104 protein-coding genes, 1 tRNA gene, 1 rRNA gene, 1 other RNA gene, 1 pseudogene and 1 riboswitch (1 of these 109 running past the window's edge) are annotated in these 115,343 nt (G+C 41.2%); of the genes and pseudogenes, 89 read left to right on the top strand and 19 right to left on the bottom strand.

Going from position 1 to position 115,343, the window contains the following annotated elements; translation table 11 throughout:
- Nucleotides 1-10: 10 nt before the first annotated feature.
- The 14 genes from rrf to ACXYSM_RS05995 all read left to right on the top strand — a co-directional run bounded on the left by rrf (nt 11) and on the right by ACXYSM_RS05995 (nt 9,073).
- Nucleotides 11-126: ribosomal RNA gene (gene rrf / locus ACXYSM_RS05930) — 5S ribosomal RNA — on the top strand.
- Between the two features lie 5 nt (nt 127-131).
- Nucleotides 132-205 (top strand) — tRNA-Asn (locus ACXYSM_RS05935).
- Between the two features lie 199 nt (nt 206-404).
- Nucleotides 405-638 (top strand): sigma(X)-activator ComW, encoded by a 234-nt coding sequence (gene comW, locus ACXYSM_RS05940; protein ID WP_025170381.1) that lies wholly within the window; start codon nt 405-407, stop codon nt 636-638.
- Between the two features lie 243 nt (nt 639-881).
- Nucleotides 882-2,168 carry an adenylosuccinate synthase gene (locus ACXYSM_RS05945; protein ID WP_004250345.1) on the top strand — a complete coding sequence of 429 codons (1,287 nt, stop codon included), beginning with the start codon at nt 882-884 and terminating at the stop codon, nt 2,166-2,168.
- 199 nt (nt 2,169-2,367) lie between these two features.
- Complete coding sequence (gene tadA / locus ACXYSM_RS05950; protein WP_454379323.1) at nt 2,368-2,835, top strand: tRNA adenosine(34) deaminase TadA; 468 nt, start codon at nt 2,368-2,370, stop codon at nt 2,833-2,835.
- 32 nt (nt 2,836-2,867) lie between these two features.
- Nucleotides 2,868-2,966: signal recognition particle sRNA small type (ffs, locus tag ACXYSM_RS05955), an RNA gene on the top strand.
- A gap of 53 nt (nt 2,967-3,019) precedes the next feature.
- On the top strand, nt 3,020-3,463 hold the full coding sequence (locus ACXYSM_RS05960) for a dUTP diphosphatase (protein WP_000701988.1): 444 nt from the start codon (nt 3,020-3,022) through the stop codon (nt 3,461-3,463).
- Between the two features lies 1 nt (nt 3,464).
- Nucleotides 3,465-4,004, top strand: coding sequence for a histidine phosphatase family protein (locus ACXYSM_RS05965; RefSeq protein ID WP_458634933.1), 540 nt, complete (start codon nt 3,465-3,467; stop codon nt 4,002-4,004).
- Between the two features lie 15 nt (nt 4,005-4,019).
- Entirely contained in the window at nt 4,020-4,511 is a 492-nt protein-coding gene (locus ACXYSM_RS05970) for a hypothetical protein (protein WP_458634709.1), read from the top strand.
- 39 nt (nt 4,512-4,550) lie between these two features.
- Complete coding sequence (gene radA, locus ACXYSM_RS05975) at nt 4,551-5,915, top strand: DNA repair protein RadA (RefSeq protein WP_080555149.1); 1,365 nt, start codon at nt 4,551-4,553, stop codon at nt 5,913-5,915.
- Between the two features lie 71 nt (nt 5,916-5,986).
- The gene (locus tag ACXYSM_RS05980; RefSeq protein WP_458634710.1) at nt 5,987-6,682 is read left to right on the top strand and encodes a TIGR00266 family protein; all 696 of its coding nucleotides are present in this window, start codon (nt 5,987-5,989) and stop codon (nt 6,680-6,682) included.
- Nucleotides 6,683-6,844: 162 nt separating this feature from the next.
- Entirely contained in the window at nt 6,845-7,339 is a 495-nt protein-coding gene (locus tag ACXYSM_RS05985) for a beta-class carbonic anhydrase (protein WP_004250355.1), read from the top strand.
- A gap of 215 nt (nt 7,340-7,554) precedes the next feature.
- Nucleotides 7,555-8,523, top strand: a complete 969-nt coding sequence (locus ACXYSM_RS05990) for a ribose-phosphate diphosphokinase (RefSeq protein WP_414268922.1) — start codon at nt 7,555-7,557, stop codon at nt 8,521-8,523.
- A gap of 112 nt (nt 8,524-8,635) precedes the next feature.
- Nucleotides 8,636-9,073, top strand: a complete 438-nt coding sequence (locus tag ACXYSM_RS05995; protein ID WP_414268921.1) for a CoA-binding protein — start codon at nt 8,636-8,638, stop codon at nt 9,071-9,073.
- 133 nt (nt 9,074-9,206) lie between these two features.
- Here ACXYSM_RS05995 and ACXYSM_RS06000 read toward each other — a convergent pair whose 3' ends face one another.
- On the bottom strand, nt 9,207-10,217 hold the full coding sequence (locus ACXYSM_RS06000; RefSeq protein WP_414277326.1) for a YeiH family protein: 1,011 nt from the start codon (nt 10,215-10,217) through the stop codon (nt 9,207-9,209).
- Between the two features lie 154 nt (nt 10,218-10,371).
- Here ACXYSM_RS06000 and ACXYSM_RS06005 point away from each other — a divergent pair, with 154 nt between their 5' ends.
- The 18 genes and pseudogenes from ACXYSM_RS06005 to purB all read left to right on the top strand — a co-directional run bounded on the left by ACXYSM_RS06005 (nt 10,372) and on the right by purB (nt 32,596).
- On the top strand, nt 10,372-11,541 hold the full coding sequence (locus ACXYSM_RS06005) for a pyridoxal phosphate-dependent aminotransferase (protein ID WP_458634711.1): 1,170 nt from the start codon (nt 10,372-10,374) through the stop codon (nt 11,539-11,541).
- Nucleotides 11,538-12,308, top strand: a complete 771-nt coding sequence (recO, locus tag ACXYSM_RS06010) for a DNA repair protein RecO (RefSeq protein WP_006150509.1) — start codon at nt 11,538-11,540, stop codon at nt 12,306-12,308. The genes ACXYSM_RS06005 and recO overlap by 4 nt, the downstream gene beginning before the upstream one ends.
- Complete coding sequence (gene plsX, locus ACXYSM_RS06015) at nt 12,305-13,297, top strand: phosphate acyltransferase PlsX (RefSeq protein WP_458634712.1); 993 nt, start codon at nt 12,305-12,307, stop codon at nt 13,295-13,297. The genes recO and plsX overlap by 4 nt, the downstream gene beginning before the upstream one ends.
- A gap of 10 nt (nt 13,298-13,307) precedes the next feature.
- Nucleotides 13,308-13,544, top strand: a complete 237-nt coding sequence (locus tag ACXYSM_RS06020; RefSeq protein ID WP_458634713.1) for an acyl carrier protein — start codon at nt 13,308-13,310, stop codon at nt 13,542-13,544.
- A 212-nt stretch (nt 13,545-13,756) separates the two neighbouring features.
- Complete coding sequence (gene comA, locus ACXYSM_RS06025) at nt 13,757-15,910, top strand: peptide cleavage/export ABC transporter ComA (RefSeq protein WP_458634714.1); 2,154 nt, start codon at nt 13,757-13,759, stop codon at nt 15,908-15,910.
- A gap of 12 nt (nt 15,911-15,922) precedes the next feature.
- Complete coding sequence (locus ACXYSM_RS06030) at nt 15,923-16,840, top strand: HlyD family efflux transporter periplasmic adaptor subunit (protein ID WP_458634715.1); 918 nt, start codon at nt 15,923-15,925, stop codon at nt 16,838-16,840.
- 161 nt (nt 16,841-17,001) lie between these two features.
- Nucleotides 17,002-17,709 carry a phosphoribosylaminoimidazolesuccinocarboxamide synthase gene (purC, locus tag ACXYSM_RS06035; RefSeq protein ID WP_458634716.1) on the top strand — a complete coding sequence of 236 codons (708 nt, stop codon included), beginning with the start codon at nt 17,002-17,004 and terminating at the stop codon, nt 17,707-17,709.
- Nucleotides 17,710-17,775: 66 nt separating this feature from the next.
- Nucleotides 17,776-21,501: a phosphoribosylformylglycinamidine synthase gene (locus ACXYSM_RS06040; protein ID WP_458634717.1), complete on the top strand. Its 3,726-nt coding sequence runs from the start codon at nt 17,776-17,778 to the stop codon at nt 21,499-21,501.
- Between the two features lie 186 nt (nt 21,502-21,687).
- On the top strand, nt 21,688-23,130 hold the full coding sequence (gene purF / locus ACXYSM_RS06045) for an amidophosphoribosyltransferase (protein WP_458634718.1): 1,443 nt from the start codon (nt 21,688-21,690) through the stop codon (nt 23,128-23,130).
- 36 nt (nt 23,131-23,166) lie between these two features.
- Nucleotides 23,167-24,189, top strand: coding sequence for a phosphoribosylformylglycinamidine cyclo-ligase (purM, locus tag ACXYSM_RS06050; protein ID WP_458634719.1), 1,023 nt, complete (start codon nt 23,167-23,169; stop codon nt 24,187-24,189).
- The gene (gene purN, locus ACXYSM_RS06055; protein ID WP_458634720.1) at nt 24,189-24,743 is read left to right on the top strand and encodes a phosphoribosylglycinamide formyltransferase; all 555 of its coding nucleotides are present in this window, start codon (nt 24,189-24,191) and stop codon (nt 24,741-24,743) included. The genes purM and purN overlap by 1 nt, the downstream gene beginning before the upstream one ends.
- Before the next feature lie 74 nt (nt 24,744-24,817).
- The gene (gene purH, locus ACXYSM_RS06060; RefSeq protein ID WP_458634721.1) at nt 24,818-26,365 is read left to right on the top strand and encodes a bifunctional phosphoribosylaminoimidazolecarboxamide formyltransferase/IMP cyclohydrolase; all 1,548 of its coding nucleotides are present in this window, start codon (nt 24,818-24,820) and stop codon (nt 26,363-26,365) included.
- A gap of 121 nt (nt 26,366-26,486) precedes the next feature.
- The gene (gene purD / locus ACXYSM_RS06065; protein ID WP_458634722.1) at nt 26,487-27,749 is read left to right on the top strand and encodes a phosphoribosylamine--glycine ligase; all 1,263 of its coding nucleotides are present in this window, start codon (nt 26,487-26,489) and stop codon (nt 27,747-27,749) included.
- Between the two features lie 148 nt (nt 27,750-27,897).
- A pseudogene (locus tag ACXYSM_RS06070) lies at nt 27,898-27,960 on the top strand (phosphoribosylaminoimidazole carboxylase); the annotation flags it as partial.
- 31 nt (nt 27,961-27,991) lie between these two features.
- Nucleotides 27,992-28,480, top strand: a complete 489-nt coding sequence (purE, locus tag ACXYSM_RS06075; protein ID WP_458634723.1) for a 5-(carboxyamino)imidazole ribonucleotide mutase — start codon at nt 27,992-27,994, stop codon at nt 28,478-28,480.
- Nucleotides 28,467-29,546, top strand: a complete 1,080-nt coding sequence (gene purK / locus ACXYSM_RS06080) for a 5-(carboxyamino)imidazole ribonucleotide synthase (RefSeq protein ID WP_458634724.1) — start codon at nt 28,467-28,469, stop codon at nt 29,544-29,546. The genes purE and purK overlap by 14 nt, the downstream gene beginning before the upstream one ends.
- Nucleotides 29,547-29,664: 118 nt before the next feature.
- Nucleotides 29,665-31,197: a hypothetical protein gene (locus ACXYSM_RS06085; RefSeq protein WP_458634725.1), complete on the top strand. Its 1,533-nt coding sequence runs from the start codon at nt 29,665-29,667 to the stop codon at nt 31,195-31,197.
- Between the two features lie 100 nt (nt 31,198-31,297).
- Nucleotides 31,298-32,596, top strand: a complete 1,299-nt coding sequence (gene purB, locus ACXYSM_RS06090; RefSeq protein ID WP_458634726.1) for an adenylosuccinate lyase — start codon at nt 31,298-31,300, stop codon at nt 32,594-32,596.
- A gap of 45 nt (nt 32,597-32,641) precedes the next feature.
- On the opposite strand, the gene ACXYSM_RS06095 is transcribed toward purB, so the two are convergent.
- Both ACXYSM_RS06095 and ACXYSM_RS06100 read right to left on the bottom strand, forming a co-directional pair.
- Nucleotides 32,642-36,817: a family 20 glycosylhydrolase gene (locus ACXYSM_RS06095; protein WP_458634727.1), complete on the bottom strand. Its 4,176-nt coding sequence runs from the start codon at nt 36,815-36,817 to the stop codon at nt 32,642-32,644.
- A gap of 270 nt (nt 36,818-37,087) precedes the next feature.
- A complete protein-coding gene (locus ACXYSM_RS06100) occupies nt 37,088-37,804 on the bottom strand; it encodes a GntR family transcriptional regulator (RefSeq protein WP_414254175.1) in 717 nt (238 codons plus the stop codon).
- Nucleotides 37,805-38,126: 322 nt separating this feature from the next.
- Between ACXYSM_RS06100 and ACXYSM_RS06105 the strand changes: the two genes are divergently transcribed.
- From ACXYSM_RS06105 to ACXYSM_RS06135, 7 genes are all read left to right on the top strand, one after another.
- The gene (locus tag ACXYSM_RS06105; protein WP_458634728.1) at nt 38,127-39,914 is read left to right on the top strand and encodes a glycoside hydrolase family 35 protein; all 1,788 of its coding nucleotides are present in this window, start codon (nt 38,127-38,129) and stop codon (nt 39,912-39,914) included.
- Nucleotides 39,911-40,387: a PTS sugar transporter subunit IIB gene (locus tag ACXYSM_RS06110; RefSeq protein WP_006152970.1), complete on the top strand. Its 477-nt coding sequence runs from the start codon at nt 39,911-39,913 to the stop codon at nt 40,385-40,387. The genes ACXYSM_RS06105 and ACXYSM_RS06110 overlap by 4 nt, the downstream gene beginning before the upstream one ends.
- Nucleotides 40,388-40,412: 25 nt before the next feature.
- A complete protein-coding gene (locus ACXYSM_RS06115; protein ID WP_458634729.1) occupies nt 40,413-41,318 on the top strand; it encodes a PTS mannose/fructose/sorbose/N-acetylgalactosamine transporter subunit IIC in 906 nt (301 codons plus the stop codon).
- Nucleotides 41,305-42,126, top strand: coding sequence for a PTS system mannose/fructose/sorbose family transporter subunit IID (locus tag ACXYSM_RS06120; RefSeq protein ID WP_000185293.1), 822 nt, complete (start codon nt 41,305-41,307; stop codon nt 42,124-42,126). The genes ACXYSM_RS06115 and ACXYSM_RS06120 overlap by 14 nt, the downstream gene beginning before the upstream one ends.
- Nucleotides 42,127-42,129: 3 nt before the next feature.
- A complete protein-coding gene (locus tag ACXYSM_RS06125; RefSeq protein ID WP_000167445.1) occupies nt 42,130-42,534 on the top strand; it encodes a PTS sugar transporter subunit IIA in 405 nt (134 codons plus the stop codon).
- A 229-nt stretch (nt 42,535-42,763) separates the two neighbouring features.
- Complete coding sequence (locus ACXYSM_RS06130; RefSeq protein WP_458634730.1) at nt 42,764-43,927, top strand: SIS domain-containing protein; 1,164 nt, start codon at nt 42,764-42,766, stop codon at nt 43,925-43,927.
- 13 nt (nt 43,928-43,940) lie between these two features.
- Nucleotides 43,941-44,978: an aldose epimerase family protein gene (locus ACXYSM_RS06135; protein ID WP_458634731.1), complete on the top strand. Its 1,038-nt coding sequence runs from the start codon at nt 43,941-43,943 to the stop codon at nt 44,976-44,978.
- Between the two features lie 40 nt (nt 44,979-45,018).
- Here ACXYSM_RS06135 and rnjA read toward each other — a convergent pair whose 3' ends face one another.
- Together rnjA and ACXYSM_RS06145 are read right to left on the bottom strand one after the other, a co-directional pair.
- Nucleotides 45,019-46,698, bottom strand: a complete 1,680-nt coding sequence (gene rnjA / locus ACXYSM_RS06140; RefSeq protein ID WP_075229679.1) for a ribonuclease J1 — start codon at nt 46,696-46,698, stop codon at nt 45,019-45,021.
- 1 nt (nt 46,699) lies between these two features.
- Nucleotides 46,700-46,933, bottom strand: coding sequence for a DNA-dependent RNA polymerase subunit epsilon (locus tag ACXYSM_RS06145; RefSeq protein ID WP_006149161.1), 234 nt, complete (start codon nt 46,931-46,933; stop codon nt 46,700-46,702).
- A 272-nt stretch (nt 46,934-47,205) separates the two neighbouring features.
- On the opposite strand from ACXYSM_RS06145, the gene ACXYSM_RS06150 reads away from it, so the two are divergent.
- From ACXYSM_RS06150 to ACXYSM_RS06210, 13 genes are all read left to right on the top strand, one after another.
- Nucleotides 47,206-47,412, top strand: a complete 207-nt coding sequence (locus ACXYSM_RS06150) for a hypothetical protein (protein WP_458634732.1) — start codon at nt 47,206-47,208, stop codon at nt 47,410-47,412.
- A 263-nt stretch (nt 47,413-47,675) separates the two neighbouring features.
- The gene (tsaB, locus tag ACXYSM_RS06155; protein WP_458634733.1) at nt 47,676-48,359 is read left to right on the top strand and encodes a tRNA (adenosine(37)-N6)-threonylcarbamoyltransferase complex dimerization subunit type 1 TsaB; all 684 of its coding nucleotides are present in this window, start codon (nt 47,676-47,678) and stop codon (nt 48,357-48,359) included.
- Nucleotides 48,356-48,793: a ribosomal protein S18-alanine N-acetyltransferase gene (gene rimI / locus ACXYSM_RS06160; protein ID WP_458634734.1), complete on the top strand. Its 438-nt coding sequence runs from the start codon at nt 48,356-48,358 to the stop codon at nt 48,791-48,793. Before tsaB ends, rimI begins: the two co-directional genes overlap by 4 nt.
- Entirely contained in the window at nt 48,783-49,793 is a 1,011-nt protein-coding gene (tsaD, locus tag ACXYSM_RS06165) for a tRNA (adenosine(37)-N6)-threonylcarbamoyltransferase complex transferase subunit TsaD (protein ID WP_458634735.1), read from the top strand. Before rimI ends, tsaD begins: the two co-directional genes overlap by 11 nt.
- Nucleotides 49,794-49,858: 65 nt before the next feature.
- Complete coding sequence (locus tag ACXYSM_RS06170; protein ID WP_458634736.1) at nt 49,859-50,461, top strand: hypothetical protein; 603 nt, start codon at nt 49,859-49,861, stop codon at nt 50,459-50,461.
- A 67-nt stretch (nt 50,462-50,528) separates the two neighbouring features.
- Entirely contained in the window at nt 50,529-51,224 is a 696-nt protein-coding gene (locus ACXYSM_RS06175) for an AzlC family ABC transporter permease (protein ID WP_458634737.1), read from the top strand.
- Nucleotides 51,214-51,537, top strand: coding sequence for an AzlD domain-containing protein (locus ACXYSM_RS06180; protein ID WP_458634738.1), 324 nt, complete (start codon nt 51,214-51,216; stop codon nt 51,535-51,537). Before ACXYSM_RS06175 ends, ACXYSM_RS06180 begins: the two co-directional genes overlap by 11 nt.
- A 103-nt stretch (nt 51,538-51,640) precedes the next feature.
- Nucleotides 51,641-52,483, top strand: a complete 843-nt coding sequence (locus tag ACXYSM_RS06185; RefSeq protein WP_458634739.1) for an amino acid ABC transporter substrate-binding protein — start codon at nt 51,641-51,643, stop codon at nt 52,481-52,483.
- A gap of 137 nt (nt 52,484-52,620) precedes the next feature.
- On the top strand, nt 52,621-54,963 hold the full coding sequence (locus ACXYSM_RS06190; protein ID WP_458634740.1) for a CAP domain-containing protein: 2,343 nt from the start codon (nt 52,621-52,623) through the stop codon (nt 54,961-54,963).
- Between the two features lie 185 nt (nt 54,964-55,148).
- Complete coding sequence (locus tag ACXYSM_RS06195) at nt 55,149-56,003, top strand: MetQ/NlpA family ABC transporter substrate-binding protein (RefSeq protein WP_458634741.1); 855 nt, start codon at nt 55,149-55,151, stop codon at nt 56,001-56,003.
- Nucleotides 56,004-56,123: 120 nt separating this feature from the next.
- Complete coding sequence (locus ACXYSM_RS06200) at nt 56,124-57,497, top strand: M20 family metallopeptidase (RefSeq protein WP_458634742.1); 1,374 nt, start codon at nt 56,124-56,126, stop codon at nt 57,495-57,497.
- Nucleotides 57,490-58,551 (top strand): methionine ABC transporter ATP-binding protein, encoded by a 1,062-nt coding sequence (locus ACXYSM_RS06205; RefSeq protein ID WP_458634743.1) that lies wholly within the window; start codon nt 57,490-57,492, stop codon nt 58,549-58,551. The genes ACXYSM_RS06200 and ACXYSM_RS06205 overlap by 8 nt, the downstream gene beginning before the upstream one ends.
- 1 nt (nt 58,552) lies before the next feature.
- The gene (locus ACXYSM_RS06210) at nt 58,553-59,245 is read left to right on the top strand and encodes a methionine ABC transporter permease (protein WP_458634744.1); all 693 of its coding nucleotides are present in this window, start codon (nt 58,553-58,555) and stop codon (nt 59,243-59,245) included.
- A 22-nt stretch (nt 59,246-59,267) separates the two neighbouring features.
- On the opposite strand, the gene ACXYSM_RS06215 is transcribed toward ACXYSM_RS06210, so the two are convergent.
- Entirely contained in the window at nt 59,268-59,840 is a 573-nt protein-coding gene (locus tag ACXYSM_RS06215; protein WP_458634745.1) for an MptD family putative ECF transporter S component, read from the bottom strand.
- Between the two features lie 195 nt (nt 59,841-60,035).
- Here ACXYSM_RS06215 and hisS point away from each other — a divergent pair, with 195 nt between their 5' ends.
- The 13 genes from hisS (at nt 60,036) to ACXYSM_RS06280 (ending at nt 74,964) form a co-directional block, all read left to right on the top strand.
- Nucleotides 60,036-61,316 carry a histidine--tRNA ligase gene (gene hisS / locus ACXYSM_RS06220; RefSeq protein ID WP_458634746.1) on the top strand — a complete coding sequence of 427 codons (1,281 nt, stop codon included), beginning with the start codon at nt 60,036-60,038 and terminating at the stop codon, nt 61,314-61,316.
- 199 nt (nt 61,317-61,515) lie between these two features.
- The gene (locus ACXYSM_RS06225) at nt 61,516-63,114 is read left to right on the top strand and encodes an Ig-like domain-containing protein (protein ID WP_458634747.1); all 1,599 of its coding nucleotides are present in this window, start codon (nt 61,516-61,518) and stop codon (nt 63,112-63,114) included.
- Between the two features lie 765 nt (nt 63,115-63,879).
- On the top strand, nt 63,880-65,607 hold the full coding sequence (locus ACXYSM_RS06230; protein WP_458634748.1) for an Ig-like domain-containing protein: 1,728 nt from the start codon (nt 63,880-63,882) through the stop codon (nt 65,605-65,607).
- A gap of 75 nt (nt 65,608-65,682) precedes the next feature.
- The gene (gene pgfS / locus ACXYSM_RS06235) at nt 65,683-66,642 is read left to right on the top strand and encodes a glycosyltransferase PgfS (RefSeq protein WP_458634749.1); all 960 of its coding nucleotides are present in this window, start codon (nt 65,683-65,685) and stop codon (nt 66,640-66,642) included.
- Nucleotides 66,643-66,664: 22 nt separating this feature from the next.
- On the top strand, nt 66,665-69,628 hold the full coding sequence (pgfM1, locus tag ACXYSM_RS06240) for a glycosyltransferase PgfM1 (protein ID WP_458634750.1): 2,964 nt from the start codon (nt 66,665-66,667) through the stop codon (nt 69,626-69,628).
- A gap of 161 nt (nt 69,629-69,789) precedes the next feature.
- Entirely contained in the window at nt 69,790-69,993 is a 204-nt protein-coding gene (locus ACXYSM_RS06245; RefSeq protein WP_000916944.1) for a helix-turn-helix transcriptional regulator, read from the top strand.
- Nucleotides 69,993-70,196 (top strand): hypothetical protein, encoded by a 204-nt coding sequence (locus tag ACXYSM_RS06250; RefSeq protein ID WP_024054457.1) that lies wholly within the window; start codon nt 69,993-69,995, stop codon nt 70,194-70,196. The genes ACXYSM_RS06245 and ACXYSM_RS06250 overlap by 1 nt, the downstream gene beginning before the upstream one ends.
- Nucleotides 70,193-70,543: a PspC domain-containing protein gene (locus ACXYSM_RS06255; protein ID WP_458634751.1), complete on the top strand. Its 351-nt coding sequence runs from the start codon at nt 70,193-70,195 to the stop codon at nt 70,541-70,543. The genes ACXYSM_RS06250 and ACXYSM_RS06255 overlap by 4 nt, the downstream gene beginning before the upstream one ends.
- Before the next feature lie 14 nt (nt 70,544-70,557).
- The gene (locus ACXYSM_RS06260; protein ID WP_458634752.1) at nt 70,558-71,259 is read left to right on the top strand and encodes a DUF3169 family protein; all 702 of its coding nucleotides are present in this window, start codon (nt 70,558-70,560) and stop codon (nt 71,257-71,259) included.
- A 9-nt stretch (nt 71,260-71,268) separates the two neighbouring features.
- Nucleotides 71,269-71,910 carry a lysostaphin resistance A-like protein gene (locus ACXYSM_RS06265; RefSeq protein ID WP_458634753.1) on the top strand — a complete coding sequence of 214 codons (642 nt, stop codon included), beginning with the start codon at nt 71,269-71,271 and terminating at the stop codon, nt 71,908-71,910.
- A gap of 18 nt (nt 71,911-71,928) precedes the next feature.
- A complete protein-coding gene (locus tag ACXYSM_RS06270) occupies nt 71,929-72,144 on the top strand; it encodes a hypothetical protein (protein WP_458634754.1) in 216 nt (71 codons plus the stop codon).
- Between the two features lie 137 nt (nt 72,145-72,281).
- On the top strand, nt 72,282-74,045 hold the full coding sequence (gene aspS, locus ACXYSM_RS06275; protein ID WP_458634755.1) for an aspartate--tRNA ligase: 1,764 nt from the start codon (nt 72,282-72,284) through the stop codon (nt 74,043-74,045).
- Nucleotides 74,023-74,964, top strand: coding sequence for a YitT family protein (locus tag ACXYSM_RS06280; RefSeq protein ID WP_458634756.1), 942 nt, complete (start codon nt 74,023-74,025; stop codon nt 74,962-74,964). Before aspS ends, ACXYSM_RS06280 begins: the two co-directional genes overlap by 23 nt.
- Nucleotides 74,965-75,124: 160 nt before the next feature.
- On the opposite strand, the gene ACXYSM_RS06285 is transcribed toward ACXYSM_RS06280, so the two are convergent.
- The 5 genes from ACXYSM_RS06285 to ACXYSM_RS06305 all read right to left on the bottom strand — a co-directional run bounded on the left by ACXYSM_RS06285 (nt 75,125) and on the right by ACXYSM_RS06305 (nt 80,642).
- Entirely contained in the window at nt 75,125-76,111 is a 987-nt protein-coding gene (locus ACXYSM_RS06285) for a LacI family DNA-binding transcriptional regulator (protein ID WP_458634757.1), read from the bottom strand.
- Nucleotides 76,112-76,120: 9 nt separating this feature from the next.
- On the bottom strand, nt 76,121-76,921 hold the full coding sequence (locus ACXYSM_RS06290) for a DUF1189 domain-containing protein (RefSeq protein ID WP_458634758.1): 801 nt from the start codon (nt 76,919-76,921) through the stop codon (nt 76,121-76,123).
- Nucleotides 76,922-77,126: 205 nt separating this feature from the next.
- Nucleotides 77,127-77,969, bottom strand: coding sequence for a sugar ABC transporter permease (locus tag ACXYSM_RS06295; RefSeq protein WP_368910415.1), 843 nt, complete (start codon nt 77,967-77,969; stop codon nt 77,127-77,129).
- A 1-nt stretch (nt 77,970) separates the two neighbouring features.
- Entirely contained in the window at nt 77,971-79,263 is a 1,293-nt protein-coding gene (locus ACXYSM_RS06300) for a carbohydrate ABC transporter permease (protein ID WP_458634759.1), read from the bottom strand.
- Between the two features lie 107 nt (nt 79,264-79,370).
- Nucleotides 79,371-80,642, bottom strand: a complete 1,272-nt coding sequence (locus ACXYSM_RS06305) for an extracellular solute-binding protein (RefSeq protein WP_458634760.1) — start codon at nt 80,640-80,642, stop codon at nt 79,371-79,373.
- A 418-nt stretch (nt 80,643-81,060) separates the two neighbouring features.
- On the opposite strand from ACXYSM_RS06305, the gene malQ reads away from it, so the two are divergent.
- Nucleotides 81,061-82,578 carry a 4-alpha-glucanotransferase gene (malQ, locus tag ACXYSM_RS06310; RefSeq protein ID WP_458634761.1) on the top strand — a complete coding sequence of 506 codons (1,518 nt, stop codon included), beginning with the start codon at nt 81,061-81,063 and terminating at the stop codon, nt 82,576-82,578.
- A 22-nt stretch (nt 82,579-82,600) separates the two neighbouring features.
- Nucleotides 82,601-84,859 carry a glycogen/starch/alpha-glucan family phosphorylase gene (gene glgP / locus ACXYSM_RS06315; RefSeq protein WP_458634762.1) on the top strand — a complete coding sequence of 753 codons (2,259 nt, stop codon included), beginning with the start codon at nt 82,601-82,603 and terminating at the stop codon, nt 84,857-84,859.
- 53 nt (nt 84,860-84,912) lie between these two features.
- Here glgP and ACXYSM_RS06320 read toward each other — a convergent pair whose 3' ends face one another.
- Nucleotides 84,913-85,761: a putative RNA methyltransferase gene (locus ACXYSM_RS06320; RefSeq protein WP_458634763.1), complete on the bottom strand. Its 849-nt coding sequence runs from the start codon at nt 85,759-85,761 to the stop codon at nt 84,913-84,915.
- Nucleotides 85,762-85,814: 53 nt separating this feature from the next.
- Complete coding sequence (gene tyrS / locus ACXYSM_RS06325) at nt 85,815-87,071, bottom strand: tyrosine--tRNA ligase (RefSeq protein WP_458634764.1); 1,257 nt, start codon at nt 87,069-87,071, stop codon at nt 85,815-85,817.
- A gap of 183 nt (nt 87,072-87,254) precedes the next feature.
- Between tyrS and mutL the strand changes: the two genes are divergently transcribed.
- The 4 genes from mutL (at nt 87,255) to ACXYSM_RS06345 (ending at nt 91,155) form a co-directional block, all read left to right on the top strand.
- The gene (gene mutL / locus ACXYSM_RS06330; protein ID WP_458634765.1) at nt 87,255-89,204 is read left to right on the top strand and encodes a DNA mismatch repair endonuclease MutL; all 1,950 of its coding nucleotides are present in this window, start codon (nt 87,255-87,257) and stop codon (nt 89,202-89,204) included.
- A gap of 119 nt (nt 89,205-89,323) precedes the next feature.
- Nucleotides 89,324-89,917 carry a Holliday junction branch migration protein RuvA gene (gene ruvA / locus ACXYSM_RS06335; protein WP_458634766.1) on the top strand — a complete coding sequence of 198 codons (594 nt, stop codon included), beginning with the start codon at nt 89,324-89,326 and terminating at the stop codon, nt 89,915-89,917.
- A 9-nt stretch (nt 89,918-89,926) separates the two neighbouring features.
- Nucleotides 89,927-90,490 (top strand): DNA-3-methyladenine glycosylase I, encoded by a 564-nt coding sequence (locus tag ACXYSM_RS06340; protein WP_458634767.1) that lies wholly within the window; start codon nt 89,927-89,929, stop codon nt 90,488-90,490.
- The gene (locus tag ACXYSM_RS06345; protein ID WP_458634768.1) at nt 90,487-91,155 is read left to right on the top strand and encodes a lysostaphin resistance A-like protein; all 669 of its coding nucleotides are present in this window, start codon (nt 90,487-90,489) and stop codon (nt 91,153-91,155) included. Before ACXYSM_RS06340 ends, ACXYSM_RS06345 begins: the two co-directional genes overlap by 4 nt.
- A gap of 62 nt (nt 91,156-91,217) precedes the next feature.
- Here ACXYSM_RS06345 and ACXYSM_RS06350 read toward each other — a convergent pair whose 3' ends face one another.
- The 3 genes from ACXYSM_RS06350 to ACXYSM_RS06360 all read right to left on the bottom strand — a co-directional run bounded on the left by ACXYSM_RS06350 (nt 91,218) and on the right by ACXYSM_RS06360 (nt 93,311).
- Nucleotides 91,218-91,481, bottom strand: a complete 264-nt coding sequence (locus ACXYSM_RS06350) for a SemiSWEET family transporter (protein ID WP_000166358.1) — start codon at nt 91,479-91,481, stop codon at nt 91,218-91,220.
- A gap of 198 nt (nt 91,482-91,679) precedes the next feature.
- A complete protein-coding gene (locus tag ACXYSM_RS06355) occupies nt 91,680-92,354 on the bottom strand; it encodes a DUF1129 domain-containing protein (protein WP_458634769.1) in 675 nt (224 codons plus the stop codon).
- 12 nt (nt 92,355-92,366) lie between these two features.
- Nucleotides 92,367-93,311, bottom strand: coding sequence for a magnesium transporter CorA family protein (locus tag ACXYSM_RS06360; protein ID WP_084944286.1), 945 nt, complete (start codon nt 93,309-93,311; stop codon nt 92,367-92,369).
- A gap of 142 nt (nt 93,312-93,453) precedes the next feature.
- Between ACXYSM_RS06360 and uvrA the strand changes: the two genes are divergently transcribed.
- The 10 genes from uvrA (at nt 93,454) to ACXYSM_RS06410 (ending at nt 104,755) form a co-directional block, all read left to right on the top strand.
- Entirely contained in the window at nt 93,454-96,285 is a 2,832-nt protein-coding gene (gene uvrA / locus ACXYSM_RS06365; RefSeq protein WP_458634934.1) for an excinuclease ABC subunit UvrA, read from the top strand.
- A complete protein-coding gene (locus ACXYSM_RS06370) occupies nt 96,278-97,339 on the top strand; it encodes a M24 family metallopeptidase (RefSeq protein WP_458634770.1) in 1,062 nt (353 codons plus the stop codon). Before uvrA ends, ACXYSM_RS06370 begins: the two co-directional genes overlap by 8 nt.
- A 53-nt stretch (nt 97,340-97,392) precedes the next feature.
- Nucleotides 97,393-97,546, top strand: a riboswitch (M-box (ykoK) riboswitch).
- 298 nt (nt 97,547-97,844) lie between these two features.
- Nucleotides 97,845-100,505, top strand: coding sequence for a magnesium-translocating P-type ATPase (mgtA, locus tag ACXYSM_RS06375; protein ID WP_458634771.1), 2,661 nt, complete (start codon nt 97,845-97,847; stop codon nt 100,503-100,505).
- A gap of 135 nt (nt 100,506-100,640) precedes the next feature.
- Nucleotides 100,641-101,039: a transcriptional regulator Spx gene (spx, locus tag ACXYSM_RS06380; protein ID WP_000591164.1), complete on the top strand. Its 399-nt coding sequence runs from the start codon at nt 100,641-100,643 to the stop codon at nt 101,037-101,039.
- A 60-nt stretch (nt 101,040-101,099) separates the two neighbouring features.
- Entirely contained in the window at nt 101,100-101,672 is a 573-nt protein-coding gene (locus tag ACXYSM_RS06385) for an SP0191 family lipoprotein (protein WP_458634772.1), read from the top strand.
- Between the two features lie 97 nt (nt 101,673-101,769).
- The gene (locus tag ACXYSM_RS06390; RefSeq protein WP_004250500.1) at nt 101,770-102,036 is read left to right on the top strand and encodes an IreB family regulatory phosphoprotein; all 267 of its coding nucleotides are present in this window, start codon (nt 101,770-101,772) and stop codon (nt 102,034-102,036) included.
- Nucleotides 102,037-102,039: 3 nt separating this feature from the next.
- On the top strand, nt 102,040-102,459 hold the full coding sequence (ruvX, locus tag ACXYSM_RS06395) for a Holliday junction resolvase RuvX (RefSeq protein WP_006152930.1): 420 nt from the start codon (nt 102,040-102,042) through the stop codon (nt 102,457-102,459).
- Nucleotides 102,460-102,474: 15 nt separating this feature from the next.
- Nucleotides 102,475-102,780 carry a DUF1292 domain-containing protein gene (locus ACXYSM_RS06400; RefSeq protein ID WP_000017624.1) on the top strand — a complete coding sequence of 102 codons (306 nt, stop codon included), beginning with the start codon at nt 102,475-102,477 and terminating at the stop codon, nt 102,778-102,780.
- 212 nt (nt 102,781-102,992) lie between these two features.
- Nucleotides 102,993-104,243: a bifunctional folylpolyglutamate synthase/dihydrofolate synthase gene (locus ACXYSM_RS06405; RefSeq protein ID WP_458634773.1), complete on the top strand. Its 1,251-nt coding sequence runs from the start codon at nt 102,993-102,995 to the stop codon at nt 104,241-104,243.
- Between the two features lie 86 nt (nt 104,244-104,329).
- On the top strand, nt 104,330-104,755 hold the full coding sequence (locus tag ACXYSM_RS06410) for an SP_0198 family lipoprotein (RefSeq protein WP_458634774.1): 426 nt from the start codon (nt 104,330-104,332) through the stop codon (nt 104,753-104,755).
- Between the two features lie 132 nt (nt 104,756-104,887).
- On the opposite strand, the gene ACXYSM_RS06415 is transcribed toward ACXYSM_RS06410, so the two are convergent.
- Nucleotides 104,888-105,700 carry a Cof-type HAD-IIB family hydrolase gene (locus ACXYSM_RS06415; RefSeq protein ID WP_458634775.1) on the bottom strand — a complete coding sequence of 271 codons (813 nt, stop codon included), beginning with the start codon at nt 105,698-105,700 and terminating at the stop codon, nt 104,888-104,890.
- A gap of 196 nt (nt 105,701-105,896) precedes the next feature.
- Between ACXYSM_RS06415 and ACXYSM_RS06420 the strand changes: the two genes are divergently transcribed.
- The 6 genes from ACXYSM_RS06420 to recA all read left to right on the top strand — a co-directional run bounded on the left by ACXYSM_RS06420 (nt 105,897) and on the right by recA (nt 111,952).
- On the top strand, nt 105,897-107,318 hold the full coding sequence (locus ACXYSM_RS06420; RefSeq protein WP_004250510.1) for an NCS2 family permease: 1,422 nt from the start codon (nt 105,897-105,899) through the stop codon (nt 107,316-107,318).
- An 89-nt stretch (nt 107,319-107,407) separates the two neighbouring features.
- The gene (gene tsaE, locus ACXYSM_RS06425) at nt 107,408-107,851 is read left to right on the top strand and encodes a tRNA (adenosine(37)-N6)-threonylcarbamoyltransferase complex ATPase subunit type 1 TsaE (RefSeq protein WP_414312169.1); all 444 of its coding nucleotides are present in this window, start codon (nt 107,408-107,410) and stop codon (nt 107,849-107,851) included.
- Nucleotides 107,841-108,362, top strand: coding sequence for a GNAT family N-acetyltransferase (locus ACXYSM_RS06430; protein ID WP_414266742.1), 522 nt, complete (start codon nt 107,841-107,843; stop codon nt 108,360-108,362). The genes tsaE and ACXYSM_RS06430 overlap by 11 nt, the downstream gene beginning before the upstream one ends.
- Before the next feature lie 4 nt (nt 108,363-108,366).
- The gene (gene lytR, locus ACXYSM_RS06435) at nt 108,367-109,416 is read left to right on the top strand and encodes a glycopolymer--peptidoglycan transferase LytR (protein ID WP_458634776.1); all 1,050 of its coding nucleotides are present in this window, start codon (nt 108,367-108,369) and stop codon (nt 109,414-109,416) included.
- Nucleotides 109,417-109,492: 76 nt separating this feature from the next.
- Nucleotides 109,493-110,749, top strand: a complete 1,257-nt coding sequence (locus ACXYSM_RS06440; RefSeq protein ID WP_458634777.1) for a competence/damage-inducible protein A — start codon at nt 109,493-109,495, stop codon at nt 110,747-110,749.
- A 54-nt stretch (nt 110,750-110,803) separates the two neighbouring features.
- The gene (gene recA / locus ACXYSM_RS06445; RefSeq protein ID WP_006149228.1) at nt 110,804-111,952 is read left to right on the top strand and encodes a recombinase RecA; all 1,149 of its coding nucleotides are present in this window, start codon (nt 110,804-110,806) and stop codon (nt 111,950-111,952) included.
- A gap of 44 nt (nt 111,953-111,996) precedes the next feature.
- On the opposite strand, the gene ACXYSM_RS06450 is transcribed toward recA, so the two are convergent.
- Complete coding sequence (locus ACXYSM_RS06450) at nt 111,997-112,551, bottom strand: GNAT family N-acetyltransferase (RefSeq protein ID WP_458634778.1); 555 nt, start codon at nt 112,549-112,551, stop codon at nt 111,997-111,999.
- 108 nt (nt 112,552-112,659) lie between these two features.
- On the opposite strand from ACXYSM_RS06450, the gene ACXYSM_RS06455 reads away from it, so the two are divergent.
- Nucleotides 112,660-114,042, top strand: coding sequence for an MATE family efflux transporter (locus ACXYSM_RS06455; protein WP_458634779.1), 1,383 nt, complete (start codon nt 112,660-112,662; stop codon nt 114,040-114,042).
- 85 nt (nt 114,043-114,127) lie between these two features.
- Entirely contained in the window at nt 114,128-114,844 is a 717-nt protein-coding gene (locus ACXYSM_RS06460) for a YebC/PmpR family DNA-binding transcriptional regulator (protein ID WP_458634780.1), read from the top strand.
- Between the two features lie 44 nt (nt 114,845-114,888).
- Here the strand turns inward: ACXYSM_RS06460 and ACXYSM_RS06465 are convergent, their stop codons facing one another.
- Nucleotides 114,889-115,343, bottom strand: the 3' portion of a protein-coding gene (locus ACXYSM_RS06465; protein ID WP_458634781.1) for a hypothetical protein. Its footprint extends 217 nt past the window's final position; only the last 455 of its 672 coding nucleotides appear in the window; its start codon lies beyond the right edge, outside the window; the stop codon is at nt 114,889-114,891.

The following is a 115,343-nucleotide window of genomic DNA, read 5'->3' on the forward strand; positions in this document are numbered from 1 at the left end:
TTACTCAGAGTTAAGTGACGATAGCCTAGGAGATACACCTGTACCCATGCCGAACACAGAAGTTAAGCCCTAGAACGCCGGAAGTAGTTGGGGGTTGCCCCCTGTGAGATATGGAAGTCGCTTAGCTTTTATCCGCCATAGCTCAGTTGGTAGTAGCGCATGACTGTTAATCATGATGTCGTAGGTTCGAGTCCTACTGGCGGAGTAGTTAAACGTTCTAAGGAACGTTTTTTTGTTTTCTAGGCTTTATTTTTCTGGATTTTTCAGAGCTTTTTTCCATCTATTTTTACTTCTTTTCTTTGTTTTAAGTTTGTTCAGCTTAAAATTTTTACTTTATAGAAATATTTATCTATTTATTTTGCCTTTCTGATAAACTTGTTTTATCAATAAGAAAGGTTTTTTATATGCTTCAAAAATATTATGATCGATCTTTGGTTTTTCTAAAGCAAATCGAAAATGAATATTCAATTTTATTTCAAAGTACTGATGAATGGGAATTACTTCATCTTAAATTTTTACTTTATTATTTAATTCGTTTTAAGATTAAGAATGAGAAGGATTTTCTTCTCTATCATTTTAGGGCTGCTTATCGTATCTATCTTAATCATTTACTTGGACAAACATTCAATTATTGTTAGTAGATACAGTTATTTTCATTTATTACGAACGTTAATTTATATATAATAAAAAATATATAGTATAATCTTAAATTTTTACTTTATTTATTTTAAAATCAAAGGAAAACCCTAATCTTTTCTAGTGTTTATCCTTGATAAAATGGTGTTTTTTTCTTATAATAAATTGTAAGATATAATTGTGGGTGAGAGTCCCACCATGTATATGAGAAAGGACGAGCCTTTTGGCTCAGACGAAAATTTATTATGACTTCAGTTGTTGTTGTAGGTACCCAATGGGGTGATGAAGGTAAAGGAAAAATTACAGATTTTCTTTCAGCTAATGCGGAAGTGATTGCTCGTTACCAAGGCGGAGATAATGCAGGTCACACAATTGTTATTGATGGAAAGAAATTTAAATTGCACTTGATTCCTTCAGGTATCTTCTTCCCAGAGAAAATCTCTGTTATTGGTAATGGGATGGTTGTCAACCCTAAATCTCTTGTAAAAGAATTGTCTTATTTGCATGAAGAAGGTGTTACAACAGATAATCTTAGAATTTCTGATCGTGCGCATGTTATTTTGCCTTATCACATTGAGTTAGACCGTCTTCAAGAAGAAGCTAAGGGTGATAACAAGATTGGGACGACAATTAAAGGAATTGGTCCAGCCTATATGGACAAGGCAGCTCGTGTTGGAATTCGTATTGCGGATCTTTTGGATAAAGAAATCTTCCGTGAACGTTTAGAACGTAATCTTGCTGAGAAAAATCGTCAATTTGTAAAATTGTATGATAGTGAACCTATTTCAATTGATGATATTTTTGAAGAATACTATGAGTATGGCCAACAAATCAAGCAATATGTGACTGATACTTCTGTCATCTTGAACGACGCGCTTGATAATGGTAAACGGGTTCTCTTTGAGGGGGCACAAGGTGTTATGTTGGATATTGACCAAGGTACTTATCCATTTGTTACTTCATCAAACCCAGTGGCTGGTGGGGTGACAATTGGTTCTGGAGTAGGTCCAAGCAAGATTGACAAAGTTGTCGGTGTATGTAAGGCTTACACAAGTCGTGTAGGTGATGGTCCTTTCCCAACTGAGCTATTTGATGAAGTTGGTGATCGTATTCGTGAAGTGGGGCATGAGTATGGGACAACTACTGGGCGCCCTCGCCGTGTAGGTTGGTTCGACTCAGTTGTTATGCGTCATAGCCGTCGTGTTTCTGGTATCACAAATCTTTCTTTGAACTCTATTGACGTTTTGAGTGGTTTGGATACTGTTAAAATCTGTGTGGCTTATGATCTTGATGGTCAACGTATTGATTACTACCCAGCTAGTCTCGAACAATTGAAACGTTGTAAACCAATCTACGAAGAATTGCCTGGTTGGTCTGAAGATATCACTGGAGTACGTAATTTGGAAGACCTTCCTGAAAATGCACGCAACTATGTTCGCCGTGTTAGCGAATTGGTGGGTGTTCGTATTTCAACATTCTCAGTAGGTCCTGGTCGTGAACAGACAAATATTTTAGAAAGTGTTTGGTCATAGGAGATTTTTTAAGATTTGTTTAAGACAGGTCGGATATACTATAGACAGTTACAAGAAGACCTCCTAACTTGTTGTAACAAATTTCCTAAACTTTTCTTTTTCATAATAATCTCCCTATAAAGTCACCGCATTCGGTGGCTTTTTTTGTGTTGAGAAACATGGTATAATGATAGAATTGATAGCTAGGAAGAGAGAAGAGATGAGTTACACGCTTGAAGAAAAAGAAGCTTTTATGAGAGAGGCCTTAAAAGAGGCAGAGATTGCTTTAGAGCATGATGAAATCCCGATTGGTTGTGTAATTGTCAAGGACGGAAAAGTCATTGGGAGAGGACACAATGCGCGAGAGGAGTTGCAACGGGCAGTCATGCATGCGGAAATTATGGCCATAGAGAATGCTAATTTGAGCGAAGAGAGTTGGCGTTTGCTCGATTGCACGCTTTTTGTGACCATTGAGCCTTGTGTTATGTGTAGTGGGGCAATTGGTCTCGCACGGATTCCAAACGTAGTCTACGGGGCTAAAAACCAGAAATTTGGCGCTGCTGGGAGCTTGTACGATATTTTAACAGATGAGAGGCTCAATCACCGTGTGGACGTTGAAACAGGTGTTTTAGAGAATGAGTGCGCAGAGATTATGCAAGACTTTTTCCGAAATCGACGTAAAAAATAATTTCTCTTTAAAAATAAAGGGGAATGTGGTATAATAACTAGTGGAGCAACAGTTCTGCGTGAAGCGGGTCAGGGGAGGAATCCAGCAGCCCTAAGCGAGTGTGAATTGTGTGCTCTTTTTTCGTGCTTTTTTCGAATAAATAAGATAAAATAGCCTAGAATAAAAGATTAAAAAGAGGAATAATATGAAAATTCGTGGTTTTGAATTAGTTTCTAGTTTTACAGATGAAAATCTGTTGCCTAAACGTGAGACAGCGCATGCAGCTGGCTACGACTTAAAGGTTGCGGTGCGTACGGTTATCGCTCCAGGAGAGATTGTTCTCGTCCCAACGGGTGTTAAGGCTTATATGCAGCCGACTGAAGTGCTCTATCTTTATGACCGTTCATCAAATCCTCGTAAAAAAGGTTTGGTCTTGATTAACTCTGTGGGTGTCATTGACGGAGACTATTATGGCAATCCAGGGAATGAGGGACATATCTTTGCACAGATGAAGAATATTACAGACCAAGAGGTTGTTCTTGAAGTTGGGGAACGTGTGGTTCAGGCTGTCTTTGCACCTTTCTTGATTGCAGATGGAGACGAGGCAGACGGAGTTCGTACTGGTGGATTTGGATCAACTGGGCACTAAGATGAAGATTATCTTTGTACGTCATGGAGAGCCAGATTATAGTATGCTTGATAAACTTGAAAATCCGCAACTCTATAGTGGTTTTGGTCGTGATTTAGCACCATTGACAGGAAAAGGTCGCAGTCTGGCAAAAGAAGTTGCTAAAACTGCATGTTTTGGAAAGGCAGAGATTATTATTTCATCGTCTGTGACGAGGGCTTTAGAAACAGCACATTATATAGCAGTTGAAACAGGATTGGACTTATTTGTAGAGCCGTTTTTTCATGAGTGGCGTCCAGACTTAGATGGAACTAACTCTGATTTAACTAGTGTATTGGTAGCTCATGAATATTATCTAAAACATCCAGGAGTTGTATCTGAAGATTCTCCTTATCGCTATGAAACTGATTTAGAGATGCGTCATCGTTTTTTAAGAGCTTTGGAAAAATATAAAAATTATAAAACTATTATCATTGTAACTCACGGAATGCTCATGCGCCAATTTGTACCAGACGAGAAGATTGATTTTTGCCAAGTGATTGAATGTGAGATAGAGATATAGAAAGAAGCACAATGAATGAGCTATAAGGATTTTCAAGCTTTTACCACCGAGAATTGTCGAGAGTATAAGAAGATTTTTGAGATTGGTATTGGAGGATTTCTTTACCTAGCATTTCTCCCTGATGCCTATCATAAAATTCTGTGTATTTCTTCAGACTACATATCAATCATTGACAGCGAAAATGGGCAAGTAACACCGATAGACGGAGATTACGATGAGATAGAGTTAGTAGCCATGTGTGAGGGTTATGATTCTCCTATTCCTATTGCTGGTCAATATGGTGGAAGTCTCCCTCTGGATAATGGCAAAGACATCAGAGTGACAATGGATAAAGACCAATCTGAAGAGTATCCCATTTTAACTATTTATTGGGGGAGAGATGAGGAAGCTAAAAGTCAAATTTATAAAGGTTATTTACCCTATATTTTTGGATTTAGTCCTGATGGTCGGTATTATGTCCATGCGGATGATGGTGGCCTTACTGTTCTGAAACAAGATAGTTGCTGACGTGAAAAGAATAAGATATTTTATAATGAGAGGATTAGAATTATAGCAAAGAAAAAAGCGACATTTGTATGTCAAAATTGTGAGTACAATTCACCTAAGTATTTAGGACGCTGTCCAAACTGTGGAGCTTGGTCTTCTTTTGTGGAGGAAGTTGAGGTTGCAGAAGTCAAAAATGCGCGTGTGTCCTTGACAGGTGAGAAAACCAAGCCTATGAAATTGGCTGAAGTAACATCTATCAATGTTAATCGAACCAAGACTGAGATGGAGGAATTCAACCGTGTACTCGGTGGGGGTGTGGTACCAGGGAGTCTCGTCCTAATTGGTGGAGATCCAGGTATTGGAAAATCAACCCTTCTCTTACAAGTATCAACCCAGTTGTCTCAAGTAGGAACAGTTCTCTATGTCAGTGGGGAGGAGTCTGCTCAACAGATCAAACTCCGTGCAGAGCGCTTGGGGGATATTGATAGTGAGTTTTATCTCTATGCTGAGACCAATATGCAGAGCGTGAGGGCTGAGGTGGAGCGAATCCAACCAGACTTTCTTATCATCGATTCGATCCAGACCATCATGTCTCCTGAGATTTCAGGGGTGCAAGGATCGGTTTCTCAAGTACGGGAAGTAACTGCAGAGCTCATGCAGCTGGCCAAGACCAATAACATTGCTATCTTTATCGTAGGGCATGTGACCAAGGAAGGAACCTTGGCTGGTCCTCGTATGTTGGAGCATATGGTGGATACAGTGCTTTACTTTGAGGGAGAACGCCACCATACCTTCCGTATCTTGAGAGCAGTCAAAAATCGTTTTGGCTCGACCAACGAGATTGGAATCTTTGAGATGCAATCAGGTGGCTTGGTTGAAGTCCTTAATCCTAGTGAAGTGTTTCTGGAAGAACGCTTGGATGGAGCGACTGGTTCGTCCATCGTTGTGACAATGGAAGGAACACGTCCAATTCTTGCGGAAGTGCAGGCGTTGGTGACGCCGACCATGTTTGGAAATGCTAAACGTACGACGACAGGGCTTGATTTCAATCGTGCTAGTCTGATTATGGCTGTCTTGGAAAAACGTGCAGGGCTTCTCTTGCAAAATCAGGATGCCTATCTTAAATCAGCTGGTGGTGTCAAATTAGATGAACCTGCTATTGACCTGGCTGTTGCAGTTGCTATTGCTTCGAGCTACAAGGACAAACCAACCAATCCTCAGGAATGTTTTGTAGGAGAGTTGGGCTTGACGGGAGAGATTCGGCGTGTAAATCGTATCGAACAACGGATCAATGAAGCTGCTAAGCTTGGATTTACAAAAATCTATGTACCAAAAAATTCTCTAACAGGTATAAAGCCACCTAAGGAAATTCAGGTGATTGGGGTGACGACTATTCAGGAAGTCTTGAAAAAAGTATTTTCCTAATCGTTTTACTCAGGTTTAGATTACTAATTATTTTATTGTTAACATTTATTAAAAGTAAGGAGGAATTTCTGATGAAATTTTCTATGGACAGTCACATGCAGTTTCCTTTGGTAGAGTTGTCGCTCAACCAAGGAGAAACGGTCTTTATTCAGCGTGGTAGCATGGTCTACCATACACCTAATGTAAGTCTCAATACCCAGCTCAATGCAAGCGGTTCTGGTTTGGGACGTTTTGTCAAAGCTGTAGGGCGTTCAATGGTTTCTGGTGAAAGTACCTTTATCACTCAAGCTGTTGCAGAGTCTGATAACGGCAACCTTGCTTTAGCACCAGACACTCCTGGTCAAGTGATTGCTCTTGAGCTAGGCGAAAAGCAGTACCGATTGAATGATGGAGCCTTTTTAGCTCTTGATGGTACAGCTTCCTATACAATGGAGCGCCAGTCTATTGGGAAAGCTCTGTTCGGAGGGCAAGGCGGTCTCTTTGTGATGACAACTCAAGGTCAGGGAACTCTTTTGGCTAATGCTTTTGGATCTATTAAGAAAATTGAGTTGCAAAACCAAGAAATAACGATTGACAATGCCCATGTGGTGGCTTGGAGTCAATCTCTGGACTATGATATCCACTTAGAAAATGGCTTCTGGCAGTCTATCGGTACGGGTGAAGGAGTGGTGAATACCTTCCGAGGTACTGGTGAGGTCTATGTACAAAGTCTCAATCTTCAAAGCTTTGCAGGCTCTCTTAACAAGTATATCCAAAAAGGTTCATAATATTTAAAAAACTAGGACAGAAACCCAAGCTAGTTGCTGGATGTCTCTGTCCCAGCTTTTTTATATGAAAGTTGACAGCTGACAAGACAAAGAAAAGATGGTAAGATAGGAGATAAATAATTTGGTGTTCAAATTATCTGGCAGACTAGAAAGTGAGTTGTCATGTCCTATTTTGAAAATTTTTTAAAAGCCAATCAAGCTTATGTAGAACTACATGGAGATTTGCATCTATCCATTAAACCAAAGACAAAGGTTGCAATCGTAACTTGTATGGACTCGCGTTTACACGTTGCACCAGCTCTAGGGTTAGCTCTTGGAGATGCCCATATTTTACGGAATGCGGGTGGTCGAGTGACTGAGGATATGATTCGTTCACTTGTAATTTCCCAACAACAAATGGGGACAAGAGAAATTGTGGTTCTTCATCATACAGACTGCGGGGCTCAAACCTTCAATAACGAGGATTTTCAAGAGCACCTAAAATGTGAATTGGGAGTAGATGTATCTGGGCAGGACTTTTTACCGTTTCAAGACATCGATGAGAGTGTTCGAGAGGATATGAAATTGCTGCGAGAATGCCCCTTAATTCCAGATGATGTTATTATTTCAGGAGCTGTTTACGATGTGGATACAGGTAGTATGAGGGAGATATACTAACTTTCTAATTAAAAGCTTCTGGAGTAGCATGAAGTAGGATGAGAAGGTTGATAAGTTTTACCTTTGATATCACTAATATAAGATAGTATAAGATAAGAGTATAAAAGTCTACTCTTGTCTTATTTTTTATTGAAAAATCGAGAAAAAAGCGCTACAATGGTAGATGGAAAAATGTTGTGAAAAACACAAGTGATACATAAATACCGGAGGAAATCATGTCTTTTTCTGATTTAAAGCTGTTTGCCCTTTCTTCAAATAGAGAATTGGCAGAGCGTGTGGCGCAAGAGATTGGGATAGAGTTGGGAAAATCGACTGTTCGTCAATTTTCAGACGGAGAAATTCAAGTTAATATCGAAGAATCGATCCGTGGAAAACACGTCTTTATTCTACAATCAACTAGCTCACCAGTAAATGATAATCTACTTGAGATTTTGATTATGGTAGACGCTTTGAAGCGCGCCAGTGCAGAATCTGTCAATGTTGTTATGCCTTACTATGGTTATGCACGTCAGGATAGAAAGGCAAGAGCGCGTGAGCCAATCACTGCAAAACTCGTTGCAAATATGCTTGAAGTTGCTGGTGTAGATCGTTTGTTGACAATCGACTTGCACGCTGCACAGATTCAAGGGTTCTTTGATATTCCGGTGGATCACTTGATGGGTGCTCCATTGATTGCGGATTACTTTGAGCGTCGTGGCATGGTTGGTTCTGACTATGTCGTTGTCAGCCCGGACCACGGTGGGGTGACTCGTGCTCGTAAATTAGCAGAATTTTTGAAAACTCCAATTGCCATTATCGACAAGCGTCGTAGTGTAGACAAGATGAATACTAGTGAAGTGATGAATATCATTGGTAAGGTAGAAGGTAAGACTTGTATCTTGATTGACGATATGATTGATACAGCTGGAACCATTTGTCATGCGGCTGATGCTCTAGCAGAAGCAGGAGCTGTTGAAGTTTACGCAAGTTGTACGCACCCAGTTCTTTCTGGTCCAGCAATGGAGAATATCCAGAAATCAGCCATTAAAAAATTGGTTGTTTTGGATACTATCTATCTTCCAGAAGAACGTTTGATTGATAAGATTGAACAAATCTCTATCGCTCATCTCTTAGCAGATGCTATTATCCGTATTCACGAAAAACGTCCTCTTTCTCCTTTATTTAGTGTCGAGAAAAAAATCTAGTCTTTCACTTGAATAAATTTCCTAGCCGGCTTTTTCCTGCTAGGAATTTTTTTGTAGCCAATAACTGCAAGCCTTTTCAAAATGTGCTATACTGATGAAAAGGAGGGTTTCTATGACTCAAGAATTTATCAATCCAAGCGATGGAGTGGTCCGTCAGTATCTAGCAACCAGTAAAACTCTAGCTGTAGTAGGCTTATCCGATCGTGAGGAAACCACTAGCAATCGAGTGACTAAAGAAATGCAGGCTCGTGGCTATAAAATTATTCCAGTTAACCCTAAAGCTGCAGGTGGCGAGATTTTGGGAGAAAAGGCTTATGCCAGTCTAGCTGAAATTCCTTTCCCTGTAGATATCGTTAATGTCTATCGTCGCAGTGAATTTTTACCGGATGTAGCACGAGACTTTCTCAAGGCGGATGCTAAGATTTTCTGGGCACAACTAGGACTTGAAAGTTTGGAAGCAGAAGAAATCTTGCGTGCTGGGGGATGCGATGACATCGTGATGAACCGTTGCATCAAGAGAGAACATACACGTTTAATTCTTGAACAATAAAAAGGTAGCCTTTAGGCTACCTTTTGTGTTGTACTCAATGAAAATCAAAGAGCAAACTAGGAAACTAGCCGCAGGCTGTACTTGAGTACGGCAAGACGACGTTGACGTGGTTTGAAGAGATTTTCGAAGAGTATTAGAAAATGCCGATGAGTGTTTGCATGCCAAGACTAGTCAGGATGATAGCAATCCAGCAAAGGGCTCCAAGAAGAATGGATTTTCCACTGGATTTGATCATAGCAATGAGGTTGGTTTTGAGACCAATAGCACTCATAGCCATGATGATGAGGAATTTGGAGAGTTGTTTGAGAGGCGAAAAGAAGCTATTGCTGACACCGAAAGATGTAAGAAGAGTAGTTAGCAGAGAAGCTAGGATAAAGTAGAGAATAAAAACGGGGAAGATTTTTTTAAGCTTCACACCTTGGTTGTTTCCTTGTTGACGACTTTGCCAGTAAGAGAGGAAGAGAGTGATAGGGATAATAGCTAGAGTACGGGTCAGTTTGACAATAGTGGCAGACTCAAGAGTGTTTGTATTGTATAGACTATCCCAGGCACTAGCAGTAGCTGTCACAGAGGACGTATCGTTGACCGCAGTACCCGCAAAGAGAGCAAAACCTTCGCTGGAAAGATGGAGCCAAGAACCTAGAGTTGGAAAGATAAGAGCTGCCAAGACATTGAAGAAAAAGATAACAGAAATGGCTTGGGCCACTTCTTTTTCCTTGGCGTGAATAACAGGAGCAGTCGCTGCAATGGCAGAACCGCCACAGATAGAAGATCCAACTCCAATCAAGGTAGCTAGCTTTGTATCCATGTTAAAAAATCGTTGGAAAAAGAAAGCAATAATTAAAGCGATAGAAATGGTTGAAAGGATGACAGGGAGGGAAGATTTTCCAACTGCGAAAACTTGTGAGATATTGAGTCCAAACCCAAGCAAGATAACAGCATACTGAAGCAATTTTTTGGAGCTATAAGTCAAACCGGCTTCCAGTTGTGTATAGGAAGTGATAAAAGGATGGAGAATCATTCCGATAAAAATGGCAAAAACAGGAGCTCCTACAACAGGCAGAAAGCCTCCTAAGACCCAAGAGATGATTGAGATGATCAGACAGGCTAACAGTCCTGCCCAATTCTTTGATAGAAATGACATAAAAACCTCCGAAAATAAGCACTTCTTATTATAATCTTGTCTGTCAGAAAAGTAAAATAGAAAGTAGGTATAAGGTTGTAAATTAACGGAATTTTGCGGTCAGAGAGCTTTTGTAGTATAATAGATATATGTTCTTTGATCAAGGAGGATATATATGGACTTAACCAAACGCTTTAATAAACAATTAGATAAGATACAAGTTTCCTTGATTCGTCAATTTGACCAGGCTATTTCAGAGATTCCTGGTGTCCTGCGATTGACCTTGGGAGAACCAGATTTTACAACGCCAGATCATGTCAAGGAGGCTGCAAAGCTAGCCATCGACCAAGATCAATCCTACTATACAGGAATGAGTGGTTTGTTGACATTGCGTCAGGCGGCGAGTGATTTTGTAAAAGAGAAATATCAGCTAGACTACAATCCAGAGAATGAAATCTTGGTCACAATTGGTGCGACAGAGGCTCTATCAGCCACTCTGACAGCTATTTTGGAGGAAGGAGACAAGGTTCTCTTGCCAGCTCCTGCCTATCCTGGCTATGAGCCAATAGTTAATCTAGTTGGTGCAGAGATTGTCGAGATTGATACAACTGAAAATGGTTTTGTTTTGACGCCTGAGATGTTGGAAAAGGCAATTTTGGAGCAAGGGGACAAGCTCAAGGCAGTTATTCTCAACTATCCAGCCAACCCTACAGGAATTACTTATAGTCGCGAGCAATTAGAAGCCTTGGCAGCTGTTTTACGTAAGTATGAGATTTTCGTAGTCTGTGATGAAGTCTACTCAGAATTGACCTATACAGGGGAAAATCATGTATCTTTGGGAACTATGTTGAGAGATCAGGCAATTATCATTAACGGTCTTTCTAAATCCCATGCCATGACAGGTTGGCGTTTAGGTTTTATCTTTGCACCAGCAAACTTCACAGCTCAACTCATCAAGAGTCATCAGTATTTGGTAACTGCTGCAAACACCATGGCGCAACATGCTGCGGTGGAAGCTTTGACAGCTGGTAAAGATGATGCAGAACCCATGAAGAAGGAATATATCCAGCGTCGGGACTACATTATTGAGAAAATGACTGACCTTGGTTTTGAGATTATCAAACCAGATGGCGCCTTTTATATCTTTGCTAAGATTCCAGCAGGCTATAATCAAGATTCCTTTGCTTTTCTGAAGGATTTTGCCCAGAAGAAGGCTGTTGCCTTTATTCCTGGTGCTGCCTTTGGACAGTATGGAGAGGGCTATGTTCGCCTATCTTATGCAGCTAGCATGGGAACCATCAGAGAAGCTATGAAACGACTTGAGGAGTACATGAGAGAAGCATGATTCAATCGATTACGAGTCAGGGTTTAGTGCTTTACAATCGAAATTTTCGAGAGGATGATAAGCTTGTTAAAATCTTTACAGAACAGGCAGGCAAGCGCATGTTTTTTGTCAAACACGCCGGCCAATCCAAACTAGCTCCTGTCATTCAACCTTTAGTCTTAGCCCATTTTCTCCTAAAAGTCAATGACGATGGACTTAGTTATATAGAAGATTATCATGAGGTGAAGACTTTTCCGAAAATCAATAGTGACCTCTTTGTTATGGCTTATGCGACTTACGTTGCAGCCTTGGCAGATGCGAGTTTGCAGGATAACCAAGAAGATGCTCCCTTATTTGCTTTTTTGCAAAAGACTTTAGAGCTGATGGAAGAGGGTCTGGATTATCAAGTTTTGACCAATATTTTTGAAATTCAAATATTGACACGTTTTGGAATCAGTCTCAACTTTAATGAGTGTACCTTTTGTCATCGTGTGGGGCAAGCCTTTGACTTCTCCTTCAAATACGGGGGTTGTCTTTGTCCCGATCATTACCATGAAGATGAGAAACGATGTCATTTAAATCCCAATATTCCTTATCTGCTCAATCAATTTCAAGCCATTGATTTTGAGACCTTGGAGACTATCTCACTTAAGGCCGAAATCAAGCAGGACTTGCGCAAGTTTATGGACCAAATCTACGAGGAATATGTCGGCATTCATCTGAAATCAAAGAAATTTATTGATTCCCTAGCTGACTGGGGACAACTACTGAAAGAGGAAGACAAATGAAAAAAATCGCAGTTGATGCAATGGGTGGCGATTACGCACCACAAGCTATTGTAGAGGGAGTTAATCAAGCCCTTGCTGACTTCTCAGATATTGAGATTCAACTTTACGGAAACGAAAGTAAAATCAAGCAATATCTAACAGCCACAGAGCGCGTTAGTATTATCCATACGGATGAAAAAATCGACTCAGATGATGAGCCTACAAAAGCCATCCGCAAGAAGAAAAATGCCAGCATGGTATTGGCAGCTAAGGCTGTCAAAGATGGAGAGGCAGATGCAGTTCTTTCTGCAGGAAATACAGGTGCCTTGTTAGCAGCAGGATTCTTCATCGTTGGTCGTATCAAAAATATCGATCGACCAGGTCTTATGTCAACCTTGCCAACTATTGATGGAAAAGGTTTTGATATGCTTGACCTTGGTGCCAATGCAGAAAATACAGCTCATCACCTGCATCAATACGCTATCTTAGGTTCCTTCTATGCTAGAAATGTTCGTGGCATTGAAAAACCTCGTGTAGGTTTGCTTAATAACGGGACAGAGAGCAGCAAGGGAGATCCACTCCGAAAGGAAGCCTATGACCTATTAGTGGCTGACGAGAGTTTGAATTTCGTCGGGAACGTGGAAGCGCGTGATTTGATGGATGGTGTTGCTGATGTAGTCGTAACAGATGGTTTCACGGGAAATGCTGTGCTCAAAGCTATTGAAGGGACTGCTATGGGTATCATGGGCTTGCTTAAAAATGCTATTGTAGGTGGCGGTCTTAGAGCCAAGCTAGGGGCTTTCCTTCTTAAGGATAACCTCAAAGGTTTGAAAAAACAGCTCAACTATTCAGATGTTGGAGGCGCGGTTCTGTTTGGTGTTAAGGCACCAGTAGTTAAGACTCATGGCTCAAGTGATGCCAAGGCTGTCTATAGCACAATACGCCAGATTCGTACCATGCTTGAGACAGATGTAGTTGCCCAAACTGCGCGTGAATTTTCAGAGGAATAAGGAGAACAATATGACAGAACAACAAATTTTTGACCGTATCGTAACCATCATTCAAGAGCGTCAAGGAGAAGACTTTGTCGTAACCGAAAACTTGAGCTTAAAGGATGATTTGAATGCTGATTCAGTAGATTTGATGGAATTTGTCCTAACCGTTGAGGATGAATTTGGAATCGAAATCGGTGATGAAGAAATTGACAACCTCCAAAGTGTTGCAGACGTATTAGCAATCATTAAAAATAGAATATAAGAAAAAGCAACATGCTGGTCATGTTGCTTTTTTGATTGTGTGGAATATTTATTTTAACGGATTTGTCAATCCATATGTTTGCTTAAACTTTTAAAAGTGCTATTTGGGTGTAGATTTTGTTTTTTTAGAAAGAGTTATCTATTTCTTACTTTGTTTGGCTAAAATAATCTTATAGAACTTTTAATTAGATTGTTAAGAAAAAGGATAAGAATATGAAATTTAGGAAAAAACACTACCGCTCACAGATGGATCAGAAGGACTGCGGAGTGGCTTCGTTGGCCATGGTGTTTGGCTATTTTGGAAGCTATTATTCATTAGCGCGTCTTCGTGAATTAGCCAAAACGACTATAAATGGGACGACAGCTTTGGGTCTGGTGAAGGCTGCGGAAACATTAGGTTTTGAGCCACAGGCTATTCAAGCAGACATGACTTTATTTGATTCTCCAAATTTAATCTTTCCTTTTGTGGTTCACGTGCTTAAGGACAAAGAATTATTTCATTATTACGTAGTGACAGGAAAGGATAAGCAGAATATCCATATAGCTGATCCAGATCCAGAGGTTAGACTGACCAAACTATCGCGTGAAAGATTTGAAGAAGAATGGACAGGAACAACTATTTTTGTGGCTCCTTCCCCAAATTATCAGCCACATAAGGACAAGAATCAGGGTCTGACTTCTTTTCTGCCTATTTTGATAAATCAGAAAGGTTTGATCATCAATATCATTTTAGCGACAGTTCTAGTAACCTTGATTAATATCGTTGGTTCATACTATCTACAATCTATTATTGATACCTATGTACCAAATCAGACATCTTCGACCCTAAGTGTTATTTCTATATGTCTTGTTATCGTGTATGCCCTTCAGCAGATTTTGTCTTTTGCTCAAGATTACCTATTAATTGTCCTTGGGCAACGTCTATCGATTGATGTTATTTTATCTTATATCAAACATGTTTTTCATCTACCTGTGTCCTTTTTTGCGACTCGACGGACGGGGGAAATCGTGTCTCGATTTACAGATGCCAATAGTATCATAGATGCCTTAGCTTCAACCATTATTTCAATTTTTTTAGATATATCTACGGTATTGATTATTTCCATAATCTTGTTTTTGCAAAATAGTAGTCTCTTTTTCATAAGCTTATTGGGTCTTCCCATTTATGCTGTAATTATATTTGTTTTTATGAAGCCTTTTGAAAAAATGAACCGGTATGCCATGGAAGCAAATGCAACTCTATCATCTTCCGTTATAGAGGATATCAATGGGATTGAAACGATTAAATCATTGGCTAGCGAAAAAACACGCTACCAAAAGATTGATAGGGAATTTGTGGACTATCTGAAAAGATCCTTTACTTATAGTAGAGCAGAAAGTCAGCAAAAAGCTCTTAAAAAACTTGCTCAACTGTCGCTAAATGTCTGCGTATTATGGATAGGGGCTAATTTCGTTATGACTGGTGAAATGAGTTTGGGCCAGTTGATTACGTATAATACACTTCTTTATTATTTTACTAATCCTCTAGAAAACATCATCAACCTTCAGAGTAAGCTTCAAACAGCTCAAGTTGCTAATAGTCGTCTCAACGAGGTGTATCTGGTCAAATCCGAGTTTGAAGAACAGAAAATGGTAGAGGATTTGAGTATGGTTCAAGGAGATATGACTTTTAAGGGAATTCACTACAAGTATGAATATGGTCAAGATATCTTATCAGATATCAATTTGACAATCAAACAGGGCTCTAAAATAGCTCTTGTAGGGATTTCAGGATCAGGGAAGTCGACCCTAGCTAAGATGATGGTTAATTTTTACAACCCAAATCAGGGAGAAATCAGACTGGGGGATATGAATTTAAATCAGATTGATAAAAAGTCTCTACGCCAACATATCAACTATTTACCTCAACAACCCTATGTATTCAATGGAACAATTTTAGAAAACCTTCTCCTTGGAGCCAAGGAGGGTACGACTCGGGAGGATATACTACGTGCAGTTGAGCTAGCAGAAATTCGTGAAGATATTGAGCGTATGCCCTTGAATTACCAGACAGAATTAACTTCTGATGGGACAGGGATTTCTGGTGGTCAACGCCAGAGGATTGCTTTGGCGCGCGCTCTTTTGACAGATGCCTCTACCTTGATTTTGGATGAGGCGACGAGCAGTTTAGATATCTTAACAGAGAAACGGATAGTAGACAATCTCATGAATCTAGATAAGACCTTGATTTTCATCGCTCACCGTTTGACTATTGCTGAACGGGTGGAGAAGGTTATCGTTTTGGATCGGGGTAAGATTGTAGAGGAGGGGAATCATGCTGACTTGCTTGCTCGAAATAGTTTTTATACTCATTTAGTTAACTGTTAGAAAGGAGAAATAATGCACCTTGATTTTTTAGAAAGTGCGGAATTTTATAATCGACGTTATCATAATTTTTCCAGCCGAGTGATTTTTCCTATGTCACTTTTGGTTGTGTTTATGTTTGGATTTGCGATGTTTGCAGAAAAGGAAATTAGTTTATCTTCGAAAGCTACAGTTGAACCTAGTCGTATCATTGCTAATATCCAATCAACTAGTAATAGGCGGATGGTAGTTAATTATCTGGAAGAGAACAAACAAGTGCAACGAGGAGATTTACTTGTTCAGTATCAGGAGGTTGGAGATGTGATCCAGGATGAAGCCAATGTTAATCAGTTGGAGAGTTTTAGAAATCATCAAAGTAAAACAAGTAACCTTAAGAACAGTACTACACAGCCCAATATAGGTCTCTTTTCTCAGAATTCTTCGACTGTACAAGAGCAGATTGCTTTAGAGCAAGATGATTTAGAAAGAGAAATAGGCAAAAAAAATCAAACTAGCTTACTCGAAAAAGGAACAATAAGAGCCCAGGAAGACGGAGTTCTTTATCTCAATCCTGAAAGGAATCAATCTGCGGTAGTCACAGAAGGAACATTACTGGCTAAATTATATCCACTATTAGATAGAGAAGGGAAAACAAAATTGACGGCCTATCTTAGTTCAAAAGATATTGTGAGAATCAAGATTGGAGATTCTGTACGCTTTACCACGACTAATGGTGCTAATGGTCAAGTGAGACTTGTTTCTACTATCACTAGTATTGATACAATTGCAACGAGAACTGACCAAGGAAATTTCTTTAAAATAGAAGCGGAAACAAAAATAACTCAAGAACAAGCTGAAAAGCTTAGGTACGGTTTAGAAGGCCGTTTACAGATAATTACAGGCAAGAAAAGTTATTTACGCTATTATTTGGATGATTTCTTGAATTGGGAATAATGATCACTTTTTCTTAAATAATATTTAAAAACTGTAATCCTAAAACGATTTACAGTTTTTATAAAACTCAGGAGGGAATACGTTTACGTTCGTAAAACATTTGATTTCTGCTTTTTTTTGTGTTAGAATGAGGCCAAGTAATACGAAAGGCGAATAATAAAATGTCCAGCAAACTTATTTATACGGGAAAAGCTAAAGATATCTATACTACAGAAGACGAACATGTGATTAGGTCCGTTTATAAGGACCAGGCTACCATGCTGAATGGTACTCGTAAAGAGACCATCGAAGGCAAAGGTGTGCTCAATAATCAGATTTCGTCTCTTATTTTTGAAAAATTGAATGCTGCGGGTGTGGCTACTCACTTTATCGAACGTATCTCTGATACAGAACAACTTAACAAGAAGGTTTCAATCATTCCTTTGGAGGTTGTGCTTCGTAACGTGACTGCGGGTTCTTTCTCAAAACGTTTCGGTGTTGAAGAAGGTTTGGACTTGAAAACTCCTATCGTTGAATTTTACTACAAGAACGATGATTTGGATGATCCATTTATCAATGATGAGCATGTGAAGTTCTTGGATATTGCCAATGATGAACAAATCGCTTATATCAAGGAAGAAACGCGTCGTATCAATGGATTGCTGAAAGATTGGTTTGCGCAAATTGGTCTCCGTTTGATTGATTTCAAATTGGAATTCGGTTTTGATAAGGATGGCAAAATTATCTTGGCAGATGAATTTTCACCAGATAACTGCCGCCTTTGGGATGCTGAAGGGCACCATATGGACAAGGATGTTTTTCGTAGGGACTTGGGAAGTCTAACGGATGTTTATAAGGTCGTGTTAGAAAAATTGCAAGGATTGAAGTAGCCTTTTACAAATAGAATACTTGGTCGTCACTACAATCTTTAAGTAGAAATAGATAAAGGAACTAAAATGGATAAACGTATTTTCGTTGAGAAAAAAGCTGATTTTCGTGTCAAATCTGATTCTTTAGTAAAAGAATTACAGCATAATCTTCAGTTGAAAACCTTGAAGGATCTTCGGATTGTTCAGGTTTATGATGTTTTTGGCTTGGCAGAGGATTTGTTTGCGCGTGCGGAAAAACATATTTTCTCTGAGCAAGTGACCGATACTGTTTTGGATGAAGCTGCGGTTAAGGCTGATCTTGAGAAGTTTGCTTTCTTTGCTATCGAAAGTTTGCCTGGTCAATTTGACCAACGTGCGGCGTCTTCACAAGAAGCTTTGCTGTTGCTTGGTAGCTCAAGTGATGTAACGGTAAATACTGCTCAATTGTACTTGGTTAACAAGGACATTGCTGCGAATGAATTGGAAGCTGTCAAAAATTACCTTTTGAACCCAGTGGATTCTCGTTTCAAAGACATCACTGTTGGTATTGCGAAACAGGATTTCTCTGAGTCTGATAAGACCATTCCAAACTTGGATTTCTTTGAAACTTATACAGCAGAAGATTCTACACAGTATAAGGCAGAGCAAGGATTGGCAATGGAAGTAGATGACCTGCTCTTCATTCAAGATTACTTCAAGTCAATTGGACGTGTGCCAACTGAGACTGAGTTGAAGGTGTTGGATACTTACTGGTCTGACCACTGCCGTCATACAACTTTCGAGACTGAGTTGAAGAACATCGACTTCTCAGCTTCTAAATTTGAAAAACAATTGCAAGCGACTTATGACAAGTATATCGCTATGCGTGACGAGCTAGGACGTACAGAAAAACCTCAAACCTTGATGGATATGGCGACTATTTTTGGCCGTTATGAGCGTGCTAATGGTCGTTTGGATGACATGGAAGTATCTGATGAAATTAATGCCTGCTCAGTTGAAATTGAAGCGGATGTCAATGGTATCAAAGAACCATGGCTTCTCATGTTCAAGAACGAAACCCATAACCACCCAACAGAAATCGAACCATTTGGTGGTGCGGCTACTTGTATCGGTGGTGCCATTCGTGACCCCTTGTCAGGTCGTTCCTACGTTTACCAAGCCATGCGTATTTCAGGTGCTGGTGATATTACAACACCAATTGCTGAAACTCGTGCTGGTAAATTACCACAACAAGTGATTTCTAAAACAGCAGCTCACGGTTATTCTTCATACGGTAACCAAATTGGTCTTGCAACAACCTATGTTCGTGAATACTTCCACCCAGGTTTCGTTGCTAAGCGTATGGAGCTAGGTGCTGTGGTCGGTGCGGCTCCTAAGGAAAATGTTGTTCGTGAAAAACCTGAAGCTGGTGATGTAATTATCTTGCTCGGTGGTAAGACTGGACGTGACGGTGTCGGTGGTGCGACAGGTTCTTCTAAAGTTCAAACGGTTGAATCAGTTGAAACAGCTGGTGCTGAGGTCCAAAAAGGAAATGCCATCGAAGAACGGAAGATTCAACGTCTTTTCCGTAACGGGGATGTAACACGTCTGATCAAGAAATCAAATGACTTTGGTGCTGGTGGTGTCTGTGTGGCTATCGGTGAATTGGCTGATGGTCTTGAAATTGATCTAGACAAAGTGCCATTGAAATACCAAGGTTTGAACGGTACCGAAATTGCCATCTCTGAATCTCAGGAACGTATGGCTGTGGTGGTTCGTCCAGAAGACGTAGATGCCTTCATTGCAGCATGTAACAAAGAAAATATTGATGCAGTTGTCGTTGCAACAGTTACTGAAAAACCAAATCTTGTCATGCACTGGAATGGTGAAACGATTGTTGATTTGGAACGTCGTTTCCTTGATACAAATGGTGTGCGTGTAGTTGTAGATGCTAAGGTAGTTGACAAGGATGTCAAGCTTCCAGAAGAACGCCAAACATCTGCTGAAACCCTTGAATCTGATACTCTTGAAGTCTTGGCTGACCTTAACCATGCCAGTCAAAAAGGTTTACAAACCATCTTTGATAGCTCAGTTGGTCGTTCAACAGTCAATCACCCACTTGGTGGTCGCTACCAAATCACACCAACTGAAGCTTCTGTACAGAAATTGCCAGTCCAACATGGTGTGACAACAACTGCTTCTGTTATGGCGCAAGGGTTCAACCCTTATGTAGCAGAATGGTCTCCATATCATGGTGCGGCTTATGCGGTCATCGAAGCAACCGCTCGTTTGGTTGCTGCTGGTGCAAACTGGTCTAAGGCTCGTTTCTCTTATCAAGAATACTTCGAGCGTATGGATAAACAAGCGGAGCGTTTTGGTCAACCAGTAGCAGCTCTCCTTGGATCAATTGAAGCTCAGATTCAACTTGGTTTGCCATCTATCGGTGGTAAAGACTCTATGTCTGGTACCTTTGAAGAATTGACAGTACCACCAACCTTGGTTGCTTTTGGTGTCACAACTGCAGATAGCCGTAAGGTCCTTTCTCCAGAATTTAAAACTGCTGGTGAAAATATCTATTACATCCCAGGTCAAGCTTTGGCCCAAGAAATTGACTTTGATCTTATCAAGTCTAACTTTGCTCAATTTGAAGCCATCCAAGCTGATTATAAAGTCACATCTGCATCAGCTGTCAAATATGGAGGTGTCCTTGAAGCTCTTGCCCTTGCAACATTTGGTAACCATATTGGTGCCACTGTAACCCTTGAAAATCTTGAGACTGCCTTGACAGCTCAATTGGGAGGATTTGTCTTCACATCTCCGGAAGAGATTGCAGGTGTTGAGAAGATCGGACAAACAGTAGCTGACTTTACACTTACTGTCAACGATGTAACGCTTGATGGAAACAAGCTTGACAGTGCCTTCCAAGGTAAATTGGAAGAGGTTTACCCAACGGAATTTGCACAAGCAACTGAGTTGGAAGAAGTACCAGCTGTGGCATCAGATGCTGTTATCAAAGCCAAAGAAACAGTTGAGACACCAGTGGTTTACATCCCAGTGTTCCCAGGTACTAACTCTGAGTACGATTCAGCTAAGGCCTTTGAAAAAGAAGGTGCTCAAGTTAACTTGGTACCATTTGTCACATTGAATGAAGAAGCAATTGTCAAGTCTGTTGACACCATGGTTGACAATATCGAAAAAGCTAACATTATCTTCTTTGCAGGTGGCTTCTCAGCAGCCGATGAACCAGATGGATCAGCTAAATTTATCGTTAACATCTTGCTCAATGAAAAAGTACGTGCAGCCATCGATAGCTTCATTGAAGGTGGCGGTTTGATTATCGGTATCTGTAACGGATTCCAAGCTCTTGTCAAATCAGGTCTTCTTCCATACGGTAATTTTGAAGATGCAAGCAGTACGAGTCCAACCCTCTTCTACAATGATGCCAACCAACACGTGGCTAAGATGGTAGAAACACGGATTGCCAATACCAACTCACCATGGCTTGCTGGAGTGGAAGTTGGTGACATCCATGCCATCCCAGTATCACACGGTGAAGGTAAATTTGTCGTAACGACTGAGGAATTTGCAGAGCTTCGTGACAATGGGCAAATCTTTAGCCAGTATGTTGACTTTGAAGGTAAACCAAGCATGGATTCTAAATACAATCCAAATGGTTCTGTCAATGCTATTGAAGGTATTACAAGCAAGAACGGTCAAATTATTGGGAAGATGGGACACTCAGAACGTTTTGAAGATGGTCTCTTCCAAAATATTCCAGGAGATAAAGACCAGTACCTCTTTGCGTCAGCGGTTAAATATTTTACTGGAAAATAAGATTTGCAGATTTTCTAATAGATAACCATCAGTAAATGTAAAATCAAGTAGATCTAGTTCGTGATGATTGCAAAGGATTTCATTTGCGAGTGAAACGAACTTCTACCGTATCATTCCCAAGTGGTTTCGTTGAGAGTGACCCTACTACTAAAGGGATGATACACAAATAAAAATTAGGTATATAAAATGACATACGAAGTAAAATCTCTTAATGAAGAATGTGGTGTTTTCGGTATTTGGGGTCATCCGGATGCTGCCAAATTGACCTATTTTGGACTCCATAGTCTTCAGCACCGTGGTCAGGAGGGGGCAGGGATCCTCTCCAATGACCATGGACAATTGAAGCGCCATCGTGATATGGGGCTTTTATCAGAAGTCTTCAAAAATCCTGCTAATTTGGATAAATTGACAGGGAATGGAGCGATTGGGCATGTACGTTATGCGACTGCGGGAGAAGCTTCTGTAGACAATATTCAACCTTTCCTCTTCCGTTTTCACGATATGCAGTTTGGTTTGGCTCATAATGGGAATCTGACCAATGCAGAATCTCTCAAGCAAGAATTGGAACAAAGAGGGGCAATTTTCAGCTCGACTTCAGATTCTGAAATTTTGGCTCATCTTATTCGTCGTAGCCACAATCCAAACCTGATGGGTAAAATCAAGGAAGCACTTAGCCTTGTCAAAGGTGGTTTCGCTTATCTCTTGATGTTTGAAGACAAGTTGATTGCAGCTCTTGATCCAAACGGCTTCCGACCTCTATCAATCGGGAAAATGGCTAATGGAGCAGTTGTTGTTTCATCTGAAACCTGCGCCTTTGAAGTCATCGGTGCTGAGTGGATTCGCGATGTGAAACCAGGCGAGATTGTCATTATTGATGACAATGGCATCCAGTATGACAGCTATACAAACGATACTCAGTTGGCTATCTGTTCCATGGAGTATATCTATTTTGCCCGTCCCGACTCTAACATCCATGGTGTCAATGTCCATACGGCTCGTAAGAGAATGGGAGCTCAACTGGCACGTGAGTTCAAGTATGAAGCTGATATCGTAGTCGGGGTGCCAAACTCCTCTCTTAGCGCAGCTATGGGATTTGCGGAAGAATCAGGTCTACCAAATGAAATGGGGCTCATCAAGAACCAATATACGCAACGGACCTTTATCCAGCCGACTCAAGAATTACGCGAGCAAGGGGTTCGGATGAAGTTATCTGCTGTTTCTGGTGTCGTTAAAGGCAAACGCGTTGTCATGATTGATGACTCGATTGTACGAGGCACGACATCTCGTCGCATTGTCCAACTCTTGAAAGAAGCGGGGGCATCAGAAGTGCACGTTGCCATTGGGAGTCCTGCTCTTGCCTATCCATGTTTCTATGGGATTGATATCCAGACGCGTCAGGAGTTGATTGCGGCTAATCACACGGTTGAAGAAACATGCCAAATCATTGGTGCGGATAGCCTGACCTATCTTTCGATTGATGGCTTGATTGATTCTATCGGCATCGAAACAGATGCGCCGAATGGCGGTCTCTGTGTCGCTTACTTTGATGGGAAATATCCAACCCCTCTCTACGACTATGAAGAAGAATATCGTAGAAGTTTGGAAGAAAAAACGAGTTTTTACAAATAAAATTCCCCATTGAAGGAAAGGAAAAGGAAAAAACAAATGACAAATAAGAATGCATACGCTCAATCGGGTGTGGATGTTGAAGCGGGTTATGAAGTTGTTGAACGTATCAAAAAACACGTGGCACGTACGGAGCGTGCGGGTGTTATGGGAGCTCTTGGTGGTTTCGGTGGCATATTTGACCTTTCAAAAACAGGTGTCAAAGAGCCCGTTTTGATCTCAGGGACTGACGGTGTCGGAACGAAACTGATGCTGGCTATCAAGTACGACAAGCACGATACGATTGGTCAAGACTGTGTGGCTATGTGTGTCAACGATATCATCGCTGCAGGTGCGGAGCCTCTCTACTTCCTAGACTATGTGGCGACTGGGAAAAATGAACCAGCTAAATTGGAACAAGTCGTTGCTGGTGTGGCCGAAGGTTGTGTACAAGCCGGTGCAGCCCTTATCGGTGGAGAAACGGCTGAAATGCCTGGTATGTATGGCGAAGACGACTATGACTTGGCTGGCTTTGCTGTTGGTGTTGCAGAAAAATCTCAAATCATCGACGGTTCAAAAGTAGCAGAGGGAGACGTCCTTCTCGGACTTGCTTCCAGTGGTATCCACTCAAATGGCTATTCACTTGTTCGTCGTGTCTTTGCGGACTATACAGGTGAGGAAGTCCTCCCAGAATTGGAAGGCAAGAAACTCAAGGAGGTTCTTCTTGAGCCAACTCGCATCTATGTCAAGGCTGTCTTGCCACTCATCAAAGAAGAATTGGTTAATGGGATTGCCCACATCACAGGTGGTGGTTTCATCGAAAATGTCCCACGGATGTTCGCTGATGACTTGGCTGCAGAGATCGAAGAAGACAAAGTGCCAGTTCTTCCAATTTTCAAAGCTCTTGAAAAATATGGCCAAATTAACCATGAAGAGATGTTTGAAATCTTCAACATGGGTATTGGTCTCATGCTTGCGGTTAAACCAGAAAATGTTGAACGTGTCAAAGAAATTCTCGACGAACCAGTTTATGAAATTGGTCGTATTGTGAAGAAAGATGGCGCAAGTGTGGTGATTAAATAATGGCTAAAAAAATTGCTGTTTTTGCCTCTGGAAACGGTTCAAACTTTCAGGTGATTGCGGAACAATTTCCAGTAGAATTTGTTTTTTCAGATCATCGGGATGCCTACGTTTTAGAACGTGCCGAAAAACTAGGGGTTTTATCTTATGCCTTTGAACTCAAGGAGTTTGAGAGCAAAGCAGACTACGAAGGAGCCATTGTTGAGCTCTTAGATGAACACCAGATTGACTTGGTTTGTCTCGCAGGTTACATGAAAATCGTCGGTCCAACCTTATTAGCAGCTTATGAAGGTCGTATCATCAATATTCACCCAGCTTATCTCCCTGAATTTCCAGGCGCTCATGGTATTGAGGATGCTTGGAATGCAGGCGTGGACCAGTCTGGTGTGACCATTCACTGGGTGGATTCTGGTGTGGACACTGGTAAGGTTATCAAACAAGTCCGTGTGCCACACCTTGAAGGGGATACCCTAGATACTTTCGAGACTCGCATCCACGAAACAGAGTACAAACTCTATCCAGAAGTCTTGGATAGTTTGGGGGCTGCACGAAAATAAGGAAGCCCTCGAGCTGAAAGAAAATTTTCGACTGTAGCAAAGAAAGAACTTTTTTAAAAAGGAAAAGAAAGAATATGACTAAACGCGCCTTAATCAGCGTCTCAGATAAAGCGGGCATTGTTGAATTTGCCCAAGAACTTAAAAAACTTGGTTGGGATATCATCTCAACAGGTGGTACCAAAGTTGCCCTTGACAATGCTGGGGTAGAGACCATTGCCATCGACGATGTGACTGGTTTCCCGGAAATGATGGATGGTCGCGTCAAGACTCTCCATCCAAATATCCACGGTGGACTCTTGGCTCGTCGTGACTTAGATAGCCACTTGGAAGCGGCTAAAGACAACAAGATTGAGCTCATTGACCTTGTTGTGGTCAACCTTTATCCATTCAAGGAAACCATTCTCAAACCAGACGTGACTTATGCGGATGCCGTTGAGAACATTGATATCGGTGGGCCATCTATGCTTCGTTCAGCAGCTAAAAACCATGCAAGCGTGACGGTCGTGGTAGACCCTGCTGACTATGCTGTTGTTCTTGACGAATTGGCAGCTAATGGCGAAACAAGCTACGAAACTCGCCAACGTTTGGCGGCTAAGGTTTTCCGTCACACAGCGGCTTATGATGCCTTGATTGCAGAATACTTCACAGCTCAAGTGGGTGAAGCAAAACCTGAAAAACTCACTCTGACTTATGACCTTAAACAACCAATGCGTTACGGTGAAAACCCTCAACAAGACGCAGACTTCTACCAAAAAGCCTTGCCAACGGCTTACTCAATTGCTTCAGCGAAACAGCTTAACGGTAAAGAATTGTCCTTCAACAATATCCGTGATGCGGATGCCGCTATCCGTATCATCCGTGACTTCAAAGATCGTCCAACGGTTGTAGCTCTCAAACACATGAATCCATGTGGGATTGGTCAAGCTGATGACATCGAGACTGCTTGGGACTACGCTTACAAGTCTGACCCAGTGTCTATCTTTGGTGGAATCGTCGTTCTTAACCGTGAGGTAGATGCTGCGACAGCTGAGAAGATGCACGGTGTTTTCCTTGAAATCATCATTGCACCAAGCTATACGGATGAAGCGCTAGCCATTTTGACCAACAAAAAGAAAAACTTGCGCATTCTTGCCTTGCCATTTGACGCACAAGATGCTAGTGAAGTAGAAGCAGAATACACAGGTGTGGTTGGTGGACTCCTCGTTCAGAACCAAGACGTGGTCAAAGAAAGGCCAGCTGACTGGCAAGTGGTAACCAAACGCCAACCAACTGAGACAGAAGCGACTGCCCTTGAGTTTGCTTGGAAAGCCATCAAGTATGTCAAATCAAATGGAATCATCGTGACTAATGACCACATGACACTTGGTGTTGGCCCAGGTCAAACTAACCGTGTGGCTTCCGTCCGTATTGCCATTGACCAAGCTAAAGATCGCCTTGACGGTGCTGTCCTTGCTTCGGATGCCTTCTTCCCATTTGCGGATAACGTGGAAGAAATCGCTAAGGCAGGTATCAAGGCCATCATCCAGCCTGGTGGATCCGTCCGTGACCAAGAGTCTATCGAAGCTGCTGATAAATACGGCTTAACTATGGTCTTCACAGGCGTGAGACATTTTAGACATTAAGAAAATAAAAGGGAAGAAAACAGTTTCTTTCCTTTTTTTACTTTAAAAGCGAAACGAAACAAGATTAAAACGAACGTTTATGGTATAATATTAGTAAATAATTCGCAAAAGAGGTTGAAAGATGAAGCTGTTAGTTGTCGGCTCGGGTGGTCGTGAACATGCCATTGCTAAGAAGTTGCTTGAGTCAAAAGACGTTGAAAAAGTCTTTGTATCTCCTGGGAATGACGGGATGACTCTGGATGGTCTGGAATTGGTAGATATCTCTATTTCCGAACATTCTAAATTAATTGAGTTTGCAAAAGCCAACGATATTGCTTGGTCCTTTATCGGGCCAGATGACGCCCTTGCGGCTGGAATCGTGGATGAGTTCAATGCAGCTGGTCTCAAAGCCTTTGGTCCGACAAGATTGGCAGCGGAGCTGGAGTGGTCCAAGGATTTTGCTAAGGAAATCATGGTCAAATATGATGTTCCGACAGCAACCTATGGCACATTTTCCGACTTTGAGGAAGCCAAGGCCTATATCGAAGAAAAAGGCGCTCCAATCGTAGTCAAGGCAGACGGTTTGGCCCTTGGGAAAGGTGTCGTCGTTGCGGAGACAGTCGAGCAAGCAGTAGAAGCCGCTCACGAGATGCTTTTGGACAATAAATTCGGAGACTCAGGTGCGCGTGTGGTTATCGAGGAATTCCTTGACGGGGAGGAGTTCTCACTCTTTGCCTTTGTCAATGGTGACAAGTTCTATATCATGCCAACGGCTCAGGACCACAAACGTGCTTATGATGGCGACAAGGGGCCCAACACTGGTGGGATGGGTGCCTATGCGCCAGTTCCACACTTGCCACAGAGCGTGGTTGAAACGGCGGTTGACACCATTGTCAAGCCAGTTCTTGAAGGTATGATCAAAGAAGGTCGTCCGTATCTTGGTGTCCTTTACGTAGGTCTTATCTTGACAGCTGATGGACCCAAAGTCATCGAGTTTAATGCTCGTTTCGGAGATCCTGAAACGCAAATCATCTTGCCTCGTTTGACATCTGACTTTGCACAAAATATTACGGATATCCTCGATGTGAAAGAGCCAGCTATTACTTGGACGGATAAGGGTGTGACACTAGGTGTGGTTGTAGCATCAAACGGCTACCCACTCGCTTATGAGAAAGGTGTCAAGCTTCCTACCAAGACAGAAGGCGACATCATCACTTACTATGCCGGAGCTAAATTTGCTGAAAATGGGCAAGACCTTCTTTCAAACGGAGGCCGTGTTTACATGCTGGTTACCACAGCTGATACCGTCAAAGACGGCCAAAACACCATCTACAGCCAACTCGACAAACAAAACACAGAAGGCCTCTTTTATCGTACGGATATCGGAAGCAAGGCAATTAGATAAAGATATAAGAAAAGGCGACGCAGTCGCCAAACTCGATAATGGTCGTTTAATTGGCGAGCATTAGCGAGCTGATATAGAGCAATCACCGCCGTTGTGAAAGAACGATTGGCTTAAAAAGCCAATCGTTTAGGGAAATCGGAAGACTTAAGGCTTCCGATTTAGGCATGAGACACCTTCGGTGGCTGCTGCCGTCCCTCACAACCTAAGGTGATTGTCAAAAAAAGGAAGAAAAAGGATTAAAAATGAAACCAGTAATTTCCATCATCATGGGCTCAAAATCCGACTGGGCAACCATGCAAAAAACTGCTGAAGTCCTAGACCGCTTCGGTGTAGCCTACGAAAAGAAAGTTGTCTCTGCCCACCGAACACCTGACTTCATGTTTAAACATGCCGAGGAAGCACGGAGTCGCGGTATCAAGGTCATCATCGCGGGTGCAGGTGGAGCTGCTCACTTGCCAGGGATGGTTGCTGCTAAAACTACCCTTCCAGTCATCGGTGTGCCCGTCAAATCACGTGCTCTTAGTGGCGTGGACTCGCTCTACTCTATCGTTCAGATGCCGGGCGGAGTACCAGTCGCAACTATGGCTATCGGTGAAGCAGGTGCGACTAACGCTGCCCTCTTTGCCCTCCGTCTCTTGTCAGTAGAGGACCAAGCTATTGCGACAGCTTTGGCAGATTTCGCAGAAGAACAAGGAAAAATCGCAGAGGAGTCTAGCAATGAGCTCATCTAAAACAATCGGAATTATCGGTGGCGGTCAGCTGGGTCAGATGATGGCCATTTCTGCTATTTACATGGGGCACAAGGTCATCGCACTGGATCCTGCAGCGGATTGCCCGGCCTCTCGCGTGGCGGAGATCATCGTGTCTCCTTATAATGATGTGGACGCCCTGCGTCAGTTGGCGGACCGCTGTGATGTTCTCACTTATGAATTTGAAAATGTCGATGCTGACGGTTTGGATGCCGTTATCAAGGATGGGCAACTCCCTCAAGGAACGGACTTGCTCCGCATTTCCCAAAATCGCATTTTTGAAAAGGACTTTCTTTCAAACAAAGCTCAAGTCACTGTGGCACCCTACAAGGTCGTGACTTCAAGCCAAGACTTGGCAGATATCGACCTCTCTAAAAACTATGTCCTCAAGACTGCGACAGGTGGTTACGATGGGCATGGTCAGAAGGTCATTCGCTCAGTAGAAGATTTGGCAGAAGCCTATGCGCTAGCTGACTCAGCAGACTGTGTCTTGGAAGAATTTGTCAACTTTGACCTTGAGATTTCTGTCATCGTGTCAGGGAATGGCAGGGATGTGACGGTTTTTCCAGTTCAGGAAAATATCCACCGCAACAATATTCTTTCAAAAACCATTGTACCTGCTCGCATTCCAGCAAGCCTAGCAGAAAAAGCTAAAGCTATGGCAGTGCGAATTGCAGAACAGCTCAAGCTATCTGGAACGCTCTGTGTGGAAATGTTTGCGACTGCTGATGACATCATTGTCAATGAGATTGCCCCACGTCCACACAATTCAGGCCATTACTCAATCGAAGCCTGCGACTTCTCTCAGTTTGATACCCATATCTTGGGCGTTCTCGGAACACCATTACCAGACATCAAATTGCATGCTCCAGCTGTTATGCTCAATGTCCTAGGCAAGCATGTCGATGCTGCTGAAAAATATGTCACAGAAAATCCAAGCGCCCACCTACATATGTATGGTAAAATAGAAGCGAAGCACAACCGCAAAATGGGACATGTGACTTTGTTTAGTGATGTACCAGATGAGGTTGCGGAGTTTGGGGAGTAAGACAGGACCCCAGTTATAAGGTCCGTCGTCTTACCCCTGTAAGGTTGACTAGGCTTGTCGTAGGTGAAAAATAGACAAGAGAAGACAGGTAATTATTGGTAAAAAGGAATGATTGATAATGATTAGAGATCAAGAAGAACTATTAAACTCGGTGTACGACAAACAAATTCGAGATTATTTTAAAGAGGCATTAGACTGCTATAACACAAAAGCATATAAGGCATGTGTTATTCTATCTGTTATTGCTGGCATGGACGATTTGTTTAAAAAAATTGATATGTTATCTACCGAATTTAATGAGAGTCAAAGAAGCCAATTTGATAGAATTAGAATTCAACGGAATAATTCTAAACCATTTGAAAGAGATTTGATAAATTTCTGTAATGAAGATGGTTTTGGAATTTTATCCAGATATGAAATTAAAGAGTTGGAATATTGTTTTGATTTAAGAAATAGTTTCGCGCATCCCTCTGAGGAGAAATGCACGGCAGAAAAAGCAAGATATGTATTTTCAGTAATGATTGATTTAGTTTCTTCAAAGAAAATGTTGGGAGGTTACGTCTATATAAATTCTCTAATAAACAAAATCGGTGGACAGTTTTATTATCCTTCGATTGATACTTCATCTATTATATCTATTACTTCAAATGCTTTAACATTTGTTGATGATAAAAAATATGTTATTTTATTAAAAAAAATGTTGGATAAGTTAAGAGGTGAAGGAACTACAAATTATGAGTATTTTATATCTACTTTAATTAATAATATAGAAGATATTGATGAGTTGAATCGTTCCATCGAACCTGCTTTGTCGGAGGGGGTTATGCGATATTCATCTTTTGAGATAATGTATAGGCTTCATCCAAATGTTTTTCAGAAATTTGATAGTAGTAACAGTCAAAAAATATTAAGAACCTTACTTGAACAGAGTGCTACTAAACAGTTGTTATGTGATATTTTTCAAGAGTTTGTAAAAGTTCGCAAAGAATTACCAAAACACTTAATAGAAGAAATTTTTGCCAATTTAATAGAGGAACGAGTCAATTTTTCTGTTAAAACATACATACTAGATAATGAAATGAAAAGATTCTTACGAATACTTTATGAACATTTCTCCAAAGAGTACGCTATTGAAAAAATAGAGTCCATAGTTGATTTATACAAAAATGAGAACATTGAGTCTATCAATCTTATAATCTCATTACTATTTGACCTTGAAGAAAATAGTTTAGTGAAAAAACTTTTAGATATTCTGAAAGAAAAAATTATTTCACAAATATATAATATAAGTAATCCAACAATTGATGAATTTTGTGAGTTAATCCCTAAGGATTTTGATTGTATGGAAAGTAACGATATTTTAGATTTTTTCTTTTCTATTCTTGAAGCTTCTTGTAGAGGTTCTTATAAAGCTCATCCAATTGTTGAAAGCTTTACCGAGAATGCTTTTTTCCAGTATGTTGAAAAATCTATAATCGATATGAATGATGATTACTTTAGCGAAAGTTTTTATAAAAAACATGATAGGTTCATAATCGACAACTGGAGAATAATAGCTGAGAAAGCTAAAGATTCAAATATCGCAAATAAGTATAATGAGTATTGGAAAAAAAGAATGCAGTATCAAACTGACGAATTTCAGTTTTTATAGAATAAAATAAACAAACAGAAAGGAACAAGGGCGCCGTATCCTCTAAACTGAATACGGGCTACGGATTTCCTAATTGTAAACAAAGAAAGGAAAAGAAAACATGATTGATAGATATAGCCGCCCTGAGATGGCGAACATTTGGACTGAAGAAAATAAATACCGTGCTTGGCTTGAGGTGGAAATCTTGGCTGACGAAGCATGGGCTGAGTTGGGGGAAATCCCTAAGGAAGATGTGGCTTTGATTCGCGAAAAAGCGGACTTTGACATTGACCGTATTTTGGAGATTGAGCAGGAGACTCGCCACGATGTGGTGGCTTTCACGCGTGCGGTATCTGAGACTCTTGGTGAAGAGCGTAAGTGGGTTCACTATGGTTTGACGTCTACTGACGTTGTAGACACTGCCTATGGTTACCTCTACAAACAAGCCAACGATATCATCCGCAAGGATCTTGAAAATTTCCTCAACATCATCGCTGATAAGGCGAAGGAGCACAAGTTCACCATCATGATGGGTCGTACCCACGGTGTGCATGCGGAGCCGACAACTTTTGGTCTGAAATTAGCGACTTGGTACAGCGAAATGAAACGTAACATCGAGCGTTTCGAGCATGCGGCTGCTGGTGTGGAAGCTGGTAAGATTTCTGGTGCGGTTGGTAACTTTGCCAACATCCCACCGTTCGTAGAGCAATATGTCTGCGACAAGCTTGGTATCCGTGCTCAAGAAATCTCTACACAGGTCCTTCCTCGTGACCTTCACGCTGAGTACTTTGCGGTTCTCGCCAGTATCGCAACATCTATCGAGCGTATGGCAACGGAGATCCGTGGTCTTCAAAAATCAGAACAACGTGAAGTGGAAGAGTTCTTTGCTAAAGGTCAAAAAGGGTCTTCAGCAATGCCTCACAAACGTAACCCTATCGGTTCTGAAAACATGACAGGTCTGGCGCGTGTTATTCGTGGTCACATGGTAACAGCTTATGAAAACGTAGCCCTTTGGCACGAACGTGATATCTCTCACTCATCAGCAGAGCGAATCATCGCACCAGATACAACCATTTTGATTGACTACATGCTCAACCGTTTTGGAAATATCGTTAAGAACTTGACAGTCTTCCCTGAAAACATGATTCGCAACATGAACTCTACATTTGGTCTTATCTTCAGTCAACGTGCGATGCTTACTTTGATTGAAAAAGGCATGACGCGTGAGCAAGCTTACGACCTCGTTCAACCGAAGACTGCTCAATCATGGGATAACCAAGTAGACTTTAAACCACTTCTTGAAGCAGATCCAGAGGTGACTTCACGTCTCACTCAAGAAGAAATCGATGAAATCTTCAACCCAACTTACTACACCAAACGTGTGGATGAGATCTTTGAACGCATTGGTTTGGGTGACTAATCATAAAATAAAAAAGCGAGATTGTATCTCGCTTTTTATTTGTGCTTAATCTTTTTTCTTGCTAAGTCCATATGCTGTAAGTGCAGCCATCAAACCTGTAGCAATCAACCATTCTGACTCTTGGTTTCCTGTTTCAGGAAGTTTATTTTCTTTTACTACAGGAGCTGGGCCTTGAGGAAGAGCTTGTTTTTCCTCAGCAGGAACAGTTGCTGGAGCGGTCTCGTTAGGAATTTCTAATTTCGATTTTTCTTCTGCGACAGGAGTTGGCACATTTGGAATTTCTAGTTTCGGTTTCTCTTCCGCAGCAGGAGCTAGTCCATGTTCGTCTCCTACATGTGTTACAAGAGTTCCAACTTCGATGATTTGAGTAACTGGTTCTTGAGCGATGGCGCTGCTTACCAATGTTTTAACTTCAGTTCCATCAGCATTAGTAGTCACAGAATAGAATTGACTACGACGTCCCTTAACGCCTTCGGTTACTACACGAGTTTCTCCCTTAGGTAAGGCATCAGTTTCACGAGTAATAGTTGTAAACGGAATTTCTTCGTCCTCAATCACAACACGTGGTTTGGCATCTGCAACAGGAGCGACTCCTTCTTCGTCACCGACATGAGTGACTGGAGTTCCAACTTCGATGATTTGAGTAACTGGTTCTTGAGCGACAACACTAGTGACCAATGTTTTCACTTCACTTCCGTCAGCAGCAGTAGACACAGAATAGAAATGACTACGACGTCCCTTAACACCTTCAGTTACGACACGAGTTTCTCCCTTAGGCAATGCATCAGTTTCACGAGTGATAGTTGTAAACGGAATTTCTTCGTCCTCGATGACAACACGTGGTTTGGCATCTGCAACAGGAGCAACTCCATCTTCGTCTCCTACATGAGTGACTGGAGTTCCGATCTCAACCACTTGATTGACAGCTTCTTTTGTGACCTTTTCTTCAAGAACTGTTTCGGTTTCCTTACCATTTTCAGTAGTAACTGAGACATAGATTGTACGTTCACCTTTGGCACCTTCAGTGACAACTTTTTCTTGTCCTGCTGGAAGGTTAGGATTTTCCTTCTTGACAGTTTCAAACAGGATTTCTTCCGTTCTTGTGATAAGCTCTGGTCGGTTTTCAACTGCAGCAGAAGTTTCACTCTCATCAAGGCTTCCTGAGTGAGTTGCAGCTGGTTTGAGACCAAGTCTTGCTGCTTTAAGGTTAGCTACAAGTGTATCCAACTCAGCTTGTTTATTACGGTTGAGATTGTAGTTAAGTGCTTCTCTAGCAGCCTTGAGAGCATCGAGACTTTCTGTGCTATATCCTTCTAAGTTTTCAGGGATTTGAGCAAGTTCCTCGCGAAGAGCCTTGTAGTCAGCACGGAAGTAGTCTTTGTTGTGATCTGCAAATGCAGTCATGAGCTCAAAGATTTCTTCTTCTTTGTACTCAGCGCTTGGTCTATCTGCCCAGATAGCTACCATACTACCAACAGTAGGTAGATCAACCTCAGGATATTTAGTTGAAGCTAGCTGGTTGAATGGAGTTTTTTCAGTGTTTTCGATAGCTTTCTTAAGGAAACCACCACCATCTTCAGGTTTTTGACCGAGGATATAGTACCAGTCTCCGTTAGTGTTAAGGAACTTATACCCCTTGCTTGCTAGATATTGAGGAGATGCAAGGTTATAACCCCACCAACCTTTAGACCAGTAAGAGATGATAACATCTTTATCAAACTCTACATCGTCCTTATCTTCATAGTAGAAGCCATCGTTAAAGGCCATTGGTTGAAGACCTTTTTCTTTAGCCATGGCAGCTAGACCATTAGCATAATCTGCAAACTTACCATAGAGTCCATACCACTTGAGGTAGTACCAACCTTGAGCGTTAGTAGCGTCGTTGGCATACTCATCTGTACCATAGTTAAAGATCTTAGTCTTGCCTGCAAAGAAGTCCATGTATTTGCCGATAAGGGCTTTTGTAAAGTTCATTGCTTCTTCATTTTCAAGGTCCATGGTTGTTTTTGAAACCTTGTCAAAGTTAGCTTGAGGGTTTGCAATGCCCAATTTTTCCATAGCGACAAGCATAGCATCCATGTGGCCAGGACTGTTGATAGCAGGGATAATTCCAATGCCTCTATCCTTAGCATATTGGATAAGCTCAGTGATTTCAGCCTGGTTCAAAGTTGTTCCATTTGGATCGTCGTAGTAAGATTTTGTTCCTTCAATGATGGCATTTTTTACATCGTCACTTGCATAGGTCTTGCCGTTTGCAGTGATTGTCATGTCATCCAAGAGGAAGCGAAGTCCATCATTTCCAAGGAGGAGATGAAGGTCAGAGTAACCAAGTTCGCTGGCTTTATCTACGATACGTTTGAGTTGGTCTAGAGTGAAGTATTTACGTCCAGCATCGATTGAGATAACCTTGTTTTTGGCAAGTTTTTCAACTTCACGTTTGGCATCTTCTTCTTTTTGAGCTTCTGGTGTGAAGGCTAAGTTGCTAACTGCTTCTTGAAGTTTTGCAATTGCTTGGTCAATGCTATCTTGTTCAGCACGGCTAAGGTTGCTATCAAGAGAGCGAATGACTTTTTCAGCTTCTTTAACGGCAGCAATGCTTTCTGCAGTATAGCGACTAAGGTCAGTTGGTACTTCTTTAAGAGCTTGTTCAGCAGACTCGTAGTCAGCAGCGAAGTATTCAGCATTTGAGTTTGCGAATTGACGCATGAGTTTGAAGAGGCGAGATGGAGAGTAGCGGGCAGATGGAGTATCAGCCCAAGCAGCTACCATACCACCGATGATAGGGATATCGGCACCTTCAGTTTTTGGAACTGAAGTAATCGGTGTGCTCTTAATACCGTTCAAACCTTGGTCTAGGTTATACCAACCTTGTCCATCAGCATTGCGGCCGAGAACGTAGTACCAAGCATCGTTAGTGTTGAGGATTTCGTGCCCTTTTTCAACAAGTAGTTTAGAAGAAGCGACATCGTAACCGCCCCAGCCACCAGTCCACATAGACACGATGATGTCTTTATCGAAGGTACCAAAAGTAGTATCGCTATTATAGTAGATACCGTCATTGAAAGCCATTGGTTTCAGACCGTGAGATTTGACGATACGAGCTAGGTCATTAGCATAGGCGATGAATTTATCATAACCTTTGTCTGGGAAGCCATCTTCTGGATACCATTTATAAGCTTGAAGAACGCTCCATCCCTTGGCATTAGTAGCATCATTAGCGTACTCATCCAAACCGATGTTAAAGATTTCAGACTTGCCAGCAAAGTAAGCAGCGTATTTATCAATCAAAGCTTTTGTGAAGGCAACTGCTTTTTCGTTGTCAAGGTCAACAGTACGTTCTGATTCTTTACCAAAGTAGTTGAAGTTAGGTTTTTCAATGCCAAGTTCTTTCATGGCATTAAGGATAGCATCCATGTGACCAGGGCTGTTGACTGTTGGGATAAGCCCAATACCTTTATTCTTAGCATAACCAATCAAGTCGGTCATTTGGCTTTCAGTTAGGTGATTACCATTTGGATCGTTGTAGTAGGCATTGGTTCCATTTTCAACAGCACGTTTGACATCATCGCTTGCGTAAGTTTTGTCACCTACAGTTAGAGACATATCATCAAGCATGAAGCGCAAGCCATCGTTTCCGACTAAAAGGTGAAGATCAGTATAGCCATAGTGTTTGGCTTTATCGATGATTTCTTTCAGTTGGTCTGGAGAGAAGTATTTACGTCCAGCATCGATAGAAACAATTTTCTTTTTAGCCAGTTTTTCATTCACTTGAGCTGCTCGTTCTGTAGCGACTGCGGGTGCTTCGACCTTAGCAACTGCGGGTGCTTCGGCCTTAGCAACTTCTTTGTTTTCTTCTTTTTCTTTTTCAGATTCTGTCTTCTTAACTTCTTCAGTAATTTTTGCCTTAGCTGGAGTTTCTTCTGCTGTGACTGGTTCTGCTACGGCAGGTGCAGGAGCAACTTCAACTTTTGGTGCTTCGGTAGTTGCTACTGGAGCAGCTGGAGTAGCGTTTTCTGTTGTTGGAGCAGTCTCGAGTTTTTCTTCACTCGTTGGTGGAGTGACTTCTCCAGTGGTTTGGACAGCAGGCTGATTTTCTGTTGGAGCAGGTACGACTCCGTCAGCAGCAACGGCCTGCGCCTGAAAGGCAAAGCCGATCAATACAGAAGCCGCTCCGATTGCATATTTACGAATAGAGAAGCGCTGTTTATTTTCTGGTTTCATTAAAAAACCTCCCCTTTTATATTTTTGATAGCGTTTTCACATACTAACTCTATTTTATGTTCTAACTAAAATAAAGTCAAGTTTTTGAGGAAATTACTATAAAAAATAGAATAATTTATAAATTAAGATATATTTTTCTAATTTTGACTATTTTTTAGTAAAAAGGTTACTAATTATAGAATTGCTTGAAATGCTATTTTCGGGGAAGGGAGCTGATGCTATAATGGGTATATAAAAAACCTGAGACGGTTGCCTCAGGATTTTTATAAATTAGTGACCACGGTCACAAGAAATGAATTTAATTTTGTAGAAATCAGAACGTTTATAAGTTTCGATGTATTCCAAAACTTGACCAGTTGCTTCAAGCTGAGTTGTCTTAGTTTGGAAGACAGTTGGGAATTTAGTGTCGATTCCTAGGATGGAAGCGGCATGTTTTGGCGTCGGAAATACAATTTCGTTAATTTCTTCAAAATGCTCGTCATTCATGTGAATGTGGTAGTCCAATTTGAAACGAGTATAGATAGAACTATAGTATTCAAGATTTGGATAGTTGGCATTGATGTATTGTTCAGGAATATATGAACTGTGATAGATATAGGTAACACCATTTGTTTCACGAACACGTTCAATCTTATAATAGAATTGATCGCCGCGTAGGCCGAGTTTTTCTAAGTATTTAAGATCGTTCCCGCGTTCGATAGAAAGAACAGTTACTTTATCATCTTTGGTTTCGAAGATTTCTACATCAGAAAATTCAACGAGTTTATGTTTACGTGCACGAGCTACGAAAGTTCCTTTACCTTGTTGGCGGACAATATATCCATCTTTGGCAAGGTCGTTCAAGGCACGAACTACTGTTATTGAACTAACATCATACATGGAAATCAATTCTGCTTCAGTGTAGAACTTATCTCCACTAGCAAATTGACCAGAAATGATCTTATTTTTCAATTCATCTTTAATGTATTGATACTTTGGAATTGCCATATTTTCACCTCATTTTTTTCCTTCTCCATTTATCATTTTAACATAAATTCTTAAAAATAGCTGAAAAGCACTTAAAAAAATTAAAATATCGGAATAAGAATTTAGGATAAATATAAATAATTAGTGTTTTCCTCCTTAATTTCATTAGTTTTTCAGAATGTTGATTTTATGGGATTTGAGAAGAGTTTTAGAAAAGATTCAGTAAAAAAATAGAAAAATTTTAAAGAAAATTTCAAAAAGTATTGACATTAATCCCTGATTAGTTTATAGTTGATATAACAATACATGAAAGCGCAAACTTTTCGCTTTTAGGGGAGGAAGAATGGCAAGATTTGAAATTAAAGATGATTTCTATCTGGATGGGAAACCATTCAAGATTTTGTCTGGCGCCATTCACTATTTTAGAGTTCCTGCGGAAGATTGGCATCATTCATTGTATAACCTCAAGGCACTAGGTTTCAATACGGTTGAGACTTATGTTGCTTGGAACATGCATGAACCTGCTGAAGGTAACTTTAACTTTGAAGGCAATCTTGATTTAGAGAGATTTCTTCAAACTGCACAAGATTTGGGCTTATATGCAATTGTACGTCCTTCTCCATTTATCTGTGCAGAATGGGAATTCGGTGGTTTACCAGCATGGCTCTTGACCAAGGATATGAGAATTCGGTCATCTGACCCAGCTTTTATTGACACGGTTGGTCGCTACTATGATCAGTTGCTTCCACGTCTAGTTCCGAGATTATTGGAAAACGGTGGAAACATTCTCATGATGCAAGTCGAAAATGAGTACGGATCCTATGGCGAGGACAAGACCTACTTGAGGGAAATTCGACGTTTGATGGAAGAACGAGCAGTTACATGTCCGCTTTTCACATCAGATGGACCATGGCGAGCAACTCTTAAGGCTGGAACCTTAATTGAGGATGATCTCTTTGTGACAGGGAACTTTGGTTCCAAGGCTGCTTATAATTTCTCACAGATGCAAGAATTCTTTGATGAGCACGGCAAGAAATGGCCACTCATGTGTATGGAATTCTGGGATGGCTGGTTCAATCGATGGAAAGAACCAATCATCAAGCGTGAACCTGAGGAATTAGCAGAAGCTGTCCACGAGGTTTTAGAGCAAGGCTCTATCAACCTTTACATGTTCCACGGTGGAACCAACTTTGGTTTTATGAATGGTTGTTCAGCTCGAGGAACCATTGATTTACCACAAGTAACATCTTATGATTATGACGCTCTTCTTGATGAAGCTGGAAACCCAACTGCTAAATATTTCGCAGTGAAAGAAATGATGGCGACTTACTATCCTGAGTATCCGCAATCTGAACCGCTTTACAAAGAGAGTATGGAATTTGAAAACATTCCACTGGTCGAGAAAGTTTCTCTTTTCGAAACCTTGGATAGCCTATCCAGTCCGATTGAAAGTCTCTACCCTAAGAAAATGGAAGAGCTAGGACAAGGTTACGGCTACCTACTCTATCGTACGGAAGCAAGTTGGGATGCGGATGAAGAACGCATTCGAATCATTGACGGACGAGATAGAGCTCAGCTCTTTATCGATGGTAAATGGGTGGCAACACAGTACCAAACAGAAATCGGTGAAGATATCTTTTATCAAGGCGAAAAGAAAGCGCTCTCTAGATTTGACATCCTTATTGAAAATATGGGGCGTGTCAACTATGGACACAAATTCTTAGCAGATACACAGCGAAAAGGAATTCGCACAGGTGTTTGTAAAGATTTGCATTTCTTGCTCAATTGGAAGCAATATCTACTTCCTCTTGATAACCCAGAGAATATTGACTTCTCTAAGGGATGGACAGAAGGGCAACCTGCCTTTTACGCTTATGACTTTGAAGTTGAGGCGCCAAAGGATACCTACTTAGACTTATCTGAGTTTGGTAAAGGGATTGCTTTTATCAACGGACATCATCTAGGTCGTTTCTGGAATGTCGGTCCAACCTTATCTCTTTATATTCCACATAGCTATCTCAAAGAAGGTGCCAACCGCATCATTATCTTTGAAACAGAAGGGGAGTATAAGGAACACATACATTTAACTTGTAAACCTACACTAAAACTTATAAAGGGGGAAAACTTATGACAATTGTAGGATGCCGTATCGATGGGCGTTTAATTCACGGACAAGTAGCAAACCTTTGGTCTGCTAAACTTAATGTTTCACGTATCATGGTCGTTGACAATGATGTTGTGAACAACGACGTTGAAAAAAGCGGCTTGAAACTCGCAACACCACCAGGTGTAAAACTTAGTATTTTGCCAGTTGATAAAGCAGCAGCGAATATCCTTGCTGGTAAATACGATAGCCAACGTCTTTTGATTGTAGCACGCAAACCTGACCGTTTCCTCGGTTTGGTAGAAGCGGGTGTGCCACTTGAAACTGTCAATGTCGGCAATATGTCTCAAACACCAGAAACACGTGCGATCACACGTTCTATTAACGTTGTTGATAAAGACGTAGAAGATTTCCGCAAATTGGCGGAAAAAGGTGTTAAACTTACTGCTCAAATGGTTCCAAATGATCCAGTTTCAGACTTTTTGAGCTTATTAAAATAGGAAAAATTTTTAGGAGGTCATTGTTATGATACAATGGTGGCAAATTTTACTTCTCACTCTGTACTCAGCTTATCAAATCTGTGATGAGTTGACGATCGTTTCTTCTGCAGGTTCCCCTGTATTCGCTGGTTTCATTACTGGTTTAGTCATGGGAAATTTGGCAACTGGTTTGCTTATCGGTGGTAGCTTGCAGTTATTCGTACTTGGGGTAGGTACCTTCGGTGGTGCTTCTCGTATCGACGCAACTTCTGGTGCGGTTCTTGCGACAGCTTTCTCAGTTTCACAAGGTATCGAAACAGAACTTGCGATTACTACAATCGCTGTACCAGTAGCGGCACTTTTGACTTATTTCGACGTACTTGGTCGTATGACTACTACATTCTTCGCACACCGTATTGATGCTGCGATCGAACGCTTTGACTATAAAGCAATCGAACGTAACTACCTTCTTGGTGCGCTTCCTTGGGCTCTATCTCGTGCCCTTCCAGTATTCTTCGCCCTTGCTTTCGGTGGAGAATTCGTACAAGGTGTTGTAAACCTTGTTAAAGAATACCAATGGGTTGCAGACGGTTTGACTCTTGCAGGTCGTATGCTTCCAGGTCTTGGATTCGCTATCTTGCTTCGTTACCTTCCAGTTAAACGTAACCTTCACTACCTTGCTATGGGATTCGGTTTGACAGCTATGTTGACTGTTCTTTACTCAAACGTAACAAGTCTTGGTGGAGCAGTTGCTGGAATCATTGGCACTCTTCCTGCTGAAGTTGCTGAAAAAATTGGCTTTGTTAACAACTTCAAAGGATTGTCTATGATCGGTATCTCTATCGTAGGTATCTTCCTTGCGGTTGTTCACTTCAAGAACAGCCAAAAAGTTGCTGTAGCAGCACCTTCTACACCATCAGAAAGTGGGGAAATTGAAGATGACGAATTCTAATTACAAATTAACAAAAGAAGATTTTAATCAAATTAACAAACGTAGCTTGTTCACTTTCCAATTGGGATGGAACTACGAACGTATGCAAGCATCAGGTTACCTTTACATGATCTTGCCACAATTGCGTAAAATGTATGGAGATGGAACTCCTGAGTTGAAAGAAATGATGAAAGTTCATACTCAATTCTTCAACACTTCACCATTCTTCCACACAATTATCGCTGGTTTTGACCTTGCTATGGAAGAAAAAGATGGCGTTGGTTCAAAAGATGCGGTTAACGGTATCAAGACAGGTTTGATGGGACCATTCGCTCCTCTTGGAGATACTATCTTTGGTTCACTTGTACCTGCTATCATGGGATCTATCGCTGCAACAATGGCTATTGCTGGTCAACCTTGGGGTATCTTCCTTTGGATTGCAGTTGCAGTAGCGTATGACATCTTCCGTTGGAAACAGTTGGAATTTGCATACAAAGAAGGGGTTAACCTTATCAACAACATGCAAAGTACTTTGACAGCTTTGATTGAAGCTGCATCTGTACTTGGTGTATTCATGATGGGTGCTCTTGTAGCAACAATGATCAACTTTGAAATTTCATACAAATTACCAATCGGTGAAAAGATGATTGACTTCCAAGACATCTTGAACTCAATCTTCCCACGTTTGCTTCCAGCAATCTTCACTGCATTTATCTTCTGGTTGCTTGGTAAGAAAGGTATGAACTCTACAAAAGCTATCGGTATCATTATCGTGCTTGCCTTGGCTCTTTCTGCCTTTGGTAAATTTGCACTTGGAATGGGCGCATAATTTATGACTAAATCATTGATTTTAGTGAGCCACGGTCGTTTCTGTGAAGAACTTAAAGGTAGCACAGAGATGATTATGGGACCACAAGACAACATTCATGCGGTTGCTCTTCTTCCAGAAGATGGACCAGAAGAATTTACTGCAAAATTTGAAGCTGCTGTTGAAGGATTGGATGATTTCCTAGTCTTTGCGGATCTTCTTGGCGGAACTCCATGTAACGTGGTGAGTCGTTTGATTATGGAAGGTCGCGACATTGAACTTTATGCAGGAATGAACCTTCCGATGGTCATTGAATTTATCAATGCAAGTCTAACTGGAATGGATGCGGACTATAAGAGTCGTGCTTCAGAAAGCATTGTGAAAGTTAATGATTTATTGGCAAGCTTCGACGACGATGAAGATGAATAATACTCTTCAAAAATCAAATTCAAACCACGTCAGCTTCGCCTTGCCGTACTTGAGTACAGCCTTCGGCTAGCTTCCTAGTTTGCTCTTTGATTTTCATTGAGTATAAGATGTGATTGCGTTAAAACGTTAAATCATCTTATAGAAAATATACATGGGAATGGGAGCGACTCCCATTCCCATGTTTTCAATCATGAAACAATATTAGATTAGATTAGATTAGAGGTTTTCAATGCTAGATTATACAAAAGAAGATTTGCTTGAGTTGGGAGCAGAGATCACCACACGCGAAATTTACCAACAACCAGATGTTTGGAAGGAAGCTTTTGAATCTTACCAAGCACGCCGTGATGAAATTGCAGCCTTTTTGCAAGGAATTGCAGATAAACATGACTACATCAAGGTTATCCTGACTGGTGCTGGGACTTCAGCTTATGTAGGCGATACCTTAGTTCCATACTTCAAGGAAGTCTATGACGAACGTAAATGGAATTTCAATGCTATTGCTACAACAGATATCGTTGCAAACCCACAAACCTATTTGAAAAAAGATGTGGCAACTGTTTTGGTATCATTTGCACGTAGTGGAAACTCACCTGAGAGTGTAGCAACCGTTGACTTAGCAAAAGCCTTAGTTGACGAGCTTTATCAAGTAACAATCACTTGTGCAGCTGAAGGGAAATTAGCACTTCAAGCCCATGGAGATGCCCGCAACCTCTTGCTCTTGCAACCGGCAGCTTCTAACGATGCTGGCTTTGCAATGACATCGAGCTTTACTTCAATGATGTTGACAGCACTTTTGGTCTTTGATCCAACTGAATTTGCCGTTAAAGCTGAACGATTTGAAGTGCTTTCTAGTCTTGCTCGTAAAGTTCTTGACAATGTAGCAGATGTGAAAGAGTTAGTTGACCTAGACTTTAACCGAGTGATTTACTTAGGTGCAGGTCCATTCTTCGGACTCGCTCATGAAGCACAGTTGAAAATTTTGGAATTGACTGCTGGTCAGGTTGCGACTATGTATGAAAGTCCAGTCGGCTTCCGTCACGGTCCAAAATCTCTTATCAATGAAGATACTGTAGTTTTAGTTTTTGGTACTACAACGGACTATACTCGTAAGTATGATTTAGACTTGGTTCGTGAAGTTGCTGGGGATCAAATTGCTCGTCGCGTTGTTCTTTTAAGCGATCAAGCCTTTGGTCTTGAGAATGTGAAGGAAGTAGTGCTTGGCTGCGGTGGCGTTTTAAATGATGTTTATCGCGTATTCCCTTATATTGTTTACGGTCAATTATTTGCTCTCTTGACTTCGCTTAAGGTTGGAAACAGACCTGATACACCATCACCAACAGGTACAGTAAACCGTGTTGTTCAAGGTGTTATTATTCACGAATTCAAATAATAAGGAGATAGGGATGAAAGCATACACAGAACGTGTATTTGGGAAAGTTGATGGCAAGGATGTTGTCGCTTATCGCTTTGAAACAGAAGCAGGTTACCAACTGGAAATCATGACCTATGGTGCAACGATTCTACGCTATGTAACTCCAGATAAGGCTGGTAATTTTGCCAATGTTATCCTAGGCTTTGATGATTTTGAAAGCTATGTGGGGAATAGCCCTAAACATGGAGCAAGTGTAGGTCCAGTGGCAGGTCGTATCGCAGGTGCAACTTTCGAACTCAATGGGCAGACCTATGAACTCGAAGTCAACAATGCTAGCAACTGCAACCACAGCGGTTCAACAGGTTGGGATTCTAGTTTGTTTGAGCTAGTCGAGGTGAGCGACCATGGTTTGACTCTTTACACAGAAAGAGCAGACGGGACAGGAGGTTTCCCTGGGAATCTTAAAATCTGGATTAGCTACCACCTGGAAGAAAACGGGGCCTACGAAGTTAGCTATAAGGTGACGACAGATCAAGATACCTTGGTCAATCCAACCAATCATAGCTACTTTAACTTGTCTGGCGATTTCACTCAGACGGTTGACCGCCATGTCTTCCAATTGAACACTGAGGGTATCTATCCAATTGCTCCTGACGGTGTGCCAGCTAAAACTCCAGATGCTAATCGTGACGTGGTTAAGCATATCTACAATGGTGCCTTGTTGAAGGATATCTTTGCAGAAGAAGATGAGCAAATCCAACTCGTATCTGGTTTGGACCATCCATTTGCTCTGCCTGCAGGACATGACAATGCTGGTTTCTTGTATGACCAAGGTTCAGGTCGATTCTTACTCTTTAAGACAGAAGCGCCTTGCTTTGTAGTTTATACAGCAAACTTTGTGGATGAGAGTGTCATCATCGCTGGTCAACCAATGATTCAACATAATGGGATTGCTCTTGAAGCACAGGCTTTACCAGATGCTATTCACAGTGACCTGAAAGATCAAGTGATTCTAAAAGCAGGTGAAACTTTCACCAGCAAAACTCGTTACGAAATTGTCGTTAAATAAAAAAATTCTCTGAAGTCATAGGATTTCAGAGAATTTTTTCTTATTCTTCATCTGGTGTGAGAATCATCGGAATGATGATTGGTTCACGTTCAGTATTTTCGTAAAGGAATGGTCGGATAGCATTTACGATAGCGCCATTGACTGATTGGATGCTGGCATCCTTGTTTTTCAAAGCGATACGAATAGCATTGAAAAGGATGCGTTGGCTTTGACGGATCAAGTCACCAGATTCACGCATGTAGACGAATCCACGACTGAGGATATCTGGGCCAGAAATAATCATCTGAGACTTGAAGTCTACTGTTGCGACAGCAAGCACGACACCATCTTCGGATAGGTCTCGGCGGTCTTTTAGGACTGCTGCTCCGATTTCACCGATACGATTTCCATCGACGTAGATGTCTTGGGCATTGAAGTGTCCTGCGATACGAGCAGAGTTTGCAGTGAGGGCAAGCACATCACCATTGCTCATGATAAAGATATTGTCTTTTTCAACTCCAGTATCTACAGCAAGTCCAGCGTGGACTTTTTGCATGCGATATTCACCGTGAACAGGCATGAAGTATTTTGGTTTGATGAGGCGGAGCATGAGTTTTTGTTCTTGCTGACCACCATGTCCAGATGTATGGATGTTGTTAATCTTACCATGAATGACTTCAACACCAGCTTCAGAAATGATGTTAATCAGCTTGTTAACGCTAGTGGTGTTTCCTGGGATTGGACTAGATGAGAAGATAACTGTATCGCCAGGTTGGAGTTGTACCTGACGGTGAGTTCCGTTAGCGATACGAGAGAGGGCTGCCATAGGTTCGCCCTGGCTACCTGTACAAAGGATAAGAATTTCACCTGCAGGGTAGTCTTTGATTTCATTTGGCTCGATGAAGGTTCCCTTTGGCGCTTTAATGTAGCCAAGTTCGATTCCGTTAACAATAGCCTTTTCCATAGAGCGTCCAAAGACAGCAATCTTACGCCCTGTTTTAACAGCAGCATCAGTCGCTTGTTGGAGACGGAAGATATTTGAGGCAAAGGATGCAAAGATGATGCGTCCCTCGATACCTTGGATAATCTTCATAATAGACTGACCAACGACCTTTTCAGAGTTTGTGAAGGTTGGCACTTCAGCATTTGTTGAGTCTGAGAGTAAGCAAAGCACTCCGTCTTCACCTAGGGCTGCCATACGGTGCAAGTCTGCAGGTTCACCAACTGGTGTAAAGTCAAACTTGAAGTCACCGGTACAAACGATTTTTCCTTGAGGTGTGTGGATAACAATTCCCAAAGGCTCTGGGATCGAGTGAGTTGTTCTAAAGAAAGTTGCTTTAAGATTTTTAAAGGTCAACTCAGTGTTGTGGTTGATTTCGTGAAGTGTAGCATTGCGCAAAAGGCCATGTTCTTCGAGTTTTCCACGGATCAAAGCGAGAGCTAGTGGACCTGCATAGATAGGGATATTTGCTTGCTTGAGCAAGAAAGGAATCCCACCAATATGGTCCTCATGTCCGTGGGTAATCAAGAGAGCCTTGACGCGGTCGATATTTTCGACAATGTAAGAGTAATCAGGGATAACGTAGTCGATACCAAGCAAGTCATCCTCGGGGAATTTAATCCCTGCATCAACAATGATGATTTCGTCTTGGTATTCGATTCCGTATGTATTTTTACCGATTTCTCCTAGACCACCAATGGCAAAAACGCCCACTTCTTCTGGTTTAAGAGTATAGGCCATATTAGAACTCCGTAATTTCGAATGCGCCAGTTTCTTTTTCGTAGTCTAGCAATTTGTCTGACAAGAGCTCGATATATTCAACGTTGAATTCTGGACGGTTTTTTTCAACAAGTTCACGGGCAATGATACGTCCCTCAAGTTCTGAGCTGGCATCAATGTCTAAGTAAAGTGAGCGTGTTGTTTCACGACGTGGGCTACGGTCTTTTGTTTCTTGATAAAAAACTTTGTAAATCATGTGTTTCCTTTCTGTTTTCAGGTCAGCTGTATTCAAAAAATTACCAGCTTGAAGCTGTTTGTTTCTATTTCATTTTCTGCCTGTATTGACCTTGATTCGTTACAATTATCTCAATTATAACATAAAAAGGGGAATTAGTAAAAGAGGGGAAACCTGAAAGCAAGTAACGTGAAATACATCTCATTTTGCCTTGTATAAGTATTTGAAGACCTCAGATTCAAATGCTATAATAAAGTTAGAAAAGAGGTTTTTCCTTTTAAGGAGGGTAGGATATGTTTCAACTAGCTATTGCAATTCGTATCTTGGCATTCGCTATTTTTGTTGCCTGTGTTTACGGAGGAAATGTTTTGTATACTCGGCTGGAGTATCGGAATGCCAAACTCCTTTGGAAGATTTGCTTCGTGACTCTGTATTCGTTTTTCCTTCTTCTAGTGACCTATGTGGTCTGGTTCGTATTTTACTTTGGCTTGAATACTTAAGTGCTGAGGCTGGGACAAAAGTCCTAGCCTCTCAATTGTCTTTGGCTTGTCGAGCAAGACGCAGTGGTTGAGTGGGCTCTACTACGCTGATTTCATCAGCTTTTACAACCCTACTCAACTGTGCGGAGGTGGGACGACGAAATCAAATTCTAACGAATTACCGATTTCTGTCCAACTCTCATTTTCGTTTCAAAACAAAGAAAATTCCCATGTGTCAGCTTTTGTAGTATAATAGTAAACAGACAAAAAGATAGGAATGTGTTATGAAAGTATTAGCTTTTGATACGTCTAGCAAGGCTCTTTCTCTAGCTATTGTAGAGGACAAGCAGCTTCTTGCTGAGACCACGATTAATATCAAGAAAAATCACAGTATTACCCTGATGCCTGCTATTGATTTTTTGATGGCCGGTCTAGATTTGACACCCAAGGATTTGGATCGAATCGTCGTGGCAGAGGGACCGGGTAGCTATACAGGTTTGCGAATCGCAGTAGCAACTGCCAAGACCTTGGCTCATACCCTAAACATTGAGTTAGTGGGAATGTCTAGCCTTTTAGCTCTGCTACCGAGCCAGCAGGAAGGCTTGGTGGTTCCTATCATGGATGCACGCCGTAACAATGTATACGCAGGATTCTATGAACAAGCTCAACCTGTCTTTCCAGAAGCGCATCTGTCCTTTGCGGAAGTCCTTGAGCAGGTCAAGGATGCTGACCAGGTAACCTTTGTTGGTGAAGTGGGTGCCTTTGTCGAGCAGATTCAAGAGCAATTACCACAAGCCAACTATCAAGAAACCTTACCAAACGCAGCGAATCTTGCTCTTTGGGCCTGGGACAAGGAAGCAGACTCCTTGCACGATTTTGTGCCGAATTACCTCAAGCGTGTCGAAGCTGAGGAAAATTGGCTCAAGAATCACGCCGAGTCTGGCGAGTCTTACATTAAACGCCTATGATAGAAATCAAACGAATCCAACAGCGACCTGACTTGGCCCAAGCCATCTACGCTGTTATGGTAGATGTGTATCCAGTCAGCCCTTGGACACTGGAACAAATCCAAGCAGACCTGTCTCAAGACCAGATCTGGTATGCTCTAGCTTATGATGGGGAAGAAGTGATAGGTTTTCTAGCAATTCAGGAGAATCTTTTTGAAGCAGAAGTTCTGCAAATCGCTGTCAAAGAAGCCTATCAAGGTCAGGGGATAGCCTCAGCCTTGTTTGCAACATTGCCGACAGACAAGGAGATTTTCCTCGAAGTCAGAAAGTCCAACCACCGAGCGCAAGCATTTTACAAGAAAGAAAAAATGGCAGTCATCGCTGAGAGAAAGGCCTATTACCATGATCCAGTCGAGGACGCCATTATCATGAAGAGAGAAATAGATGAAGGATAGATATATTTTAGCATTTGAGACATCCTGTGATGAGACCAGTGTCGCCGTCCTGAAAAACGACGACGAGCTCTTGTCCAATGTCATTGCTAGTCAAATTGAGAGTCATAAACGTTTTGGTGGCGTAGTGCCAGAAGTGGCTAGTCGTCACCATGTCGAGGTCATTACAGCCTGTATCGAGGAGGCGTTAGCAGAAGCAGGAATTACTGAAAACGATGTGACAGCTGTTGCCGTTACTTACGGACCAGGCTTGGTCGGAGCCTTGCTTGTTGGTTTGTCAGCCGCCAAGGCCTTTGCCTGGGCACATGGGCTTCCGCTTATCCCTGTGAACCACATGGCTGGTCACCTCATGGCAGCTCAAAGTGTGGAGCCTTTGGAATTCCCCTTGTTAGCTCTTTTAGTCAGTGGTGGGCACACAGAGTTGGTCTATGTTTCTGAGGCCGGTGATTATAAGATTGTTGGCGAAACACGTGATGATGCAGTTGGTGAGGCCTATGATAAGGTCGGCCGTGTCATGGGCTTGACCTATCCAGCAGGTCGCGAGATTGATGAATTGGCTCATCAAGGTCAGGATATATATGACTTCCCTCGTGCCATGATCAAGGAGGACAATCTGGAGTTTTCATTCTCAGGTTTGAAGTCTGCCTTTATCAATCTCCACCACAATGCTGAGCAAAAGGGAGAAAGCCTGTCTACAGAGGACTTGTGTGCCTCCTTCCAAGCAGCAGTTATGGATATTCTCATGGCAAAAACCAAGAAAGCTTTAGAAAAATATCCCGTAAAAACCCTTGTCGTCGCAGGTGGTGTGGCAGCTAATAAAGGTCTCAGAGAACGCTTAGCAGCTGAAATCACAGATGTCAAGGTCATCATCCCACCTCTGCGCCTCTGCGGAGACAATGCAGGAATGATTGCCTATGCTAGCGTTAGCGAGTGGAACAAAGAAAATTTTGCAGGCCTGGACCTCAATGCCAAACCAAGTCTCGCCTTTGATACCATGGAATAAAGAGTCAGCTTGAAGCTGGCTTTTTTGTTTGGACAAATGCGCGAGTTTTTTAGTATAGTAGAAATATGAGATTTAAAAAAATAATGGGTATAGCACTTGCTATAGGGGTATTGTTGCTGTCTCTGCTGGCTTTTCAGATGTTTCAAAAGATGCAATTGATCATGTTTGACTCTATTTCACTTAACATGCCCATCGAATCTGTTGAAAAAGTGTTTGGAAAACCTAATGAGATAGTAGAAGAGACAGAAACAGGCTATCACAATCCTTGGCGTGCAAAAGATCCCTATCTCTATAAAACTGGGCGCCTTTTCTACGACTATGAAAATTTTAAATGGAAAGGTTATAGTGGTCGCGTGACCTTTACTTTTTCAAAATCACATCGTTTACAAGGGGCGTCGGTTTATTTCCCTGTAGCTTCTAAAGCTCAACAGAAAGAAATCTTTTATCAGATGACCCAAGACATGAAAGCAGAAATCGAAGCTTTACCTAACTTTCAGTCTTTGAAAGTTGATGCCTTGGTCGGGGATGATGGTGGTTATCGGTTTAAGGTTAAACTGAAAGGGCAACTGAGAGAACCCTGGATCGATGTTTATCCTACAAAATATGAGGATGATGACAATCCTGAGATTAACCAATATCATATTCGAATCGATCAATCTCGATGGTAGTTACCCTAGCGTGCTTGCTTTGAATGTTTGGTAGTAGAATGCTGTATTTGTAAGAATGAGGAAGTTTATGAAAGAAAAAGGATTTTGGGAAGGTGTGCAGGCAGCCATGCCAACAGCTCTGGGTTATGTCAGCATCGGCCTTGCTTGTGGCATTATCGGGGCTCCATATGTAACACCTGTCGAGATGGGCTTGATGAGCCTCTTTGTTTATGCGGGCAGTGCTCAGTTTGCCATGATAGCCTTGATTGCAGTTCAAGCCCCTGTTGCAGCCATTGCCATGACAGTTTTTTTGATCAATCTGCGTCTCTTTTTGTTGAGCTTACATGCGTCAACCTATTTTCGTCACACCAGTCTTTGGCACAATATCTGCATGTCCAGTCTTTTGACCGATGAGACCTATGGCGTTTTGATGGGTGAGTTGGCTCATACAGATACGGTCAATCCTATGTGGATGCATGGGAATAATCTCAATAGCTATCTAGCTTGGTTTGTGGGGACAGTTGTCGGAACTGCCTTAGGTGGCCTTTTGCCAAACCCTGAGATTTTCGGTCTTGACTTTGCCCTAGTCGGAATGTTTATTGGGATTTTTTCTTCGCAATTCCAGATTATGCAAAGAAGAATTCCCTTGCGCAACCTCTTCATCATTTTAGGAGTTGTCGCCCTTTCCTTCTTTATACTCTTGACAGTGGTATCTCAATCGCTAGCTGTCCTATTTGCGACACTGCTTGGATGTACAATGGGGGTGATTTTAGATGGTCAGTAAGTATCTTTTGTTAGCCGTTATTTTTTCTGGCCTAGTGACTTGGATTCCACGAGTGATTCCCTTTGTCTTGGTCAAGTATAAGGGCTTGCCTGCTATCGTTGAGCGTTTTTTGAAATTTTTACCTGTATCTATTATCTTTGCTTTGATTTTATCAAGTGTGGCAACAGGTAAGGTCGGTAATTTTCCTCAAATCAAATGGTTAGACTTGATAGTAGTCTTTCCAACAGCCTTTGTTGCCTTCCGTTACCGCAATTTGGTTGGTACAGTTCTTTTTGGAGTAGTCTTGATTGCTGCCTTACGTTTTATCTTTTAAATCAGCTATAAAGAAAACTTATGGCAAAGATAGAAATCATATAATGGCGCAATTACTTTTTTTCTGTTAAGATAAGACTATATTCTATTTTGGAGGAAATATCATGAAAAAAATTGTTAAATATTCATCACTTGCTGCCCTAGGGCTTGTTGCCGCAGGTGTATTAGCAGCTTGCTCAGGTGGTGAGAAGAAAGATGCTGCATCTGGTGAAGCAACATCTGGTAAGAAAGAAATCGTTGTAGCAACTAATGGATCACCAAAACCATTTATCTATGAAGAAAATGGTGAATTGACAGGTTACGAGATTGAACTTGTTCGTGCTATCTTTAAAGACTCAGACAAGTATACTGTCAAGTTTGAAAAGACAGAGTGGTCAGGGATTTTCCCAGGACTTGATAGCGATCGTTACCAAATGGCCGTTAACAACCTTAGTTATACCAAAGAACGTGCAGAGAAATACATCTACGCAGCGCCAACTGCTAAAAATCCTAACGTTCTTGTTGTGAAGAAGGACGACACTAGCATCAAGTCTCTTGATGATATCGGTGGAAAATCCACTGAAGTCGTTCAAGGAACAACCTCAGCTAAACAATTGGAAGCATACAACACAGAACATGCGGACAATCCAACTATCCTTAATTATACTAAGGCAGATTTCCAACAAATCATGTCTCGTTTGAGCGATGGACAATTTGACTATAAGATTTTTGACAAGATCGGTGTAGAGACAGTTATCAAAAACCAAGGTTTGGATAATTTGAAAGTCATCGAACTCCCAAGTGACCAACAACCTTATGTTTACCCACTTCTTGCCAAAGGTCAAGATGAGTTGAAGGCTTTTGTGGACAAACGCATCCAAGAACTCTATAAAGATGGAACCCTTGAAAAACTATCTCAACAGTTCTTTGGCGGTTCTTATCTGCCAGCAGAAGCTGACATTAAATAGAAAAAAACACCTCTGTTAGTGACAGGGGTATTTTTATGTAAGCACATTCAAAAAAGTGACTGGATTGCCTCATATTCTTTGACAGAGGCCCTTTAAAGGTGTTATAATAGCATATAATACCTTTAAAGGAGTTTGTCATGAAATACAAAAAATTTCTATCCTCATTTACTTTAGCTACTGCTTTGTTAGCAGCGAGTGCCATAAATCAAGAGGTTCAAGCTAATGAAAAGCCAGTAGATGGCAAGGAAAAAGCTGTTGCACAATCATCATCTGAAAAACAAATTACAGATGCGCAAAAAGAAGTTAAGAAAGCACAAGCATCCGTAGATGAAAAAGCTTCAAAAGAAGTGGAGGCTAAAAAGGACTTAGCCAAGGCTGATAAAAAGGTTGCTGAGACCAAAGAAGCTATCAATATCGCTAAAAATGCTGATGCTATCATCGAAGAAGAATCAAAAGTAGCATCTGAGAAGAGTGCTGAAAAATCTGAAGCTGACAAAGCTTTGGCAAATGCAGAATCTACAGCAACAACAGCAAAATCTGAAGAAACTGCAGCTAAAGAAGCTAGCCAATCTGCCAATGAAAAGCGTGATGCTAAAGCAGCAGAGGTAAAGGCGAAACAAGCTGAACTCGATGGCATGACTGATGAAAGTCTTAAAAATCAAATCTCTAATACAGAAAACGATATTAAAAAGGCAGATCAGTCTATTCAAGAACAAACTAAAGCAGCAAGTGAAGTAGCGAATAAGATAGCAGATAAACAAAAGGAACTTGACAATTACAAACCAACAGTTTTGAAAAAAGTCTTGAATCCAGAAGAACAAGGTCATAAAGCTCCAGCATCTGAGGATGGTTATGACTATAACAAGCAACATCGCCCTAAAGACGCCTCAGGTAATCCTTTGATGGAGAATGTTGACTTCCAAGGTGTTCGTGAAGTTGAAGTGGAAGCGACTGAAGAAATGAAACGCTTCACTAAGGCTATGGCTGATTACAATGCAAATCCATCCAAATATAAAACAAGACCAGTCTTTAAGTTTGTTGTGGATAATCGCAAATTGACAGAAGCTTTCATTGAGGTAGCAAATGAACTCCGTCGCGCTAATGGTGTTACACAAGATTTAGCTCTAGACGAAGCCTACATCAAACATGCAGAAGAACGTTCAAATGAAATGGCTACTACTGGTATCCTAAGCCATGATACCAAGTTATCACACCCAGATGGAGAAGATGTTCGTGTAGAAAACATCGGAATGGATTATGCAATTCCTGGAACAGATGGTGGACCAAACTTTGTGGAAGTTAAAAATGGTCAAACGATTTATAATTACGATAAGATTATGAGTTATAAACAGTATGCTTATAAAATCCTTTTAGCTTGGTATGCAGACTTTAATAATATAAAAGGAATCGACTACGGACACCGCAGAGCCCTTCTTACACCGGTTGGAGGGAAAGTAGGAGTTGCCCAAGGAACGATTGAAGGAAAAAATCCTAATAACATTTATTATACATATACAAGTAATGCCTATTCACCTGAAACAGTGAAGGAATACACGTCTAATTTCTATGCCTTTAAGGACGATGATAAATTGCATCCGACTTTCTATGGTAAACGCATGAAGTTCTTGCCTGAGCATCACTTTGTATACGTTGAAAAAACAGTTATTGACAAATCTGCTGACATTAAGGCTGCACTTGCATCATTACAAGCAGAGAAAGCTGATAAAGATGCTAAAAAAGTAGCTGCTGAAAATAAAAAAGCTGACTTGTTAGTAGCTTTGGATAAATTAAATAAACAAGCCAATAATTTATCAAGTTCACGTGAACAAGTTAAAAAAGACTTGGAACAAGCGAAATCTGATTTGGCAACCTTGACTGCAGATGCGAAAGCAAAAGCTGACTTAGTTGCTACGAAATCACAAGAAGCAACTAAAGCAAGTCAAAATCTAAAAGCCTTGCAAGCCAAGGTAGCAGAATTGGCTACAGCTATTAAAAATGCAGAAGAAAAACGCGATAAAGCAATGACCTTGAAAGGTCAAGCATCAGCCTTGGAAACAACTTTGAAGCAAGCAGAAACTGATAAAGCAAATGCACAGAAAGTTAGTGATCAAGCAGAAGCTGAGTTGAAATTGGCTCAAACAGCCTTGGCAGAAGCTAAAGCGAAGCTACAAGCTTTATTAGATGTACTTGAAGCAGAGAATATGCTGAAAGTGGCAGAAAAAGACGGAATGATTATTGGGCTACCAAAAAATGCACCAATTCAAGACCCACTTCCAGAATTTGATCTTCGTAAACTTGCTGACAAACCTCAAGGAGCAGAAACTAAAAAACCTGGAGAAAAAGCTTCTACTAAAGTATTACCAAATACAGGAACAAACTCAGGTGTAGATGAACAAGCGACTCTGTTTGGAGTTTACGGTTTACTTGCGAGTCTCGGCTTAGCAGGCATCGTAACACGACGCAGAAGACAAGGTGAATAAATCTTAAAAGCTATCTAGCAATCAGCTAGATGGCTTTTTTGTAGAATGATAGATGTGAGGATAGGTCAAATGGTAGCTTAATAGGTATAGTTTCAAACTATATGTCTGCCTATCTAATAACAATTTGCTAAATCAAATAAAGTATGAGATACTATTACAGTATTATTTTTAAAGGAGAAAGAATCATGAAAATCAAAAAATGGTTAAGCGTAGCAGCGATTGCTACAGTAGCAGGCCTTACACTTGCAGCTTGCGGAAATTCAGACAAGAAAGCGGACAATACAACTACAGTTAAAATCGCAACTGTAAACCGTAGTGGTTCAGAAGCAGCACGCTGGGATAAAATCCAAGAATTAGTTGAAAAAGACGGAATTAAATTGGAATTCACAGAGTTTACAGACTACTCACAACCAAACAAAGCAACTGCTGATGGTGAAGTAGACTTGAACGCTTTCCAACACTACAATTTCTTGAACAACTGGAACAAAGAAAACGGTAAAGATCTTGTAGCGATTGCAGATACTTATATCTCACCAATCCGCCTTTACTCAGGTTTAAACGGAAGTGAAAACAAGTACACTAAAGTCGAAGACATCCCAGCAAACGGTGAAATCGCAGTACCTAACGATGCTACAAACGAAAGCCGTGCCCTTTACTTGCTTCAATCAGCTGGTTTGATTAAATTGGATGTTTCAGGAACTGCACTTGCTACAATCGCAAACATCACAGAAAATCCAAAGAACTTGAAAATCACTGAATTGGACGCTAGCCAAACAGCTCGTTCATTATCATCCGTTGATGCGGCTGTTGTAAACAACTCTTTTGTTACAGAAGCAAAATTGGACTACAAGAAAGCACTCTTTAAAGAGCAAGCTGACGAAAACTCAAAACAATGGTATAACATCATCGTTGCGAAAAAAGATTGGGAATCATCACCTAAAGCTGATGCAATCAAGAAAATTATCGCAGCTTACCACACTGACGAAGTGAAAAAAGTCATCGAAGAAACTTCAGACGGCTTGGATCAACCAGTTTGGTAATAAACACAGGGAGGTGGGAGAGATTTTTCCACCTCTTGCTTTTATATAGAGCCTAATACAAATGAAATCCACTTGTATTGATTCTAAAGGTACAAGTCCTAGTAGAAAGGTAGAGAGAAAATGGTTTTCCCTAGCCAAGAAGAACAAATTGAAAAGTTTGAAAAGGATCATGTAGCGCAACATTATTTTGAAGTTTTGCGTACCTTGATTTCTAAAAAATCAGTCTTTGCCCAACAAGTCGGCCTGAAAGAGGTGGCTCGTTATCTAGGTGAGATTTTTAAACGTGTTGGTGCAGAAGTTGAGATTGACGAGAGCTATACAGCGCCTTTTGTCATGGCACATTTCAAAAGTTCACGACCAAATCCCAAGACTATCATTTTCTACAACCACTATGACACAGTACCAGCAGATAGTGATCAAGTTTGGACCGAGGATCCTTTTACACTCTCTGTGCGTGATGGCATTATGTATGGACGCGGGGTTGACGATGACAAAGGGCATATCACTGCTCGCTTGAGCGCTCTGAGAAAATATATGCAAGATCACGATGATCTTCCGGTCAATATCAGCTTCATCATGGAAGGAGCTGAAGAGTCTGCCTCTATGGACTTGGACAAATATCTAGAAAAACATGCGGACAAGCTCCGAGGTGCAGATTTATTAGTCTGGGAACAAGGAACTAAAAATGCCTTAGAACAGTTAGAAATCTCTGGTGGAAACAAGGGGATTGTGACCTTTGATGCCAAAGTTAAGAGTGCCGATGTGGATATCCATTCTAGCTATGGTGGAGTCATCGAATCAGCTCCATGGTATCTCATTCAAGCTTTGACAAGTCTTCGCGCTGCCGACGGCCGTATCTTGGTAGAAGGTTTGTACGATGATGTGCAGGAACCAAACGAACGTGAGTTGGCCTTGGTTGAAACCTATGCCCAACGCAATCCAGAGGAAATCAGCCAGATTTACGGTTTGGAATTACCACTGTTACAAGAGGAACGTACCGCCTTTCTAAAACGTTTCTTCTTTGAACCAGCGCTCAATATCGAAGGAATTCAGTCTGGTTATCAAGGTCAAGGAGTTAAAACGATTTTGCCAGCAGAGGCTAGTGCCAAGCTAGAAGTCCGTTTGGTTCCGGGACTTGAACCCCATGATGTTTTGGAGAAAATCCGAAAACAACTAGACAAAAACGGCTTTGATAAGGTAGAATTGTACTATACCTTGGGTGAGATGAGCTATCGAAGTGATATGAGCGCACCAGCCATTCTCAATGTCATTGAGCTGGCCAAGAAATTCTATCCACAGGGCGTATCTGTTTTGCCGACAACGGCTGGGACAGGTCCTATGCATACAGTATTCGATGCCTTGGAAGTACCTATGGTCGCTTTTGGTCTAGGAAACGCCAACAGCCGAGACCACGGTGGAGATGAAAACGTGCGAATTGCAGACTATTACACCCATATTGAATTAGTAGAGGAGCTGATTAGAAGTTATGAGTAGAGATATTATCAAGTTAGATCAAATCGATGTGACTTTTCATCAAAAGAAAAGAACCATCACAGCGGTTAAAGATGTGACCATTCACATCCAAGAAGGGGATATCTATGGAATCGTTGGATATTCTGGAGCAGGGAAATCAACCCTGGTTCGTGTTATCAACCTTTTGCAAAAACCATCTGCAGGAAGAATTACCGTTGATGATGACGTGATTTTTGATGGAAAAGAAACCTTGACTGCTGGACAATTACGTCGCAAGCGTCAAGATATTGGGATGATTTTCCAACACTTTAACCTTATGAGTCAAAAAACGGCTGAGGAAAATGTAGCCTTTGCCCTCAAACATTCTGGACTTAGTGAGAAAGATAAGAAAGCTAAAGTGGCTGAATTATTAGACTTGGTCGGATTGGCTGACCGTGCCGAAAACTACCCTTCACAACTTTCTGGTGGTCAAAAACAACGTGTAGCTATTGCGCGTGCCTTGGCCAATGATCCGAAGATTTTGATTTCAGACGAGTCAACTTCAGCTCTTGATCCGAAGACAACCAAACAAATCTTGTCACTCTTGCAAGAATTAAACCGTAAACTAGGTTTGACCATTGTCTTGATCACACATGAGATGCAAATTGTCAAAGATATTGCGAACCGTGTGGCAGTGATGCAGGATGGTCGTTTGATTGAAGAAGGTAGCGTACTTGAAATCTTCTCAGATCCTAAACAACCATTGACCCAGGACTTTATCTCAACTGCGACAGGTATCGATGAAGCTATGGTTAAGATTGAGAAGCAAGAAATCGTGGAACACTTATCTGACAATAGTATTCTGGTACAACTCAAATACGCTGGGGCATCTACAGATGAACCGCTTTTGAATGAATTGTACAAGCACTACCAAGTAACAGCCAATATTCTCTATGGAAACATTGAAATTTTGGATGGTACTCCGGTGGGTGAGCTTGTGGTTGTTTTATCTGGAGAAAAAGAAGCGCTGGTGAATGCTCAAGACGCTATTCGTCAGGCCGGTGTGCAACTAAAAGTATTGAAGGGAGGACAGTAAGATGGCAGAGTTGATTCAAACTTACTTACCAAATGTCTATAAGATGGGCTGGTCTGGTCAGGCTGGCTGGGGAACAGCCATTTACCTAACTCTTTATATGGCAGTTCTTTCCTTCGTTATCGGAGGATTCTTGGGACTAGTGGCAGGTCTTTTCCTTGTCTTGACAGCGCCAGGCGGTGTCTTGGAAAACAAGGTCGTTTTCTGGATTTTAGACAAGATTACCTCAATTTTCCGTGCGGTTCCCTTTATCATCCTTTTGGCTATCTTGTCACCACTTTCTCACTTGATTGTGAAGACAAGTATTGGGCCAAATGCGGCTATCGTACCGCTATCTTTTGCAGTCTTTGCCTTCTTTGCTCGTCAGGTTCAAGTAGTTTTATCAGAGCTTGATGGTGGTGTCATTGAGGCGGCTCAAGCAAGTGGAGCGACATTCTGGGATATCGTAGGAGTTTACCTATCAGAAGGACTTCCAGACTTGATTCGCGTGACGACTGTAACCTTGATTTCACTAGTCGGTGAAACAGCTATGGCGGGAGCAGTTGGGGCTGGAGGTATCGGTAACGTAGCTATCGCTTATGGTTTTAACCGTTACAATCACGATGTGACTATTCTTGCAACCCTCATCATTATTTTGATTATCTTTACTATCCAATTTTTGGGAGATTTCTTGACCAAGAAATTAAGTCATAAATAAAAAAGAGCCAGATGGCTCTTTTTTATGATGTTTTATGTGCTAATTTTTTGCTCAATGCTTGTCCAATCAGAGCACCAATTAAAGCGCCGATGAGGACACTTGTGATAAAGAGGAGGATATTCGCAGGATTCGGTACAACCAAAATGCGATCGATATAGTCCTGAGATTTTCCACGAGCGACTAGAGTTGCGATATAGGTTTGAGGGGTCAACCACATGAGTAGGATGGGACCAGTAGTACCAAAGGCAAAAACTAGGAAGGAAAGAAGGTTTTTAACCTTATCCTTGTAATGTCCTAGGTGAGCGATGCCATCTGCTGCAAGACCGCAGATAATACCTGGCAGAAAGGCTCCAGCACCATGCTTACTCCCGAGGAAAAATAGAGAAATCACAAGTCCTATCGAAGTAATCGCTCCAAAACGAGGCACTTTTGCTAAAAGGATCATATAGACGCTACCGCCCACAAGAGCAGAAAAGGCAGGAGCGTAAAACATATTTCCAGTGTGGTCGACAAGGTTCCCTAGTAGAACCCCCACTCCGATACAGAGAAAGTAGACAAGGGCAGCAACAAGGGTTGTCAAGATATTCTTTTTCATAAGTTCTCCTTCGTATATCTGATGGTATTCATTGTATCATGCATGGCTCAGATTGTAAATGCTAGTTGAAATCAGGTATTTGGGTGATAATGATAACAACTGTGCATGATCAAAGCTATTTCTTTACTCCTCTCACTGTCCCAATCCTGTCATTTATGGTAAAATAGGACTATTAAGTTATAAAGAGGATTCTCTATGAAATTACAAAAACCAAAAGGAACGCAGGATATTTTACCTGCTGAGTCTGCCAAGTGGCAGTACGTTGAAGGCTTTGCGCGTGAAATTTTCAAACGCTACAACTATGCAGAAGTACGTACCCCAATTTTTGAGCACTACGAAGTCATCAGTCGTTCTGTCGGGGACACAACTGATATCGTAACCAAGGAAATGTATGATTTTTACGACAAGGGAGACCGTCATATTACCCTTCGTCCAGAAGGAACTGCCCCAGTTGTTCGTTCCTATGTGGAAAACAAACTCTTCGCTCCAGAAGTCCAAAAACCAAGCAAGTTCTACTACATGGGGCCAATGTTCCGCTATGAGCGCCCACAAGCAGGTCGTTTACGCCAATTCCACCAGATTGGTGTGGAGTGCTTTGGCTCTAGCAATCCAGCTACTGATGTGGAAACCATCGCTATGGCAGCTCACTTCTTGAAAGCAATCGGTGTTCAAGGTGTCAAACTACATCTCAACACTCTTGGGAATCCTGAAAGTCGTGCAGCCTACCGTCAAGCCTTGATTGACTACTTAACACCGCTCAAGGAGACATTGTCTAAGGATAGCCAGCGTCGTTTGGAGGAAAACCCTCTCCGTGTCTTGGACTCGAAGGAAAAAGAAGACAAGGTAGCTGTGGAGAATGCACCATCTATCTTGGATTATCTGGATGAAGAAAGCCAAGCTCACTTTGATGCTGTTCGTCAGATGTTGGAAAGCCTTGGAGTAGACTACATCATCGATACCAATATGGTGCGTGGTCTGGACTACTACAACCACACCATTTTCGAGTTCATCACCGAGATTGAGGGCAATGACTTGACAGTCTGTGCAGGTGGTCGTTACGATGGCTTGGTTGCCTACTTTGGGGGTCCTGAAACTGCTGGATTTGGTTTTGGACTTGGTGTAGAGCGCCTTCTTCTAGTCCTTGAAAAACAAGGCGTGGCACTTCCTATCGAAAATGCTCTAGACGTCTATATTGCTGTTCTTGGTGAAGAAGCTAATCTGAAAGCCTTGGAGTTAGTACAAGCATTGCGCCAACAAGGCTTCAAAGCAGAGCGTGATTATCTTAACCGTAAACTCAAAGCTCAGTTCAAATCAGCTGATGTTTTTGCTGCTAAGACTCTCATCACTCTTGGAGAGAGCGAAGTCGAAAGTGGACAAGTCAAGGTTAAGAACAATCAAACTCGTGAAGAACTAGAAGTTTCACTTGAAACTATTAGCAAAAATTTCTCAGAGGTATTTGAAAAATTAGGATTTTAATAGTAGAGTAATGAACCAGGGATTTATCCCTGGTTTTTTACTCAATAATAAAAAAACGACCGTTAAGATAGACTCTTGCAAAAAACAACTCAGAAAAGCTGAACATTTGTTAGAATAAGAGGCAAAATAATAAGAATAAGACTTGTAAACGGATTCAAAAAATGCTATGATATATCTGATTAATAAAGAGGAGTCAATTATGAATCATTTAAAAAAGAACGCGATACGTGTGTTTACATTTTTAGGTATAATCGTGTTATCTTTGACAGTACTGACAACAGTATTTGCAGCTGGTGTTACAGACTATACAAATAACACAACAATCACTGTTGATGGTCAACCACTGACAGATGAAACTCAAATTAGTACAGGTAAAGTTTTGGAAGCAACCAATAACATTTCTTTCCCTGATACTCAACAAATTAACGAAGGCGATGTACTGGTACTTGACCTTCCTAAAGAGTTGGGCTTGATTACGAAACTAGAGTTTCCAATTACACATAGTAGTGGTGAAGTGATTGGAAAAGCGGTGACCGATCCAAGTACTCAAAAAGTAACGATTACATTTACAGATTATTTCTCTAAGAATTACAAAGATAAGGTAATGTCCTTGAAATATTCTGTTCGTCCAAATGTAACGAACTTACCAGAATCAGGTAAATATACATTCCAATTCGGGACAGAAAACTATACGCTTAATTACGATAAAACAGACGGTGAAGCTGGTGACTATGAAATGAAATATGGTTACCAAGATTCAGAAAATCCTAACCGAATCAAGTGGCGTGTTGTTTTGAATGCTGTTCAGGATAAATTGAACAACATGGTCATTAAAGATGACTTTAGCGACAGTGGACAAGTCTTGGTGGAAAGCTCTTTCCGTGCAGTTCGTTATGCAACACAACCAGAGAAAATTCCAAATGAAGCAGCACTTCTTAAACTGGAACCAATCGATAACTTTAGCAAAAAAGCTGAATTTACTCGAAATGCAGATGGTAAAATCACAGGGTTCACCATTAACTTTGGTGATAACTGGAACTGGGCAATGTACATTGAGTACACAACAGAATTGACTTCAGCACTTCCAGAAGGTAGTAAAGTTGCCAATGTTTTGGAATGGTCAGCAAGCAACTTCCAAAAATCTCGTTCAGTCAGTGCATTGACGCGTTTAGAAACAGCTTCAGGTATGGGTAGTGGAGATAAGACAACCACAACAACTACGACCACAACGACTACTTCAACAACTACAACAACGGAAGAACCAACGACTACTTCAACAACTACAACAACGGAAGAACCAACGACTACTTCAACAACGACAACGACCGAAGAGCCAACGACTACTTCAACAACGACAACGACCGAAGAGTCGACGACTACTTCAACAACGACAACGACCGAAGAGCCGACGACTACTTCAACAACCACAACAACAGAAGAATCGACGACAACTTCTACTACAGAAGCAACAACTGAGGCGACTACAGGTTCAACTTCAGAAACTACAGAAGCGACAACTGAGGCAACTACAGGATCAACTTCTGAAACAACAGAAGCAACAACTGAGGTGACTACAGTAACAACCGAAGAACCAGCGACCACTTCAACAACAGAAGAGTCAAGGACCACTACGACCACAACGACAACAACCTCAAAACCAGATGTTCCAGGAACAACGACTACAGAGGAAAAACCAGAACTTCCTAAAACTGGTGAATCAGTAGAAACTGGTTTGGTATTTGCGGGAATCGTCATCTTATCAAGTACCGTTGTATTGAAACGTAAATATAATAGATAATAGTAGAGAGAGCAGGACTCTCTCTTTTTTAATATTATAAGAAATAAGTATAAAAAAACCAACAAAGTATTCACTGTTGATCGTTGGAATTTTAACTACCTTCCAATTAGGTCAAGGGTATGTCAAAACTGATACAATTGATTTTTCAAATAATACGGTTATTCAAAATCAGGATAAGAAAGCTCCTTCGTTAAATAAGAATACAATTAAAATAGTAAAACTACTATTAATATAAAAAAAGAGGTGGTAACAGATGAAGAAAAGTCTGCAGTTTTAATGCTGGAAGATTCTACTTCTACAATGGAGGTAGCAGAAAAATAAACAGGTAAGTTTCGTTATGATAAGGAAGTTACTGAAGAAAATCCATCAAACGAGTAACCAGTCTGAGAAAAGCTAGTCACTGAGTAGCAAAAGAACAACAAGATAAGGTTCCCCCCAATAGCTCTACCACCTAAGCAGGACGAAAACGTCGTTAGTAGGCATAACTCAAAAACTCAGAAAACTGCTATATGTCAAGATAAGATATTATCAGAAGCAGGAGAACATCACATTGGTAGTTAGGTCTACTTGGAAGCTTGGTGTCATTCTTAATATTTATCGATATTATAGATAAAAAACACGACCATTAAAGCCTGTTTTTATCCAAAAATGAATAAAAAAACGAAATAATTTTAAAAAAGCAAGAAAAAACGTAAAAAAATCTTGTAAATGGCTATAAAAAATGCTATGATACAACTAACCAATTTTAAAAAAGGAGATTATGTGATGAAGAAATCACAGCTTAGCGTAACGCGTATTTTAGCGATGTTAAGTATTTTGGTTCTTTCATTGGCAACCCTTACGACCGTATTTGCTACTGATGTTACCAACTATACTTTGAAAACAGAAATTAAGGTTGATAATAAACCATTAACTGCAGATACTAAGATCACGACTGGTCGTGTCTTAGACGCAACAAATTCACTTACTTTCCCAGACTCACAAAATATCAATGCTGGGGATACACTGACTTTGGATCTTCCAAAAGAATTGGAACTAACTACTAAACTTGAATTTCCAATCCTTCATAGTAGTGGCCAAGTGGTCGGAAATGCTGTAACTGACCCGGCTACAGGGAAAGTGAAAATTACTTTCACTGACTACTTCTCTAAGAATCCCCAAAACAAAGTTATGTCTTTGAGATACTCAGTTCGTCCAAATGCAAACACTTGGAAAGATTCTGGTAAGTATACATTTAAGTTTGGGAACGAAACTTACCAAGTAACCTATGAGAAATTTGTAGGTGTTCCAGGTGACTACGAATATAAAGTTGGTTACCAAGACAAAGCAAATCCTAAACGTATCAAATGGCGTGTCCTTTTGAATGGTATTCAAGATAAATTGGATAACTTGGTTATCACTGATGACTTCAGCAATCATGGACAAGTGCTTGTAGAAAGTACATTCCGTGCTGTACGTTACCCAACTCAACCAAGCAAAATCCTAAATGTAGACGAATTGTACAAGTTAAAACCAACTGAAATCCTCACTGAGAAAGCAGTGTTCACAAGAAATGCGGCAGGTCAAATTACAGGATTTAGCTTTAACCTTGGGAATGTTAACAAAGAGTCAGTATGGATTGAATACTCAACTGAACTTACTCAAGACCTTCCTGCAAAAACTAAAGTAGACAACATATTGAAGTGGAAAGCTACTAATTTCCCTGAAGAGCGTACTCTTACTGAACATGCTCGTTTAGAAACTGCTTCAGGTGATGGTGGTGGTGATAAGACTTCTACAACTACAACCACAACAACTACGACCACAACAACTACAACTACAACAACTACAACGACAACAACGGAAGAGCCAACGACTACTTCGACGACAACAACGACCGAAGAGCCGACGACTACTTCAACGACAACAACGACCGAAGAGCCGACGACTACTTCAACGACAACAACGACGGAAGAGCCGACGACTACTTCAACGACAACAACGACGGAAGAGCCAACGACTACTTCAACGACAACAACGACGGAAGAGCCAACGACTACTTCAACGACAACAACGACGGAAGAGCCAACGACTACTTCGACTACGACAACGACGGAAGAGCCGACGACTACTTCAACTACGACAACAACGACGGAAGAGCCAACGACAACTACAACAACAGAAGCAACAACTGAGGCAACTACAGGATCAACTTCTGAAACAACAGAAGCAACAACTGAGGTGACTACAGTAACGACCGAAGAGCCGACGACCACTTCAACAACAGAAGAGTCAACGACCACTTCGACAACAACTACAACAACGGAAGAGCCAACAACCACTTCAACAACGACTACGACAACCTCAAAACCAGATGTTCCAGGAACAACAACTACAGAGGAAAAACCAGAACTTCCTAAAACTGGGGAAGCTATGGGGACTGGATTGGTATTTTCAGGAATCGTTATCTTATCAAGTACCGTTGTATTGAAACGTAAATATTCCAACAAGTAATAGTTAAGTTTCTTTAAAGGGGAGAGAGCAAGGTTCTCTCCTTTTTTAAAAGTAAATAGTACATGGAGCATTTAGATGAAACTATCAATTCTTATCACTCTTTTAAACGAAGAATTAGTTCTAGCTCAAACGCATAAAGCCATTTCTGAGCAGTTAGATAGCATGATTTTATCGGAACAACTATCTGATTATGAAATTCTTTATGTAGATGACGGGAGCAGCGATAGCACTCTAGAGCTAATCGATGCTATTGCGAATGAACATCCACGGGTCAAGTATATCAGCTTTAGTAGAAACTTTGGACGCGAGAGTGGAATTCTTGCTGGTTTTAAGTATGCTACTGGTGACGCAGTTATGGTGATGGATGGAGATTTGCAACATCCGCCTTACCTAATCCCTCTCTTTGTAGAAGCATATAAGGAAGGATACGATATCGTCAGTGGTCAGAGAAGTCGAGAAGGGGAGTCATTTGTAGGAAGCTTCTTTGCTCGTAGTTTCTATAAATTCTCCAACCATTCCATGGATGTCAAGTTAACAGACGGGAAATCTGAATTACGGCTCCTCAGCAAGAGAGCTGTGGATGTGTTTGTTTCGCTACCTGAGTACAATCGATTTAACAAAGGGCTTTATGAGTGGATTGGTTTTAAAGAGAAGGTTATCCCTTATAAAAACGAAGTTCGTAAAGCAGGAAAAAGCAAATTCGGCTTTAAGAAGTCTATGAACTATGCTTTCCAGGGGATTATCTCATTTAATGATCGTCCTCTTAGAATTTGTATCCAATTTGGTTTTGTCAGTATGGCTCTGTCTCTTCTCTATATTGTTTATGAGTTTTGCAAATTTATCTTCTCTTCCGACTATACGAGTGGTTATTTCACGACAATAGCGGCGATTATCTTGTTTAGCAGTGTGCAGCTGATTTTCATCGGTGTGCTTGGAGAGTATATCGGGAAGATTTACTACGAAGTGAAGCAACGCCCTCACTTTATCATTGCAAAAAGCAATATTGACCAAGCTGAAAAAGATAAGATTGGTTAAGATGACATAGGAGAAATCAATCATGAATAAGTGGTTAATGCAATTGCAAGAGTTAAAAGGGAAACACCCTAAAGCCTTGCTTTATACGATAAGTACCTTACTACCGATGACCATCATGTTGGTCGTGTGGTTTTTTATGGGTAGCTATCCCTTTGGGAACAAAAGTCTGATGGCAGTTGACTTTGGTCAGCAGTATATCAGCTTTTTTGGCTTGCTTAAGAATGCAGTGCTTTCTGGTGATTTGAGTAGCCTGACTTATTCCTTTACCAAATCTCTCGGTGGGGACATGATAGGGGTTTTGGGCTATTACTTGATGAGTCCCTTTAATATTTTTTATATTCTTATTCCCTTCAAACACTATGGTTTAGCAGTATTTCTGACGATTTGGCTCAGATATGGAGCAATTGGCCTTTCATTCTCTTACTTCCTTATTAAGCGTTATAAGGGAGCAGAGTCACGTTTGTGGCTAGTGCCTTTATTTTCAACAGCCTATGCTCTTTCGGGGATGCTCGTTTCCTATCAGATGAACGTTATTTTCTATGATGCCATGATTATGCTACCGCTCGTCATCGTTTATCTGGAAGAACTCTTGGATGGTGGAAGACCCTATCGTTATGCTTTTATTCTGGGGCTAACAGTCTTTCTGCAGTTCTATATGGGCTATATGATTTCGATTTTTATCGTCCTATACTCTTGCTATTATGTTTCACCACGCCTCTCTATCCAGGGAACTCTGAAACAGAAGCTGAAACACTTCTTGAGTCCTTTGGTAAAAACATTTGCCTTCTCTGTCATTGGGGTTGCGACGGCTTCGGTATTGATCGTGCCAGTCTTTTATAATCTCCTTGAGAGTAAGGGGCAGGTTGGAGATGCCATGAAGTTCTCCTTCGCCTTTCAGATCAACCCTGTGGATATCTTATCGAAGTTGGCTATCGGTGGCTTTGATACTGCCTCAGGCTGGTCGGCTGGACCGAATCTTCCAAATATCTATATTGGTGCTTTAGGATTTCTAGGTTTTATCCTCTACTTCACATCGAAGCAGGTAGCCAAGGAAAAACGTTGGGCTGCAGGTGCGGTCACCCTTGTCTTCTTCATTTCCTTTGTCAATGAATTTGTAAGTAAAATCTGGCATATGGGACAAAACCCAGCTGGATTCTTCTTCCGTTTCTCATGGTTATTCTCGTTCTTTATGCTCGTTTTAGCCTATCAGGTAGTTAAGGGGCAAGTAGAAATTTCTCGCAGAGGGAAGTTGCTTTCAGGGGTGTTGCTTGTTTTTTCAGCAATTTATCTCTATACAAAGAAATTCACCTATCTTCCAAAAAACCAGCCAGAAGCTTTGACTCAATTTATATCAAAGAATGTTCTTGTGTTTTGGGTATTACTAATAGCTATTACTGCAGCCTGCACTTATCTCTATTGGAGTCGTTCTCGTAAAGCTCCTCAAGTGAAAAAAATGGTGCTATTGATAGCTGGTGCTGTCGTCCTTCTTTTAGGAATTCTTCTCCAAACAGGATATTTCTTATCTCAGGTTGTATTAACCTTGTTGGTCTATTTGGCAGTTATCTTCTTATTGCGCACAAGAATGACCAGATTAGCCATTTTTGCCGTGTCTGCCCTAACAATCTTTGAGTTAGGCTATAATGCCTATCTATCTCAAGTGACCTTTGGGTATGCAGATGTAGATAAGTTTGTAGATGCGACGGTATCTGTAAAACAAGTGACAGATGATGTTCAGAAACAAGCAGATCAACCATTTTATAGAATCGCAACAACCTTTGCCTATTCAAAAACAGTGCCATCACTTGTTTCATACCCAGGTTTAAGTACCTTTAGTTCAAGCTTAGAGCGTACTACCATGGATCAATTTGCCTTTATGGGTGACCAAGGGATTAATGCAGCGACAGAGTATGAAAATGGAACTCCTCTGACGGATGCCTTATATGGTGTTCGCTACTATATGGATGTCAAAGACCTGGATCCTACTGAGAAAGAAGCTCATCCTGAGAGAATGTATTTCACACGTTTTGCCAGTCGTTTTGATATGCAGCGTTATTTCACGCAGAAGGTCTACGAAGATGAACGCTATATCGTGTACGAAAATCCAAATTCTTTCCCATTAGCCTATGGAACAAATGATTTGGTAAGAAACATCAACTTTGGTAGAAATAACGCTATCCAAAATCAAAATATCATCCTTAACTCTATGGAAGGTGTGAAAAAAGGCGAGGAAAACTACCTCGACTACTTCAAACCCCTAGCCTACGGAGATGTTGAAACAGAAAATCTTACTGAGGAAAATGTCGACAAAGAAAAAGGAACTGCAGTCTACAAGCGGGTGGATTCTTCTAAGGATGCAATCGTTCGCTACCGAATTACTCCGCGAACAAATTTGACCTATTACTTCTTCGTACCAGCAAGTCTAAATTCAGAGAAAGATTACTCCGTCCTTCTGAACGGCAAGTGGTTCACTCATTCTAAGAGAAATACGCAACGTCAACTATGGCAAATCGCTGACAATGCAGAGAATCAAGAGTCTGTACTGGAGTTCCGCTTTAAAACAGACAAGGTTGACCTTTCAAACGCAGGAGTTTACCGCGCAGAAATCAGTCAAATTCAAAGTGCTTTAGAAAAGCGGAAGGAACAAGGTCTACAAGTTGAGAAATTCTCGAATACTCATATCGTCGGTTCAGTGAATATTACTGACGACAGTAAATATATGATGACCTCTATCCCTTATAGTGAGGGTTGGAAGGTGAAAGTAGATGGCAAGGATGTCCCTGTGACAAAAGCATGGAACAGCTTTATTTCATTCCCGATTACTTCCGGACAACACAAAGTAGAATTTGTTTTCTCTCAAAAAGGAAGGGTTACAGGTGCTGTATTGACTCTCATCAGTCTAGCAACCCTTTATATCGTCAGAAGAGATTACAAGAAGGATGATAAAAACCAGCTGAAAGAAAATCAAGACGCTCCATCAGCTGAGTAAGAAATCTTTTATCAACTATAAAAAATACGGTCAGGATACCATTCCTGACCTTTTTCTTTTACAAAATGACAAAAATCTTAAACTTTTTGACAAATATGCTTGTCAAAAATAAAAAGATGTGTTACAATGAAATCAAGATAAGAACAAAGGAGAAAAAAGACATGCTGAAAAATCGTCTAAAAGAGCTTCGGGCTCGCGATGGCCTGAATCAAACAGAGCTGGCCAAACTAGCTGGCGTGTCCAGGCAAACCATCAGCTTGCTTGAGCGGGATGAATATACCCCATCCATCGTCATTGCCCTGAAGATTGCTCAGATATTCCATGAGCCGGTCGAGTCAGTCTTCCGCTTAGAGGAGGATGAGTGATGAACAAGTATAAAGTGATTTATTATCTATCTATAGTCGTGTTTATAGTAAATCTTATGGCTATGATTGGAAGCCTATTTGGTTGGTTTACAATTGTTGAAAGTAAATACCTCTTCTGGATTAACATAGTTTTACTATTAGTCTTTAGATGGGTAGAGAGAAAGATAAAGTTTAAAGAGATTCTAAAAGGAGAAAAGTTATGAAAGAGTTTTTAGCGGGTTTTCAAGTCGATACAGAGAACAAAGCACTTGCCGGTGTTTGTGCAGGTTTAGGAAATTATTTTAACATTCAAGCCAATATCGTTCGTTTGGTGACAGTCTTGTTGTTTCTCTCATCGACGGAGATTGGGATTATAACAGTAACTCTCTATGCCTATCTAGCAGGTTGGCTTGGCAATGAGCCCTTGGGGAATGGAGCAAAAAAAGCTAGAAATCAAGCTATTCTCTTGTTTGCTGTTTGTATGATTTTGGTATCACTTGGAACAGAAGGCTTGACTGCTATTTTTGAATCAGGTAAAGCCTTTGGCCAATGGTTGTCTGGCTTGTTTTAGAAAGAGGTTTAAAGATGGAAAAGAAACATATCATTTTTGCACTGAAGCTTTTTCTTGCAGGAGTTCTATTAGGAATACTTGCTGGTTTCCTTAGTGTTAATCCTTTAGGGATTAGTCAAGAGCAAGTAATCTCTGCCTTGTACTTAATTTTTCTTGGGCTAGGTCTGATTACAGCAACCTTAACATTTTATTTCACTAGAAAAAGTCATCAGGCTTATCAGAATTATCAGAGAGAAGAAGAGGATGAAGAAAACGAGCATGACTACCTTGACATGTATCGCTTCTTAGATTATAGTACAGTAGCTTGGAATGTTTGCCAAATTAGTATGCTATCCTGTCTGCTTATAAATATAGGAAGTTTTGGTCCATCACTTGGAACCTTATTGGTGATAGTTGTGGGTATCTGGGCGGGTGTTTACTGCCTGAAAATCACCAGCAAGATTCGTAACTACAAACTCTCTATTATGGCGACTCCAAAGGAAGTTTTAGACTACCTCGATACTTATGATGAGGGAGAAAAACAGGCTGAAATGGAAGAAGCTTACTTGATCTTGTTCAAGGTCAATCAGCTCCTCATTCCTGGTATCTACGTTGTCTTAGTAGTTCTATCTGTAGTATTAGGCCAAGTACAGTTGGTTGCTCTGCTGGTGGCAGTTGTCATCCATTTGTACACCAATGTCGCACAATTGCGCAAAACAAAACGTTATTTCAAATAGGAGAATATTATGAAAACACTTAAAAATATTGGCTGGTATAGCCTTGCCTTCTTATCATTTCTTATGGTCTATAGTTTTATTCAGGGCGTAGGTTTAGCCGCCTTGATATTGGGAGCACCTAGCTACGTTGCTGTCCCTGTTTATGTCTTATTAGCAGGAATCTTTACCTTCGTTACCTACAAGTGGTATAAGACAGGAACTGTTACAATAGAAAAAACAGCCCTCAACAAATACATCTGGTTACCTGCCTTGGTATGGGTCCTTGTCATTGTTGCAGAAAACTTTTTACCACATGATCCATCAGTCAATCAAAAGATGGTAGAAGAATTGACTCATAATCAACCTCTTTTCTCTTTCTTTATGGTGGTTGTCTTTGCACCTCTGACAGAAGAGTTAACCTTTAGAGGTATGTTAGCTCGCTTTGTTTTCCCTCAGCAAGATAACGTCAAGCAGACCGCTCTCTTTCTTCTTGTAAGTAGTCTCATTTTTGCTCTTGTTCATTTTCCTGGAACTCCACTACAGTTCCTAGTTTATGCTTCACTTGGGTTTAGCATGGGATTGGCTTATGTCAGCAAAGGTGGTTTGGCTTATAGTATAGCCTTACATGCTTTGAATAATTTAATCGCATTTTTAATGATAGTCATGCTATAATAGACTCAGGAGGAAGTCATGAAACGAGTACTATTATTAGCAGTGATTCAGGCTGTATTTCTCTTCTTTGTCATCGGCCTACTTGTCTATTTCATTAAGGGGGATTTCTTTTATAACCATCTAGCAGTTATCTTTGCTCCTATCGCAGGAGTGATACGATTTGCGACGGCTTATGTGACTGAAATTGTCCTACCAAAGAAGACAGAAGAGATTGCTGAAAAGCGTAAAAAATAAAGAAAACCTAAATCCAGCGAATGACTTTGCTGGATTTTTTTATTTATCGCAGGAAACTCTCAACTTTTCTGATGATTTTCATGAAGAGCCTGCGCTTTTATGGTAAAATAGTAACAGAACACAAGAGGAGAGAAGAAATGAAACGCAGTATGTATGCTGGTCGTGTTCGTGAGGAACACATCGGACAAAAAATTACCTTGAAAGGTTGGGTTGCCCGTCGTCGTGACCTGGGTGGCTTGATCTTTATCGACCTTCGTGACCGTGAAGGGATTATGCAGTTGGTTATCAACCCTGAAAAAGTATCAGCAGAGGTGATGGCAACAGCTGAAAGCCTTCGTAGCGAATACGTCATCGAGGTGACTGGTCAGGTTGCAGCACGTGAGCAGGCAAATGATAAACTGGCGACTGGAGCGGTTGAACTGAATGTAACGGCTCTTACTGTGCTTAATACAGCCAAAACAACACCATTTGAAATCAAGGATGGCATTGAAGCAAACGATGATACGCGTCTACGTTACCGTTACCTTGACCTTCGTCGTCCAGAGATGTTGGAAAACCTTAAGCTTCGTGCCAAGGTAACACATTCTATCCGCAACTACCTGGATGAATTAGAATTTATCGATGTGGAAACGCCATTCCTTGCTAAGTCAACACCAGAAGGGGCGCGTGACTATTTGGTGCCATCTCGTGTTAATAAAGGGCATTTTTACGCACTTCCTCAAAGTCCGCAGATTACAAAACAGTTGTTAATGAATGCGGGATTTGACCGTTACTACCAAATCGTCAAATGTTTCCGTGACGAAGACTTGCGTGGTGACCGTCAACCTGAATTTACCCAGGTCGACTTGGAAACTTCATTCCTTACTGAGCAAGAAATTCAAGATATCACAGAAGGCTTGATTGCGCGCGTGATGAAGGAAACAAAAGGGATTGAAGTAACGCTGCCATTCCCTCGTATGAAGTACGATGATGCTATGGCCCTCTATGGTTCTGACAAGCCTGATACTCGTTTTGAGATGTTGCTTCAAGACTTGACAGATCTTGTCAAAGGTGTGGACTTTAAAGTCTTCTCAGAAGCACCTGCAGTTAAAGCCATCGTCGTTAAAGGTGCAGCAGAGAACTACTCACGTAAAGACATCGACAAGATGACAGAAGTAGCCAAACAGTATGGTGCTAAAGGCCTTGCTTGGGTTAAGGTTGTTGATGGCGAATTAAACGGACCAGTTGCGAAGTTCTTGACTAGCATTCAAGGCGATTTAACAAGTGCGCTTGGTCTTGAAGATAAAGACTTGGTTCTCTTTGTGGCTGATACGCTTGAAGTAGCAAATGCAACACTTGGGGCCCTTCGTGGACGTATTGCCAAAGAGCTTGGCTTGATTGATAACGACAAATTTAACTTCCTCTGGGTAGTTGACTGGCCAATGTTTGAATGGTCTGAAGAAGAAGGCCGTTATATGAGCGCCCACCATCCATTTACCCTTCCTCAGGCAGACACTGCTCATGAACTCGAGGGGGATTTGGCTAAGGTTCGTGCTATCGCCTATGACATCGTCTTGAACGGTTATGAGCTTGGTGGTGGTAGCCTTCGTATCAATCAAAAAGAACTCCAAGAACGTATGTTCAAGGCTCTTGGATTCTCAGCTGAAGAAGCCAATGATCAGTTCGGTTTCCTATTGGAAGCTATGGACTATGGATTCCCACCACACGGTGGCTTGGCTATCGGACTTGACCGCTTTGTAATGCTCTTAGCTGGCGAAGAAAATATCCGTGAAGTGATTGCCTTTCCTAAGAACAACAAAGCAACTGATCCGATGACGCAGGCGCCATCAACAGTAGCTCTTAAACAACTAGAAGAACTTAATCTACAAGTAGAACAAGATGAAACAAACGAAACTAACTAAGAAGTGGCACTATTATTTGCGTCGCTTTGCTCATCGCGTAAAAATCTTGCGTGTCTTACAAGGAATTTCTAAAGAAAAATACGACGAAAAAATCTCGGCTTCTCTGGTCTATGGTTTTTTATCAGCTGTAGCTGTCAATTTTTTCTTCCAACCAGGACATGTTTATTCAAGTGGAGCAACAGGTTTGGCACAGATTATCTCAAGCCTTAGTAACTATTGGTTTCATTTCCACATCCCAATCTCTGTCGCTTTCTATTGTATCAATGTTCCACTCATGATTTTAGCTTGGCGCCAGATAGGGCATAAGTTCACGATTTTTACCTTTATCACGGTATCCATGAGCTCGCTCTTTATCCAGTTTGTGCCAGTGGTGGTCTTGACAGAAGATCCTATCATCAATGCCCTGTTTGGGGGAGTCGTCATGGGACTGGGAATCGGATTTGCTTTACGCCATAACATTTCCAGCGGTGGAACGGATATTGTCAGTCTGACCATTCGTAAGAAAACAGGTCGTAACGTCGGAAGCATCTCTTTCTTGGTGAACGGTACAATCATGTTGATTGCAGGCTTGACCTTTGGATGGAAATATGCTCTCTATTCTATGATTACGATCTTTGTTTCAAGTCGTGTAACAGATGCAGTTTTCACCAAACAAAAACGCATGCAGGCTATGATCGTCACTAGCAATCCAGATGCAGTCATTGAGAAAATCCATCACAAATTGCATCGTGGTGCGACCATGATTCATGATGCCGAAGGGACTTATAACCATGAACGTAAGGCGATTTTGATTACGGTTATCACTCGTGCAGAGTTCAATGATTTTAAACTGATTATGAAGCAAGTTGATCCAACAGCCTTTGTATCTGTCTCAGAGAATGTCCATATTCTAGGACGATTTGTCGAGGTTGAAAACTAATACTCTTCGAAAATCAAATTCAAACCACGTCAGCTTCACCTTGACGTACTTAAGTACAGCCTGCAGCTAGCTTCCTAGTTTGCTCTTTGATTTTCATTGAGTATAATCATTTATAAAAATAGAATACAAAAAAACCAACTCGAAAAAGAGAGTTGGTTTTTTATTTTTCAACGATTTCGTGTGCGATCACTTGACGATAGCAGATTTGGCGATTTTCTTTGACATCATTGATGATTTGAAGAATGGTTTCAAATGACGTTCTGCCAAGAGCAAGACTATTGATATCGATATAGGCAGCTAGATTCAGCTTTGGATTTACTGAGTCAAAGCTAAGGACCGGAACATCAAGCTGGTGTTCGTTGAGGTAGTTACAGACACCTTCGGCTAAAAGACTGTCTGTTGTGATAATAGCATCGGTCTGAGGGTCGTGTTTAAAGAGTTGTTTACTAAAGTTATAGCCCTTTTCTTCTAGAAACTCGTTTGCAAAGAAGGTACGGTGGCTATCAAGAGCTAGATGATGTTCTTGAAGTGCTTGCTCGTAACCTGTCAGACGGTCCTGAGTAACGAAGAGCTTCTTGGTACCACCAATGAAAGCAATTCGACTACATCCTTTTTTGATGAAGTATTCGGTCGCATCAAAACCTGCTTGAATATTATCATTATCAACAAGCGATATAAAAGGGGAATGCGATTTTCCAAGAATGAGGAAGGGGAATTGCTCATCGACAACTAATTGCACCAAGGGATCATTTTCTTGAGCATACAAGAAGATAAGCCCATCTACACGTTTTCCGTAGACCATTTGTGAAATGGCATTTAAACGCTCTTTTTCATCCTTGCCGGTCGCAATCTGAATGGCATAGTGATTCTCTGAGGCAACCTGTGCAATCCCTCTAAGAACAGAAGGGAAGAAAGGGTTTTGGTAGAAAACGTCTGAATCATCTGGAAGAACCAAACCAATAACTTGTGAGTAACTGTTAACAAGACTTCGAGCATTAAGGTTAGGATGATAATTGAGTTCTTTCATTACCTTTCGAACTCGTTTTTTTGTTTCGTCACTAATCGTTGATTTGTTTTGAATAACACGGCTTACGGTTGAAGGAGAAACTCCTGCAGCCTTGGCCACGTCTTTTATCGTAACAGGCATAATAATCTCCTACTTTTGGTAGTCTGGATCACGATAATGAGTCTTATAAAAGATAGTGACCAGGTATAGAACAAATAAAATGTTTTGAACAGTAATCAAAGTCGTCATATTTTGGCCCAAGAGACCTAGAATCATGGTCAGTAAAGTTGGCAATCCTAAACAGTTCAAAATAAAATGATAGCACTCTTTGTAGGTCTTAAATGAGAAGAGACGTGATTTTTTTGTAAAGTAGAGCAAAAGGCTAGCGCCTAAAGCGACAATGAAAAAATTTAGTCCAAAGAGGAAACTAGCACCTAAGACCAGGAAGAGGCTAATATAGACACGATTCTGTTGATACCAGTCTTTGGAAATAGCTTGGGTTAAACTTTCCTTGCTTTGGAAACTATCAGTTGTGATGGCATGATAGCGGATGCTGGTCAACTCTTTTCCTTGTTTACTAATAACCAGTTGATCGGTTCTAAAGTCGAGAAGTAAGTCATCAGGATAGGAATAAATCTCTTCTCCTCCTAGATGAATAGAAGGCTGACTTGGCTTGTTCCCACTATAGGTAAACTGACCGTTTGTGATCTGAGCATTGGTAGCTAGATCCTGAACGACCTCGTCTGTCAAAGGAGCGTAGACATCGTCAATGAAAGTTTCTAAAGGATAGGATTCCTGAGAACTATTCTGAATGGCGATGGGCACCATAGACAAGCTAATCAAGAAGATACTGGTGAAAATCAGTTGAAACCAGTTGAGACCAAAACGTTGAGATAGGGGCTTACGGAATCCCCAAATACTATTAAAATAAGAAAATGGATATGGTAACATAAATCTCTTTCTATAGTCATTTTTCTATACGAGTATTATATAGAGAACTGTTTTTTATTTCAAGCGGGGATAGTAGAATCCTAGGTAAAAGTGAATGTTTCTTATGATTCGTCCACTAACTTATAAGGGAATCTCAGCAAGCTCTTGTTTCTCAAAAGCGAATCGATGTACAAGTTCAAAAATGAAAAAGGGTGGCGAGGGTATATTACCCCTTCTCGCCACCACTTGTAAGTCCTGAAACAAAGTTCTTTTGTAGGAAGAAGAAGAGAATACAGATTGGAAGGGCAATGAGGATAGCACCTGCTGAGAAGTAGGCAATCTTCATATTTTTCGCATTGTTAACGAAGGTTTGGAGACCAACGGCAACGGTGAAGTATTCTTTCTCACGAAGCAAGAAACTAGAGAGGATATAATCCCCGAAAGGTCCCATGAAGGCCCAGAGAGCTTGTACAGCAATCATTGGACGAACAAGAGGAAGAACAATTTGCCAGAAGCGGCGGAAGTGTCCGGCACCATCTAGTTTTGCAGATTCATCTAGAGACATTGGCACGGTGTCAAAGTAACCTTTCATCAACCAAGCGTTCATCGGGATACCTCCACCAACGTAGAGGAAGATGAGGAACCAGCTTTGGTTAAGGGCATTTAGCATAAGCGCCATAACGAAGAAGGCTGTCAAAGCGGCCATTGTTGGCACCATTTGGATAATCAAGAAGAAGACCAAACTTTGTTTACGAGCCAAGAAGTTATAACGGCTGTATGCATAACCTGCTAAGACGATGATACTTGTTTGAACAGCCATTGTAATCAAGGCAATGATCAACGTGTTGAGGTACCAAGTACCGTACAAGGTTTCAGTGAAGAGTCCTTTAAAGTTAGCAAAGCTAAAGTCGACGTTACTATCAAGCTTAAAGGCTACGACGTTACCAGTCTTGAAGGCTGACATGATCGTAATTAAAAGAGGATAGATAATGACGATTGAAAGGCCAACCAAGTATAAGTAAGTAAGGGTTTGAGTCAGTCTACGTTTGAGCTTAATTGAATTATTCATCTTAGACGTCCTCCATATCAAATGCGTGTAGTTTCTTGAATGCAATCATAGAAATAGAGATGACAATGATAGAGATAATCAAGGTAACAGCTGCCGCCATTGAGTATTGTGGAGATGTACCTGTTGTCAAACGGTAAATCCATGAGATCAAGATATCTGTAGAACCAGCTCCACCTCCGACACTACCAGGTCCTCCAGCGTTGAAGAGGTACATGATAGAGAAGTTGTTAAAGTTGAAGGTGTATTGACTGATTAATGTAGGCGCCGCAACAGCCAAAATCATTGGGAAAGTGATGTTACGGAATTTTTGCCAAGCATTGGCACCATCGATGTAAGCCGCTTCGTAGAGGTCGTTAGGGATAGACTGTAAGATACCCAAGGTCAAAACGTAGATATATGGGAATCCAAGCCAACCTTGCATCATAATCAAGGCAATCTTAGTCCAAGTTGGGTCTGTTTTCCAAGGGATAAGGGTATCGTTAAGGAAAGGAAGAAACTTGGCAAAGATTGGGATTACTTGAGTATTGATAGCACCAACACTATCGTTAAACATATTTGAGAATGTCAAGATAGTGATAAAGGCTGGTACAGCCCAAGGAAGAAGGAAAATGACACCAAAAATACGTTTTCCTTTGATAAATGGTTGGTTAGCAATAATAGCTGTAAAGATACCAATGATAATCTGCAAAGTAGAAGCAGATAGAGCCCAGATGATTGTCCAAGAAAGAACTGCACCAAAGGCTGAACGGAAGGTACTTAAGCTCCAGATGTTGCTAAAGTTAGTCAAGCCAACCCAATCCAACAATTTATTTGGTGGTAAGTGTTGGAAGTCGTAGTTTGTAAATGCGATCATCAATGTTACGATAACAGGGAAGATAATCGCGAATGTCATAGCGACGTAAGATGGGATGATCAAAAGATAAGGGAATCCATTCTCATAGATGCCTCTAATCATTTCTTTTAATGTCCGTGGGACTGGAATACCATTGTTAATTTGTTTTGCGATTGTATGAGCATCTTTGATATTGTAAATATAAAAGAGGAAGTAGACAACCACAAAAATTGAATGGAAGGCTCCGCGAATCAGCATAAACAGGGAGTTATCACGGCCCGGTTTTTCACCGAGTGTGATCAAGTTGCTCAATTCAGGCGCTGCAAGCGATAGGAAATAAAGGACAAAAACTAATGTCACAGCAAGGAAGATAAAACCTTTGACTTTTTGTTTGTTGTAGATTTGTCCTAACCCAGGAATGATAGACAGCAGGGCTGCTTTACTAGGTTGTTGCTTTTCCATAAATACTCCTTTCATATGATACTGGTTTCCTTATGGAAAGGTAAATATATAGATTTAAATTGATAAATTCAAAGGGGGATTTCGACTCCCCCTTTTGAACATTTCAATTATTCACCAAATTTTTGTTTGATAGTTTCTTTGATCAATGTTACAGCATCATCTGCAGCTGTTTTAGCATCTTTCTTGCCACTTACAGCGTCAAAGAGCATGTTTGCAGCTGGTTCCCAAACTGCTGACATTTGTGAGATGTTTGGCATTGGTTGAGCATTCTTGAACTGTTTGATAACAGCTGTAGTCAACTCATCGTTTTTGCCTTCAGCATATGCACGTGCTTCAGTGTTAGCTGGGATTTCGTTAGTTGCTTCGTAGAATGCTTTTTGTTGTTCAGTTGATACAAGGTAGTCTACAAATTTTTGTGCGCCTTCAAGGTTCTTAGTGCTTGATGGGATGATCCAAGCTTTACCACCACCGAATGCTGAGTACTCTTTTCCGTTTGGAAGAGTTGGGATAGTAGCAACACCGTAGTTTACTTTAGCATCTTTGAATGCTTGAGCTTTCCAAGGGCCATCGATGATAGCAGCTGTTTTACCTTCTTGGAATGAAGTTTGGATCAAGTTTGCAGCAGCTGTTCCATCTTGCATACCTTTAGGCCATTTTTCGTACCAAGACTTAGCGTATTCGATACCTTTGATTGCTCCATCGTTAGCAAGACCGATGTCTTTAGGATTTTTACCGTTATCACCAAATACGTAAGCTCCGTTACCAGAAAGAAGTCCGTATGCGTAGTAGAAGTTAGTCCAGTCAGCTAGGAATGCAGAAGTTTTTCCGTCTTCTCCAGCGAAAGCGTATTTGCTATCTTTAGCAAGTTCTTCCAATTCAGCGAAAGTTTTTGGAGCTTCTTTAAGCAAGTCTTTGTTGTAGTACATAACAAGTGACTCGATAACAGCTGGAGCACCATAAACTTTACCGTCAGATGCTGTTACAAGAGATTTAGTAGTATCGTCTGTTTTAGCACCGTCGCTTAGTTTAACTTCTGAAAGTTGTCCGTCTGTACCAAGGCTACCTACACGGTCGTATGGAGCCATCATAACGTCAGCAGCTTGACCTGATTGGTTGTCAAGTGAAAGTTTGTCAAGTCCACCAAGTTGGTCACCAGATTTGATGTTAACTTTTGTTCCTGATTCTTTTTCATAAGCAGCAGCAACTTTCTCAGCGTAAGCTTTATATTGGTCTTCAACGTAGAAAGTGATTTCTTGGCTTCCTGATGCAGAAGAATCAGCTGCTTTATCAGCAGTTTTGCTTCCGCAAGCTACCAAAAGCAAGCTAGCAAGAGTAGCAGTACCAAGTACAGCAGCGCTCTTCATGAATTTAGTTGACATAGTGTATTCCTCCTAAAGAATAACAAATTTTAATTTCGAGGAAACGCAAACGTTTTCCCTTATGACCATAGTATAGCACAAACGGAAAACGGTTGCAAGCACTTTTTTGAAAAATTTTTAAAAAGTTTAAAATTTAGAAGAAACGAAAAATGTCAATATAATAGTAGAAAAAAGTAAATATTTGAGAAGAAATTTTCAAAAAACAGGCCAATGGAAACGATTGCACAATTTTTTTTAAAAATAATTAAAGCGACAAAGGAAGATATAGTAAATTTCATTTTTAACAATCTAAATAAAATCAAAAAACTTTTTTTACAAACGCTTGCATTTCTTTTGGAAATGGGTTATACTTAAAGTAGCGCAAACGTTTGCGCATATAAATATGAAACTCTTAACTACAAACACGCGAGGTGCTAATATGAAAAAACGTCAAAGTGGTGTGTTGATGCACATCTCATCACTTCCAGGGGCTTACGGAATCGGATCATTTGGTCAAAGTGCCTATGATTTCGTTGACTTTTTAGTTCGTACTAAGCAACGCTACTGGCAAATCCTTCCTTTGGGAACAACTAGCTATGGAGATTCTCCATACCAATCATTCTCAGCCTTTGCTGGGAACACTCATTTTATCGATCTTGATGTTTTAGTAGAACAAGGCTTGTTGGAAGCAAGTGATCTTGAAGGTGTTGATTTCGGTAGTAACCCAACTGAAGTTGACTACGCTAAAATCTACTATGCACGTCGTCCACTTTTAGAGAAAGCTGTTAAACGATTCCTTGAAGTTGGGGATGTCAAAGATTTTGAAAGATTTGCTCAGGAAAACCAATCATGGCTAGAACTCTTTGCAGAATATATGGCTATCAAAGAGCATTTTGACAATCTTGCTTGGACAGAATGGCCAGATGCAGATGCACGTGCTCGTAAAGCTTCAACTCTTGAAAGCTACCGTGAACAATTAGCAGACAAACTTGTATACCACCGCGTAACGCAATACCTTTTCTTCCAACAATGGTTGAAATTGAAAGCATATGCTAATGAAAACCACATCGAAATCGTCGGAGATATGCCAATCTATGTAGCGGAAGACTCAAGCGATATGTGGGCAAATCCACATCTCTTTAAAACAGAAGAAAACGGAAAAGCGACTCACATTGCAGGTTGCCCTCCAGATGAGTTTTCTGCGGATGGTCAACTTTGGGGGAACCCAATCTATGACTGGGAAGCAATGGACCAAGATGGATACAAATGGTGGATTGAACGCTTGCGTGAAAGCTTTAAAATCTACGATATTGTTCGTATCGACCACTTCCGTGGATTTGAGTCTTACTGGGAAATCCCTGCTGGTTCTGAAACAGCGGCACCTGGTAAATGGGTAAAAGGACCTGACTACAAACTCTTTGCAGCGGTTAAAGAAGAACTTGGTGACTTGAACATCATCGCAGAAGACCTTGGCTTTATGACTGACGAAGTCATCGAACTTCGTGAGCGTACTGGATTCCCAGGGATGAAAGTCCTTCAATTTGCCTTCAACCCAGATCACGAAAGCATCGACAGCCCTCACTTGGCACCAAACAACTCTGTTATGTACACAGGAACACACGACAACAACACTGTTCTTGGTTGGTATCGCAATGAAATTGACGATCCAACTCGTGAGTACATGGCACGTTATACAAACCGCAAGGAATATGAAACAGTCGTGCATGCGATGCTTCGTACAGTCTTCTCATCAGTAAGCTTTATGGCTATCGCCACTATGCAAGACTTGCTAGAGTTGGATGGTTCAGCTCGTATGAACTACCCATCTACTCTTGGTGGAAACTGGTCATGGCGTATGACAGAGGATCAATTGACTCCTGCTGTCGAAGAAACGTTGCTTGACTTGACTACAATTTATCGCAGAGTTAATGAAAATTTGGTAGAATTAAAGAAATAAAACATTATCAGGAGACATAAAAATGTTACCATTAAAAGAATTTGTACAAAATCGTTACAATAAATCTATCGCAGAATGTAGTAACGAAGAGCTTTACCTTGCTCTTCTTAACTACAGCAAGCTTGCAAGTAGCCAAAAACCAGTCAACACTGGCAAGAAAAAAGTTTACTATATCTCAGCTGAGTTCTTGATTGGTAAACTCTTGTCTAACAACTTGATTAACCTTGGTCTTTATGACGAAGTTAAGAAAGAACTTGCTGATGCAGGTAAAGAGTTGATCGAAATCGAAGAAGTAGAATTGGAACCATCACTTGGTAATGGTGGTTTGGGACGGTTGGCAGCCTGCTTTATCGACTCAATCGCTACACTTGGTTTGAATGGTGACGGTGTTGGTTTGAACTACCACTTCGGTCTTTTCCAACAAGTTCTTAAAAACAACCAACAAGAAACAATTCCTAACGCTTGGTTGACTGACCAAAACTGGTTGGTTCGCTCAAGCCGTAGCTACCAAGTGCCATTTGCACACTTTACATTAACATCTACTCTTTACGATATCGATGTACCTGGTTACAAAACAGCGACTAAAAACCGCTTGCGTTTGTTTGACTTGGATTCAGTTGATTCTTCAATCATCAAAGATGGTATCAACTTTGACAAGACAGACATCGCTCGCAACTTGACTCTTTTCCTTTACCCAGATGATAGTGACCGTCAAGGTGAATTGCTCCGTATCTTCCAACAATACTTCATGGTTTCAAATGGTGCTCAATTGATCATCGACGAAGCGATCGAAAAAGGAAGCAACTTGCACGACCTTGCTGACTACGCAGTTGTACAAATCAATGATACTCACCCATCAATGGTGATTCCTGAGTTGATCCGCCTTTTGACTGAACGTGGTATCGAACTTGATGAAGCAATTTCTATCGTTCGTAGCATGACTGCTTACACAAACCACACAATCCTTGCTGAAGCCCTTGAAAAATGGCCTCTTGAATTCTTGGAAGAAGTGGTTCCTCACTTGGTACCAATCATCAAAGAATTGGACCGTCGTGTTCGTGCTGAATACAAAGATCCAGCTGTTCAAATCATCGATGAGAGCGGACGTGTTCACATGGCTCACATGGATATCCACTACGGATACAGTGTTAACGGGGTAGCAGCACTCCACACTGAAATCTTGAAGAACTCTGAGTTGAAAGCTTTCTACGACATCTACCCAGAAAAATTCAACAACAAAACAAACGGTATCACATTCCGCCGTTGGCTCATGCATGCCAACCCAAGCTTGTCTCACTACTTGGATGAGATTCTTGGACGCGATTGGCACCACGATGCTTCTAAGTTGGAAGACCTTCTTTCATACGAAGACAAGGCTGCTGTCAAAGAAAAATTGGAAAGCATCAAGGCTCACAACAAGCGTAAATTGGCTCGTCACTTGAAAGAACATCAAGGTGTGGAAATCAATACAAACTCTATCTTTGATATCCAAATCAAACGTCTTCACGAGTACAAACGTCAACAAATGAACGCTTTGTATGTGATCCACAAATACTTGGACATCAAGGCTGGTAACATCCCTGCTCGTCCAATCACAGTATTCTTTGGTGGTAAAGCAGCTCCTGCCTACACAATCGCTCAAGATATCATCCACTTGATCCTTTGCTTGTCAGAAGTGATTGCAAACGACCCAGCAGTAGCTCCACACTTGCAAGTTGTAATGGTTGAAAACTACAACGTGACTGCAGCAAGCTTCTTGATCCCAGCATGTGACATCTCAGAACAAATCTCACTTGCTTCTAAAGAAGCTTCAGGTACTGGTAACATGAAATTCATGTTGAACGGAGCTTTGACTCTTGGTACTATGGACGGTGCTAACGTGGAAATCGCTGAGTTGGTTGGAGACGAAAACATCTACATCTTCGGTGAAGATTCAGAAACTGTTATCGATCTTTACGCAAAAGAAGCTTACAAATCAAGCGAATTCTACGCTCGTGGAGCTATCAAACCATTGGTTGACTTCATCGTGAGCGACGCTGTTCTTGCAGTTGGTAAGAAAGAACGCTTGGAACGTCTTTACAATGAATTGATCAACAAAGACTGGTTCATGACTCTTCTTGACTTGGAAGACTACATCAAAGTGAAAGAGCAAATGTTGGCTGACTACGAAGACCGTGACGCATGGTTGGATAAAGTCATCGTTAACATTGCTAAAGCAGGATTCTTCTCATCTGACCGTACAATCGCTCAGTACAACGAAGATATTTGGCACTTGAACTAAGATTAAACAAAAACGCATCTATTAAAGATGCGTTTTTTGATATTTAAACTAATTTACAGTGCTTTCCCAACCAGAATCTCTGCTTCGATGGTAATCTCTGTCAGTTGGCTCCAGTCAATCTTGCTCTGGTCAACATGAAAGAGTAGGGGCGTCATGCTAAGCAGGGCTTGGCGTTGCTCTGCGGTGATAGGCTTGGTCAGGGAAGCTATCTGACTAGATTGGATGCTGAAATGTTCCTGGAAATGTTCCTTGATATCTTGGTTGGAATAGTCCTTCTTTGTTAGTTGCTCCAGTACCATTTGGCGGATTTCTTTAAGGTGATTTTCAGTTGGTATGACCTTAATTAAGATACCGTTTTGGGATAAAACGCGGCGAAATTCTCCGTAGTTGGCAGGCGAAAAGATATCAAGCAGGATATCCATGCTGGCGTCTTTTATAGGAAGACGAGCCAGGTCGCCAACGAACCAGTTGACTGCCCAGTTGGTTTCACTTTTAGCAGCGATTTGGACCGAGTCTTTTGAAATGTCAAAGGCATAGAAGGTCTTATCAGAGTGACTTTCTTGGAGTTTGCGAGAGTAGAAACCTTCGCCACAACCGATGTCCAAGACAGTTTTTGCAGATGATTTAGTCGCTAGTATGTCTGAGATGCCTTCTAAGATAGCCTGATAAAAGCCAGCTTCTAGGATTTGCTGGCGATTTTGAAAGTTTTCCTTGTCGTAGTTGGCCGATTGCTTGATTTGTGGTGCTAGATTGACAGAGCCGAATTTTGCTAGGTCAAAAGAATGGCGGTTGCTACACTTGAGGCTAGTCTCTATCAAGTTTAGATTTTCTTGGCAGATAGGGCAGGCAAAGGTACTAGCAGAAGCAAAGCGCTGGAGTTTGGGTTTGAGGTTTGTATTCATAGTTTAAGTTTAGCAAAAAAAGGACTGGATAGCAAATGCCTCCAGTCTTCTTTTTAATATGTAAGGACGAAGTATTTTTTCTTACCACGGCGGATAACAGTGAGTTCGTTCTCTAATTTATCGTTATCCCCTAAGACATAGTCAAGTTCTTGGATACGGTCACCGTTGACGTAGATAGCTCCGTTTTGAACATCTTCACGGGCCTGGCGTTTTGAGTTAACCACGCCAGAAGATACGAGAAGTTCAACGATGTTGTGATTTTCGTCTGCCTGTACTTGGTAGTTTGGCACGCCACGAAGTCCTTGTTTGAGTTCTTTGACAGAAAGGTTTTTGATATTTCCTGCAAAGAGTTGTTCAGTGATGTTAAGGGCTTCTTTGTAGGCTTCTTCTCCGTGGACAAGAGTCACGACTTCACGAGCCAAGACTTTTTGAGCCAAGCGTTCGTGTGGTGCTGCTTCGAATTGTTTGCGGATATCTTCAATCTCATCAAGTGACAAGAAAGTAAAAATCTTCAAGAAACGAACAGCGTCAGCGTCCATGACGTTCATCCAGAATTGGTACATTTCGTATGGAGAAGTCTTTTCAGGATTGAGCCAAACTGCGTTTCCTTCTGATTTACCAAATTTCTTACCAGTTGCATCTGTAATCAGTGGAACAGTAATTACGTGACCAGTCTTGTCAGCCTTACGACGAAGCAACTCGGTACCAGCGGTCATATTTCCCCACTGGTCAGAACCACCGATTTGAAGAGTAACATTGTGCTCTTGGTTGAGGACAAAGAAGTCATACCCTTGCATGATTTGGTAGGCAAACTCAGTGTAAGAAATCCCTGTTTCAATACGTTTCTTCACAGACTCCTTGCTCATCATGTAGTTGACAGTGAAGTATTTTCCGATATCACGGAGGAAGTCAATGAAGCTGATGCTGCCAAACCAGTCGTAGTTGTTGACCATGACAGCTTTATTTTCACCATTTTCAAAATCAAGAAAGCGAGAAAGTTGTCCTTGGATAGACTTGACCCAGCCATCTACTGTGTCTTTTGTTTGGAGACTACGCTCAGCATCTTTGAAGGACGGATCTCCGATGAGACCTGTAGCACCGCCAACGAGCGCATATGGTTTGTGACCTGCTAACTGCAAGCGACGACTTGTCAAGATTGCGACAAGGTGACCTAGGTGAAGGCTGTCAGCAGTTGGATCGTAGCCAGTATAATAAGAAACTTGACCTTCTTCTAGGGCTTTACGCAAAGCTTCTTCATCAGTCGTTTGAAAAATCAAACCACGCTCTTTTAGCTCATCAAAAATGTGCATGTGTCTTTTCTCCTTTTTAAAATATTATTTCTACCTATTTTACCACAAACTTGGCAAATAACCTAGTAAAATCGGGAAGAAAGTTGCTACTCGGACTTTTTTGGAAACGAGTGAAATATGGTATAATAGCACTAGCTTATTTTCAGAGAAATAGATAAAAATCGTTAAGAAAGGGGCTGAAAGATGTCTCATATTATTGAATTGCCAGAAGTCTTGGCCAACCAGATTGCAGCAGGAGAAGTCATCGAACGTCCTGCCAGTGTAGTTAAAGAATTAGTTGAAAACGCCATTGATGCTGGCTCTAGCCAGATTATCGTTGAAATCGAGGAAGCTGGACTTAAGAAAATCCAAATTACCGATAATGGGCATGGAATCCCCCACGATGAAGTCGAGTTGGCTCTCCGCCGTCATGCCACCAGTAAGATTAAGAATCAAGCGGATCTCTTTCGGATTCGGACCCTCGGCTTCCGTGGAGAGGCCTTGCCCTCTATCGCATCTGTCAGTGTTTTGACTTTGTTGACAGCGGTGGATGGTGCCAGTCACGGGACCAAGCTAGTGGCTCGTGGGGGAGAAGTTGAGGAAATCATTCCAGCGACCAGTCCTGTGGGGACTAAGGTTTGTGTGGAAGACCTCTTTTTCAATACACCGGCTCGTCTCAAGTATATGAAGAGCCAGCAGGCGGAGTTGTCTCACATTATTGATATTGTCAATCGTCTGGGGCTAGCCCATCCTGAGATTTCTTTTAGCCTGATTAGCGATGGCAAGGAAATGACACGAACAGCTGGTACGGGTCAACTGCGTCAAGCCATTGCTGGGATTTATGGTTTAGCCAGTGCCAAAAAGATGGTTGAGATTGAGAATGCTGACCTAGATTTTGAAATTTCTGGTTTTGTCTCCTTGCCGGAATTGACACGGGCTAATCGTAACTATATCAGTCTCTTCATCAATGGTCGTTATATCAAAAACTTCCTGCTCAATCGTGCCATTTTAGATGGATACGGTAGCAAGCTCATGGTGGGACGTTTTCCGCTGGCTGTCATTCACATCCATATCGATCCTTATCTAGCAGATGTCAATGTGCACCCGACCAAGCAAGAGGTGCGGATTTCCAAGGAAAGAGAACTAATGGTGCTGGTTTCAGAAGCTATTGCAAAGAGTCTCAAGGAACAGACCTTGATTCCAGATGCCTTGGAAAATCTAGCTAAATCTGCGGTTAGAAATCGTGAAAAGGTGGAGCAAACGACTTTGCCACTGAGAGAAAATACGCTCTATTATGAAAAAAATGAACCGACAAGACCAACACAAGCTGAGGTGGCAGACCATCAGGTGAATCTGACGGAAGAAAGACAGGATTTGACCTTGTTTGCCAAGGAAACATTGGACCAGATGACCAAGCCAGCTAAATTGCATTTTGCAGAGAGAAAGCCTGCTAGCTATGACCAACTGGACCATCCAGAGTTAGACCTGGCTAGTCTTGATAAGGCTTATGACAAGCTAGAGCGAGAAGAATCTTCAAGCTTCCCAGAGTTGGAATTTTTCGGGCAAATGCACGGGACCTACCTCTTTGCCCAAGGTCGAGATGGACTCTACATCATAGATCAGCACGCAGCTCAGGAACGGGTTAAGTATGAGGAGTATCGTGAGAGCATTGGCAATGTTGACCAGAGCCAGCAGCAACTCCTAGTTCCCTATATCTTTGAATTTCCTGCGGATGATGCCCTTCGCCTCAAGGAAAGAATGCCTCTCTTAGAGGAAGTTGGCGTCTTTCTAGCGGAGTACGGGGAGAATCAATTTATCTTGCGCGAACATCCCATTTGGATGGCAGAGGAGGAAATCGAGTCAGGTATCTATGAGATGTGCGATATGCTCCTCTTGACCAAGGAAGTTTCGATCAAGAAATACCGAGCAGAGTTGGCCATTATGATGTCCTGCAAGCGGTCCATCAAGGCCAACCATCGTATTGATGATCATTCAGCTAGACAACTCCTCTATCAGCTCTCTCAATGTGACAACCCCTATAACTGTCCACACGGACGTCCTGTTTTGGTTCACTTTACCAAGTCGGACATGGAAAAGATGTTCCGTCGCATTCAGGAAAATCATACGAGCCTCCGAGAGCTAGGAAAATACTAATACTCTTCGAAAATCTCTCTAAACTGCGTCAGCCTTACCTTGCCTAACTCAAGTTATGCCTACGGTTAGCTTCCTAGTTTAGATTTGATTTTCATTGAGTATAAATTGAAGGGAAAATTATGTACGAATATCTAAAGGGTATTATTACCAAAATTACTGCCAAATACATCGTTCTAGAAGCAAACGGAATCGGCTATATCCTACACGTAGCTAACCCCTATGTCTACTCAGGGCAAGTCAACCAAGAAGCACAAATCTATGTGCATCAAGTTGTACGTGAAGATGCTCATCTACTTTACGGTTTTCGTTCAGAAGACGAGAAAAAGCTCTTTCTCAGTTTGATTTCGGTGTCTGGGATTGGTCCTGTCTCAGCTCTTGCTATCATCGCAGCTGATGACAATGCAGGACTTGTTCAAGCTATTGAAACCAAGAACATCACCTACTTGACCAAGTTCCCTAAAATCGGTAAGAAAACAGCTCAACAGATGGTGTTGGACTTAGAAGGGAAAGTTGTTGTGGCAGGAGACGATCTCCCTGCTAAAACTGCAGCTCCATCTAGCAGTGACAACCAAGAACTGGAAGAAGCTATGGAAGCCATGTTGGCACTGGGCTACAAGGCAACAGAGCTCAAGAAAATTAAGAAATTCTTTGAAGGAACTTCAGATACTGCTGAAAACTACATCAAATCGGCCCTTAAGATGTTGGTCAAATAGGAGATTTCTATGCCAAAACGCTGTGGTTGGGTTAAAATGAACAACCCGCTATATGTAGCCTACCATGATGAAGAGTGGGGCCAACCCCTCCATAATGATCAAGCTCTTTTTGAGTTGCTTTGTATGGAGACCTATCAGGCTGGTCTGTCTTGGGAAACGGTGCTCAATAAACGCCAAGCCTTTCGTCAAGCTTTTCATGGTTACCAAGTCCAAGGTGTTGCAGACATGACGGATGAAGAGCTGGAAGCTTTGATGAATAATCCAGCAATTATCCGCAATCGTGCCAAGATATTTGCGACACGTGCCAACGCTCAGGCCTTTCTACAAGTTCAGGCAGAATTCGGAACTTTTGATGCTTATCTTTGGTCTTTTGTCGGTGGGAAGACGATTGTGAATGACGTACCTGAATATGCTCAAGCACCAGCCAGAACAACTTTGTCTGAGACATTATCTAAGGATCTCAAAAAACGAGGTTTTAAGTTTACGGGTCCTGTTGCAGTTTTGTCATTTCTACAAGCTGCAGGTTTGGTTGATGACCATGAGAATGATTGTGAATGGAAGGGTCTTAAATGATGTCTACCAAATATAAGGGAGTTCTGGTTTCTGGGCTCCTCTATACAATTCTTTTTGTATTTGATGGTGTCAAATTGTTGGCTTCCTTGATGCCATCTACCATTGCAAATTATCTAGTCTATGTAGTATTAGCACTATACGGCTCTTTCTTGTTCAAGGATAGATTAATCCAACAATGGAATGAGATTAGAAAAACTAAAAGAAAATTCTTCTTTGGCGTCTTAACAGGATGGCTCTTTCTTATTCTGATGACTGTTATCTTTGGATTTGTATCAGAGATGTTGAGGCAGTTTTTTGGGCTGGTCGGACAAGGTCTAAACCAGTCGAATATTCAAAGTACCTTTCAAGAACAACCATTACTGATAGCCGTTTTCGCCTGCATCATCGGACCTTTGGTGGAAGAGCTCTTTTTCCGTCAACTGTTATTGCATTACCTGCAGAAAAAACTGTCAACTTGGCTAAGCATTCTTCTGGTAGGACTTGTCTTTGCTCTGACTCATATGCATAATGTAAGTTTATCAGAGTGGGTCGGTGCAGTCGGATACCTAGGTGGTGGCCTTGCCTTTTCTATTATTTATGTGAAAGAAAAGGAGAATATCTACTATCCCTTACTTGTTCACATGTTAGGCAATAGCCTCTCCTTTATTATTTTAGCCTTGTCTTAATCCTATACATAAAAAAGCAACCAATCGTGTGGTTGCTTTTTCTTTTTATAGTAGTTGCATTCTTATAGAGCAGTAAGGAAGGTCAGTCCGCCAAGGACAACCCCGGCTGAGTTTGGAATGATTAGAATCCAATCTTTCTTAGGCTCTTTTGTCCATCCGTAAATGACCCAGATTAAGCAAGAGATTGCTGCAGATAACGGTTGGAAAGGTTGAGCTTTATTTCCTTGTAAATTGGCAAAAATTTGAGGGATGTAGGCTATAAATACTATAATCCCGATAAAGGCACCAATTGAACCAACAATTTGATTAATTCTCTGTTTAGTCATATATATTTCTCCTTATTACTTTATTAGCATAACAGAAAAACAGCTTGGATTCAAGTACAAAACCTCGGGATTCTAAGGAAAGACTTTACATTAGAATGGTATTAGAAAATGTGTCTACTTCTTTTGAGAATCGAAAAATGATTTGGAGCCAGAATAAAAGTAGTCTGTCTACAAAACACACTACTTTTATTGTTTATCTTAATATCTAGCAGGTCCAGCACTTGCACTCTTGATATTGAAACGTTTTTTGAGGTAGAAACGTAGGGCAAGGAGAGCTCCTCCAATGACCAATAAAACAAGTGGTGGGAGGCTGATGTTGATGGATTGTGGAAGGAAGTTGCTCAAGAAGAGGATGAAGACCCAGGCAAACATGGTTGCTAACATAACCAAAAGTGATTTCCAGAATGGTGGGCGTTGGCTACGGTCAGTATCTGGTCCGTAGTAGCGGTAGATAAAGTGGTAGAGCAGGTAAAAGGCAACTCCACCAAAGGCCCCTACACTGATAAGTGTTACCAATCCGTAGGCCACAGGTTGGTTTGAGAAGAAGCTCATCAAGGCGCTAACTACTGCAAATAGTCCTGTGATGAAAAGGGCTGAATCCAACATCATCAATTTTGGATCGTCATTTTCTTTTGGATGTTCTTTTTCGTATTGCTCTTTTTCGCTGAAGCTATGAGCCCAGTGAGTTGGTGCTCCGTAGATAGAACGTGCTGTCACTCCCTTTGGTTGTTCTTCAAGGATATGAGGAATGACTTCTTCAAGGATAGCCTTGATTTCAGCATCTGTTTTTCCGTCCTTGAGAAATTGCTGGGTTGCAATATGGATAAATTCCTGGTTTTTCTTTGTTAATTCTTTTAAATCAATCTGTGACATAATAACTCCTGTTTAGAACCATTTTTTATGGATGAGGTAAAGAGTGAGAGAAACACTCATAGCAAAGGCGATAAAAACGATGAGCCAGAAAGCGTGCGGTTCTCCGTTTAAAGGAATTTCATTATCCTTAAAGTTCATTCCGTAAGCTGAGAAAATCATAGTCGGGATAGACATAACGATGGTCACAAGGGCCAAGGTTTTCATGATATTGTTCTGGTTGTTTGAAATGATAGAGGCAAAGGTCTCTGTCATAGAGTGAAGGACGTTTCCATAGATATCCGCCATCTCGATGGCCTGTTGGGTTTCAATCAAGGTATCTTCAAGCAAGTCTTCATCTTCAAGGTATTTCTTAATATTGCTAGTCGCACTGGTCAATTTTTTAATCACGCGCTCGTTTGTCTTAAGAGAGGCCTTGAAGTAGACGATGGTCTTTTCCAACTCCATGAGTTCAATCAATTCTTCATTTCGAGTAGACTTGTGAAGTTGGCTTTCAATTTGTTCACTCTTGCGTTCGATTGAACGAAGGGCTGTCAGATAAATTTCAGCGTTGCGGTAGAGGATTTGGAAGATAAAGCGCGAACGCATAAAGGTATAGAAATTTCGAAGTCTCCGATTGATAAAGACATCTAGAAGTGGTAGAGGTTCCAAGCAAGTAGTAATGATAGCCTCTTCGGTGATGATAATCCCCAAGGGAATGGTCACATAGTAGGTACGGTTATTTCTCTCCTCGGTAATGGGAACGTCTACGATAATCAAGGTGTACTCATCTTCGATAGTGATACGAGACATTTCTTCCGCATCGAGTGGTGCACGGAGGTCGGCGATATCAATATCAAAAGCAGAAGCGATTTCCATCGATTCGCTTTGTGTAGGATTGACGAGATTGATCCAAGTGCCCGGTTGGAGCGTATCGATCTCTTTAAATTCAGTTGTTGTTGAGAGAAAGACTTGTTTCATATCTCCTATCCTTTCCTAATCTATTCTGTGTTTAAGTGATTTTTAGCACCGTACTATTATACTACAAATTCGGCTTTTTTGGTAATAGAATTTCACTTTTTTTGGTATAATGGAAAGCAACAATGGACTAGAAAGAAGTAACATGCAAGATAAGATTGTTATCCATGGGGCACGCGCCCATAATTTAAAAAATATAGATGTGGAAATTCCACGTGACAAGCTAGTTGTGGTGACGGGGTTGTCGGGTTCGGGCAAGTCCAGTCTTGCCTTTGATACCCTTTATGCAGAAGGGCAACGCCGCTACGTCGAGAGTCTATCAGCCTATGCTCGTCAGTTTTTGGGCAATATGGAAAAGCCTGATGTGGACTCTATCGATGGTCTCAGCCCTGCTATTTCTATCGATCAGAAAACGACTAGTAAAAACCCTCGTTCGACGGTTGGGACAACGACGGAAATCAACGACTACTTGCGTCTCCTCTATGCACGTGTAGGAACACCCTACTGTATCAATGGACATGGGGCTATCAAGGCTTCGTCTGTAGAGCAGATTGTAGACAAGGTTTTGGAATTGCCAGAACGCCAGCGCTTGCAGATTTTAGCGCCTGTCATTCGTAAGAAAAAAGGGCAGCATAAGACGCTGATTGAAAAGATTCAAAAGGATGGCTATGTTCGTGTCCGTGTCGATGGGGTTGTCTATGATGTGACCGAAGTTCCTGAACTTGAAAAGAATAAACAACACAACATTGACGTGGTGGTAGACCGTATTATCATCAAGGAAGGTATCCGTAGTCGTCTCTTTGATTCCATCGAAGCAGCCCTTCGTATCGCAGAAGGGTATGTGGTTATCGATACTATGGATGATTCAGAGTTGCTCTTCTCAGAACACTATGCTTGTCCAGTCTGTGGCTTTACGGTTCCAGAACTAGAACCTCGTCTCTTCTCTTTCAATGCTCCGTTTGGTTCTTGTAGTGAGTGTGATGGTTTGGGGATCAAGCTAGAGGTTGATACGGACTTAGTCGTACCAGATGCTAGCAAGACCCTTCGTGAGGGAGCATTAGCACCTTGGAATCCTATCTCTTCTAACTATTATCCAAATATGCTGGAACAAGCCATGACAGCCTTTGGAGTGGATATGGATACGCCTTTTGAGGACTTGTCTGAGGCGGATAAACACCTCATTTTCTATGGTTCAGATGGTAAGGAATTCCATTTCCACTATGAGAATGAATTCGGTGGAGTCCGTGATATCGACATTCCTTTTGAAGGTGTTATTGGTAATATCAAGCGTCGCTATCATGAAACCAATAGCGACTACACCCGCACACAGATGCGCCTTTATATGAATGAGCTAACCTGTGGTACTTGTCATGGTTATCGTCTCAATGATCAGGCCTTATCTGTTCGTGTAGGAGGAGAGAAAGGTCCTCATATCGGAGAAATTTCAGACCTCTCCATCGCAGACCATTTGGAGGTCATCGATCAACTTACCCTATCAGAAAATGAGGCTATTATCGCTCGTCCAATCCTCAAGGAAATCAAGGATCGCTTGACTTTCCTCAATAATGTCGGTCTTAACTATTTAACGTTATCCCGTTCTGCAGGAACATTATCAGGTGGGGAGAGCCAACGTATTCGCTTGGCGACTCAGATTGGTTCCAACCTCTCAGGAGTTCTCTATATTCTTGATGAGCCGTCTATCGGTCTTCACCAGAGGGACAATGACCGTCTGATTGCTAGTTTGAAAAAGATGCGCGATTTGGGGAACACCTTGATTGTAGTAGAGCATGATGAAGATACCATGCGAGAGGCTGATTATCTGATTGACGTTGGCCCTGGAGCAGGTGTCTTTGGTGGAGAAATTGTTGCTGCAGGAACGCCTAAGCAGGTGGCTCGAAACAGTAAGTCAATTACAGGACAGTATCTATCAGGGAAACGTGCCATTCCAGTGCCGTCAGAACGCCGTGTAGGAAATGGTCGCTTTATTGAGGTGACTGGAGCGTGTGAAAACAATCTACAAAATATCACTGCTCGTTTCCCACTCGGGAAATTCATTGCGGTGACTGGAGTCTCTGGCTCAGGGAAGTCGACACTTATTAACAGCATTCTCAAAAAAGCCATTGCTCAAAAGCTTAATCGCAATTCAGATAAACCTGGAAAGTTTAAGACTATCTCAGGGATTGAGCATATCGATCGTCTGATAGACATTGACCAGAGTCCAATTGGACGAACACCGAGGTCTAACCCTGCTACCTATACAGGTGTATTTGACGATATTCGTGACCTCTTCGCTCAGACAAATGAAGCCAAGATTCGTGGCTATAAGAAAGGTCGTTTTAGTTTTAATGTCAAGGGCGGTCGCTGTGAGGCCTGCTCAGGTGACGGGATTATCAAGATTGAGATGCACTTCTTGCCAGACGTATACGTAGCTTGTGAAGTCTGCCACGGAACCCGTTATAATAGTGAGACCCTGGAAGTTCATTATAAGGAAAAGAATATCTCGCAAGTTTTGGATATGACCGTCAACGATGCGGTGGAATTTTTCAAACACATTCCAAAAATTCAACGCAAACTCCAGACTATCAAAGATGTTGGTCTAGGCTATGTGACCTTGGGGCAACCAGCCACGACACTTTCTGGTGGAGAAGCGCAACGTATGAAGCTGGCTAGCGAGCTCCATAAACGCTCGACCGGTAAATCCTTCTACATTCTAGATGAACCGACAACTGGTCTTCATACCGAGGATATCGCGCGTCTACTAAAGGTCTTGTCTCGCTTTGTAGATGATGGCAATACAGTTCTCGTGATTGAGCACAATCTAGATGTCATCAAAACAGCAGACCATATTATCGACCTAGGCCCAGAAGGCGGTGTTGGTGGTGGTACCATCATTGCAACAGGAACTCCAGAGGAAGTAGCTGCTAATGAAGCTAGCTATACAGGACAGTATTTGAAAGGAAAGTTACATCATGAATAAACGTGTGCAAGCATTTCTCGATAAAATGCAAGAAAAAGAACTAGATGGAATCATTATCAATAACCTTAAAAACGTCTATTATTTGACAGGATTTTGGGGTTCAAATGGAACAGTCTTTATCAGTCGTGACCGTCAAATTTTGGTGACGGATGCCCGCTATATCATCGCTGCTAAGCAGGAAGTTACTGGTTTTGAGATTTTTGCAGAACGTGACGAGTTGGCTACTATCGCAAAAATTGCTAAAGACATGGGTCATTCTCGTATCGGGTTTGAAGATGAAATTTCGGTTTCTTATTACCACCGCATGCAAGCCGCTTTTGAAGGTTTGGAACTAGTTCCACAAACTCAGTTTGTTGAAGCGCTTCGTATGATTAAGGATGAAACAGAGATTGCGACTATTCGTAAGGCTTGTTCAATATCAGACCAAGCTTTCCACGATGCCCTTGAATTTATCAAGCCAGGTAAGACTGAAATTGAAATTGCCAACTTCCTGGATTTCCGCATGCGTGAGCTGGGAGCGGCAGGTTTGTCCTTTGACACAATCTTAGCGAGTGGCATCAACTCTTCTAAACCCCATGCTCACCCAATGCACAAGCCAGTAGAACTAGGCGAAGCTATCACTATGGACTTTGGATGCCTTTACGAGCATTATGTGAGTGATATGACTCGTACCATCTACCTAGGCCATGTCAGCGACGAACAAGCAGAAATCTACAACACTGTTTTAAAGGCCAACCAAGCGTTGATTGACCAAGCTAAGGCTGGCTTAGGTTTCCGTGACTTTGATAAAATTCCTCGTGATATCATTGTGGAAGCAGGTTATGGAGAATACTTTACACACGGTATCGGACACGGTATCGGACTTGATATCCACGAAGAGCCATACTTTAGCCAAACTTCTACAGAAGTTATTAAATCGGGTATGGTCTTGACTGATGAGCCTGGTATTTATATTGAAGGTAAATACGGGGTTCGTATTGAAGACGATATCCTGATTACAGATACCGGTTGTGAGTTATTAACCCTTGCTCCAAAAGAATTAATCGTAATCTAAGAAAAATGAGATAAATCGTTGACTTTTACTAGTTAAAGGTTTATACTGAAAGGCGAAAACGGTAGGTGAGGCTACCATAGGGATACGGATGACTACCGCAAAGCAGTGGAGACACTACTCGTTGGTCAACAGTCCTGGTCGCGAAGGTCAAGACTAAGCTCATTACATCGCCCTATGGAGTTAAAGCTTGAACGAAAACAGATCATAAGTTTTTTAGTCCTGCCATTTTATGGTAGGATTTTCTGCTGTTTTAAAACAAAGAAAGGAGACAAACGATGCAAATTGACGATCATCCAGAACCGCACATACACACCCAATCGCTGATTTGTGTCGTTCTGTCCCTATAAAGTGATTGGTCTCTGTGTATGATACTCTTCGAAAATCAAATTCAAACCACGTCAACGTCGCCTTGCCGTACTCAAGTACAGCCTGTGGCTAGTTTCCTAGTTTGCTCTTTGATTTTCATTGAGTATGAAATCACCATTCATACAGATAGGAGAAACCAATGAAAACTACAAAAGAAAGACTAGCAGTAGCTATTCAAACTCCATTAAAAGATAGTCTAGCTTTTTACCATACAAGTCTAAAAGGCTTAGACCAAGAACAAGTCGAAGAAAACCGTGACCTATATGGTGAAAACACCATTACTAAGGGTCAAGAGGATTCCATCTTTAAAAAGATTTATGAGTCCATTATCAATCCTTTCACAATCATTTTGCTTGTAATTGCCTTTATTTCTCTCGTTACAAACGTCTGGCTTGCCAAACCTGGCCAAGAGGACCCTACGACCTCTATTATCATCGTTGTCTTGGTTTTGATTTCAGGAGGCATCCGTTTTGTCCAAGAGTTGAGGAGCGATAAAGCAACAACCAATCTTTCAAAAATGATTGTCAACACTGCAACTGTTATTCGCGATGGTCTGGAACAAGAGTTGCCAATCGATGAGTTGGTTGTGGGAGATCTCGTGAAATTGAGTGCGGGAGACATGATTCCAGCAGATGTCATCTTATTCGAATCGCGCGACTTTTTCGTTCAACAGTCAGGTTTGACTGGAGAAAGCGATGCAGTTGAAAAGCTTGCTTTAAATAAAGCGACTAGTCAAAATGTAGATAGCCTCTTAGAAGCAGAATCTTTGGCATTCATGGGGACAAACGTTATCTCAGGAAGTGCTACAGCTATGGTCCTAGCGGTTGGTGATGACACCATGATGGGAGCCATCGAGCAAACTCTCAACACTTATGATGAGCCAACTTCTTTTGAACGTGAAATGAACAGCATTTCCTGGCTATTGATCCGCTTGATGCTTGTCATGGTTCCAATCGTGTTTTTCGCAAATGGATTGACCGATGGAGACTGGCTAGAGGCTGGAGTATTTGCCTTGAGCGTCGGTGTCGGTCTTACACCAGAAATGCTTCCGATGATTATTACAGCCAGCTTAGCAAAAGGTTCCATTATCATGGCCAAGGAAAAGGTAGTCATCAAAAAACTCAATGCTATCCAGGACTTAGGAGCAATCGATATCCTATGTACGGATAAAACTGGAACTCTTACGCAAGATGAGATTGTCTTAGAATACCCCTTGGATATCCATGGTGATTTGGATATGGCAGTCTTAAGAAGAGCTTATCTAAATTCACATTTTCAAACAGGTTTGAAAAACTTGATGGACCGTGCCATCATCAGTAGAACTGAAAAAGAAGCCAGGGAACACGCTATCCTACAAAATTTGGATACTAGCTTCCAAAAAATCGACGAACTTCCATTTGACTTTGAACGTAGACGCATGAGTGTCATCGTCAAAGATGATAGCAATGTCGTTAGTATGGTTACCAAAGGTGCTTTAGAAGAAATGTTGAACATTTCAACATATGTAGAATACCGAGGAGAGATCATTCCCCTAACCGAAGACATTCGTCAAGAAGTACTAGCAGAAGTTGGTCAATTAAACCGTCAAGGTTTGCGTGTCTTAGGTGTTGCTTACAAGTCAGGTTTACGTGAAGACTATGCCTATGCTGTGGCTGATGAAAGTGATATGATCCTTACGGGTTACCTTGCCTTCTTGGATCCGCCAAAACCATCTGCAGCACCAGCTATTCAAGCTCTGCTTGAGCATGGTGTCAGAACAAAAATTTTAACTGGAGATAATGAAAAAGTAACCCAAGCCATCTGTGAAAAGGTTGGTTTAGACGTTGAACACATCCTTTTGGGAGCTGATATCGACCAAATGACAGACCAAGAATTGGCAGAAGTGGTTGAAAGAGTAACAGTCTTTGCTAAATTGTCACCTGACCAAAAAGCGCGTATCATTCTACAGTTGAAGAGAAATGGTCATGGAGTTGGTTATATGGGTGACGGTATTAATGATGCCCCATCTATGAAGGTAGCAGATGTCGGTATTTCTGTAGATACAGCAGTCGATATCGCCAAAGAAACTGCGGATGTTATTTTGTTAGACAAGGATCTCATGGTTCTTGAAACGGGTATCGTTGAAGGTCGTAAGGTCTACGCCAACATGACCAAGTACATCAAGATGACCGTCAGTTCAAACTTTGGGAATATCTTCTCACTCCTTGTTGCGAGTATCTTCTTGCCATTTTTACCAATGGCTCCTGTTCATCTCATTGTCCTAAATCTAGTCTATGATTTGTCTTGTGTGGCATTGCCATTTGATAATGTGGATCAAGACTTCCTCAAACAACCCCATACATGGGAAGCAAAATCTATTACTAGATTTATGGTTTGGATGGGCCCAATCTCATCTGTCTTTGATATTTTGACCTTTATTTTCCTCTACTTTATTATTGTTCCTTTGGTGACAGGGCACCATTATGTTCATGGGTCAGAATCTGCCCTTCAGTTTATTATCTTATTCCAAACAGGATGGTTCATTGAATCTATGTGGTCTCAAACCATGGTTATCCATATGCTTCGTACGGCAAAAGTTCCTTTTGTACAAAGCAGACCAGCTTGGCTTGTAATCTTGACAACCTTGGTTGCCGCAATTTTCGTAACTAGTCTGCCTTATGGACCGCTAGTAAATATTCTTCGTTTAGCTCCATTAGGACTTCCTTATTTCTTGTTCCTAACCTGTATTATTTTCTTGTACATGTTTAGCGTCACAGTTATTAAGAAATTTTACATTAGGAAGTACAAAGAATGGTTATAGTTCGGTTTTTGTCAAGAAAAAAGATAGAAAACTGGAGAAAAAGTTAAATTTTTTTAAAAATAGGTCGCAAGTCGGATGTTTTTTATGGTATAATAGAATAAACTGATAGTAACATGTAGCGAAAGGGGTAGGTACATGATCAAAATTTATACAGTCTCAAGTTGTACTAGCTGTAAAAAAGCTAAGACCTGGCTCAATGCCCACCAGTTAAGTTATAAAGAACAAAACCTCGGTAAAGAGGGGATTTCTAGAGAAGAATTATTAGATATTCTAACAAAAACAGACAATGGAATTGCGAGCATTGTATCATCAAAGAATCGCTACGCCAAAGCTCTCGGAGTTGATATCGAAGATTTGAGTGTCAATGAAGTGCTTAATTTAATCATGGAAACACCACGCATCCTAAAAAGTCCAATTCTTGTTGACGAGAAACGTTTACAAGTTGGCTATAAAGAAGATGACATTCGTGCCTTCTTGCCACGCTCTGTCCGCAATGTAGAAAATGCAGAAGCACGTTTACGTGCAGCACTATAAAACATAAAGGCTGGGAGTGACTCCTAGCCTTATTTGATAGATAAATAAGGAAAAATAAATATGAAGAAGATAGTTATCGGTACAGTTGCGCTCCTATTTTTGCTAGCTGGCTGTGGACAGAAAAAAGAGTCTGCGGAACCTTCTAAAGATACAACGACAGAAGCTCTTCAATCAACTTTGCCTGTTCTAGAAAATGCCAATAACAATACAGTTGTAACAAAGACGCTTGTTCTACCTGCTGACGAAAATGGGGTTCAACAAACCCAGACCATTACCTATAAGGGCAAACAGTTCTTGACCTTAACGATTCAGCAAAAACGACAAGTTTCAGAAGACCTCCAGAACTTTATTGCAGAGCATGGATTAGAGGAAGCAAAAAAGGCCTTGAAAGAAGGAGAAGACAAGGATGAATCGGTCCAAGAAGCACGTAAAATTCCTGGATTTAACATTGAAACCAATCTTTTAAGTGAAACCGAGATTGAAACAAAAACAAGTTATGATTTTCAAGTTCTAGACGTTAAAAAGGCAAGCGAAAGCGAATATTTAAAAAATGTGGGATTAGAAAATCTACTAAAAAACGAACCAGAAGAATATATTGAAAATCGAGTTGCAAGTGGCGCGACTGTCCAGTAAGGAAGTCACAGAAAATCAGCAAAATCAGGCTGTGTCATTTGTAGAATGGCTGTGAATGTGCTATAATAGTACTATTCTAAGGAAAGAGGGTGTTAGAATGGGATTTACTGAAGAAACCGTACGTTTTAAATTGGATGATTCCAATAAAAAAGAAATTAGTGAAACATTGACAGAAGTCTATGCTTCATTGAATGAGAAGGGGTATAACCCTATTAATCAGATTGTGGGCTATGTTCTCAGTGGAGACCCAGCTTACGTTCCTCGTTACAATAACGCAAGAAATCAAATCCGTAAATACGAACGCGATGAGATTGTTGAAGAATTGGTCCGCTACTACCTTAAGGGACAAGGAGTCGATCTATAACCAATGAGAATTATGGGGTTGGACGTTGGTTCCAAAACAGTAGGAGTAGCGATTAGCGATCCGTTAGGGTTTACAGCACAAGGGCTTGAAATCATCCAAATCAATGAAGATCAAGGAGAGTTCGGCTTTGAACGACTCAAGGAATTGGTTGACACCTATAAGGTAGAGCGCTTTGTTGTTGGTTTACCTAAAAATATGAACAATACCAGTGGACCTCGGGTGGAAGCGAGTCAAGCGTATGGAGCAAAACTGGAAGAACTCTTTGGTTTGCCAGTGGAGTACCAGGATGAGCGCCTAACCACGGTTGCTGCTGAGCGCATGTTGATTGAGCAAGCAGACATTAGTCGTAATAAGCGAAAAAAGGTTATTGATAAATTAGCGGCTCAGTTGATTTTGCAAAATTATTTAGATAGAAAATTTTAAGACAGAGGAGAAACTATGTCACACGATCACAACCACGATCACGAAGAACGTGAACTTATTACACTTGTAGATGAGCAAGGGAACGAAACTTTATTTGAAATCCTATTGACTATTGACGGAAAAGAAGAATTTGGTAAAAACTATGTTCTTCTTGTACCAGTCAATGCAGAAGAAGATGAAAACGGTGAAGTTGAAATCCAAGCATACTCATTCATCGAAAATGAAGATGGAACTGAAGGTGAATTGCAACCAATCCCTGAAGATTCAGAAGATGAATGGAACATGATTGAAGAAGTCTTCAACAGCTTTATGGAGGAGTGATACAGTCTGGGAGACTGTATCAGCCCAGTTCCTTAAAATAAGAGAGAACTGGTAAGTTCGGGGATGTTTTTAGCCCAACTCCTAGAAACTGGAGAGAGTTGGAACGTCCAGTGGACGTTTTTAGCCTGACGCTAAAAATAAAATTTAGCTAGTATCTAGCAAAATGAGTAAAAAGCGAAGAGAATCTTCGCTTTTTTGTTAAGGAGATAAGCATGATTGAAGTAGAAAAATGGCTTCATAGTCGGATTGGCTTGAATTTCAGATCAGGATTGGGACGGATGCAAAGAGCGGTAGATTTGCTGGGGAATCCTGAGCAAACCTATCCAATTATCCATGTGACAGGGACAAATGGCAAGGGGTCAACTATTGCTTTTATGAGGGATCTTTTTGTTGCCCATGGGAAAACGGTTGGCACCTTTACTTCGCCCCACATTGTCAGCATCCATGACCGTATCTGTATTAATGGTGATCCTATATCGGACACAGATTTCATTCGTTTAGCAGATCAAGTCAAAGCAATGGAGCAAAGACTTTTAGAAACCCACGATCAGCTATCTTTTTTTGAGTTGCTGACCTTGATTGCTTTGCTTTATTTTAAAGAGCAAGAAGTAGATTTGGTCCTACTAGAAGTTGGGATAGGTGGACTTCTTGATACCACTAATGTGGTGACAGGAGAAATTGCAATCATCACATCAATCGGCCTCGATCACCAGGAGACCTTGGGCGATAGTTTAACAGCAATTGCAGAGCAGAAAGCAGGAATTTTTAAGCCTGGGAAATCAGCTGTGATTGCAAATTTAGCACCGGAAGCCCAACTCGTTTGTCAAAGGACAGCCACTGATTTGGGTGTAAGTCTCTACCAAGCTAATAAAGATTTTTCTTTCCGAGATGGGAACTTTTCTTCTTCTCTAGCTGACTTTAACCACCTAATATTGGGACTGGAGGGAGCCTATCAGGAGGAAAATGCAGCTCTTGCCTTGCAGGCTTTTCTACTATTTATGGCACAAAGAGACGAGAAAGTTGACCAAGAAGCAATTCGAGCTGCTTTGCGAACTACCAGATGGGCTGGAAGGCTAGAAGCTGTCACTGAGCACATCTATTTGGATGGGGCTCACAATTTACCAGCTCTAGAGCGTTTGGTTGAGTTTATCCAAGAAAAAATCCAGCAAGGGTATCAGCCTCAAATCTTATTTGGTGCCCTAAAGCGGAAAGATTATAGTGGAATGCTTACTTATTTAACAGAGCATTTACCTGATGTAGCTCTCTATGTTACGAGTTTTGACTATCAGGGTTCCTTGGAAGAGCAAGACTTTGGAGATTATACAAGCATTGCTTCTTATCGAGATTTTATAGATAATTTTGAGAGTTTTGCAGGGGAGCAAGACTTGCTATTTGTGACAGGATCTCTCTATTTTATATCAGAGGTTCGAGCTTGTCTCATGGCCCTAGATTCATTTGATTGACCCTCCTATCTTTATTTGTTATAGTAAAGGTGTGGTGGCTCAGCAGGGTTATTCTGATTTTAAGCCACTAAAAGAAAGGAGCCGTCATGTCACTAAAAAAATTCACACTTTCTCTTGCTTCTTTGGCAAGTCTTAGTCTCTTAGTTGCATGTTCGCCAAAAGAGCAGGCAGCTCCTTCAACTCAAGCAAGTACTAGTACGGAAGTAACGACTGCTCGGTCAGCAGAAACGACTGTTTCTAGTTCGACTGCTAGCTCAGTAACCAACATTGATGGGACCTATAAAGGGCAAGATGAGGGAGATAGCATTACTCTCGTAGTTACTGGTAATACTGGAACATGGACAGAAGTAGAACCTGATGGCGATCAGGAGATTAAAAAGGTCACCTTCGAACCAGAAAGTCAGAGAGTCTTTATTGGAGATGATATCAAGGTTTATGTAGCTGATGGCAATCAAATGATCATTGATGATATGGGTCGCGAAATTTCTAATCGTATCGTTCTAAAAAAATAGACATCTTTTGTAAGGATTTGAATCTCGTTAACACGGATTCGGGTCCTTTTTTTTAATCGATTTTTGGCATAAAAAATCCATACGATTAAGGTAGCTATTTTCTACCAAAAAAGTATGGAGGGATAGTTTTTATTAAAGGAACTGCTCTTGTAAAAAGTGAGCGACTCCGTCTTCTTCGTTGGTCAGTGGTAATTGCTCGTCTGCGAAAGAAAGTAGAGCGGGATTAGCATTTTTCATAGCATATCCTCTACCTGCAAAGGAGAGCATTTCTTGGTCATTGTGTTCGTCACCAAAGGCAATCAGGTTCTGTCTGTCTATATTCATGACATTTAGAAGGTATTCAAGGGCAAAGGCCTTGTGAACACCTTTTGGAGTACATTCAAGAATGTTCAAGGGACCGCCCCAAGTATTGATATTAAGCTGATGCTTGTAAAAGCTAGTCATCTCTTCTGCTAGTGCATATTTATCGTCTGCCCTAGTTTGTAATAAAATACAGTTAGGCCCCTTAGTCACTAAGTCAGACTTGAATTGATTTTCAGGGCGAAAGTTTTCAACACCAAACAATTTAGGATCGGCAATTTCCTTGTCTGGGGATGTAATGTAAAACTTTTTACGGTATTCACCTGCGATAAAGTCTGCCTCGATATCCTCTTTTCGTTTTACGATATCCAAGAGATATTTTTTGTCCACAGTAAGGCATTTTTCATGTTTCCAAGCCCTACCAGGTAGGTGAGTGAGCGAACCGTTGAAGTTAATCATAGGAGTCTCAAGTTCAAGTTGGTCATAAAAATCTTTGGCCATACGATATGGGCGACCAGTTGCGATAACCACATGGTGGCCTTTCTCAGAAATTTTTTTAATGGTTTCTTTTGTAAAGTCAGAGAGTTTGCTTTCTCCATTAAGTAAGGTACCGTCTAAGTCCACGGCAATCATTTTTTTAGTCATAAAATCCTCCCGAATTTAGTTTCAGATAAGATGTTTCCTATTATATCAAAAAGCTGAAAGAAAAGCTGACTATAAGCAAAAATAAGAAGAATCATATCCTTTAAGAATTTTTAAAAATAAGAAAAATAGCTTGAAAATGTGAATGATTAATGATATAATAGACATATTGTTCGTAAAATGACAAAGGAGATTAAAAATGGACAAATTATTTAAACTAAAAGAGCACGGGACAGATGTTCGTACAGAGGTGCTTGCTGGTTTAACAACTTTCTTTGCAATGAGTTATATTCTCTTTGTAAACCCTCAAATGCTTTCGCAAACAGGAATGCCTGTTCAGGGTGTATTCTTGGCAACAATCATCGGTTCTGTAGTAGGAACTTTGATGATGGCTTTCTATGCTAACTTGCCATACGCACAAGCTCCAGGTATGGGACTTAATGCTTTCTTTACATTTACGGTTGTATTCGGAATGGGCTATACTTGGAAAGAAGCTCTTGGTATGGTCTTCATCTGTGGGATCATTTCTCTGATTATCACATTAACCAATGTTCGTAAAATGATCATTGAGTCTATTCCTGCAACTCTTCGTTCAGCAATTTCAGCTGGTATTGGTGTTTTCCTTGCCTATGTTGGTATTAAGAATGCTGGTCTCTTGAAATTCTCAATTGACCCAGGGACTTATACTGTAGCAGGTGAAGGAGCAGATAAGGCTCAAGCAGCGATTACTGCAAATGCAGCAGCTGTTCCAGGATTGGTAGATTTCAATACTCCAGCAGTATTGGTAGCTATTGCAGGCCTTGCCATTACAATCTTCTTTGTTGTCAAAGGTATTAAAGGTGGAATCATTCTTTCTATTTTGACAACTACAGTTCTTGCGATTGCGGTTGGTCTTGTTAATTTGTCAGGAATCGATTTTGCTAGCAACAATCTTTCAGCAGCAGTTAACGACCTAGGAACTTTATTTGGTGCAGCCCTTGGTTCAGAAGGTTTGGGTTCTCTGATTTCAAATACTTCACGTTTACCTGAAACCTTGATGGCCATTCTTGCCTTCTCATTGACTGATATTTTTGATACAATTGGTACTCTTATCGGTACAGGTGAAAAAGTTGGGATCATCGCATCAAGTGGTGAAAACAATGAATCAGCTAAATTGGATAAGGCTCTATATTCTGACTTGGTGGCGACATCAGTTGGTGCCATTGCAGGTACTTCAAACGTTACAACTTATATTGAGTCAGCGGCAGGGATCGGTGCTGGTGGACGTACTGGATTGACAGCCTTAGTTGTTGCTATCTGTTTTGCTCTATCAAGCTTCTTTAGCCCACTTCTTGCCATTGTGCCTTCAGCTGCGACAGCACCAATTTTGATTATCGTCGGAATTATGATGCTCTCTAACTTGAAAAACATTCCTTGGGATGATATGTCAGAAGCTGTTCCAGCCTTCTTCACATCTATCTTTATGGGATTTAGTTACTCCATTACACAAGGGATTGCCGTTGGTTTCCTAACTTACACTTTAGCGAAGATTGTTAAAGGTCAAGTTAAGGAAGTGCATGTCATGATTTGGATTTTAGACGCTCTGTTCATCTTGAACTACATTAGCATGGCTCTAAACTAAAGACAAAAACTTTAAAAAAGAAGGAGGAAACTCCTCTTTTTTTATTACTAGAAATGTCGCAAAAGAAAACTTTTTGGTATAATAATAACATGCACACAAAAAATGAAGATGAACTAATCGCTCTTGGACAAGAGTTGGGTAGTCTACTTGAAAAAAATGATGTATTGATTTTAACTGGTGAATTAGGTGCTGGAAAAACCACATTAACAAAAGGTCTAGCTAAAGGACTAGGGATTCATCAAATGATCAAAAGTCCTACTTATACCATTGTTCGAGAATATGAAGGACGCCTACCCCTGTATCACTTGGATGTTTATCGTATCGAAGGAGATGCAGACTCAATCGACCTTGACGAATTTCTTTTTGGTTCAGGTGTGACGGTTATTGAGTGGGGACACCTATTAGGTGAGGCTCTTCCAGCTGACTATTTGGAATTAGAAATTCTTAAAGATGGTGAGGGGCGCGAGATTGTCTTTCATGCCCACGGTCAACGAGCAGCAGAACTCTTGCAGAGGTTGACAGATGGAGTATGATTTATTAATTCGTGAAGCAGAAGTTGAGGATGCTACAGAACTTATTGCACTTTTGGATCAGATTGGTCATGAATCTAGTTTTACCAGTCTGGATGAAAATGGAATTGCAATGAGTGAATCTGAGATGCAGCGTTTTATTAACAAGCAGGCCCAGTCGGATAATCAGATTACTTTACTAGCTTATTTGAATGAAGAATTGGCAGGAGTAATCAATATAACGGCTGATCAACGTCCGCGAGTTCGGCATATTGGGGATATCTTTTTGGGTATCAAAAAAGCCTATTGGGGAAATGGTCTCGGTAGTATCTTGATGGAAGAAGCTATTGAGTGGGCCCAATCGAGCGGAAGTATTCGACGTTTACAATTGACAGTTCAAAAACGAAATCTGGCAGCTGTTCATCTATATAAAAAGCTGGGCTTCATCATTGAAGGCCAGCAGGAACGCGGCGCTTGTATAGAAGGAGGAGAGTTTCTTGATGTTTACCTGATGGGTCGACTGATAGACAAATAAATATATGGTAAAAAAAATAATCGGAATGTTTTTAGGCTTTGTTCTTGTGACAGTGCTTGGTGTGGGAGCTTATGCCTATACTATCTACCAACAAAGTACACAGACTTTAGCCAAAACTTATAAACAAATCGGAGAAGAAACCAAGGTTATCGAGGCAACAGAACCATTGACAATCCTATTGATGGGTGTGGACACGGGGAATGTTGAACGTACAGACCCATGGGCAGGAAATAGTGATTCAATGATCTTGGTAACAGTGAATCCTAAAACCAAGAAAGTCGTTATGATGAGTTTGGAACGTGATATTCTGACACAAATCCAACAACCAGATGGTAGTGTTAGAGAAGCTAAACTCAACGCTGCCTATGCTGATGGTGGAGCAGAGCTTGCCATTTCGACCATTCAAAAAATGATGAATATCCATATCGACCGCTATGTGATGGTCAATATGCACGGTCTTCAAAGAATGGTTGATGCTGTCGGAGGTATCACAGTAAACAACACTCTAGGTTTCCCAATCTCTATCCAAGACCAGGAACCATTTAACACGATTTCTATCGGTGTTGGGGAACAAACCCTAAATGGTGACGAGGCGCTAGTATATTCACGCATGCGCTATCAGGATCCAGAGGGGGACTACGGTCGTCAGAAACGTCAGCGCGAAGTCATCCAAAAGATTGTTGAAAAAATTCTTAGTTTGAATAGTGTTAGCCACTATCAAGAAATTTTGAAGGCTCTTAGCGATAACATGCAGACAAATATCGAGATTACGACAACAACGATTCCTCAGTTGATGGGCTATCAAGATTCCTTTAAGAATATTGAGTCTCAGCAATTGCGCGGAGAGGATGCAATGATTGATGGGACATCTTACCAAATAGTGACATCTGAGCATATGTTAGAGATGCAAAATCTTTTACGTCGTTCATTGGATAAGCCAGAAGTTACCGAATTGGAGACAAATGTAGTCTTGTATGAAAATATTTATGGGCGTTTACCACAAACAACTGGTTCTGTTGCAGATCAGGAACAACAAGGCCAACAAGAACAATAAGAAATGCATACTAAAATCGTAGGAATTTTCCTGCGATTTTTTCAAAGAAATCCGAATAGATAGGTAGGAGGAAAAAATGAAAGCGGAAATCATAGCTGTTGGAACAGAGATTCTAACAGGTCAAATTGTCAATACCAATGCACAGTTTTTATCTGAAAAGTTGGCTGAAATCGGTGTTGATGTCTACTTCCAAACGGCTGTAGGAGATAATGAGGCTCGGCTCTTATCTTTGTTGGAGATTGCTAAGAATCGTAGCAATCTGGTTATCCTAACAGGAGGATTGGGACCGACAGAGGATGATTTGACCAAACAAACCTTGGCCCATTTTCTAGGGCGTGATTTAACTTTTGATGCTCAAGCGCAGGCTAAACTAGATGACTTTTTTGCTCATCGACCTGACTATGCCCGAACTCCAAATAATGAACGCCAAGCTCAAATCGTTGAGGGTTCAATCTCGCTACCTAATGAAACAGGACTAGCAGTCGGAGGCATGATTGAGGTGGCTGGCGTGACCTATGTCGTCCTACCAGGTCCGCCAAGTGAACTGAAACCCATGGTTTTAAATGAACTGTTGCCAAGATTGACAACTGGAGCTAAGTTGTACTCACGTGTGCTTCGTTTCTTTGGCATTGGCGAGAGCCAGCTAGTAACGATTCTGTCGGATTTGATTGAAGAACAAACAGATCCAACCTTGGCCCCTTATGCAAAAACGGGAGAAGTGACTCTGCGTTTGTCTACCAAGGCTACTAGTCAAGAAGAAGCAAGAAAATCTTTGGATCGTCTTGAGGTTCAAATTCTTGCCCGCCAGACATTTGAAGGGGTTGCTTTAAAGGATATTTGCTATGGTTATGGTGAGGAAGCGAGTCTAGCTAGTGTAGTTGTTGAGGAGTTGAAAAAGCAGCATAAAACCATAACGGCTGCGGAAAGTTTGACAGCAGGGCTTTTTCAAGCAACTTTGGCAGACTTTTCGGGAGTGTCAGCTATCTTTAAAGGTGGTTTTGTCACTTATAGTCTGGAAGAAAAGGCTAAGATGTTAGATATTCCACAAGTAGAGTTGGAAAAACATGGAGTTGTTTCAGCCTTTACAGCGGAAAAAATGGCAGATCAGGCACGGCTTAAAACCCAATCAGACTTTGGAGTTAGCTTGACAGGAGTGGCTGGTCCGGATAGTCTAGAAGGCCATCCAGCTGGTACAGTTTTTATCGGTTTGTCTCAAGCATCAGGTACAGAAGTTGTTCAGGTCAATATAGCAGGAAGAAGTCGAGCAGATGTTCGTAAAATTGCAGTCATGCATGCTTTTAACTTAGTTCGCAAAGCTTTATTAAGTAACTGACTTTTGATATAATAGAAGAAGGTTCTTAGAATCATTAAAATATAGGAGAACAAAATGGCGAAAAAACCAACAAAAAAATTAGATGAAATTGGGAAAAAATTTGGAGCTGATCGTGAAAAAGCTTTGAATGATGCCCTTAAATTGATTGAAAAAGATTTTGGTAAGGGCTCAATCATGCGCTTGGGTGAGCGAGCAGAACAAAAAGTGCAAGTGATGAGTTCAGGCTCTTTGGCACTTGATATTGCACTCGGTTCAGGTGGTTATCCTAAGGGACGTATCATTGAAATCTATGGTCCAGAATCATCAGGTAAGACAACAGTTGCCCTTCACGCTGTAGCGCAAGCACAAAAAGAAGGTGGAATTGCAGCCTTTATCGATGCGGAACACGCTCTTGACCCGGCCTATGCAGCAGCTCTTGGGGTTAACATTGACGAATTGCTCTTGTCACAACCAGACTCAGGTGAGCAAGGTCTTGAAATTGCAGGGAAATTGATCGACTCAGGTGCGGTTGACCTTGTGGTTATTGACTCAGTTGCAGCTCTTGTACCTCGTGCGGAAATCGATGGAGATATCGGAGATAGCCACGTTGGTCTTCAAGCTCGTATGATGAGCCAAGCTATGCGTAAACTCGGTGCTTCTATCAACAAGACAAAGACAATTGCTATCTTCATCAACCAGTTGCGTGAAAAAGTAGGGGTTATGTTTGGAAATCCAGAAACAACTCCTGGTGGACGCGCCCTTAAATTCTATGCTTCAGTCCGTTTGGATGTGCGTGGAAGTACACAAATCAAGGGAACTGGTGATCAAAAAGATACGAACGTTGGTAAAGAAACTAAGATTAAAGTTGTGAAAAACAAGGTGGCTCCACCGTTCAAAGAAGCTCTTGTTGAAATCATGTATGGTGAAGGGATTTCTAGAACTGGTGAACTCTTGAAGATTGCTAGTGATTTGGATATTATCCAAAAAGCAGGTGCTTGGTACTCATACAAGGGTGAAAAAATCGGACAAGGTTCTGAGAATGCTAAGAAATACTTGGCAGATCACCCAGAAATCTTTGATGAAATTGACCACCAAGTTCGTGTTCAATATGGTTTAATTGAAGAGGAAGAAGGTTCTAAAGCAAGTGCAGCAGCTGATGCAGATTCTAACCAAGAAGTAACACTTGATTTGGGCGACGCTCTTGAAATCGAAATTGAAGAATAAAAAGAAAAGTAGCAGTAAAACTGCTACTTTTTGTTTCATGATGACTAGTGGTCACTAAAGCGTCGGTATTCGATACGAAAGTCGAAGTAGTTCTCTTCTTGCAATTTTTGAAAGATGTTCCAATAGGCCTCTTCATCAAAGTGGTCGCCACGATAGAGAATTTCGAAACTCATTCCCTCGTATTCCAAGAAGGCGTTGGCAGTTTTAAAGCCATTTTGTAAGTAAAAGTCCATGCGGGATTTTCTTTGTTCAAGATTGTCACAGTCTTCGTCTAATCGCTCCACTTCAAGAATCATGGTACGCTGGTAAAAATCTATGAGTTTTTCAATGATTTCTCTCCCGTACCCATGACTGCGGAGATGGGGCATAATGGCAAAGAAGCTAATGTAGAAAGCTTTTTGATTAGAAATGGCAAAAGCGAAGCCGACAAATTCTTCTTCATTATAAAAGGCGAAAAAGTGAGCATCATCCCTATCTTGATACAGTAAAAATTCGTCTAAGGGCACCCTTTCTTCCTCAGGGAAGGCCTCCTTGTTTAATTGTTCCACTTTCTCAAGGTCTGGGAATACATCTGTAATTAACTGACTTGTTAAGCTCATACATACCCTCCTTTTCTGTCACGATTATACCAGATTGTTTACATATAGGCAACGCTTTCTTAAGGAAACTTCCTTGTTCCTCAACTTGAAAGCTGATATAATAGCCTTATGAATAAAAAATCAACGGTGGACTTGATTCATGGTCCCATTCTTCCTTCACTGATTAGTTTTGCATTACCGATTTTACTGTCCAATATCTTTCAGCAACTATACAATACAGCTGATATTTTGATTGTTGGGCGTTTTTTAGGACAAAATTCCTTGGCGGCAGTCGGAGCTACGACAGCTATTTTTGATTTGATTATTGGATTTGCCCTCGGAGTCGGAAATGGGATGGGAGTTGTTATTGCCCGTCTTTACGGTGCTCGTAATTTTACAAAGATTAAAGAGGCTGTCGCAGCGACTTGGATTTTAGGTGCAATCCTGAGTGGTCTTGTGATGCTGATGGGATTCTTCGGTCTTTATCCGCTTTTACAATATCTCGAAACACCTGCAGAAATCCTCCCCCAATCTTATGAATACATCTCTATGATTGTCAGCTGTGTGGGAGTTAGCTTTGCCTATAATCTCTTTGCAGGATTGCTACGATCAATTGGTGATAGCCTTGCGGCGCTTGCCTTTCTTATCTTTTCAGCCATTGTTAACGTCATTTTAGATTTGTATTTTATTACACAACTGCAGTTGGGGGTTCAGTCTGCAGGTCTTGCAACTATCATCTCGCAAGGTTTGTCCGCTATTCTCTGTTATTTCTATATCCGAAAGAGTGTTCCAGAGCTTCTTCCAGAACTTAAACATTTCAGATGGAATAAGGATCTCTATGTCGATCTCTTGGAGCAGGGGCTAGCCATGGGGCTGATGGGTTCAATCGTCTCTGTCGGAAGTGTCATCTTGCAATCCTCTGTTAATGGCTTTGGAGCAGTTATTATCAGTGCCCAAACGGCAGCACGTAGAATCATGGCCTTTGCCCTATTGCCAATGACGGCAATTTCTGCTTCTATGACGACTTTTATCTCTCAAAACTTTGGGGCAAAACGTCCAGATCGTATCGTCCAAGGTCTTCGTTTAGGGAGCTATTTGAGTATGGCTTGGGCAACCTTTGCTTGTGTGTTCCTATTTTTTGCAAGTCCTAGCCTAGTTTCTTTCTTAGCGAGTTCAACAGATGGTTACTTGATTGAAAATGGGGCCTTGTACCTACGTATTAGTTCTGTTTTCTATCCGTTTTTGAGTCTTTTATTGATTTATAGAAATAGTTTGCAGGGACTCGGTCAAAAACTCTTACCCCTCATATCTAGTTTTATCGAATTTATAGGGAAAATTGTTTTCGTCGCTTGGATTATTCCTTGGGCAGGTTATACAGGTGTGATTCTATGTGAACCGCTACTTTGGCTTGTTATGACTGCACAGCTTTATATCTCACTCTCTCAGCACCCTTGGATAAAAGAAGGCAAGAAAATCTTGGCTGTCGGCGGACAATCCCAGCTTCATTTATAAAAGAAAAATCCAATTCCTCTAGTGAAAATCGACTAGACTTGTGTTATAATAAGAAAGATTAAAATGTGAAAAAAGGAGATTCCTAATGGGACGTAAATGGGCCAATATCGTAGCCAAGAAGACGGCTAAAGATGGAGCTAACTCTAAAGTATATGCAAAATTTGGTGTAGAAATCTATGTAGCAGCTAAAAAAGGTGATCCAGATCCAGAATCAAACTCAGCTTTGAAATTCGTTATCGACCGTGCTAAACAAGCGCAAGTGCCAAAACACGTGATTGATAAAGCAATCGATAAGGCAAAAGGAAATACAGACGAAACCTTTACAGAAGGACGTTATGAAGGGTTTGGACCAAATGGTTCAATGCTCATCGTTGATACCTTGACTTCAAACGTTAACCGTACAGCTGCCAATGTCCGCGCAGCCTTTGGTAAAAACGGCGGAAACATGGGAACTTCAGGTTCTGTATCATACCTCTTTGACAACAAGGGTGTTATCGTATTTGCCGGTGACGATGCTGATGCTATCTTTGAACTCTTGCTTGAAGCAGATGTCGATGTAGACGATGTAGAAGCAGAAGAAGGAACAATCACTGTTTACACAGCTCCAACTGACCTTCACAAAGCTATTGTGGCTTTGCGTGAATCAGGTATCGAAGAATTCCAAGTGACTGAATTGGAAATGATTCCTCAGTCAGAAGTGGAGTTGTCAGGTGAAGATTTGGAAACCTTTGAAAAACTCTACAGCGTACTTGAAGACGACGAAGATGTCCAAAAAATCTATACCAATGTTGATGGGTTCTAATAGAAAAGCGAACAGGCTTAATAGCTGTTCGCTTTTTAGTTATGTTAAACTTTCACTCCATCATCAGTTTGCTCTTTTCTATCCAAGCCTAGGGCAAATTTACGGATGAGAAGAAACTGGCCGTTTTCCTGCTTTGCGAAAGTGAGTACGACTGTCTTGGTGTTTGAACCGAGGGATAGATAGGTGATTTTCTTGATGTCGTAGTCACCTGAGGTTGACTCAATTTCAGAATCTGGTAGTCCATGCTTGCTGATGATATCTTTGTAGTTGGAGCCACCTTTTCCTCTGTTTGCAGTGTCTCCCTCTATCAAAGCATCAAACTGTTCCTGGGTCCAAGAGAAGGTATCAGTATCTTCGATATCCTCTTCATCTGGTTTATAATCTGGTAATTTTCCAAATTCCTCATTTTCTGTTAAAGAGGTCAGACTTCTATATGGATGTCGAAAGTTTTTAGCCAAGTCAGTAAAGACACCAGAAGGTAATACTTGCGTCATTAAGA

The organism is Streptococcus sp. V940, assembly GCF_054353495.1.

Bases quoted from the DNA above. Each gene is read 5' to 3' on its own strand.
- comW (WP_025170381.1), top strand. From the start codon at position 405: ATGCTTCAAAAATATTATGATCGATCTTTGGTTTTTCTAAAGCAAATC.
- ACXYSM_RS05945 (WP_004250345.1), top strand. From the start codon at position 882: ATGACTTCAGTTGTTGTTGTAGGTACCCAATGGGGTGATGAAGGTAAA.
- tadA (WP_454379323.1), top strand. From the start codon at position 2,368: ATGAGTTACACGCTTGAAGAAAAAGAAGCTTTTATGAGAGAGGCCTTA.
- ACXYSM_RS05960 (WP_000701988.1), top strand. From the start codon at position 3,020: ATGAAAATTCGTGGTTTTGAATTAGTTTCTAGTTTTACAGATGAAAAT.
- ACXYSM_RS05965 (WP_458634933.1), top strand. From the start codon at position 3,465: ATGAAGATTATCTTTGTACGTCATGGAGAGCCAGATTATAGTATGCTT.
- ACXYSM_RS05970 (WP_458634709.1), top strand. From the start codon at position 4,020: ATGAGCTATAAGGATTTTCAAGCTTTTACCACCGAGAATTGTCGAGAG.
- ACXYSM_RS05980 (WP_458634710.1), top strand. From the start codon at position 5,987: ATGAAATTTTCTATGGACAGTCACATGCAGTTTCCTTTGGTAGAGTTG.
- ACXYSM_RS05985 (WP_004250355.1), top strand. From the start codon at position 6,845: ATGTCCTATTTTGAAAATTTTTTAAAAGCCAATCAAGCTTATGTAGAA.
- ACXYSM_RS05990 (WP_414268922.1), top strand. From the start codon at position 7,555: ATGTCTTTTTCTGATTTAAAGCTGTTTGCCCTTTCTTCAAATAGAGAA.
- ACXYSM_RS05995 (WP_414268921.1), top strand. From the start codon at position 8,636: ATGACTCAAGAATTTATCAATCCAAGCGATGGAGTGGTCCGTCAGTAT.
- ACXYSM_RS06000 (WP_414277326.1), bottom strand. From the start codon at position 10,217: ATGTCATTTCTATCAAAGAATTGGGCAGGACTGTTAGCCTGTCTGATC.
- ACXYSM_RS06005 (WP_458634711.1), top strand. From the start codon at position 10,372: ATGGACTTAACCAAACGCTTTAATAAACAATTAGATAAGATACAAGTT.
- recO (WP_006150509.1), top strand. From the start codon at position 11,538: ATGATTCAATCGATTACGAGTCAGGGTTTAGTGCTTTACAATCGAAAT.
- plsX (WP_458634712.1), top strand. From the start codon at position 12,305: ATGAAAAAAATCGCAGTTGATGCAATGGGTGGCGATTACGCACCACAA.
- ACXYSM_RS06020 (WP_458634713.1), top strand. From the start codon at position 13,308: ATGACAGAACAACAAATTTTTGACCGTATCGTAACCATCATTCAAGAG.
- comA (WP_458634714.1), top strand. From the start codon at position 13,757: ATGAAATTTAGGAAAAAACACTACCGCTCACAGATGGATCAGAAGGAC.
- ACXYSM_RS06030 (WP_458634715.1), top strand. From the start codon at position 15,923: ATGCACCTTGATTTTTTAGAAAGTGCGGAATTTTATAATCGACGTTAT.
- purC (WP_458634716.1), top strand. From the start codon at position 17,002: ATGTCCAGCAAACTTATTTATACGGGAAAAGCTAAAGATATCTATACT.
- ACXYSM_RS06040 (WP_458634717.1), top strand. From the start codon at position 17,776: ATGGATAAACGTATTTTCGTTGAGAAAAAAGCTGATTTTCGTGTCAAA.
- purF (WP_458634718.1), top strand. From the start codon at position 21,688: ATGACATACGAAGTAAAATCTCTTAATGAAGAATGTGGTGTTTTCGGT.
- purM (WP_458634719.1), top strand. From the start codon at position 23,167: ATGACAAATAAGAATGCATACGCTCAATCGGGTGTGGATGTTGAAGCG.
- purN (WP_458634720.1), top strand. From the start codon at position 24,189: ATGGCTAAAAAAATTGCTGTTTTTGCCTCTGGAAACGGTTCAAACTTT.
- purH (WP_458634721.1), top strand. From the start codon at position 24,818: ATGACTAAACGCGCCTTAATCAGCGTCTCAGATAAAGCGGGCATTGTT.
- purD (WP_458634722.1), top strand. From the start codon at position 26,487: ATGAAGCTGTTAGTTGTCGGCTCGGGTGGTCGTGAACATGCCATTGCT.
- purE (WP_458634723.1), top strand. From the start codon at position 27,992: ATGAAACCAGTAATTTCCATCATCATGGGCTCAAAATCCGACTGGGCA.
- purK (WP_458634724.1), top strand. From the start codon at position 28,467: ATGAGCTCATCTAAAACAATCGGAATTATCGGTGGCGGTCAGCTGGGT.
- ACXYSM_RS06085 (WP_458634725.1), top strand. From the start codon at position 29,665: ATGATTAGAGATCAAGAAGAACTATTAAACTCGGTGTACGACAAACAA.
- purB (WP_458634726.1), top strand. From the start codon at position 31,298: ATGATTGATAGATATAGCCGCCCTGAGATGGCGAACATTTGGACTGAA.
- ACXYSM_RS06095 (WP_458634727.1), bottom strand. From the start codon at position 36,817: ATGAAACCAGAAAATAAACAGCGCTTCTCTATTCGTAAATATGCAATC.
- ACXYSM_RS06100 (WP_414254175.1), bottom strand. From the start codon at position 37,804: ATGGCAATTCCAAAGTATCAATACATTAAAGATGAATTGAAAAATAAG.
- ACXYSM_RS06105 (WP_458634728.1), top strand. From the start codon at position 38,127: ATGGCAAGATTTGAAATTAAAGATGATTTCTATCTGGATGGGAAACCA.
- ACXYSM_RS06110 (WP_006152970.1), top strand. From the start codon at position 39,911: ATGACAATTGTAGGATGCCGTATCGATGGGCGTTTAATTCACGGACAA.
- ACXYSM_RS06115 (WP_458634729.1), top strand. From the start codon at position 40,413: ATGATACAATGGTGGCAAATTTTACTTCTCACTCTGTACTCAGCTTAT.
- ACXYSM_RS06120 (WP_000185293.1), top strand. From the start codon at position 41,305: ATGACGAATTCTAATTACAAATTAACAAAAGAAGATTTTAATCAAATT.
- ACXYSM_RS06125 (WP_000167445.1), top strand. From the start codon at position 42,130: ATGACTAAATCATTGATTTTAGTGAGCCACGGTCGTTTCTGTGAAGAA.
- ACXYSM_RS06130 (WP_458634730.1), top strand. From the start codon at position 42,764: ATGCTAGATTATACAAAAGAAGATTTGCTTGAGTTGGGAGCAGAGATC.
- ACXYSM_RS06135 (WP_458634731.1), top strand. From the start codon at position 43,941: ATGAAAGCATACACAGAACGTGTATTTGGGAAAGTTGATGGCAAGGAT.
- rnjA (WP_075229679.1), bottom strand. From the start codon at position 46,698: ATGGCCTATACTCTTAAACCAGAAGAAGTGGGCGTTTTTGCCATTGGT.
- ACXYSM_RS06145 (WP_006149161.1), bottom strand. From the start codon at position 46,933: ATGATTTACAAAGTTTTTTATCAAGAAACAAAAGACCGTAGCCCACGT.
- ACXYSM_RS06150 (WP_458634732.1), top strand. From the start codon at position 47,206: ATGTTTCAACTAGCTATTGCAATTCGTATCTTGGCATTCGCTATTTTT.
- tsaB (WP_458634733.1), top strand. From the start codon at position 47,676: ATGAAAGTATTAGCTTTTGATACGTCTAGCAAGGCTCTTTCTCTAGCT.
- rimI (WP_458634734.1), top strand. From the start codon at position 48,356: ATGATAGAAATCAAACGAATCCAACAGCGACCTGACTTGGCCCAAGCC.
- tsaD (WP_458634735.1), top strand. From the start codon at position 48,783: ATGAAGGATAGATATATTTTAGCATTTGAGACATCCTGTGATGAGACC.
- ACXYSM_RS06170 (WP_458634736.1), top strand. From the start codon at position 49,859: ATGAGATTTAAAAAAATAATGGGTATAGCACTTGCTATAGGGGTATTG.
- ACXYSM_RS06175 (WP_458634737.1), top strand. From the start codon at position 50,529: ATGAAAGAAAAAGGATTTTGGGAAGGTGTGCAGGCAGCCATGCCAACA.
- ACXYSM_RS06180 (WP_458634738.1), top strand. From the start codon at position 51,214: ATGGTCAGTAAGTATCTTTTGTTAGCCGTTATTTTTTCTGGCCTAGTG.
- ACXYSM_RS06185 (WP_458634739.1), top strand. From the start codon at position 51,641: ATGAAAAAAATTGTTAAATATTCATCACTTGCTGCCCTAGGGCTTGTT.
- ACXYSM_RS06190 (WP_458634740.1), top strand. From the start codon at position 52,621: ATGAAATACAAAAAATTTCTATCCTCATTTACTTTAGCTACTGCTTTG.
- ACXYSM_RS06195 (WP_458634741.1), top strand. From the start codon at position 55,149: ATGAAAATCAAAAAATGGTTAAGCGTAGCAGCGATTGCTACAGTAGCA.
- ACXYSM_RS06200 (WP_458634742.1), top strand. From the start codon at position 56,124: ATGGTTTTCCCTAGCCAAGAAGAACAAATTGAAAAGTTTGAAAAGGAT.
- ACXYSM_RS06205 (WP_458634743.1), top strand. From the start codon at position 57,490: ATGAGTAGAGATATTATCAAGTTAGATCAAATCGATGTGACTTTTCAT.
- ACXYSM_RS06210 (WP_458634744.1), top strand. From the start codon at position 58,553: ATGGCAGAGTTGATTCAAACTTACTTACCAAATGTCTATAAGATGGGC.
- ACXYSM_RS06215 (WP_458634745.1), bottom strand. From the start codon at position 59,840: ATGAAAAAGAATATCTTGACAACCCTTGTTGCTGCCCTTGTCTACTTT.
- hisS (WP_458634746.1), top strand. From the start codon at position 60,036: ATGAAATTACAAAAACCAAAAGGAACGCAGGATATTTTACCTGCTGAG.
- ACXYSM_RS06225 (WP_458634747.1), top strand. From the start codon at position 61,516: ATGAATCATTTAAAAAAGAACGCGATACGTGTGTTTACATTTTTAGGT.
- ACXYSM_RS06230 (WP_458634748.1), top strand. From the start codon at position 63,880: ATGAAGAAATCACAGCTTAGCGTAACGCGTATTTTAGCGATGTTAAGT.
- pgfS (WP_458634749.1), top strand. From the start codon at position 65,683: ATGAAACTATCAATTCTTATCACTCTTTTAAACGAAGAATTAGTTCTA.
- pgfM1 (WP_458634750.1), top strand. From the start codon at position 66,665: ATGAATAAGTGGTTAATGCAATTGCAAGAGTTAAAAGGGAAACACCCT.
- ACXYSM_RS06245 (WP_000916944.1), top strand. From the start codon at position 69,790: ATGCTGAAAAATCGTCTAAAAGAGCTTCGGGCTCGCGATGGCCTGAAT.
- ACXYSM_RS06250 (WP_024054457.1), top strand. From the start codon at position 69,993: ATGAACAAGTATAAAGTGATTTATTATCTATCTATAGTCGTGTTTATA.
- ACXYSM_RS06255 (WP_458634751.1), top strand. From the start codon at position 70,193: ATGAAAGAGTTTTTAGCGGGTTTTCAAGTCGATACAGAGAACAAAGCA.
- ACXYSM_RS06260 (WP_458634752.1), top strand. From the start codon at position 70,558: ATGGAAAAGAAACATATCATTTTTGCACTGAAGCTTTTTCTTGCAGGA.
- ACXYSM_RS06265 (WP_458634753.1), top strand. From the start codon at position 71,269: ATGAAAACACTTAAAAATATTGGCTGGTATAGCCTTGCCTTCTTATCA.
- ACXYSM_RS06270 (WP_458634754.1), top strand. From the start codon at position 71,929: ATGAAACGAGTACTATTATTAGCAGTGATTCAGGCTGTATTTCTCTTC.
- aspS (WP_458634755.1), top strand. From the start codon at position 72,282: ATGAAACGCAGTATGTATGCTGGTCGTGTTCGTGAGGAACACATCGGA.
- ACXYSM_RS06280 (WP_458634756.1), top strand. From the start codon at position 74,023: ATGAAACAAACGAAACTAACTAAGAAGTGGCACTATTATTTGCGTCGC.
- ACXYSM_RS06285 (WP_458634757.1), bottom strand. From the start codon at position 76,111: ATGCCTGTTACGATAAAAGACGTGGCCAAGGCTGCAGGAGTTTCTCCT.
- ACXYSM_RS06290 (WP_458634758.1), bottom strand. From the start codon at position 76,921: ATGTTACCATATCCATTTTCTTATTTTAATAGTATTTGGGGATTCCGT.
- ACXYSM_RS06295 (WP_368910415.1), bottom strand. From the start codon at position 77,969: ATGAATAATTCAATTAAGCTCAAACGTAGACTGACTCAAACCCTTACT.
- ACXYSM_RS06300 (WP_458634759.1), bottom strand. From the start codon at position 79,263: ATGGAAAAGCAACAACCTAGTAAAGCAGCCCTGCTGTCTATCATTCCT.
- ACXYSM_RS06305 (WP_458634760.1), bottom strand. From the start codon at position 80,642: ATGTCAACTAAATTCATGAAGAGCGCTGCTGTACTTGGTACTGCTACT.
- malQ (WP_458634761.1), top strand. From the start codon at position 81,061: ATGAAAAAACGTCAAAGTGGTGTGTTGATGCACATCTCATCACTTCCA.
- glgP (WP_458634762.1), top strand. From the start codon at position 82,601: ATGTTACCATTAAAAGAATTTGTACAAAATCGTTACAATAAATCTATC.
- ACXYSM_RS06320 (WP_458634763.1), bottom strand. From the start codon at position 85,761: ATGAATACAAACCTCAAACCCAAACTCCAGCGCTTTGCTTCTGCTAGT.
- tyrS (WP_458634764.1), bottom strand. From the start codon at position 87,071: ATGCACATTTTTGATGAGCTAAAAGAGCGTGGTTTGATTTTTCAAACG.
- mutL (WP_458634765.1), top strand. From the start codon at position 87,255: ATGTCTCATATTATTGAATTGCCAGAAGTCTTGGCCAACCAGATTGCA.
- ruvA (WP_458634766.1), top strand. From the start codon at position 89,324: ATGTACGAATATCTAAAGGGTATTATTACCAAAATTACTGCCAAATAC.
- ACXYSM_RS06340 (WP_458634767.1), top strand. From the start codon at position 89,927: ATGCCAAAACGCTGTGGTTGGGTTAAAATGAACAACCCGCTATATGTA.
- ACXYSM_RS06345 (WP_458634768.1), top strand. From the start codon at position 90,487: ATGATGTCTACCAAATATAAGGGAGTTCTGGTTTCTGGGCTCCTCTAT.
- ACXYSM_RS06350 (WP_000166358.1), bottom strand. From the start codon at position 91,481: ATGACTAAACAGAGAATTAATCAAATTGTTGGTTCAATTGGTGCCTTT.
- ACXYSM_RS06355 (WP_458634769.1), bottom strand. From the start codon at position 92,354: ATGTCACAGATTGATTTAAAAGAATTAACAAAGAAAAACCAGGAATTT.
- ACXYSM_RS06360 (WP_084944286.1), bottom strand. From the start codon at position 93,311: ATGAAACAAGTCTTTCTCTCAACAACAACTGAATTTAAAGAGATCGAT.
- uvrA (WP_458634934.1), top strand. From the start codon at position 93,454: ATGCAAGATAAGATTGTTATCCATGGGGCACGCGCCCATAATTTAAAA.
- ACXYSM_RS06370 (WP_458634770.1), top strand. From the start codon at position 96,278: ATGAATAAACGTGTGCAAGCATTTCTCGATAAAATGCAAGAAAAAGAA.
- mgtA (WP_458634771.1), top strand. From the start codon at position 97,845: ATGAAAACTACAAAAGAAAGACTAGCAGTAGCTATTCAAACTCCATTA.
- spx (WP_000591164.1), top strand. From the start codon at position 100,641: ATGATCAAAATTTATACAGTCTCAAGTTGTACTAGCTGTAAAAAAGCT.
- ACXYSM_RS06385 (WP_458634772.1), top strand. From the start codon at position 101,100: ATGAAGAAGATAGTTATCGGTACAGTTGCGCTCCTATTTTTGCTAGCT.
- ACXYSM_RS06390 (WP_004250500.1), top strand. From the start codon at position 101,770: ATGGGATTTACTGAAGAAACCGTACGTTTTAAATTGGATGATTCCAAT.
- ruvX (WP_006152930.1), top strand. From the start codon at position 102,040: ATGAGAATTATGGGGTTGGACGTTGGTTCCAAAACAGTAGGAGTAGCG.
- ACXYSM_RS06400 (WP_000017624.1), top strand. From the start codon at position 102,475: ATGTCACACGATCACAACCACGATCACGAAGAACGTGAACTTATTACA.
- ACXYSM_RS06405 (WP_458634773.1), top strand. From the start codon at position 102,993: ATGATTGAAGTAGAAAAATGGCTTCATAGTCGGATTGGCTTGAATTTC.
- ACXYSM_RS06410 (WP_458634774.1), top strand. From the start codon at position 104,330: ATGTCACTAAAAAAATTCACACTTTCTCTTGCTTCTTTGGCAAGTCTT.
- ACXYSM_RS06415 (WP_458634775.1), bottom strand. From the start codon at position 105,700: ATGACTAAAAAAATGATTGCCGTGGACTTAGACGGTACCTTACTTAAT.
- ACXYSM_RS06420 (WP_004250510.1), top strand. From the start codon at position 105,897: ATGGACAAATTATTTAAACTAAAAGAGCACGGGACAGATGTTCGTACA.
- tsaE (WP_414312169.1), top strand. From the start codon at position 107,408: ATGCACACAAAAAATGAAGATGAACTAATCGCTCTTGGACAAGAGTTG.
- ACXYSM_RS06430 (WP_414266742.1), top strand. From the start codon at position 107,841: ATGGAGTATGATTTATTAATTCGTGAAGCAGAAGTTGAGGATGCTACA.
- lytR (WP_458634776.1), top strand. From the start codon at position 108,367: ATGGTAAAAAAAATAATCGGAATGTTTTTAGGCTTTGTTCTTGTGACA.
- ACXYSM_RS06440 (WP_458634777.1), top strand. From the start codon at position 109,493: ATGAAAGCGGAAATCATAGCTGTTGGAACAGAGATTCTAACAGGTCAA.
- recA (WP_006149228.1), top strand. From the start codon at position 110,804: ATGGCGAAAAAACCAACAAAAAAATTAGATGAAATTGGGAAAAAATTT.
- ACXYSM_RS06450 (WP_458634778.1), bottom strand. From the start codon at position 112,551: ATGAGCTTAACAAGTCAGTTAATTACAGATGTATTCCCAGACCTTGAG.
- ACXYSM_RS06455 (WP_458634779.1), top strand. From the start codon at position 112,660: ATGAATAAAAAATCAACGGTGGACTTGATTCATGGTCCCATTCTTCCT.
- ACXYSM_RS06460 (WP_458634780.1), top strand. From the start codon at position 114,128: ATGGGACGTAAATGGGCCAATATCGTAGCCAAGAAGACGGCTAAAGAT.